This is a genomic window from Pseudomonas helleri (assembly GCF_045830615.1).
In the GTDB taxonomy this organism is placed as follows: Bacteria; Pseudomonadota; Gammaproteobacteria; order Pseudomonadales; family Pseudomonadaceae; genus Aquipseudomonas; species Aquipseudomonas helleri.
The window spans coordinates 3832843-3948185 of the sequence record NZ_CP174501.1; the positions used below are offsets into that span (position 1 = coordinate 3832843).

Below are 115343 nucleotides of genomic sequence, written 5' to 3' on the forward strand. Positions count from 1 at the left end.
CACGTTGCCCAGCGCTTCTTGACGCGCATCAGCTTCGTAGCGCTGACGGATCACGCTCATTGGCACTTTGCCTGGACGGAAGCCCGGGATTTTGGCCTTTTGGGCAGTCTGTTGCAGACGCTTGTTGACTTCAGCCTCAATACGCTCAGCTGGCACGCCAATGGTCATGCGACGCTCAAGAGCGGAAGTATTTTCAACAGAAACTTGCATGGATATTCCTCGTTGCACAGACATTAGCCGGCCGTTTCCGACCCCATAATCAAGGGCATGCATTCTAGTGGGTCAAACTCAAGAAGTCACCCTACCCAAATCGCACGTAGAAACGACCGGTACATTATTAAGCACAAGCAATGATTTGCTTAACCCGCTCAAAATACACAAACCTTTACACACGACCCCGTTCAGAGCCTTCTATATAGAAGCAGAGAACACACATGCGCCTGACAAACGCCACCCAACACCGCGTGCACCCACCCCTGAACCGCTTAAACTTTTTAAACCAAAAAAAAGCGCATGCCTTTTCAGGTTCTGCGCTTTTTTAGTGTCTGACGAGCAAAATACCTGCCTGGATGCAGCCAATAGACTTAAGCATCAAGGCCTTATGACGACACGACCTTCACACGCGAGGTCGAACTGCAGCCGCTTTTTTAAACGTCAAAAACAAAAACGCCAGATGGTTAATCTGGCGTTTTTTTAAATATGGGGTGGACGAAGGGGATCGAACCCTCGACAACGGGAGTCACAATCCCGTGCTCTACCAACTGAGCTACGCCCACCATATTGCATGTTGCACCTGACTGAACAAACCTTGCTTGATCAGCCGAGCCAGCAATGTATCAATAGGCCACTAGTCAAACCAGCGGACTGAAGATTCACTACCTGTGCGCCAAGTTGCTGATACAGCCCCTGTTACACAATAAAAAAGCCGCCACAGGCGGCTTTCTCAATGGTTTCGCACAGCGATACATTGCGAAACCTAATTTGGTGCGGACGGAGAGACTCGAACTCTCACACCTTGCGGCGCTGGAACCTAAATCCAGTGTGTCTACCAATTCCACCACATCCGCATTTCAAACTGTTGAAGCAAAGACGCCAGATTATTAATCTGGCGTCCTTCTAAATATGGGGTGGACGAAGGGGATCGAACCCTCGACAACGGGAGTCACAATCCCGTGCTCTACCAACTGAGCTACGCCCACCATATTGCCTTTACTGCCTTACTTGTGCCAAAGCTGCCTAATGGCGCACCCGGCAGGACTCGAACCTGCGACCATCCGCTTAGAAGGCGGATGCTCTATCCAGCTGAGCTACGGGCGCCTTATTAATCTGTACTCTGTGACGATTACAAACTAAGTGCTTTCAGTATCACCAAGCTGGACAACAACTTCGCTCTACCTTCTTAACCAGTGCTAGGCTGTGCCCGACAAGTGCGACGAATGTTATAGACGACCCTGAAAGTCGTCAACTGTTTTTTCAAAAAAGTTCAGAAATATAAAGGAGTTAGGGGAATTAGCAGACCAAGCGCCTTTGCCCGTACGCCACGGCATGCGAGAATGCACGTCCTTTCTCCACCCTTTACGATGGTTAATCACGCGTAATGACTGCACAACTAATCGACGGCAAAGCGATCGCCGCCAACCTGCGCAAGCAGATTGCCAAACGCGTCGCCGAGCGTCACGAGCAAGGCCTGCGCACTCCTGGTCTGGCAGTGATTCTGGTCGGCAGCGATCCTGCCTCCCAGGTTTATGTTTCGCACAAGCGTAAAGACTGCGAAGAGGTAGGCTTTCTCTCACAGGCCTATGACCTGCCGTCCGACACCACTCAGCAAGCGCTGACCGACTTGATCGACCGTCTTAATGATGACGCAAACATCGACGGCATCCTGTTGCAATTGCCGCTGCCAGAGCATCTTGACGCTTCCAGCCTGCTGGAGCGCATCCGCCCTGACAAAGACGTCGACGGTTTCCACCCGTATAACGTAGGCCGTCTGGCCCAGCGCATTCCATTGCTGCGCCCGTGCACCCCTAAAGGCATCATGACCCTGCTGGAAAGCACCGGTCAGGACCTGTACGGAATGGACGCCGTTATTGTCGGCGCCTCCAACATCGTGGGTCGCCCCATGGCCATGGAACTGCTGCTGGCGGGCTGCACCGTGACCGTTACCCACCGCTTCACCAAGGATCTGGCTGGCCACGTAGGTCGTGCCGACCTGGTAGTCGTGGCTGCCGGCAAACCGGGCCTGGTCAAGGGTGAGTGGATCAAGGAAGGCGCCATCGTGATCGACGTTGGCATCAACCGTCAGGCGGATGGCAAGCTGGTCGGCGACGTGGTTTACGAGACCGCCCTGCCCCGCGCCGGCTGGATCACCCCGGTACCTGGCGGTGTTGGCCCGATGACTCGCGCCTGCCTGCTGGAAAATACGCTGTACGCGGCTGAGACATTGCACGGCTAAGCCTTAGCGTCTCGCACACAAAACGGCACCTTCGAGTGCCGTTTTTTATTGCAAACAAAATCAAAAGATCGCGAGACAAGCTCGCTCCTACAAAGGAATTTCGATCACCCAGACAAACAAAAACCCGCACAAGGCGGGCTTTGTTTGAACAGCGAACAGCTTAGTCAGCCAGACGCCAGGTAGTGCCACCCTTGCCGTCTTCCAGCACAACGCCCATTGCCGTGAGCTGGTCGCGGATGCGATCCGATTCAGCCCAGTCCTTGCCCGCGCGCGCAGCCAAACGGGCCGCAATCAATGCATCAACTTGCGCCGCATCAACTCGCCCTTCAGCGCCCGCCTGCAAAAAGTCATCAGCTTCAAGCTGCAAGACACCCAGCACATCAGCCAACTCTTTAAGACGCGCAGCCAAGCCGGCAGCCGCCGACTCGTCCGACTCACGCAAACGGTTGATCTCGCGGACCATCTCGAACAGCACCGCACACGCTTCTGGCGTACCGAAATCATCGTTCATCACGTGCGTAAAGCGCTCAACAAACGCCTCACCACCGGCCGGCGCCACTTTCGGCAAGCCTTTAAGTGCGTGATAGAACCGCTCAAGCGCCGCTTTCGCGTCCTTGAGGTTGTCTTCGGAGTAGTTGATCGAGCTCCGGTAGTGGCTGGAAACCAACAGGTAACGCACCACTTCCGGATGATATTTCTCCAGAACGTCGCGAATGGTGAAGAAGTTGTTCAAGGATTTGGACATCTTCTCGCCATTGATGCGAATCATCCCGCAGTGCATCCAGGCATTGGCGTAAGTTTTACCCGTGGCCGCCTCGCTTTGGGCGATTTCGTTTTCATGGTGCGGGAATTCCAGATCGCTGCCGCCGCCATGAATATCGAAAGTCTCACCCAGGCAGCAGGTCGACATCACCGAGCACTCAATGTGCCAGCCCGGACGACCCGGACCCCACGGCGACTCCCAGCTTGGCTCGCCCGGTTTGACGCCTTTCCACAGCACGAAGTCCAGTGGATCGTCTTTGGCCTCGTCGACTTCGATGCGAGCACCGATGCGCAGGTCTTCGATCTTCTTGCGCGACAGTTTGCCGTAGCCCATGAACTTGGCAACGCGGTAGTACACGTCACCATTGCCGGGAGCGTAGGCGTAGCCCTTGTCGATCAAGGTCTGGATCATCGCGTGCATGCCGGCGATATGGTCGGTGGCACGGGGCTCCATGTCCGGCTTCTTGATGTTCAGCCGGGCCTCGTCTTCATGCATCGCGGCGATCATGCGCTCAGTCAGCGCTTCAAACGTTTCACCGTTTTCATTCGCACGATTGATGATCTTGTCATCGATGTCGGTGATGTTGCGCACATACGTCAAATCGTAACCGCTAAAACGCAACCAGCGTGTCACCAAGTCGAAGGCAACCATGCTGCGACCGTGCCCCAGGTGGCAATAGTCGTACACGGTCATGCCGCACACGTACATGCGCACCTTGTTGCCATCCAGAGGCTTGAAAATTTCTTTGCTCTTGGTGAGCGTGTTGTAGATCGTTAGCACGAGCTCTTCCTTAAAACTTGATCACTGGCCCCACGAATCACGCAGAGTCACGGTACGGTTGAATACCGGCTGACCTGGTTTCGAGTCCTTGATATCTGCGCAGAAGTAACCTTCGCGCTCGAACTGGAAACGGTCTTCCGGCTGTGCATTGCCCAGCGAGGGTTCAGCACGACAACCGGTCAGCACTTGCAGTGAGTCAGGGTTGATGTTTTCCAGGAAGCCAGCGCCATCCTCGGCCTTTTCAGGGTTCGGCGAACGGAACAGACGATCGTACAGACGCACTTCACACTCGACGCTGGCAGCCGCCGGCACCCAGTGCACCACACCTTTGACCTTGCGGCCTTCAGGGTTTTTGCCCAAGGTTTCCGGGTCGTACGAGCAGTGCAGCTCAATGATGTTGCCGTCAGCATCTTTAATTGCTTCATCGGCACGGATCACATAGCTGCCGCGCAGACGCACTTCGCCCGCAGGCTCAAGGCGCTTGTAACCTTTTGGCGGCTCTTCCATGAAATCGTCACGATCGATGTAAATCTCACGCGCGAATGGCAGCACGCGCACACCCATGTCTTCTTTAGGATGGCAAGGCAGCTCAAGGTTTTCGACCTTGTCTTCAGGGTAGTTGGTGATGATCACTTTCAACGGGCGCAGCACGCACATGGCACGCGGGGCGCTGTGATCGAGGTCATCACGAATGCTGAATTCCAGCATGCCGAAATCCACTACACCGTCCGAGCGGTTGGTGCCGACCATGTCGCAGAAGTTACGGATCGACTTGGGCGTGTAACCACGACGGCGGAAACCCGACAGCGTCGACATGCGCGGGTCGTCCCAGCCGTTCACGTGCTTTTCATCCACCAGCAGCTTGAGCTTGCGCTTGCTGGTAATGGTGTAGTTCAGGTTCAGACGCGAGAACTCGTACTGACGCGGCTTGCTCGGCACCGGCAGGCTGTCGAGGAACCACTCATACAGAGGGCGATGGCTTTCGAACTCCAGGGTGCAGATGGAATGGGTGATGCCTTCGATGGCGTCCGACTGCCCGTGAGTGAAGTCGTAGTTCGGGTAGATGCACCACTTGTCACCGGTCTGGTGGTGGTGGGCATGGCGGATGCGGTACATGATCGGGTCGCGCAGGTTCATGTTCGGCGAAGCCATGTCGATCTTGGCACGCAGCACGCGGGCGCCGTCCGCAAACTCACCGGCGCGCATGCGGGCGAACCAGTCCAGGTTCTCTTCGACCGAACGGTCGCGGAACGGGCTGTTCTTGCCAGGTTCGGTCAGGGTGCCACGGTATTCCTTGGCTTGCTCAGGACTCAGGTCGTCAACATAGGCCTTGCCGGCCTTGATCAGCTCGACTGCCCAGTCATGCAACTGATCGAAATAGTGCGATGCATAGCGCACTTCGCCAGACCACTGGAAGCCCAGCCACTTCACGTCGCTTTCGATCGCGTCGATATATTCCTGGTCTTCCTTGGCCGGGTTGGTGTCGTCAAAACGCAAGTGCGTGACGCCGCCAAATTCCTCGGCCAGGCCAAAGTTCACGCAAATGGATTTGGCGTGGCCAATGTGCAAGTAGCCGTTAGGCTCAGGCGGGAAGCGGGTCACGATCTGTTGGCATTTACCCGATTCAAGGTCCGCCTGCACGATTGGGCGCAGAAAATTGGCCGGTACAGCTGGGCCAGCCTTTGGATTCAGAGTGGGGTCGACAGTGGGCTTGCTCATAGGATCCTTGAACGTAACGGGTGCGCGGCCTGGAGCGGCCGACGAAATCAAAGCGCCTATCATAGCCGATGCTGTCAAGTCCCTGACAGAGCAGGCGACCAATCAAAGCAATTGAAATAGGGCTTTTAGCCCCCATATCGCAAAAACACCATCGAAATGCTCTGCGGGCAGGCTAAACTTCGCCCGCGGCTGTATCTACCCAGCCCAACCGGGGCTGACGGTGTCATACGATTTCCTCGCCCAACGAATTCTCTGATAGAGCGATAACGACATGTCAAAAGTAAAACTGACCACCAACCACGGCGACATCGTGATTGAACTGAACGCTGAAAAGGCGCCAATTACTGTCGCTAACTTCCTCGAATACGTAAAAGCCGGCCACTACGAAAACACTGTTTTCCACCGTGTAATCGGTAACTTCATGATTCAGGGCGGCGGTTTTGAACCTGGCATGAAAGAAAAGAAAGACAAGCGCCCAAGCATCCAGAACGAGGCGGATAACGGCCTGTCGAACGACAAGTACACCATCGCCATGGCTCGCACCATGGAGCCGCATTCGGCTTCCGCGCAGTTCTTCATCAACGTGGCTGACAACAGCTTCCTGAACCACAGCGGCAAAAACGTTCAGGGCTGGGGCTACGCAGTGTTCGGCAAAGTGACCGAAGGCCAGGACGTTGTTGACAAGATCAAAGGCGTTTCGACCGGTTCCAAAGCGGGCCACCAGGACGTACCGGCAGAAGACGTGATCATCGAGAAAGCCGAGATCATTGAGTGATACTGCTGATTTCAGATTTGCATCTGGAAGAGGAGCGCCCGGACATTACCCGGGCGTTTCTGGATTTCCTGTCCGGGCGCGCGCGCTCGGCACAGGCGCTGTACATTTTGGGAGATTTTTTTGAAGCCTGGATCGGCGACGATGCAATGACGCCCTACCAGCGCTCCATCTGCGAAGCGCTACGCGAATTGAGTGACAGCGGTACGAAGGTATTCCTGATGCACGGCAATCGCGATTTTCTGCTCGGCCAGGCCTTTTGCAAGGCGGCTGGCTGCACCCTGCTTAAAGACCCGAGCGTGGTCGATTTCTACGGCGAGCCGGTTTTATTGATGCACGGCGACAGCCTGTGCACCCGCGACGAAGCCTACATGCGTATGCGACGCTACCTGCGCAACCCGGTGACGGTGTGGATCTTGCGCCACTTGCCGTTGAGCACTCGCCATAAGTTGGCGCGCAAGCTGCGCAGCGAAAGCCGTGCGCAAACCCGCATGAAAGCCAACGACATTGTCGACGTGACCCCCGAGGAAGTACCGCGGATCATGGAGCACTTCGGGGTCAAGACCCTGATCCATGGCCACACCCACCGCCCCGCGATACACAAATTGCAACTTGGCGATTACGCCGCCAAACGCATCGTACTCGGCGACTGGGACAAACAAGGCTGGGCCTTGCAAGTGGATGAACAAGGCATGCAACTGGCGCCGTTTGAGTTCGTCAATCCGCAACTGGCGCTACCTCACGCCACCCAATAAACACTACCCACTGTAGGAGCGAGCTTGCCTCGCGATCTTTTAAAAGATCAAAAGATCGCGAGACAAGCTCGCTCCTACGAGGTTTGCGTCCAATCAAGCGTTAATGCCCGCTCGCCGCCGGTCCTGGCTTGGCAGCAAATGGCGGCTTGGCCAACCACACCAGCAAGATCAAACCCATAAACATCCAACCCATCAGCGTGAAGTAGTCCACGGTCGAGAGCATGTACGCCTGGCTGGTCAGCACTTGATCGAGCTGGGCATACGCCTGGTTGCTCGCCCCACCCAAGCTGTCCAGCGCATGTCGGGTGACCGGATCATAGGTACTCAAGCTTTCACTCATGTAGGCATGATGCTGATCGGCACGACGAATCCAGATCCAGGTGGTCAGAGACGCAGCAAAACTACCGCCCAATGTCCGCAGGAACGTGGCCAGGCCTGCGCCGTCAGCAATTTGATGAGGCGGCAAGTCCGACATCAGAATGCTCAAGGTCGGCATAAAGAACAGCGCCACCCCGATCCCCATAAACAGTTGCACCAATGCAACGTGCTGGAAGTCGACCTCATTGGTGAAATCGGCACGCATAAAGCAGCTCAGGCCGATCGCCAAAAAGGCCAGCCCGGCCAGCAGGCGCAGGTCGAACTTGTTCGCGTACTTGCCCACAAAAGGCGACATCAATACCGGCAAGATCCCAATCGGCGCCACCGCCAACCCCGCCCATGTCGCGGTATAACCCATTTGGGTCTGCAACCATTGCGGCAAGATCAGGTTGATACCGAAGAACCCGGCATAGCCCAGCACCAACACGATGGTGCCGATCCGGAAGTTGCGGTAAGCAAACAGGCGCAGGTTCACAATCGGGTGCTTGTCGGTCATTTCCCATATGACAAAGGCCGCCAACGCCACCACGGACAACGCCGTGCCCAGCAGGATGAAGTTGGATTCGAACCAGTCCAGGTCATTACCTTTGTCGAGCACAATCTGTAGCGCGCCAACACCAATGATCAGCGTAATAAGCCCTACGTAGTCCATCGGCTGGCGAGTAATCACCACCGGGCGCGCCTTGAGTTGCTGACGTACCACCAGCACCGCAAAGATGCCAATCGGGATGTTAATAAAGAAGATCCACGGCCAACTGTAACTGTCCGTAATCCAGCCACCCAAAATCGGCCCGGCAATCGGCGCCACCACCGTGACCATCGCCAGCAATGCCAATGCCATCCCCCGTTTCGCCGGGGGGTACACCGCAATCAGCAAGGTTTGCGTCATCGGATACAGCGGCCCGGCCACCAGACCTTGCAGCACACGAAAACCCACCAGCTCAGGCATGGACGTCGAAATGCCGCACAAGAATGAAGCCAGCACAAACAGCACCGTGGCCCACAAAAACAGTTTCACTTCGCCAAAGCGCCGGCTCAACCAGCCCGTCAATGGCAACGCAATCGCGTTACTCACCGCAAAAGAAGTAATAACCCACGTACCCTGCTCCGAACTCACCCCCAGGTTGCCGGAGATAGTCGGCAAGGCAACGTTGGCGATGGTGGTGTCGAGCACCTGCATAAAGGTCGCCAGCGACAGGCCAATGGTGGCGAACAACAGGCTGGGCGGGGTAAAAGACGCGTTTGTGCTCATCGCAAATCCTTTAAAACCAGGGGGACAGCCCCGCCAGTGCAGCGGGGCTTATGGATTGGCGAATTAGCGTTGGGCGGCGGAATTGCCCGCCACAGCGCTGTTGCTTTCGATCAGGCGGGAAATCAGCGTGTCTGCTTCAGCCAACTGTTGCTCATACACATTGGTGGTGAACATCGCCTTCTGCGGCGGTTGTTGCGCCAGCACCGGGCCGCTCTGGTCATGCAGGTTCACGTCAACCGTGGTCGACAGCCCGATGCGCAGCGGGTTCTTGGCCAGCTCATCGGCATTGATGTGGATACGCACCGGAACACGCTGAACGATTTTGATCCAGTTGCCGGTCGCGTTTTGCGCTGGCAGCAGGGCAAACGCGCTGCCGGTGCCCGCACCGATGCTGTCGACGGTACCGCTGTACTTGACGTTGCTGCCATACAGGTCCGATTCAATTTCAACCGGCTGGCCAATGCGCATCTTGTCCAGTTGGGTTTCCTTGAAGTTGGCGTCGATCCACAGTTGGTTAAGCGGGATAACTGCCATCAACGCGGTGCCCGGCTGAACGCGCTGCCCTAATTGCACGGTACGTTTGGCGACATAGCCGGTCACCGGCGCAATCAACGTGGTGCGTGCGTGTTCCAGATACGCCTGACGCAACTGCGCAGCGGCGGCCAGCACATCCGGATGGTTGGCAATGGCCGTGTTGTCTACCAGCGCGCTGGTGGTGTCGAGTTGCTGCTCGTTATTGCGTAAGGCACTTTGTGCAGACGCCAGGTCATCCCGCGCATGGGACAGCTCTTCTTGGGAAATAGCCCCGCTTGCTGCCAGGTTTTTCCGGCGATTGAAGTTGTCCTGGGCTTTTTGCACGGCGACTTTTTGCGCCGCCACCTGCGCTTTGGTACCGCTTACGTTACTGAACAGGCCGCGAACCTGACGCACCGTACGGGCCAGGTTGGCTTCGGCGCTCTGCAAGCCGACCAGCGAATCGCTCGGATCAAAGTTAAGCAGCACCTGCCCTTCATGAACCAGATCGCCATCATCGGCGCCGATGCTCACCACCGTCCCCGCCACCAACGGCGTGATTTCGACCACGTTGCCGTTGACATAGGCGTCGTCGGTGCTTTCGCTCCAGCGGCCATACAACTCATGCCAGCCCCAGACACCCAGGCCGACCAAGATGACCAAAATGGCCAGGCCACTCAGCCAGAGTTTACGTTTGCGCTGATTACCAGCGTCCTGATTGTGTTGCGCTTCATTCGGTGTTTGCACAGTAGCCATGACGATTACCTAAATTATTCTGCCAGGGAGGCTTGAACAGGAACGGCCGCAGCCGCATTGCCGGGCTCAAAGCCACCGCCCAGGGCTTGCATCAGTTGAATCGAAAGCGTGATCTGCTCAGCATTCAGGTCAGCCAGTTGGCGCTGCGCCTGGAGCAATTGCTGCTCGATGCTGAGGACATCCAGGTAACTGCCGATGCCGGATTCGTAGCGCTGCAATCCCGAGTCATACGACTGCTGGGCAATATCAGCCGCGCGTTTCTGAGTGCTGACTTGCTCGCTCATGGCGTTCAATTGCTCGAGGGTATCGCTGACATCGCCGAGGGCGGTCACCAGGGTCTTGTTGTACTGCGCGACGGCCAAGTCGTAATTGGCGTCTTCGGCATCCAGCCCAGCACGCAGACGGCCGCCGTCAAAAATCGGCAGCGAAATGGCCGGGGCGATGTTCATAAAACGGCTGGCCGAACCAAACAGCGCATCGCCCAGCAACGACTGAGTCCCGGCAGCGGCACTCAAGTTAAGGTTGGGGTAAAAACGTGTTTTGGCTGCGGCAATATTTTTACTGGCCGCTTCGACCCGCCAGCGTGCCGCCACAATATCGGGGCGACGGCCCAGCAACTCGGCGGGCAACGTGCTTGGCACAGCCACGGCGGCGGGGGTCAAAATCTGCGGACGGGCAATTTCGAAGCCACGGTCCGGGCCTTTGCCCAGCAACACGGCCAGGGCGATATGAGCGCTTTTGACCTGTTTCTGTGCATTGATCACCTGCTCCTGGGAGCTGGCTTCCAGGCTTTCGGTCTGCTGGTACTGATAGTGGCTGTCGATACCGGCCTGCAACCGCTGCTTGCTCAAATCGAGCATTTTGCGGGTGCGCTGAAGGTCATCTTTCGACAGATCCAGCACGCTGTAGGCATGCCCGAGATTGCTGTAGGCCTTTGCCACATCGGCCGCCAGGGTCAGGCTCGCAGCATGGCTGTCGACTTCGGCAGCGCGGGCTTCGCCCAAAGCCGCTTCCCAGGCATCCCGCTGGCCGCCCCACAGGTCGAAGGTGTAATTGAAGGTCAGACCGATGTCACGCAGCGTGTCATAACGACCGCCCTGGCCGGTTGGATCCTGGGAGCGCGACAGGCGCGAGCGCGTCACATCGGCCTCGGCGTCCAGCGTCGGCATGCGTGCCGCATTGGCAGCGCCGGCGGCGGCAGTGGCCTGATGCACACGGGCACTGGCTATCTGCATGTCCGGGCTGTCACGCAATGCCTCGTCGACCAAGCCATTCAACTGGCTGTCGCCCAAGCGCTTCCACCAGTCCTTTTGCGGCCAGGCTGCCGGGGTCACATTGATGCCCTTGAGGGCTTGAGCGGACTGGAGGCTTTTCGCATCCAGGCGCGCGCCTTGGGTGGTCAAGCCGCTGTAGCTGGCACAACCTGCCAACGCGAGGGACACACACATCAGGCTTAAGCCTGTTCGTAATGCTCTGTTGCTCATTTTTCACCCAAGCGCTGGATAGTGATCGGATCACCGGCCGCCAGCAGTATTTTTTTAAGGATCTGTTCCAGGCTTTGCAGTTCTTGTGGGCTGATTGCACCCGCCAATTGATTCATGGCATCAGCGCCAATCGTCGGGAGCCGATCTGCCAGCGCCTGCCCGTCTTCAGTCAGCACAAGACGTACCTGGCGCCTGTCGGCGTCAGAGCGTTGGCGAATCAAAAGACTCTTTTGCTCAAGGCGATCGAGCATGCGCGTCATCGAGCCGCTGTCCAGTGACAAGTGGCGGCACAGCTCGGCCGGAGTATCGACAGCAAATTGCGCCATGATGATCAGCACCTTGAACTGCGCAGCAGTGATGCCGTAAGGCTCCATGTGCGTGTCGATGATGCGGTCTTTAAGCAAGGCTGCACGTCCCAAAAGCAAACCCAGGGTGCAGTTTTGAAAAGTATCGGGCTGGAAGTGTTTCATCAGGACACCAGAAAGCTGCCTAGGCAGGAATGTAACCAAATACTACTGCTTAGGCAGCTAATGTCAAGATTATAAATAGCAGACTAACTATTGAGATGTGACCGTAGGAGGGGCCGCCCCGTCTTCGACGCCGCGCTGTCGCGCAGCAAACAGGACAGCGAGTATCTTCAGCATCCCCCAATCGGTTCCCTCTCCTTCGGGAGAGGGCTAGGGTAAGGGGGCTCTTAGATCAAGATCAACAGATCGCGAGGCAAGCTCGCTCCTACAGGGCCTTTAGAATCAATCACTTATTTTATGTTTGATAAGAGCTGCCGAAGGCTGCGATTTTTGAAAAATCAACAGATCGCAGCCTTCGGCAGCTCCTACGGTCAGGTATGGAACACAGAAAGCCGTAGCCGGTAAATCGGCGACTTAAGGCTGAGCGGGCACGCCGCTGTGGAAGCGGAATTCAACATCGGGGGTTTCAATAAGCTCTTGCTCGGCCGCCCTCACCCGCTCAATGACTTGAGCAATGTCTTTGGCGTCGCCGTATTGATAAGCCAGTTTCAAATAGCCCTGAAAATGACGGGCCTCGCTTTTGAGCAGGCCGTAGTAGAACTTGCCGAGTTCTTCGTCCAAATGCGGCACCAACGCTTCGAAACGCTCGCAACTGCGCGCTTCAATAAAGGCCCCGACCACCAGGGTATCCACCAGCTTTACCGGCTCGTGGTTACGCACGACTTTGCGTAAACCCGAGGCGTAACGGCCCGCCGACAATTGGCGCAGTTCGATTTTGCGCTTTTTCATCAAGCGCATGACCTGCTCGTGGTGCACCAGCTCTTCACGGGCCAGGCGCGACATCATATTGATCAGGTCAACGTGCGAGTGGTATTTGGCAATCAGGCTCAACGCCGTACTGGCGGCCTTGAATTCGCAGTTTTTGTGGTCAATCAGCAGGGTTTCCTGATCGGCCAATGCCGCAGCGATCCAGCCGTCAGGTGTACGGCAACCCAAGAACTCATGGATTTCAGGAAGGTTCATGCACGCACTCCCGAACACTGGAGATTGCACAACGGGCCGAACGTGTTTTGAGGTATCGCTGACATGAGGCTCACAAAGGCTGGACGAGGCGAAAGGCGCCGATTATACGGGCCATGTGCCACAGCACCAACCGCGCAACTTGATATGCATCAACGTCCGAATTACTGATGAGCAACTATAGTGCTCGCATCCACCCTTATTGCACATGGAGTGAACGGTCATGCAAACCATACGTAGCCTGTTGGTCGTCATCGAACCCCATCTGATGGAAAGCTTCGCCCTCAAGCGCGCCAAAGAAATCGCCAAAGCCTCCAAAGCCCATTTGCACCTGTTGATCGGCGACAAAGAGCACGATCACTCAGCTTTGCTCAATGTCCTGACCAACAGCCTGATTACCGAAGGCTACAGCGTGACGTCGCGTCAGGCCTGGCACGACAACCTGCACACCACCATCATCAAGGAGCAGCAAATCGAGGGTTGCGGGCTGGTAATCAAGCAACACGTTGACGACTCCATCCTGAAAAAAATCCTGCTCACCCCCGATGACTGGAAACTGCTGCGCGACTGCCCTACCCCGGTCTTGCTGGTCAGAACCACCGAGCCCTGGAGCAGCGGCGTGGTGCTGGCCGCCGTCGATGTAGGCAACGGCGACGAAGACCACATGGCGCTGCACAAAACCATCATCGACCAGGGTTTTCGCATTGCCAGCCTGACCCACGGCGAACTGCACGTCGTCAGCGCGCACCCGGCGCCCACCTTGGCGGTGATGGATGCGGCTTACCCGATCGACACCGAATACGAAGCCAGCTTTCGGGCGGCCAGCAAGGAGTTCCAGCGCCGCTTCGAAATCAGCGACGAGCGCATGCACATTAAAGAAGGTCCGGCAGACATCATCATTCAGCAGGTCGCCAGAAAGCTCGACGCTGTGGTGACGGTAATCGGTACTGTGGCGCGCACCGGCTTGTCAGCGGCCTTGATCGGCAACACCGCAGAAATCGTGATCGACAAGCTTGAGTCCGACGTTCTGGTGCTCAAGCCCGAAGACATCGTCAAGGAACTGGAACAAAAAGTGTAGGAGCGAGCTTGCCTCGCGATCTTTTGATCGTTTAAAGATCGCGAGGCAGAGGGCCTAGACCTATTGCCCCATCGCATCCTTGAGAAAGCCCGGGGCGATGTAGCGCTCGTAGTGCGCTTCGGACAAGAGGAAAAATTCCCGATCAATGGCGTCACGCAACTCCGGCAGCCCCCAGTCACGAAACTCCGGCAACAACACCATCCCGTACATCTCCAACTGATTGATCACCCGTGCGCCACGGGCTATCAGCTGGTACGCCCAGCAATATTCAGATTGCTTCTCAACGAAACGTATTTTTCGGGTAATCAACTGATTGCGCAGCGCCGGCGGGTCGAACACCTCGACCTTGGCCGCCATGACCTGCACTAAAAGCTGTTCGAGCCGCAGCCAGACAGCGCGTTTTTCGTCCTCGTTGTAACCGTTCCAGTGGATCACTTCGTGGTGGAAACGCTTGCAGCCACGGCACACGAGGTCCCCGTAAACCGTTGAGCACAGGCCGATACAAGGGGTCTTGATGGTTTGGTTGGGCATGGCGAAATAGAGCACTGCAGAGTGAAACAGACGGCCATGTTAGCCCTTTGTCTAACGTAGATCACCCCTCAACCTTCAGGGCCTAACTTACCTTTAACAAGTTTTTGCCGTAGAATCAGCCTGCCTTTTAAGGCGCCAATGTCCGTTGGAAGCTGTTTTCAAAGCGTCACGAGCACAGTTGATCCTGAAGAACGGTGTTGGTGCGGGGTGTTTGCACAGCAAGTGCCCCCATCAACCTTCATCATCCCGCCGTTCGGATGGCGTAAAACTTTGAAAACAGCTTCTGTTGGGAATCCTTGAAACTCTGGCTAAGCGGCCCAAAAAGCCCTGCAGCGCATGAGTACCTGGCATTCCTGGATGAGCGTCCCGGACACCCATTTGGGACCAATGATGAGGGTAATAACTGTGCTTGAAGCCTACCGCAAACATATCGAAGAGCGCGCAGCCCTGGGTATCGTTCCCCAGCCGCTTAACGCCGAACAAACTGCAGGCCTGGTTGAGCTGCTGAAAAACCCGCCTGCCGGCGAAGAAGAATTCCTCGTTGACCTGATCACCAACCGCATTCCACCTGGTGTTGACGAAGCTGCCTACGTAAAAGCCGGCTTCCTGGCCGCCATCGCGAAAGGTGAAGCAACCTCCCCCCTGATCACCAAACAACGCGCTGTTGAACTGCTTGGCACCATGCAAGGCGGCTACAACATCGTGACCCTGGTTGATCTGCTGGACGACGCAGAGCTGGCACCGGTTGCCGCTGCGCAACTCAAGCACACCCTGCTGATGTTCGATGCCTTCCACGACGTCGCTGAAAAAGCCAAAAACGGCAATGCTCACGCTAAAGCCGTGATTGAGTCCTGGGCTGACGGCGAGTGGTTCAAAAACCGCCCGACACTGGCAGACAAAATCAGCCTGCGCGTGTTCAAGGTTACCGGCGAAACCAACACCGACGACCTGTCGCCTGCACCAGACGCCTGGTCGCGCCCGGACATCCCGCTGCACGCCCTGGCCATGCTGAAAATGGCCCGTGACGGTATCGTGCCGGACGTTCAAGGCTCCATCGGCCCGATGAAGCAAATCGAAGAAATGCGCGGTCAGGGCTTCCCTATCGCCTACGTCGGTGACGTAGTCGGTACCGGTTCGTCGCGTAAGTCGGCCACCAACTCCGTACTGTGGTTCTTCGGCGACGACGTTCCTTATGTACCGAACAAGCGTGCAGGCGGCTTCTGCTTCGGCAGCAAAATTGCTCCAATCTTCTACAACACCATGGAAGATGCTGGCGCACTGCCAATCGAGTTCGACGTCAGCAACATCAACATGGGCGACGTGATCGACCTGTACCCGCACGCTGGCAAAGTGTGCAAGCACGGTACTGACGAAGTCATCACCACCTTCGAACTGAAAACTCCAGTTCTGCTGGACGAAGTTCGCGCCGGTGGCCGTATCCCTCTGATCATCGGCCGTGGCCTGACCGAGAAGGCTCGTGCCGAGCTGGGTCTGGGCCCTACCGATCTGTTCAAAAAGCCTGAAGCACCTGTTGAAAGCACCAAGGGTTACACCCTGGCGCAAAAAATGGTTGGCAAGGCGTGCGGCGTGACTGGCGTTCGTCCAGGCACTTACTGCGAGCCGAAGATGACCACCGTAGGTTCTCAGGACACCACCGGGCCAATGACCCGTGACGAACTGAAAGACCTGGCGTGCCTGGGCTTCTCCGCTGACCTGGTGATGCAGTCGTTCTGCCACACCGCGGCCTATCCAAAGCCGATCGACGTCACCACGCACCACACCCTGCCAGACTTCATCATGACCCGTGGCGGTGTTTCCCTGCGTCCGGGCGACGGCATCATCCACAGCTGGCTGAACCGCATGCTGCTGCCTGACACCGTCGGCACCGGTGGCGACTCCCACACTCGCTTCCCAATGGGCATCTCGTTCCCTGCCGGTTCGGGTCTGGTAGCGTTCGCTGCAGCCACTGGCGTAATGCCACTGGACATGCCGGAATCGGTTCTGGTTCGCTTCAAAGGCGAAATGCAGCCGGGCATCACCCTGCGTGACCTGGTACACGCCATTCCTTACGTCGCTATCCAGAAAGGCCTGCTGACGGTCGAGAAGAAAGGCAAGATCAACGAATTCTCGGGTCGCATCCTGGAAATCGAAGGTCTGGACAACCTGAGCATCGAGCAAGCGTTCGAACTGTCCGACGCCTCGGCAGAACGTTCGGCGGCTGGCTGCACCATCAAGCTGTCCAAAGAATCGATCACCGAATACCTGAACTCCAACATCACCCTGCTGCGCTGGATGATTGCGGAAGGTTACGGCGACGTGCGTACCCTTGAGCGTCGCGCTCAAGCGATGGAAGCCTGGGTTGCCAACCCTGAGCTGATGGAAGCCGATACTGACGCCGAATACGCGCACATCATCGAAATCGATCTGGCTGACATCAAAGAGCCTGTGCTCTGCGCACCAAACGACCCGGATGACGCCCGTCTGCTGTCCAGCGTTGCTGGCGAGAAAATCGACGAAGTGTTCATCGGTTCGTGCATGACCAACATCGGCCACTTCCGCGCTGCGGGCAAGTTGCTGGACAAGGTCAAAGGTCAGCTGCCAACTCGTCTGTGGCTGTCGCCTCCGACCAAAATGGACGCTCACCAACTGACCGAAGAAGGCTACTACGGCATCTACGGCAAAGCCGGCGCACGCATGGAAATGCCAGGCTGCTCGCTGTGCATGGGTAACCAGGCACGCGTTGAGCCGAACTCCACCGTGGTGTCGACGTCGACCCGTAACTTCCCGAACCGTCTGGGTGACGGTGCCAACGTTTACCTGGCTTCGGCTGAGTTGGCGTCGGTGGCTTCGATCCTGGGCCGTCTGCCTTCGGTTGAGGAATATCTGGCTTACGCAGCAGAGATCAACACCATGGCAACGGACGTGTACCGTTACCTGAGCTTTGATCAGATCGCTGAATTCCGTGAGTCGGCAGCCAATGCCAACATCCCGGTCATTCAAGCGTAAGCTGATGCCGTAACGAAAAAGCCCCTGTTCTCTTGCGAGAGCCGGGGCTTTTTCTTGCCTGCGCTTCGAGCTTTACAGCAGAGGCGCTACCACCTGCTGCTCACGTGGCCAGGCATCCAGCACCGCCTTGCACAGCGTGGCCAGCGGGATCGCAAAAAACACCCCCCAAAAGCCCCACAACCCCCCGAACAGCAACACCGCACAAATGATGGCCACCGGGTGCAAGCTCACCGCCTCAGAGAACAACAATGGCACCAGCACGTTGCCGTCCAGGGTCTGAATGATCCCGTACACCGCCATCAGGTAGATGAACTGGTCGCTCCAGCCCCACTGGAACAACGCAATCAGCATGACCGGCACCGTCACCACCACCGCGCCCACATAAGGCACCACCACCGACACACCCACCAGCAACGCCAGCAAGGCTGCGTAGTTGAGGCCCATGGTAACGAAGGCGATGTAGGTCACGCCGCCGCAGATGATGATTTCGATGACCTTGCCGCGAATATAGTTGGCGATCTGCCGGTTCATTTCCTCGGCCACACGGGTAATCAGCGCACGCTCGCGGGGTAAATAACCGCGAACCCAACGACCAATCAGCGCACGGTCTTTCAGGAAGAAGAACACCAGAATCGGCACCAGCACCAGATAGATCATGATGTTGACCAGCAGCGGCAAACTGGACAGCGAGAAAGTCAGCGCCAATTGGCCAAACTTGCCGATCTCACCGCGCGCCACCTCGATGGCTTGCAGCACCTGCTCGTCCGACACCAGATGCGGGTAACGCTCAGGCAGCAGCAACAGCAGCGACTGCCACTTGGCCAGCATGCCCGGCAATTCATTGAACAAGGTGATCAACTGGTGCCACAGCAAAGGCACGACCACGATCATAAACACCAGCAGCAGCCCCATAAACAGGGCAAACACCAGCCCGACCGCCGCCCCGGCAGGCACTCGCAGGCGTTCAAGCGCCACCACCAGGCCCTGCATCAGATACGCCAGCACCATGCCGGCCAACACCGGTGCGAGCATGCCGCCCAAGGTCAGTACTGCCGTAAAGGCCAGCACCAACAACACCGCCAGCACCACGGCCTCCTCATCAGAGAAGTAGCGCTGCACCCAATTTCGTAACACTTTGAACATCGAAATTCCTTAAGAGAAAACGCCGCCCGGCCTCAGGCCTTGCGTAACCAGTAGCGATAGGTGCCAGAATCTTCTTCTTCACGCAGCAGCTCATGCCCTGCCAGACGTGCGAATGCCCGAAAATCGCGTAGCGAACCGGCGTCCGTCGCGATGACTTTCAAGGTCTGCCCCTGGGCCAGACGGTTAAGCTCCAGCTTGGCCTTGAGCAATGGCAGTGGGCAGCTCAGGCCACTGGCATCCACTAGCGCATCATGCGCCAACGCATCAGTCATTTTTTACTTCCTCAGGCATGCCTATGGGTGGCATTTTTTAGCTCGCTAGAATACCCCAAGCAGACCGCCACTGGTCGCCAGCCGAGTGTCCAGCTACAGTAAGCGCTTTATTGATTAGAGCTTTGTGCATGAATTTTCTGCGCCCGACCCTGTTGACGCTCGCTTGCCTGCTCGCATCACCGAGTTTCGCAGACGATTTACCGTCTCTGGGTGACGCCAGCTCGGCCATCGTGTCTCCGCAGCAAGAGTATCAACTCGGCCGTGCCTGGTTGAGCATGCTGCGCAGCCAGGTGTCGCAGCTCAATGACCCGCAACTCAAGGACTACGTCGAAACCAGCGTCTACAAACTGGTCGAAACCAGCCAGGTGCAGGACCGTCGTCTGGAATTCATTCTGATCAACAGCCCGCAGCTCAACGCCTTCGCGGCGCCCGGCGGGATTATCGGGGTCAACGGCGGGTTGTTCCTCAACGCCCAGACTGAAGGCGAATACGCCTCGGTACTCGCCCACGAACTTGCTCACTTGTCGCAACGCCACTTTGCCCGCGGTGTAGAAGCCCAGCAACGCATGCAACTGCCCATGATGGCGGCCCTGCTCGCCGGTATTGTGATCGCCGCCTCGGGCGCCGGTGACGCCGGTATTGCCACCATCGCCGGCACCCAGGCAGCGGCCTTTCAGGAGCAACGACGTTTCTCGCGCCAGAACGAGCAAGAGGCTGACCGTATCGGCATCCTCAACCTTGAAAAGGCCGGTTACGACCCACGCTCCATGCCCACCATGTTTGAGCGCTTGATGCGCCAGTACCGCTTTGACGCCAAGCCGCCTGAATTTTTGCTGACTCACCCGGTAACCGAGTCGCGTATTGCCGACACCCGCAACCGTGCCGAACAGGCCAAAATTGGCGGCACCGAAGACAGCCTGCGCTATCAACTGATTCGCGCCCGGGTCCAACTGCAATACGAAGACACGCCGGGCCTGGCCGCCAAGCGGTTCCGCCAGCAGTTGGATGAAAACCCAAAAAATGACGTCGCCCGTTACGGTCTGGCGATTGCCCAAATCAAGGGCAGCCAGTTCAACGAAGCCCGCACCACCCTGAAGCCGTTGCTGGACAAGGCGCCCAACGACATCACCTACAACCTGGCGCAAATCGAGCTGGACATGGACAGCAACCGCCTGGCCGATGCCCAGCAGCGGGTCGACAGAATGCGCACGCTGTACCCTGGCAACTACCCGTTGAATCAGGTCCGGGTCGACTTGCTGCTCAAGCAAAATCGCCCGGCCGATGCCGAAAAAGCCCTGGACGCCCTGCTCAAAAGCCGCCCGGATGACCCGGACGTCTGGTATCAGGTGGCAGAAACACGCGGGTTGTCGGGCAACATCATTGGCCTGCACCAGGCCCGCGCCGAGTATTTCGCCTTGATGGGTGACTACCGTCAGGCCATCCAGCAAATCGCCTTTGCGAAAAAGCTCACCAACAACTTCCAGCTGTCGTCACGCCTCGATGCACGCCAGCGCGAGCTGATGGATCAAGAGCGGGCGATCAAAGACATGATGAATTGACCCAACACCATAAACCGGTAGGAGCGAGCTTGCCTCGCGATCTTTTAAGGTTCAAAAGATCGCGAGGCAAGCTCGCTCCTACAAGTGGATCTGGTTGGGTTTAGGCGTTACCCGCCAGTTTCAAGCGCGCGGCCAGGGTGAAATCCAGCATGCGTTTGAGCGGGCGAACGGCGTGGGGCACCAGCGCCGGGTCGACAAAGATCTCGTTTGTGCCCTTTTGCAGACACTCAAGGGTGCGCTCCAGGGTGTTCATGGCCATCCACGGGCAATGCGCGCAACTGCGGCACGCCGCGCCGTTACCGGCAGTCGGGGCTTCGATAAAGACTTTGTCCGGGCACAATTGCTGCATTTTGTAAAAAATGCCGCGGTCGGTAGCGACGATAAAGGTTGTGTTCGGCAGCTTTTGCGCAGCGGCAATCAGCTGGCTGGTTGAACCCACCGCGTCTGCCAGCTCAATCACCGACTCCGGCGACTCCGGGTGCACCAGAATCGCGGCGTCCGGGTACAAAGCCTTCATGTCTTCCAGTTGCTTGGACTTGAACTCTTCGTGAACGATGCAAGCACCGTCCCACAGCAGCATGTCTGCCCCGGTCTGACGCTGGATGTAACGCCCCAGGTGTTTGTCCGGGCCCCAGATGATTTTCTCGCCGTTGTCCATCAGGGTTTCGACGATTTCCAGTGCACAACTGGACGTCACCACCCAGTCGGCCCGCGCTTTAACGGCCGCCGAGGTGTTGGCGTACACCACCACGGTGCGCTCGGGGTGTTGATCGCAAAACGCCGAGAACTCTTCGACCGGGCAGCCCAGGTCCAGCGAACACGTGGCCTCCAGGGTCGGCATCAGCACGCGTTTTTCAGGGGTCAGGATTTTTGCCGTCTCCCCCATGAACCGCACACCTGCCACCAAAATGGTCTTGGCCGGGTGGGCAGCGCCAAAACGCGCCATTTCAAGAGAGTCAGACACGCAACCACCGGTTTCTTCGGCCAGGGCCTGGATCACCGGGTCACAGTAGAAGTGCGCGACCAGTACCGCATCACGCGCTTTGAGTTCGGCAGCAATGGCTGCACGCAGCGTCGCCTCTTGCTCGGCAGTCAAAGGCGTTGGCTGCTTGGCATCGAGGTGGGCTTGGACCAGAAGTCGTTCAGAAATTTGCGTCATGTTCGCAAGACCTGCAAGCGCTAAGGCGCGAAAGTCGAGTGTACCACCGGCTCCGGACTGTCGAGTCCCGCCGGGAGAATGTGTGTTATCAGGCACGGACCAGCTATCAAGCGCGCTAAGGCTACAGAATAAGCTTGCGATTCAAAAGTTTAATGTTGGTTTTGCCCATGCAGGCAAGGCGCCGATGCGGGCTGGCAAACCCGCATCGGAGGGGGCGGGTCAGTTTATTTGAGCGCTGCCAGCACGTGCTCTGCCACCGGACCACCCGAGGCCGGGTTCTGCCCGGTGATCAAACGTCCATCGGCGATAGCGAACGGCGCCCACGGAGCGTCAGCCTTTTCATAGTGAGCGCCGCGTTTCACCAATTCGGTCTCGGTGAGATACGGCACCACATCAGCCAGACCGGCCAGGGTCTCTTCCTCATTGGAAAAGCCGGTGACCCGTTTGCCCTTGATCAGTAACTCGCCATTGGACAGTTTGATATTGAGCAAGCCCACCGCACCATGGCACACCGACGACACCACCCCGCCGTGCTCATAGATGTGGCGGCTGATCGCCTGCAATTGCTCGTTGTCCGGGAAGTCCCAAATCACCCCATGCCCACCGGCGTAATAAATCGCCGCGTAATCATCAGGATTGATCTCGTCCGGTTTCAGCGTCGCGCCCAGGCGGTTCATGAACGCCTTGTCGTGATACCACTTCCAGTCAATCTCCGAGGCCATGTCCTTGGCCAGGCTGTGCGGGTCAATCGGGGTGTAACCGCCTTGCGGGCTGACGTAATCCACGGCATACCCGGCGGCCTCGACCTTGTGCACAAAATGCACGGCCTCACCCAGCCATAAACCCGTCGCGCGATCCAGATTGGGGTACTTCTCGACGCTGGTCAGTACCACTAGTATTTTTTTGCTCATCGCTGCCTCCTGTCAGAACGACGGGCCATTCGGCCCTCGAGCTGTACGACATGCTTACGTACAGAGTCAGGAGCATAGACAAGCGCTTGCGGGCATTAGTGCCGTGCATCCAAAGCACCTGTCCATTCATCGGTGAGGTGTTGCCGGGCGTTTTGCAGCGCCGTGGCCACCGCCTCTTCGCCAAACACCAGCCCTTCAAGGTACACAAAGTGGATGTCAGACAGCCCAAGCATCGTGAAAACTTCACGCAGGAAGTCGGTCAGGAAGTCACGCTGTTTGGCCCTCGGCCCTTGATGAAAACCTCCCGAACCCACCAACACGTAAACCGGGCGAGAGGCGAGCAAACCGGTTTTGCCGTCTGGCCCCGAGGTAAAGGTGCGATGGATGCGCAACACGTAGTCAATCCACAGCTTCAGCGATGCCGGAACCGTCAGGTTGTGCATGGGCGTGCAAACAAACACGACATCGCTGCGCTCCAGCTCCTGAATCAATGCTTCGGACACATCAAACACCGGCGCATCGAACGCCGTGGGCTTGGTCAACGCCGCGCCGTACTCAATGTTCAACGGGGGCAAAGGCTGTTCTGCCAGGTTTCGTTCGATCAACTCCAGATCCGGGTAACGTTGGCGCAGGCGCTGCAGTTGCTCGTGCGCCAGTTGTCGGGCGTGGGAAAAATCACCGTGAGGGCTGGCGTTGATCAGCAGTGCGGTTTTCATGGGTGGGCCTCGCTCAGTTTTTCGGTGAAGTGCATACCACGGGCCAGCAGCCCCTGACGGAAGTAAAAGCGCTGGGCCAACGCCATGTGCAGCCCTGTATCCAGTACAAAATGATCGCAACCGCGTCGAACGGTTTCCTCGCGTACGGCGTTCAATAACGTGGCGCCCACGCCTGAGCCTTGCAGCTGCGGGCTGATCACCAAGTCATCAACGTAAATAAAGCGGCCATAGATCAGGTTTTCAAGTTCGCGATAGCCGGCCAATCCAACAATGCCTTGGCCGTTGCTGATCGCCAACAACCGGTAGCCCTGCCGGGTCTGCCGCGACAATTGCGCGACATAAGCATCCGGGTCAGATAAATGCGGACGCAACACGCGCATCAGATCAAAACTGGCGTGTTGGTCTGCGGGGGTTTCCAGAAGCTGAAAGGTGTAGTCCATGCTCGTCTGCCCTCTGTAAAAGTTGGCTTACTGTAGGGACATAACGGCACAGGCCACAGATCCAAAAAACGCCTTAAGGACTGGGCCATAAATAAAAGCTGGTTGATTGGCCTCACTCATTCACGAGTGAGGCCCAAACCGTTCAACACTCACTGCCAACGCTTGAACAGCACGCTCGCATTGACCCCGCCAAAGCCGAAACCATTTGAAATCGCGTATTCAATCGCCAGCTTTTGTGCCTGCCCGCGAACCAGATTGAGCCCGGCAGCCGCAGGATCCGGCGTCTCAAGGTTCAGGGTGGCCGGGGCGATCTGGTCGCGCAAGGCCAGCAAGGTGAAGATCGCCTCAATGCCACCTGCCGCTCCCAACAAGTGCCCGGTCGCTGATTTGGTGGCACTGATGGCAACGTCGGGGTTGTCGCCAAACAGACTATTGATGGCGGCCAACTCACCTTTGTCACCCACTGGGGTCGAGGTGGCATGGGCGTTCAAATGCTGGATCTGCGCCGGAGTTATACCCGCCTGCTTAATCGCCTGCTCCATCGCCCGCCGCGCACCTGAGCCATCTTCCGGCCCGGCGGTCATGTGGTAGGCATCGGCACTGGTGCCATACCCCACCAGTTCCGCAATCGGCGTGGCGCCTCGGGCCAAGGCGTGCTCCAGCTCTTCGATCACCAGCAAACCGGCGCCCTCGCCCATCACAAAACCGTCGCGTGCTTGATCGAACGGGCGTGAGGCACGCTCAGGGGTGTCGTTGAAACCGTGGGACAACGCCCGCGCCGCGGCAAAACCACCCAGGCTCACGCGATGGATACAGGCTTCGGCGCCGCCACACACGGCCACGTCAACTTCGCCGGCACGAATCATCCGCGCCGCATCGCCAATCGCCTGCACACCGGCAGCACACGCAGTGACCGGGGCGCCCAGCGGGCCTTTGAGGTGATGCAGAATCGACACATGCCCGGCCGCCAAATTGCACAAAAACGACGGGATGGTGAACGGTGACAAGCGGCGCGGCCCCTTACTGTCAGCGGTGCGCACCGCCTCGGCAATGGCCGGAAACCCGCCCACACCGGACGCGATAATCGTGGCTGTACGCTCTTGCTGCAGTTCGGTTTGCGGCGCCCAGCCCGCTTGCTCCAGCGCTTCTTTAGCGGCGGCAAGCGCAAACACAATGAAGCGGTCCATCTTGCGCTGTTCTTTGGCGGGGATCAGCGCGTCGGGGTCAAACCCGGCTTGCGGGTCCTGATCACGGTCCAGCACTTGGCCGCCAATGCTGACGGCCAAATCACCGACCAGCGCTTCAGGCAGTCGACGGATCCCGGACTGCCCTGCCAGCAAACGGCTCCAGGTCTGCTCGACCCCACAGCCCAGCGGGGTCACCGCGCCCATGCCTGTCACAACAATGCGTCTACTCACGATGGCTCACTCCATAAATTTTGCTTGGTAGCGGTACAGTGACGAAACTATCATTATGAAAGTAACATCAGTGAGCAAAACTTTTCTCGTCTCTCAGGAACCGCAATGCAACGCACATCGCTTACAAACGCCGAATGCCCTGTCGCCCGTGGACTGGAACGGGTAGGAGAATGGTGGAGCATCTTGATCATGCGCGATGCGCTGCAAGGGTTAAGGCGCTTTGACGAGTTTTCGCAAAGCTTGGGGATTGCCCCGAACATGCTGACGCGCAGGCTCAACACCCTGGTCGAAGAAGGATTACTGGAGCGCAGACGCTACAGCGAGCGCCCGCCCCGGTACGAATATGTGCCAACGGCGGTGGGAGAAGATTTCAAAATCGTGATCATGGCGTTTATTGCCTGGGGCAATCGGCATTACACGCCCGAGGGCGAAAGCGTGCAGATCATTGATCAACAGACCCGCCATCCACTCCAGGTGGTGCTGATGGACGCAGTTGAAGGCCGTGCGGTGCCCATTGAACAGTGCACCGTCAAGGCCGGGCCGGCAGCGAGTCCAGGCATGCAGGAGCGCCTGGCATTTGTAGCGGGCAGGCAGCCGCAAGACGCCTGAGGTGATGGCTCAAGAGCAATAAAAGGTAGTCGCCGCCCCAATGACAAGACGTTGATCGGTGTGATGCGGCACCCCAAATCAGCGCGTTGCGGCCTCGGCAGCGACTACAGGAACGGGGCTTACTGGCAGACTTTCGCAGCCGCCGGGTCGTTAGGCACGAATGAATCGGCGGCACCCGGTTTCAGGACCACGTAGCCACGGCGCCATGGTTGGTCATCGACCATTTTCCAGCGGTGCCCGGAGCCGGTGTTGTCGGCTGCCAGCAGCACTTCGCCCGGGTGCAAAGTAAACGTCTCACCGGTGCGCGTCTCAAAGGCCAGCGTGCCGGACAAGGTCATGACGTACTGCGGCTCCGGGTCGTTATGCCAGTCAAACGAGGCATGCGCCGGGCTTTGCTTGAAGTGAATGGCCGTCACGTCGTTGCGCATGTTCTGGTTGATGGTCCCTTGCAGAACATGCGAGGCATCGTCCGCGCCGGTGCACAGCTTGTAGGCCTTGATGGTATCAGTGGCGGGCGTAGCCGCTTGAGCGCCGCTCAGTGTCGCGAGGGTGATTGCGACAGCACCCGCCGTCCGCAAGCTGAGGCTGCACAGACCGTGAATGACCGTGTGCCGCGACGAACGTTTTTTCTGATGCATGAAACCTGTTTCCCTTGTCCTGAAATTGCCTTATAGGCGTTGCTTGCAGAACATGTTCGACGCCGTGGGCTTTCGCGACAACTAACTAATAATTCATAGATCGCACAAGGCTGATACAAGCGGGCGTGGAAACTGCATTGTGCGCTAAAGGTATTGACGCTAAATTGTTGGCTCTTTTAACGCCAAGGTTCCTGTGATGACTGTCGACGACCACTCCGCCCCGGCAGACGCTGGCAGTTGTGATTACCTGCTGCTGCAAAACCAGCTGTGTTTTTCACTGCACTCCACCTCGCTGATGATGACCAAGGTGTACAAGCCCTTGCTTCAGGCCTTGAACCTGACCTACCCGCAATACCTGGCGATGCTGGTTTTATGGGAAGAAGACGGCTTGACCGTAGGGGAAGTCAGCGCACGCCTGCTGACAGATCCGGGTTCGTTGACGCCGTTGCTCAAGCGTCTGGAAGCAGAAGGCATGCTCAGCCGGGTCCGCAGCCATGAAGACCAGCGAGTGGTTCACCTGCGCTTGACCGAGCAAGGCAAAGCGCTGCAAGAAAAAGCCAAGACCATCCCCCAGTGCATTCTGGCCGCCAGCGGGCTAAGCCTGGAGCAGTTGCAAGACATCCAGAAAAACCTACTGCTGCTGCGCCGCAACCTGCACGCCAGCCTCTGAAGATTATTCCGTCTGTAGGAGCGAGCTTGCCTCGCGATCTTTTGATTTTTAAAGATCAAGAGATCGCGAGGCAAGCTCGCTCCTACAGGGCCAGTTTTGTTTTTAGAAAATAAATAGGCTTTCAGATCAACAAGATAGATCTGTTTTAGGTGCACCTTGAAAAAATAGCTTGCGCGCAAACTATTTTAACGCTAATTTTTAGTCATCTGCTTAGCGCGCAAACAATTAGTGCTAAAGACAAACCTCATCAGACACTTATCAGTAAGGAAAGACCGCCATGAACGTTCTCTATACCGCTGTTGCAACCGCTACCGGTGGCCGTGATGGTCGCGCTGTTTCGAGCGACAAGATCCTCGACGTCAAGCTGACCACGCCAAAAGAACTGGGCGGTGCTGGCGGTGAAGCCACGAACCCTGAGCAACTGTTTGCCGCCGGTTACTCGGCCTGCTTTATCGGTGCCTTGAAGTTTGTCGCCAGCCAGACCAAGCGCAGTATTCCGGCCGACGCCTCGATCACGGCCCACGTGGGTATTGGCCAGATCCCGGGCGGTTTTGGTCTGGACATCGACCTGCACATCAGCCTGCCGGGCCTTGAGCAAGCCGACGCCCAAGCGCTGGTAGACGCTGCGCACCAGGTGTGCCCTTACTCAAACGCCACCCGCGGTAACGTCGATGTGCGTCTGCACGTCAGCGTTTAAAGTCTGAAAAAAATGCCTCGCGATCGTTTAAAAGATCGCGAGGCAAGCTCGCTCCTACAAAGGGTTAGGCAAGATTTAAATCCGCGCCAGCGCCTGTGCCAGGTCAGCGCGCAAATCTTCGACATCCTCAACACCCACCGACAGCCGCACCAGACCATCGCCGATACCCAACTGCGCACGGGTTTGGGCGGGGATGGTGGCGTGGGTCATGATGGCCGGGTGTTCGATCAGGCTTTCAACCCCGCCCAGGCTTTCGGCCAGGGCAAAAATCTGCACGCTTTCCAGGAAGCGCCGGGCGCCCGCCAGGTCGGTGTTCAAGTCGATGGAAATCATCCCGCCAAAACCACGCATCTGCCGACACGCCAAGTCATGCTGCGGGTGCGATGCGAGCCCCGGATAGTGCACACGCGACACGTGCGGCTGGCGCTCCAGCCATTGCGCCAACTCCAGCGCGTTGCTGCAGTGACGCTCCATGCGCAGGGCCAGAGTTTTAACCCCGCGCAGGGTGAGGAAGGCATCAAACGGCCCGGCAATCGCGCCCACCGCGTTTTGCAGGAAGCGCAAGCGCTCGGCCAGTTCCAGGTGCTTGACGATGGCGATGCCGCCAATCACATCCGAGTGGCCGTTCAGGTACTTGGTGGTCGAGTGCACCACCACATCAAAACCCAACTCCAGCGGGCGCTGCACCCAAGGGCTGGCGAAGGTGTTATCGGCCACGCAAATGATGCCGCGCGCCCGGCAGATGCTCGCCACGGCCGCCAGGTCAGTCAGGCTGAGCAGCGGGTTGCTCGGGGTTTCGACCCAGACCATCCGCGTGTTGTCCTGCAACGACGCCTCAAAAGCGCTGAGGTCCGTCAGGTCGACGAAGCTGAAGCTGTGCCCGGCGCTGCGCTGGCGGACTTTGTCGAACAGGCGGAACGTACCGCCGTACAAATCGTTGCCCGAGACGATGTGCGAACCGGCGTCCAATAACTCCAGCACCGTCGAAATCGCCGCGAGCCCGGAAGCAAAAGCGAAGGCATCTGTGCCGCCTTCAAGGTCCGCAACACAGCGCTCCAGGGCAAACCGCGTCGGGTTGTGCGAACGCCCGTAGTCGAGGCCTTTGTGCACGCCGGGGCTTTCTTGCAAATAGGTGGAGTTGGCATAAATCGGCGGCATCAAGGCCCCTGTAGAAGGGTCCGGCTCCTGCCCTGCGTGGATGACGCGGGTGGCAAAGGCGCGGTGTGCGCCGTTTTCATCGTGCTGACTCATGCAAGGGATCTCCGTAGGTGATTGAGCAGGTCGACGCGAGTGATCAGGCCATGAAAGCCCGAAGCGTCAGCAATAATCGCCACCAGCCCGCGGTCGAGTTCAGCCTGTAGCTCAGCCAGACTGGCCTGCGGCGCCAAGGTGTGCAACGTGTCCGTCATGGCGCTCGCGACCGTGCGGCTAAAGTGCGACGCATCGGCATGCAGGCCCAGCAAAATATCGGACTCATCGATCACCCCGACCAGCCGCTTGCCGTCCACCAATACCGGCAGTTGTGACACATCGGCCAGGCGCATGCGCTGGAAAGCGGTGAGCAGGGTGTCGTCCGGGCTGGCGCTGATCACCCGGCCATCCTCAAAACGTCGGGCAATCAGGTCACGCAAATCGCCGTAATGCTTGAACTGCAGCAGGCCCTGGTCCTTCATCCACTGGTCGTTGTAGACCTTGGACAAATAACGCGTCCCGGTGTCACACACAAAGCTGACCACACGCTTGGGCTCGGTTTGCTCGCGGCAATAACGCAACGCAGCGGCCAGCAAAGTGCCGGTGGAAGACCCGCCCAAAATTCCTTCGGCGCGCAGCAATTGGCGGGCGTGATCAAAGCTTTCTTCATCGCTGATCGAGTAGGCATGACGCACGCTGGACAGGTCGCTGATCGACGGGATGAAGTCTTCGCCAATGCCCTCCACCGCCCAGGAACCGGCTTTGCCGATCACCCCGCTGCGGCTGTATTCGGCCATCACCGAACCCACCGGGTCGGCCAGAACCATTTCCAGATCCGGTTGCACGCGCTTAAAAAAACGGGTCAAGCCGGTCAACGTACCGGCAGACCCGACCCCCACCACAATGGCGTCCAGGTCGTGCTGGGTTTGCGACCAGATTTCCGGGGCGGTGCTGCATTCGTGGGCCAGCGGGTTGGCCGGATTATTGAATTGATCGGCGAAAAAAGCATCGGGGATGTCGGCGGCCAAGCGCGCGGCCACGTCCTGGTAATACTCCGGGTGGCCCTTGCCGACGTCAGACCGGGTGATATGCACCTCAGCGCCCATGGCCTTGAGGTGCAACACCTTCTCGGTGGACATCTTGTCCGGCACCACCAGCACCACCCGGTAGCCTTTGGCCCGACCGACCAGCGCCAGCCCCAGGCCAGTGTTACCGGCCGTTGCTTCAACAATGGTGCCGCCGGGGCGCAAACGCCCGTCGCGCTCGGCGGCATCAATCATGGCCAGGCCGACCCGGTCCTTGATCGAGCCTCCGGGGTTTTGCGATTCAAGCTTGAGGAACAGCGTACAAGGTCCGGTATCGAACCGGCTGACACGCACCAGCGGCGTGTTGCCGATCAATTCCAGAACGGCAGGTTGAGGGTTGCTTGGCATGAAGTCACTTCCCGTGTTTTGGCACTGGATGGACAGCGACTGGCAACGATTCAGGTCGCGCCAATCACCGGAAACCTCCTAGGACCATAGGCCGGGATGGGGTTGGCCGCAACTTGAAGGGCGATAACTCCTGAGCGTTTAAGCCAAGCCTCCTGACGACGTGGCACCCGCCTCATGAACAATTTTTCATGTCACGCCCCCGTCATTTTCCATTCCTATATTCCTACGTCACACGTTACGAACGGCCTGTATCGGGCCTTGGACTCAACGTTCGCAAGGAGTGCGCATGCTGTGCCCGGCAGTCTGGCCCGGGGAGGAATTTATTGTGGATGCAACGCTGACACCCTTGCCGCACCTTGAGCCATTGCCTGCGGGCAGTACTTCGCGATTGCTGCGCCGTGGCGGCGCGGTGGTGCTGGTGGTGGTGCTGCATCTGTTGGTGCTGAGCCTGGTGAACCGGTCTTCGCCGGTCACGGTGACGCCAGCCGTGACGCGCACTATTTATGCCTCGGTCATTCATCAACCCGCGCCTGCACCCGTCGCCCCTGCTGCACCGACACCGCCCTCTGAGCCCCCTCCTCCCGTGGCGCCGCCCGCCCCCGCGCCAGAGGCCGTTCACCCGGTCGCCCGACCCAAGGCGGTGGCCAAGCCGCATGCCGTGCAGCGTCCGGTAACGCCCGTGGTCAAGTCAGACCCTGCCCCCGCCACACCTGCTGCGGCCGCTCCGTTGGTTGCGCCCACGCCCGCTCCGCCGCCTCAGCCCAAGACGATCACCCGAGGCGTGGAGTACGTGCATGAGCCCGAACCCGAATACCCCGACAGTGCCCGTGAAGAGGGCAACGAAGGCACCGTGATTTTGCGCGTGCTGGTGGATATTCACGGCAAGCCCGGCGCCGTGGACATCGTACGTTCCTCGGGTTTCGGCAGCCTCGATGAAGCGGGCAAGACGGCAGTGCGCGGCGCGCTGTTCAAGCCTTACCTGGAGGATGGGCATGCGGTGTCGGTGTACGTGATCGTGCCGCTGCGCTTTCAGCTCGACAGCTAGCACTCACCCCTATTTTTTATTGACGGGCCTGCCGGTCAGGGCAGCGCTCACCCCAAAGAAAGGAAAGACACATGGAAACCGGAACACTGGGTTTAGATGTTTTGTGGCAACAGGCCGACGTGGTCACCCGAGGCGTGGCCTTGATGTTGTTGGTGATGTCAGTGGCGTCCTGGTACGTGATGCTCGACAAACTGTTGCGTCTGGCGCTGTTTCGGCTGCGCTCGGGCAAACTTTTGGCGGCGTTCTGGGGCGCGCCGACGCTCAAGGATGGCGTACAGCAATTGGGCCAGGGCAGCGCCTGGGCTGAAGTGACCCACGCCGGTATCAGCGCCGCGCGCCAGCACCGTGATGCGCTGGATGGCGACATGAACCCGCCGCCGTTCAGCGAATGGCTGACCCGCGCCCTGCGCCAATCCACAGTGACCATTGGCGGCAAGTTGCAAGGCGGTATGGCGATTCTGGCCACCGTGGGTTCCAGCGCACCCTTTGTCGGTTTGCTCGGCACCGTGTGGGGCATTTATCACGCCTTGATGAAGATCGGTTTGTCCGGTGACGCCAGCATCGACAAAGTCGCCGGCCCCGTGGGCGAAACCCTGATCATGACGGCACTGGGCCTGGCCGTAGCCATTCCCGCCACCCTGGGCTACAACCTGCTGGTGCGCAGTAACAAGCAAACCCTGGCAGAGCTGAGCAAGTTTGCCTTCGAGCTGCACGACCTGCTGGTGATCGGCGCCCGCGCAACCCCACGCAACGGGCTGCCAGCCCACAGCACCTTCAATGCCCAAGCGGAGTACGTCTGATGGCCGGTGGACTGTCGGGCGGGGACGACCTGGAAGAAGACGGCTTTAACCCCGAGATCAATACCACGCCGCTGGTAGACGTGATGCTGGTGCTGTTGGTGATTTTCATCATCACCGTCCCCGCCATTCAGCACTCGGTGAAGATCGACCTGCCCAAGGCCGCCGCGCAGCAAGACAACAAACCGCCGCCCTCGGTAGACCTGGCGCTGGACAACGATGGCCACCTGCATTGGGAGGACCACGACATCAGCGACAGCGACTTGCCCGCGCTGATCGCCGAGGCCGCCGCACGCCAGCCGGTCCCCGAATTGCACCTGCGCGCCGAGCGCAACACGCCCTATGAAAAGGTCGTGCAGGTGATGGCGGCGGCGCAGTCCGGTGGTCTGGACAAGATCGGTTTCGTGACCCAGGCCGTTACCCCTTAACCACGGCGTCGCCCTTCGCCCCACCCGTTTGGTCGGCCTTTATAGCCGACCACGGTGAAGTGCGCGCCACAGAAATCAACCAGGCCGTGAATGGCCGTTTTCGAAGGTGCAGTCATGTTTCGCAAATCCCCGTTGTATGTGCGTGCAGGTCTCGGTTTCGCAGCGCTTGCCATGGCCACGCCGTCTTTTGCCGCCGATGCTGCAGCAGCAGCCATCGACGACAGTGCCTTGGCCACCTTGCCGCAAGTTACGGTCAAAGCCGCGAAACGCAAACCGGCGCTGCACCAGCAGACCAACAGCGGTGCCTTGGGCAGCCGCGCGGTGATCGATACACCGTTCTCGTTCAAGAGCGTCGGCAGCAGCGAAATTCAGGACCGCCAGGCGGGGATTTTGTCTGAGGCGGTCAAGTACGACGCATCGGTCACCTCCATCAGCTCCAGCTACGGCACCCACCCGGCCACCCTCGCGGTGCGCGGCCTGCCGCTGGATGACCTGAACGGCTACAAGGTGGATGGCATGGCCAACATCAACCGTGGCGTGGAAATGCCCCTTGAGATGTTTGACCGCATCGATGTGCTCAAAGGCCTCTCGGGCTTCATGTACGGCTTCGGCAGCCCGGGCGGGATCGTCAACTATGTGACCAAACGGCCAACCGACAAGACCACCTTCAGCGTCGACGCCGGTTACGAGTCCAACAACCTGTACAAGGAACACCTGGACGTCGGCGGCCGCCTGGATGACCCGCGTTTTGGCTACCGGGTCAACCTGGTGCACGAAGAAGGCGATGCCGTTTCGGGTGACGCCAAGGTCAACCGCACAGCCGTCGGCGTGGCCCTCAACGCGCAACTCAGCGATGACCTGAGCCTGGACTTCGACACCCTGTACCAGACGCGTGATACCAGCGGCGGCACCGACATCATCGTCAACGCTAAAAATGCCTTGCCCAAACCCATTGATGGCAGCAAACGCCTGTACAGCAATGGCTCCTTTACCGATGTGGATTACAGCCTGTCGACGCTCAGTGCGACCTACAAGTTCTCGCCAGACTGGACCGGCAAGCTGGCCTATCGCTACAGCGATTCGACACGCCGTTATTTGAAAGACCAGTACATCATTTCCAGCGATGCGGGCGGCTACTCCGACAAAGCGTCGGCCGAGTACCACGGCTACGACTACAACGACGCCATGGGCACCCTGGAAGGCAAGTTCACCACCGGCTGGTTCAGCCATGACCTGGTACTGGGCAGCAGTTACTCGCAACTGAACTCCGAAAAATCCGTGGTCAGCCCCAAAGGCACCGTGGGCAAGGGCAACCTGTACGACCCGACGATTTTCTCGGTGTACAACATCGATTACAGCGGCGGCACCTATGGCGATGACAACATCAAGGAAAGCGCCGTATTTGCCAGCGATACCATCGGCTTGGGTGAACACTGGTCGTTGCTGGCGGGCCTTCGCAACGAAGACTTCCGCGAGGAGACTCACGCCTCTTCGACCGCCCCTGCTGTCCAGTACAAGGCCCGACCCGCCACGCCAACGGTGGCGTTGATGTACAAACCCAACAAAGACGTGACCGTGTATGCCAGTTACGTCGAATCCCTGGAAAACGGCGGCACCGCGCCCACCACGGCGGTCAACTCCGAACAAACCCTGGGCCCGCTGCGCAGCAAGCAATACGAAGTGGGCGTGAAAGCCCAGCAGCGTAACTGGAGCGCCACGGCGGCGGCGTTTCGCATCGACCGGGGCGCCGAGTACACCAACGATGCCAACGTCTTCGTGCAGAGCGGCACCATCCGCTATCAAGGCCTGGAGTTGAACGCCAGCGTCGACGCCACCCCCAACCTGACCGTGGACGGCAGCGTCATGTCACTGGACTCGGCCTACCACGATGCGGGCGATGGCGTTGATGGCAACCGCGCCGCCGGTGCAGCGCATTATCAAGCTGCAACACAAGTCACGTATCGTGTCCCGCAAGTGCCCGGCATGTTCCTGCACACCGGCGCCCAGCGTATCGGCGAAATGGCGGTGGACTCAGGCAACGTGCACACCCTGCCGGCCTACAGCCTGTTCGATGCCGGTGGCGGTTACCGCCTGCATTTGAGCGGCGGGCATGCACTGACCTTTGGCGCCAACGTCAGCAACCTGGCCAACAAAAAGTACTGGACCTTCTATCAGGAAAACTACCTGCAGCCGGGTTCGCCCCGTACGTTAACCTTCAACACGCGTTATGACTTCTAGGCCCGCAATGATAAAAACAACGTTTTTGAAGTACACGGTTCTGGCGCTGGGCATCTGCCTGGCGTTGCCCTCTTTGGCCGCACCACTGGACACCGGCGGGCTGCGCCTGGACAAAGTGGTACTGGTGATGCGCCACGGCATCCGCCCGGCAACCGATACCGCCGCACTACAAAGCTGGTCGGCCAAGCCATGGCCAGCGTTTGACGTCGCCGACGGCCAGTTGACCGACCATGGCCGCGCAGCCATCGTACTGCTGGGCCAATGGCAACGCGGCCTGCTCGATTCGCTCGGCCTGTTCAAGGCCGGGCAATGCCCGCCGGAGCAGGCGGTCTACGTGTGGTCGAGCCCGGTCGCGCGCACGCAAGCCACCAGCGCGGCGTTGGTACAAGGGATGTTCCCCGGCTGCAACGTCCCGGTAAACCATGCGCAGAAAAGCCAGGACCGGCTGTTCCACGCGACCGAAAATGGCCTGGCCCCCTTGGACCCGGCGCAGACCAAAGCGGCAATATTGCACGCCATGGGCGGTAGCCTCGACGCTGCCCGTGATCGCTATGCCGCACCGGTGCTGGCCATGCAGCAAGTGGTCGGCGTGCCAACCACCTGCGAGCAAAAAAACTGCGCCCTGAGCGAACAACCCTGGGCGCTGAAAGAGAAAAACGGCGTGGTCAAACTCAGCAGCCCATTGGGCGTGGGCGCGAGCATGAGCGAAACCTTTCGCATGCAATATGCAGAAGGTTTGCCGCTGGATCAGGTCGCGTTTGGTCAAGGCCGCAGCGCTGAAGAGGTATCGCGTCTGATGGCATTGCGTTCGGCTAAATACGCCCTCAGCAACCACATCCCGTACATCGCCCGGCGCGGTGCTTCGCAGTTGCTCGGGCAAATCCTGTTGGCCCTGCAACCGACCGCAGCGGGCAGCCCGCCCGGCACCCAAGGGCTGGCTTTCGTGGGCCACGACACCAACATCGCGCAGTTGCGCACACTGCTGGGCTTTGACTGGAAAATCGCTGAGTACCCCGAAAACGATGCCGCACCGGGCGGCACCCTTCTGTTTGAACGCTGGGTCGACGACCACACCGGCGAGCAGTTTGTCAGTGTGGCCTATGTGGCGCAGAGCATGGACCAATTGCGCAACTTGTCCAACGCACCGCCCTATCAGGTGCAATACCCTGGTTATGCGGGCAAAGCCTTGATGCCATTGAAGGGGTTTGTCGCCGAAATGGAAAAACGCATCGACCCTTCGGCGACCGAAGTGCAGCATTACAGCGGCGAGTGAGCGGCACTTGCAGTTCCGGCCAGGTAATCCAAACGATGACGACAGGGTCCAGGGGCAACCTGCCCGTTTTTATCTGAGGTATGATCGCCCACTGAACAAGGATCTCGAATCCTGGATCCATTACCCAACAAGCAGTTTGATCATGCCTAAAAAAGAACCTTGACCGAATCTTCGAATTAAAAGACAAAGCCTGCCGGAGACCCACGCGCTATCGCTAATGTCATCACTCAGGGCCAACGCGACGAATGCCAATCCCACGGTGTGTATCGCCTGCTGGTCTGCGTACACATCTTGCGCAACGGCAATCTCGACCCAAAAGCCGAGCCGACAATCAAACACGTTTCCTCAGGTATCGTCGCGGTTGATGCCCATTACGCAAACTCTCTTCTAAGCTTCGAGACAGGCCTTTCCCTGCTGGTCGCCAAAGCCCGTGAAAACGGAATTGCCGCCATGGCGATCAACAACTGCTACCACTTCTCCGCCCTTTGGCCAGAAGTCGAGCCACAGCTGGGTGGCTCCCGCTGGCGGTAAGAAACCCGTATTTGGCACCAACCCCATTGCCTTTTCCTGGCCTCGACCCAACACCAACCCATTTGTGTTTGACTTCGCCACCAGCGCTATCGCCCGCGGCGATATCGAACTGCACGCCCGTCAAAACAAACCCATACCTGCCGATTGGGCCCTTGATCTAAGTGGTAATCCGACCACCGATGCCCAGGCAGCATTGAAGGGCGCCATGCAGACGTTTGGCGGGCACAAGGGCTCATCACTGGCATTTGATGCCGGTGCAAGCGCCACACCGTGTCACGGCGAATTGATACTCGCGTTCGACCCCAAGGTGTTCCTGGGGGATGCCTATGCAACCAGTTTGCAGCAGGCCGAAGCACTGTTTGAGTCGATCACTGAACAAGGCGCGCGCCTGCCCTCCTAACGCCGATAAGACGCCCGGGAGCGCAGCGTGCGCAATGGCGTGAAGGTTCCCAAGGCACTCTTTAAAGACATTTTGCAATTGCTGGAATAACTCCGCCAGCGCCCCTGAGGCCGGGTTAGACAATGCGAAGCCATCCGTATCGATGGCATCGCATTCAGGGGTATAAAGGCCTCTTGTTCCTGTTGTGGCACCCCGTTCACAGAGAAAAACTCAGCCCGCTTTATCCGGCGCGGGAACCAGCACTGACACAGGCAATCCCCGTGTTACGACGGTGTAGTTGAGTGGCTCGCAAGTGTCAGGCAGTGCGCTATCGACGAACTCGCTGGCCGCATCGGTCAAGGTGCCGATGATGACGCCGTTGCGGTACACCGTCAGCGCTTCGCCACGGGGCTTTACCGGGCGCCAGTTAAGGGTGACGCTGCGCGCTTGTGTGTCCAGGCGATGAGACAGATGACGCACGCCCATCGGGCCGATCAGCGGAGTGCCGTCTATCACGTATTGCTCAACCACGGGCTGCACTCCCATGTGCGCAAGGATCGTAGGGGCAATGTCGGCCTGGCTGGCATATCCGTACAAGCCGTCGAACTCAGGATTGACCGGGTCTTTAATCGGCGCAGAGAGTTGCTCGTTGGGGGCTTTGTTGAGGGCGATGAACGTGGTTTTTTCACTCAGAGTTTGCGCACCGTGGTTATGACCGGCAGGTGTTTCGCGGCCATGATCAGGGGTCACAATGACCAGCCAGTTTTCCTCAGGGTGACTGTTCTGACGATTTTCGAGTGCAGTCAACAATTGCCCGACCTGATAGTCCACGCCCTGGATGGCGGTTTGATAAGGCGGGGTAAAGCCTTGGGAGTGTCCAACTAAATCAGGCTCATCAAAGTGCGCGAAAATAAAGTCATGTTGACCATATTCGATTTCGTAACTGGCTTTGTCGGCCACGCACATATCTTTATCGTCACACATAACGGCAAGGTCGATGTAACCTTTTTCTATATCGTTGGCCAAATTGTGATTGATGGTATTCCAGCTCACGATACTGGCAGTTCGTCGTTGTTCGGCCGCTGTTTTGATGTACTCAAAAAGACTGGTGGTCTGGTTACGCAACCCATTGCTATTGCTCTTGACCTGGTGCCGGTCGACCCAGGCACCGGTCAGGATGGTGGTCCAGCCTGGACCGCTGTTGGTCCCTTGCTGAGTAGTGCTACCAGCGACTCCACCGACATAGCTCTTGGCCAACGTGAGGCCGCCAATATTGGGCGCCATAGCGTCCTGAATGGCTTGCTGCAGTTTTTCGTACTGCATGCCGTCAACACCAATCAATAATGTTTTATGCAAACTGTAATCGGGCACAGTACTGGCTAATTGATTTTGAGCATAAGTGCTGGCACTAAACAGAATTGCAGCCAACACGCCAAGTCGCGCAGGCAAAAGTAAGACTTTAGAGCAATTAGACATAGTGTTAGACCGACAAAAAAGGGGAGCAGCAGTATTGTCTACGACAAGTTTCAGTTAAGTGACGCATGCTCTTGAAGTGCATAAAGACACGACATTGATCCGTTATTCCAAACACCAAGACCCCATCAGAATGCCATTGCTCGCCCCTGCCAACCTTCGCAATAAAAGGCTTTAGAGCACACGAAGGGAAACCATCTAACAACTTTGTTTACTGAATACGGTAACAACCTGAAACATATAAGCCTCTCTTTCTTCCATCTTGCAAACAGTGACCACCACCAAGTTGAAACTATTACTTACATGTTTCAACCTTTAAGAAGTGTGCATCAGAGTTTGTGAATGCGTGGATTCACTCATGTCGCTCATCGTCTGCCCTTGTTCCTCCAGCAACTGCACAAAGCTGCTGAGGTTTCGCGACACGGCCCCGCGCCGCCAGACCAGCCAGGTGGTCAGGTAGCGGAACTCGGCGGCCAGCGGCCAGATGCTGACCGTCGCGCACCCCGGCATGCTGTTGAGCATGCTGCGGGGCATCAGCGCCAGCCCGGCGCCAGCGCTAACGCAGGCGAGCATGCCGTGGTAAGACTCCATTTCGAAGATTTTGCCGGGCACGGCGGCGTCGGTGTTGAACCACTTTTCAAAGTGATGGCGGTACGAGCAATTGGCCCGAAAGGCGTAGATGCTCTCGCCGTTGACGTCGGTTGCGCAGCGGATCGGCGCGTGATGAAGCGGCGCGATAATGACCATTTCTTCTTCGAATACCGGCACACCTTCAAGCGCCGGGTGGAGCACCGGGCCGTCGACGAACGCAGCCACTAATCGCCCCGACAGTACGCCTTCAATCATGGCCCCGGACGGTCCCGTCGAAAGGTCCAGGTCGACCTTGGGGTGTTGTTGGTTATAGGCCGCCAGCAAAGCAGGGATCCGCACCGCGGCGGTGCTTTCCAGTGAACCCAGCGGGAATGCACCCTGGGGGTCTTCGCCCGCCACCGTCGCCCGCGCTTCTTGCACCAGGTCGAGAATGCGCCGCGCGTAGTCAAGGAAACTCCAGCCCGCCGGTGACAGGCGCAGACGGCTTTTCTCGCGGATGAACAGGTCGACACCCAAATCCTCTTCGAGCTGTTTGATCCGCGTCGTCAGGTTTGAAGGCACACGATGGATGTGGGCCGCTGCAGCGCTGATGCTGCCGTGGTCCACCACCGCCTTGAAGATTTCCAGTTGCACCAGATCCACAGCCATTCTCCAATCGTGAAAGAAACGATCTCTATTATTCAGTTTCAAGAAATCTTTAGCCACCCTACTCTGTGCTCATCTACTCACTCAGCAGGACCATGCCATGAGCCCGATTTCCAGCCAGACCCACGCCCTTTCGATCAACCCGACCACGGGTGAGCAGATTGGCCACTACGCGTATGAGTCCGCCGAGGCTCTGGACGCGGCCCTCACCCGCGCCGCGTCGGGCTTCAGCCGCTGGAAGCGCACGCCGTTGCAAGCGCGCTCTGCCGCCATGGTTGCACTGGCCCAGGCGCTGCGCGACAACGCTGACGCCATGGCAACCATGATCACCGAGGAAATGGGCAAACCGATCACCCAGGCCCGTGGCGAAATCGAGAAATGCGCCAAGCTCTGCGAGTGGTACGCCGAACACGGCCCGGCCATGCTGGCCGCTGAACCGACCCAGGTCGAAGGCGGCAAGGCACGCATCGAATACCGCCCTTTAGGCCCGATTTTGGCGGTGATGCCGTGGAACTTCCCGGTCTGGCAAGTGCTGCGCGGCGCGGTACCCGCCTTGCTGGCAGGCAACACCTACGTGCTCAAGCACGCACCGAATGTGATGGGCAGCGCGTACCTGATTCGCGACGCCTTTGTGCGCGCCGGTTTTGCCGAGGGCGTGTTTGAAGTGGTCAACGTCACCCCGGACGGTGTGTCGCGCGCCATTGCCGACCCGCGCATCAGCGCCGTGACCCTCACCGGCAGTGTTCGCGCCGGTACCGCCATCGGCGCACAGGCTGGCGCTGCCCTGAAGAAATGTGTGCTGGAACTGGGCGGCTCCGATCCGTTCATCGTGCTCAATGACGCCGACCTCGACGCCGCCGTGCAGGCCGCCGTTGTCGGTCGTTATCAGAACTCGGGGCAAGTCTGTGCCGCCGCCAAGCGTCTGATCATTGAAAAAGGTGTGGTTGAGGCATTCACTGAAAAATTCGTCGAGGCCACCCGAAAACTGGTGGTGGGCAACCCGCTGTCCAGCGACACCTACATCGGCCCGATGGCGCGCTATGACCTGCGTGATGAACTGGACCAACAAGTGCGCGACACCCTGGAAGAAGGCGCGACCCTGCTGCTAGGCGGTGGCAAAGCCGAAGGGGCTGGCAACTTCTATGAGCCGACGATTCTGGCCAACGTGACCGACCAAATGACCTCGTTCAAACAGGAACTGTTCGGCCCGGTAGCGTCGATCATTACCGCACAAGACTGTGCGCATGCCGTGGCGCTCGCTAACGACAGCGACTTCGGCCTGACAGCGACCATTTACACCGCCAATGTCGAACTGGCCCAGCAACTGACCGGCGAACTGGAAACCGGCGGTGTGTTCATCAACGGTTACTCGGCCAGCGATCCCCGCGTGGCTTTCGGCGGCGTGAAGAAAAGCGGTTTCGGCCGTGAACTGTCGCACTTCGGCGTGCGGGAATTTTGCAACGTGCAAACCGTGTGGCTGGACCGCAACTGAGTGGATGCACACCACTGAACAGGGATAACAGGGGCCAGCACGGGATCATCGTTCCCGTGCTGGCCTTGTCAATGACGCTTCTATTCCAGTAACGCACGCTGAAGACCGCAGAGTCGCAGCAGGAGGTCATGCTCTCTGACAGACACCTCTATACGCGCGATATCTGCCGCTATTTCATACCCCTCACTGGCAGGGCTGTCGTATTGCTGATCCAGTGCATTAATCAGCTCATCGCTATAAGCTTGCAGCGCCTCGAACTCTTGAGGGTATTGCGCTTTCAGATAAGTGAGCCAGTGGTCCTGGGTCGTCAGATGCTCTAGAAACTCACTGCTTTTTTCAGCCAAGATGACCTTCTCATAAGCCTCTTCTATGGCTGCAGGCGTGACTTCGGGCGCACTAGCTCTATACAACATGTCGGCGGCCTGCTTGGGCAAGTCCAGCCTGTTGGCCAGGGCAGTGCGATAAGCCAAACGTACCTCTACGACTTCAATAGTTCCTGAGGCATTGGCCGTGGCCTGAGCAATGCTTTCCACTTTACCGAGACGAAACATCCGTTTATAAAACGTAAACAGCTCTTGACCACTTTTACTTGCGGCCCCCGTACCAAACTCATTGAACTCATACACTTTTAATTCAATGTCGTTAAATACAAGCATCCTTCCATCGGAGCAGGTACCGCGCGAGCGGGCCAGGCTGAAAAGCTCATCACGCAACGTCTCATCTTTGTAAGCTGCCTCCAGTACCTCCCATACTCGCTGGTTCAACTCAGCCCTGACGAGGGCAAAATCCTTACTCCCTTGAAGTAACTCAAGCAGGCGAAAAAAATACTGGGAGCCGGGGGCTGCTCTAAGCACGTCCCACATTTCGTGTTTTGCTGAATCAGCAGGCACGTCCTGGAACCACGGTTCTTTTTCATCTCCCAAGGCCTGCGCACCCGGTAACTCATCAGTTATTTCCTCATCGGTCTCTACATCGCTCTGCCCATCAGAATCTTCATCCGACCCGGCTTCAGAACTGTCGACCTGCAAGTCTTCCAATGAATACCCCAAGTCATTGCCTGTGAAATCACGGTAGTCGTACAACGACCTTAGTTCACTGTTGGGTAGATAATTATTGGACAGGTCAGTCCCGGCCATCAGCAGGTCGTGATGACCTTGCAGAGCGCGAAAGGGAATTGCCTCGATCTGATTGGTATCGAGTTTTAAAACACGCAATTGCGCAAGATCCAGTACGCCCTCAGGCCATTCACTCAATCGATTGCTACTGAGTATCAGTGTCTGCAAGTTATCCATGCCCTGGACGTCGACTTCGGTCAGCGCGTTTCGACTTAGATCCAGCGATTCCAACCCACGCAGGGGTTCTAGATCAACTGAAATCAAATGGTTGCCAGCGGCTTCCAGGCTGTTCAAATGCTGGAACGCCCCAATGGACTCAGGCAGTCTGGTCAAGCCTGCATTGTTCAGTTGCAAGGTTCGTAACTGGCTAAACGATCGAATAAATGTTTGCACTCCCGACTCCGTTAAACCCGAACCACTCAAGTTCAAAGCGGTAATGTCATAAAGCGCGCCCGGCAGTTGAGGCATGTCGCCGATGCATAAACCTGAGAAGTCGAGCGCCTGCTGTTCGACGCCTGAACGGGCCACGCTATATCGCCAGGCCTGGAGAATGCGGCCCGCGGCAGTCTTGCGGTCTGCCGAGTTAACCCAACGTCTGCCCCCTTCTATTCGGTAATTGCGGCTCGCGATCCAGTCATTGAGGCGACTCGTGAGTGAGTCGAGCTCCTGTTCCCACGCCGCAAGCCTGACTTCAATGGCGACTTCGCCTGTTTTAATCTGCTCCAGGCGTGCTTGCGCCTGCGCGGGCGTCAGATCAGGGGTCAGTCGCTGCAAGCAAGTCAGAGGGGAATCATCGGGGGCGGTCGTGAACGGCTCAGGCAGCAGCAAGTCCGGGTTGTCTGCGACCTGAATCGGGAAGGGTTCAGGCTCGCCGTCCGTCACACCCTCGGCCAGACTGTCCAGGCTGATGCCTCCTACTCGGTTACGTTTGTGTTTGAGCGCATAACCCAATAAGTCATCACAGCTTTTAGGGGTTAACCGGCACCCTTGCAGCAGCGTTTTGCTTAACACGGTTGGATGATTTACGACCTCAGGTGGAATCTCGGTTAACGCGCTGAAACTTAAATTCAGAAACCTTAACGAACGGCACCGTTCAATGCCTGCCGGCCAGTGCTTTATTGAAGTGCTATTCAAGTTGAGTTCTTGCAGTTTATCGAGTGAACTGACATCCAGCTCGTCTACCCAGTTACCACTCAGGTCCAAATGCTTGAGCCCGACCATGGAATTAAGGCTCTCCTGCATCTGCGGCGTGACCCTCAACTCATTGAACCCGAGGTCTAAATTGCTTAGCTGCGGCAGGTCAGCCAGAGCGGATGGAAAATCCAGTAATTGGCTTCGCGAAAGATCCACTGCTTGTGCATTTTTGAAGGCGCCCAGGAACGTGTTCAACTCGTCTACAGGCACGTTAAGCGCAGGTATTCTCAAGCGCGTAACATGGGTAAAAGAATGGGCTTCAAGCTTTGGCAAGTCGCCATATGCGTCCCCTTCCAGGTCGAGCATGCCGCCCTCCTCCGGTAGTTTCCAGGCAACGCCCAGATCATCGCCTTCCAGACCCAGTCGTCCGGCCAACCCGCTGCGCCAGCAACCTGTAATCCGATCGCAAACCGTTTGCCGAAACTGAGTGTAAACGCCTGAAGATACCTGGCTTTTCCAGTGATTCAGACGCGCAATCAGGGTTCGGTACTCTTCAAAAACTTCACCGACCCGTCTGATCAACACCCCGGCGGGCAACTTGTGCAAGGCGCGCTGAATCACGGATTCAGTCAGCGCAGGCACCCGGGTCTGAACGGCTATTGTTCTTAGCCCTTCACTCACATAACTGGAGGCCAGGCCGGACACTTCAGCGGTATAGGCCGGGATAGCGGACAGAAAATCATAGGCCCTCACGATAGTGTCCAGATTCATGCCAGACCAGTTCAGCCGCAGCGTTGAAAACGGATGCAGATTGCTCTCAAAAAACGTGTCTGGCAGCGTCACAATCGAGGTATTACGCAGGTCCAGCAGCTCAAGGTGTTCGAGCCCAAAAAGCCCTGTTGGCCATTGACTCACGTTGCCGAACAGGCTCAACCCTCGAAGCTCGGACAAGTGCGTGACATCCAGCGCATTGATGTCGCCGCTTAGGGATAACTGCTCGAGCTGTGACAGTGTCGACAGCACATCAACCAGCGGTGCACTTGAGTCTGCTCCGACATTCAACATCAGCGAAAGCTCAGTAATCCCGTCCAATACGGGCAGTGCCTGCGCAATCGGCCCGATCTGATCTTTGCCTACGAACAACTCCAGGCGTCGTGCATTAGGAAAACGCTGGAGAAATTCGGCGCCCGGCTCACTGACTAACAAGCCGGCGTCCATACTCAAGGCCCTGACATGCGAGAAGTCAGCTTCCCATGCCGGTAATTGGCTAACGCTTCCCAAATTGAGGGCAATATTGGCGTCATGGTTATAGGGCAGCCCTGAGCGCCAGCACTCAATGACTCTGCTCACAATCCCAGAGCGTGCGCTGCTCTCAGCACTCCAGACTTGCAGGACGCTACGCAACCCCTGCAGTTCATTAAGCTGGTGCTCTAACGCGTCAAATATCTGTTGATCCGTAACACCTTGGCTCAACCGCGCTTCAATGTAGCCAAGCGCTTGTTCATCACTCATGTCTGGATAAACATCGCGCAGCCTCACGACTTGCAGGTCTCTGACGCCAAGACCTTTTCCAGTGCCAGACAACGTATAACCGATCTGGTTATTGATCCGCCCAAGAGGAGGTTCCGCCCCCGGAATGCGCTGACGCAATATTTGCGCCACTTCTGAACGATTCGATAATGCATGCTTAGCCAATGCTCCCCGCAAGTCATCAGCCTGACTGATGTCTAAATAGCCCATGGCTTCACGGGTAGGTTCGGGCAACACCTGCACAATTGCTTCATAAAGGTTCAGGTCAGCGCTCAAGGGCACACCTGCCGCTTGCACTACAGAAAAGTGATCACCGGACTTGATCAGGGTTTTACGGATGGGGTCCTGATCAAGGCCAATGCTATCGAGCAAGCGTCCATTGCTGCTATTGGCCCTGATTTGCAGTTGTACGTCATTTGACCATCCCGGCAAATGTTCCAGACCACGCAGAGCCAAGCGCTCGCTGTCCAGAGAAAACAAGCTCTGCTTACACAGCCCTGCCATTGCGCGATTCATTCGCCCTTGCTGGACGTAGACGCGTGCACTGTCGTCGATGCGTTTGGGGAATGTTCCGTTACGCATATCCGCCAACTCACTGTTGCTGGCGCTCTCCAGAACTTCTTTCACTGCTCTTTCGGACAACGAGGGAAATCTGTTACGCAAGACCTCAACCTCGGTTGAAGAGGACGCACTCTTGACCGCACTTAGCAGGCGTTTGAGCAGGCGTTGTCTATGTTGGCTCAGGCCATCGGCAAGCTTCTGATTGAAGCGCCGTGCTTGCGATACAGAGCCCTCTGTACGACCCAGCAGCTGTGCTGCCTGCTCATCGCTTAATAAGGAGAGAATCCGTTCAGCTAACGTTCCCTGGGCAATGTCAGCACGGGGGATTCTGATAATCGGCCGGGGGTCGCGCTCAACCAGCACCTTCCCATAACGCGTTGAAGGGCCCCACATCGGGTCGCCATCAAACACTTCAAGCTCTTGCCCTCGGGGCCAACCTGGCATTTCAACCAGCACGCGCAAAACCTCGTCCTGATAGTGGGTAAAGCCTTTGCTACTGGCGATCTGCTCAATCAACGCATCCAGTTCGCGATCAACCCTGAACAGCTCAAACGTGTCGAGTAACACCGAAGGCGTGGGCAAACCCTCGATATGAACTTGACGCAGTACCGCATCAGACACCCCGCTTATGTCCCCCATCTGGCCGAGGGTGGCATCGTCAAACAGACGGGTCTCATGCCCAAGGCGACGCAGTAAGGTGGCCCGATTCCACTCCAGCGGCTGTTCATGAGCATGGCGCCATGCCCCCGCGTTATTGTGCTCAAGCGTGGGCTCGAATACGTTCTGGGCATCGGGATGTTTGAGCTTCCACTTATTGACTGATGGATCAAATGTTTGCTCATAGACGTGTTCACCCACTCGAACATACGTCTTGCCATTGACGTGGTACTGCCCCAGAGCATTGGGCTCACTGTTGTCCAGCACCTGCTCGGGGACCTGAAAAGCATGAACCTCTGGCTTACACAGGCGAATCTCCCCCGTGGGCAGCAAGGCCTGTCTCACCTCTTTAAGAATTCGGGGAATAGTGCCCGCTGGTATCTTGCTAAAGGCATACCCGGCGGCGCCCATCACGCCGATGAATGCCACATTCATAGCCACTGATTCCAGGTGCGACCATGCACCCTCCATGTCACCCACACTCCAGTTTTCAAAGCCCTCGTAGACCTCTTTGGCCAACTGCAGCGCCATGACCACCATCATCGCTTCTCCCAGTCCGGGAACAAAAAAGGCAGCGACGTTAAGCACATTCATTCCCACCGACGCCCAGTACTCCAGGGTCTCGACGGTCTGCTCCCAATCCACCACAGCGGCGGGTATGGCGATCGCAAGCGCATCCTCTTTTATCCTTTCTATTTGCCTGAAATAGAGCGTGTTGAAGATATCGCCAGAGATCGGTTGCAACGTTTGCTGGCTCACTCTCAAGTTGACGCTCGATGCGGCAAAATAAACAGGCTCCTCCTGGGTGCCAGGTGTGGGGTGTTTCTCGATCAACTGATGGTTCAGGCGCGTCAGAAAGTCCTTCTGTTTGCCTTGCGGTACCAGGCTTGCAAAAAACTGCTGGTAATTCGCGGAGCATAAGTTCGCGACCAGGTCCTCAGTGAATTCGCCCAGTGAGGAATACTCCTTGAGAGGGCTGACAGGGGCTCCCGGGATATACACCATGACAGGATCAGGGCCGGGCTCATCAAACCGGACTGCCGGCAAAGTAATACCTGTGTGCTCCTCCACCCAGCCTCTAATGGGGTACGAGCGAGCAGACTCGATGATCACTGCATGGCCAATGTTGAAGCCCAACAGCTCCAGCCCACTGAAGACCAGCGGCCCCATCCTCGGGTTTGGGGCACCGTCGAGCAATCCTCGGACCATCTGGTAACCCGCCCCTTTGACATCGCCTACCATCAGGCCGGTATGCAGCCGCACAGCCATTTGCTCTTTCAGGGCAATGATCATCTGATGTCGCAATCCGGCGCGTGTTGCCGGATCATCAAAAACACTGTTCAAGTGCTCCTGATACTGCTTGCCCAAATCAAGCTGGCGGCATAACTGCGAGAAAGCCTGAGGTGCTACGGCGTGCTGCTCTTTAAAACGATAACGGTTGCCCTCGATCGAATCGGGCCGAGTGTGTTCGCGCCAGATTAAATCAGCCCCCTCTGCACCCGAAAAGCCTGATGATCCTTGTGCGGTCAAGCCAGCTTTTTCGGTCACCAACGCACCCACCGGGGCGATCACACTGGATGCTCCCCCTACCACCACCGAGAAGTCTTCTTTACCCGAAAAGTTGAGCAAGGCCGCCTGCAGCAGGCTTTGCTCGTTTACCGGTTTATCACGACGCAGGTAATAGAGGCTGTTTTTATTGACATCGATAGCCGACGAATCGAGCCCCTTCATGGCCTCCACCAGCAGTGGCTCCGCAAACTCGGCGATGCCTTTAAACCCCTGGAGTTTAATGGCCAGCATGGCATGCGCCTTACGGCTTCGCGCCTGGCTCACCAACAATGCCTCACGCAGCCAGGGTGCGGCATGGGTGAACCACTCGGGCAACTGGTCTTCGTTTACATGCCCTGCAAACAAGCCGGCTCTCAAGCGTTGGATATGTGAGGGGTGGCTGTGTTTGATCCAACTGGGCATTTTGTCCTTGATAAATGCGCCATTGGGTCCTGCAACCTGTACCACGGGTGTTCCCGTCATTGAGTCTCTCCTGATAACTCATTCAATAAGTCATCAGAAAACCTCGCCTGCGCCCTGCTCAGGTGGTAACTATTTACCGCACGGGCCAGTGCTTGATCACGTTACTGGCCCATTCTCATCGGCGGAATTTATGAGCGGCTGATCCCATTGGCTTTGAAGAGCCATTCAAACGCCTGCTCCAGGGTCGGTGCGGGCGTCTGCAACGGATTCACGCTGATCTGTTCGGCGGTGCGCTGGAACAGGTCTTTGACCCCCGGCAGCACGGCCACCGGCATATCGGCGGCGCGCAATTGGCGCTCAGCCTCTTCAACCTCTTTGAGGCGACGGGGTGCATGCAGCACGTGCGTGCGGATCAAAGCGCCGAGGAAATCGCGCAGGCTGGCTTGATCAATGTCGCTCAAGGCGTCGTGCAGCTTGTCTGTCACGCCCTGTTTTTCTGCGGCCATAAAGCACTCGATGGTCAGCGCCTCCAGCCCTTTGGTAAACACGCTGCGCAAAATTTTGAGCGCAGCCGCATCGCCAGCAGCGCCACCTTCGACCGCCTTGAGCGGTGCGCCGATGGCCGCGTACAGGCGCTGCGCAGGTTCAATGCCAGGACCTGCGCCCAGCAAGTTGGTCTTCTCATGGGTCAGCGCGATGGCGCCGAGGATTGCCACGTCGACGTACACGATGCCCGATTGCGCCGCCTGTTCGGCAGCGATTCTGATCTGCGCCGGGTCAGCGGTCGTCATGTCGATGTACAGCGCGCCCTTGCGCATGTGGGCCAGCGCCTGCTCGGCCACAACCAGCGACACCGTGCCGAATACGCACGACACGACAACGTCGCAGTCTGCAGCGATAGCGCCGACTGAGGTGGCGATATCCAGGCCCCGCTCGGCGGCAAACGCCTGGGCGGTGGCTGAGGGTTTCAGGTCGCACAAGATGATGTCATGCCCTGCCGCTGCCCATGGCCGCGCATAAGTGAGGCCGACTTCGCCCGCTCCGACAATTGCGATTTTCATTGTTAGGGTTTCCGATTATTTGGCCCCGTAGGCGCCCTTGTAAGTTCCGGACGCGATTTGCGCCATCATCTCTGCTTCTTTTTGTTCGGTCCCCAGGCACCGTTGCAACAGTTCTTCTGCCTGCTCGGCCGGGAACGCCACGATGCCATCGTGATCACCGACAACGATGTCGCCCGGCGAGACGATCATGCCGCCAATGCTGACCGGTACGTTGATCTCCCCCGGTCCGTTTTTATACGGACCGCGATGGTAGGCGGCCCGGGCAAACACCGGGAAGCTGCCCTTGCCAATCGTCGCCAGATCACGAATGGCGCCGTCTACCACAATGCCTGCGGCGCCGCGTTTTTGCGCGATGGCGGTCATGATGTCGCCCATCAAGGCCCGGCTGATATCCCCTCCGCCATCCACCACCAGCACTTGCCCGGGGCTCAGGATTTCCAGCGCCTGATGGATCGCACGATTGTCACCGCACGGGACTTTCACGGTCAGGGCGGTGCCGACCATGGTGCCTTCAATGCGGTGGAATGGTGTGAGTGGCGCGCCAGGCAGGCGGTCCAGACAATCACTGATGATGGACGTCGAGGTGCGGGCATAAGCGGCCAGCAGCGCATGCAAGTCTGACGTTGAGGCGATAGCGTTCATGGGTGTTCCTCAGGTGGCGTATGGCTTTGAGGATAAAGACCCTGAAAAATAGAAAAAGCGATATTATCGTATGCCCAAACATGCCCAACAGGAATGTTAATGATCAACCTCCGGCAACTCCTTGCGCTGCACTGGATCGAACGCCTCGGCACTTTCGAGCGTGCGGCCGAGCACCTCAATACCACGCAGTCAGCCATCTCCAAGCGCATACAGGAACTGGAGGCCTCCACGGGGCTGCAACTGTTCGACCGCTCGCAACGCGGTGCACGGCTCACGGCCATCGGCGAAGAAATGCTGGTGATTGCCCGGGAAATGCTCACCCTTGCGGAACGCATCACCTCACTCAAGGACGGCACCCACGTGGTGACCCGACGGCTCAGACTGGGCGTGACAGAGCTGACGGCGCTGACATGGCTGCCCCGGCTGATTGCCAAACTGGTGGAGGATTTTCCGGGGCTAACGGTTGAGGCTGAAGTCGACATGAGCCGCAACCTCCATGAAAAGCTCGTGGATGATCTGGTGGACATGATTATCATCCCCGACACCTTCACAGCGCCCGAGATCACCGCGGTGCCGCTGGGCATCGTTGAAAACGCCTGGATGGCAGCGCCCGGCGTCGTCGAGCATTCGGGGGTGGTCGGGCTGGCCGAACTGGCCAAGTACCCGCTGCTGGTACAAGGCAAAAAGTCGGGGTCGGGTTTGTTTGTCAACAAGTGGCTGGGGACCATGGGCATCGAGCTGCCCAAGATGCTGTCCTCGGACAGCCTGACGGCCATGCTCGGGCTGACCGCCGCCGGGCTGGGTGTCACGTACCTGCCGCTGGAGTGCTTTCGCCCGCTGGTGGATGAGGGCAAATTGACGATCATACACACCGACCCGCCCTTGCCGCCTGTGCCCTACATGGCGATGTACCGAAATGATCGGCCCTCGGCGTTCGTGAGCGAAGTGGCGATTCGGGCCGTCGAGCAGTGTGATTTTTCGCGGCAACTGCAAAGCTGAGAAGGCGCAGATGACGGTCGTCAACGCACCTTCCCGGCGTGAACCGAAGGCTGTTAATGGGCAGCCCGGTTAGGCACTCGCCAGCGACTCGTCATGGTTGGCCGGCTCGTTAATCGAAAGCACAAAGACCAGTGCCGCCAGTGAGCACACGCCCAGGAAGATGAACACCGCCGTCCAACTGTAGCTATCCAGGAGCATGCCGGTGATCAGCGGCGCCATCGCCCCGCCAGCCTGGCCGGCGCTGTTGACCACAGAGGCCGCCACCGGGTAAGTGGTGCGCGTGGTCAGGCCCATGGAGTACACCGAAAATGACGAATAGCCGATGTTCAACAGAAAGCCCGTGCCAAACAACAGCAGGCTGACCGAGAGCAGGTCATTGGGCGCATAGACCAAGGCAACCATCATCAGGCACGTGGCCACAGCGCTGATCATCATCGTCGGCTTTCTGCGACGGTCCAGCACGGTGTCAGACAACCAGCCCCCCACAATATTGCCCAACACACCGCCAGCAAAAGGCAAGGCAGCCACGAAGCCGATCTGCATCAGTTCAAAATGCTTCACTTCCCCCAGGTACTTGGGCAGCCAGGCGAGCAGCACGTTGACCACACCGGTCATCAACAAATAGCCCAGGCCGCAGCCCCATATGTTCCAGGACGCAAACACAGAGCGTGAGTTGGCCAGTCGCGGTGTTTGCTTGTAACGCAGCAGGGTGTCCAGCGCGCCGAAGCTTTTGTGAGTGCGCACACTGTCGGTTTTGCTGGTCTGCTGGTCTTCGATGTAGGTGGCTTCTGCGTCGTTGACCCGGCGACCCGCGCGTGGATCGTTGGGCACCAGCCACCACCAGATCAGCGCCAGCACGACGCCAGGGATGGCGAAGGCAAAGAACATCGTCCGCCAGCCATCGAGCATGATCAGCGCCGCGCCAATGGGCGGCGCGATCACTGCGCCCATCTTCGCCGCCGACAGAAAAGCCCCTGTGGCGAGGCCTTTTTCACGCGCCGGGAACCAGCGATTGATCGTACTCAGCATCGACAACGGCAGGGCCGCTTCGGCAATGCCCAGCGCTGAACGATAGATTTTCAGCAGCCCGAAATTATGCGCGGTGCCAATCAGCAGAGTGACGATTGAGGTCAAGCCAATGGAGATCGGCGCAACAACACGCACGCCCACTTTGCTGAGCAAAAAGCCTGCTGGAATTTGCCCCAGGGAATAAAACAGAAAGAACGCGCTGACCAGCAACCCCGCCTGGGCATTGGTCGCCCCGAACTCTTTCTGGATGTAGGGCAAGGCGATACCGATGTTGGCCCGATCGGCAGCGGCCAGCATGTAAACAACGACAATGACTGACAGAACAACCCAGCGATACTTTGACCTCGCCTGAGCGGCAACGTCGGTGGCGGCGATTGCGGTCATGAACATTCCTTTTTTTTATGCTTATTGGAGCCGCCATGTTCTGCATTCGGCGATGTCGATAAAAGCGATAAATAAGAAACCTTATTCATTCCTTTTTCGCATCATTAAGCGTCGTTATTCAGGGGTGGAACGGCAGGTGTTCGCGCAAAAAAAAGCACGACACTTGACCGGGTGTTCTCTTAACTCCCCTTTGCCACGTGCAGTGCAAAGGGAAACAGGAGACTTCAACACCTTGGGCTCAAGCGCGTGCCGAACGCTCAGCGGAGCGAATCAAACAATCGTTATGTGTTTACGCCTGCTCAGTGGGCAACAACTCGGAAATCTCGATCAGGTTCAGATCAGGGTCGCGAAGATAAACAGAGCGGATAGGGCCGGTTGCCCCCGTACGCTGCACGGGACCGAGCAGAATCGGCCAGTTCTCGGCTTCCAGGTGGGCGATGACCTCATCCAGGGTGACGGTGGCGATGAAACAAAGGTCGAGCGCCCCCGAGACGGGCAAATGAGCTTTGGGTTCGAACTCAAACCCGCGCACGTGAACGTTGATCTTCTGCTGGCCAAAATGGAACGCCATCCGCCCTCCCGGCGAAGGCACAAATTGCATGCCGAGCACACGCATGTAGAAGTCTTTGCACGCCTGCACATCAACGGTGGTCAGAACTAAGTGATCAAGGTGTTTAATCATGGGGCGCCTTCCAGAGTTTCGAACCCAACCTGCTTATTCAAGGTTGATAGCGTTTCTAACATTAAATGCCCGTTCTCAGCGTCACATAACGTAGGGAATTTAACGGGTGTGGGTTAAACGACGTTTCTTGGCTCGCCACGAACAAAGGCTTCAATGTTGTCGACCAATTGATCGGCCAAACCTTGTACGGCCTCATCACTCGCCCACGCAACATGGGGGGTGAGAATAAAGTTGGGCCGATCCACCAGCGTCATGAACGGATGATCCGGCGCTGGCGGCTCGGCCATCACCACATCAAAACCAGCGCCGGAAATCTGCCCCGCTTCCAGGGCCGGGCCGACAGCGCTTTCATCCACCAACCCACCGCGTGCGGTATTGATCAGTAAAGGCTTGCGGCGCATCAGCGCAAACTCTGCGGCGCCAATCATGTTGCGTGTCTCTGGCAGCAGCGGGCAGTGCAGGGTCAGGATGTCGGCTTCAGCCAACGTCTGCTCAAACGGCACATACAACGAGCCAAGCCCGGAGTGCCCTTTGTACCCGGCGAAAATCACCCGCATGCCGAGCCCGCGCGCCATATTGGCGACCGCCTGCCCCAGTACCCCATCACCGATGATGCCGAGGGTAGAACCGGCCAGGTCCTTGATCGGGTAATCGAAGAAGCAGAACTGTTGCGCCTCTTGCCAGCGCCCTGCCCTCACCGCGTCACGGTACGCACAAATGCTCCGGCGCAGGGCAAAGATCAGGGCAAAGGTATGCTCTGGCACCGTGTTGACGGCGTAGTTGCGGATATTACTGACCACGATGCCGCGCGCCTTGCACGCCGCAATATCGACGTTATCGGTGCCCGTTGCAGCAATGGCCACCAGGCGAAGGTTTTTCGCCGCAGCGATTGCTTCCCCGCTGAGCTTTACCTTGTTGAGCACAACGATGTCGGCATCGGCGATCCGCTCAGCCACTTGCTCGGGAGCGGTGCGCCCCCAGGACTGGATCTCATGCGCAAAGGACGGCGTCCGCAGCACGGTCTGCGGCGACAGCGTGTCCCGGTCAAGAATGACGATCTTCATGCGGTGTAACCCAGGCGTGCCAACTGGGCATCAATCCAGGTGATATCCAGGCGGTCTTCTTCGATTTCTTTAACCGTCACTTTCTCTGCTGCGCACTTGCCCAGCGCGGCATCGAGGATCTGCTCGGCGGCTTCAAACGGCACGCACAGCAAGCCGTCAGCATCACCGAGTATCAGGTCACCCGGGTTGATCACCATGCCGTTAATGGCGATTGGCACGTTGATTTCGCCAGGCCCGTCCTTGTACGGGCCACGGTGGGTGATCCCGGCGGCGTACACCGGAAAGTCACCGGCCTGGATCGCATCGATGTCGCGAATCGCCCCATTGAGCACGATGCCGCCAAGGCCGCGCTTGATGGCCGTTGCCACCATCAGCTCGCCCATCAGCGCGTTCGTCAGGTCGCCGCCGCCGTCCACCACAATCACGTCACCGGGTTGTGCCAGATGCAAAGCCTTGTGGATCATCAGGTTGTCACCCGGACGGGCTTTGACCGTGAAGGCAGGCCCCGCCAACACACCGCCTTTGTGATACGGACGCAACTGAGTACCGCCAGCAGTCATTCGCCCCATGCAGTCACTGACGTTGGCGACCGGGACTGCGCGAAAACTGTCGACCAGTGCGGCGCTGACTTGGCGTGTACGAGGGAGGATTCGAAGTCCGATCATTGTTGTTTTCCATCTTGACGGAGTGGGCGGTTGGCAATGCGCCAGCCGGGGTACAGGTGTGGATGCCAGCCGCCTTCAAGCCAAGGGCGCGGCCGATATCACCTGCGGGTTGACGCCACTTTAGGAGAAGGTTTCGCCTGTAAAAAGCGAATTAAAGAAGGCAAAAATGTTCGAAAAAAGTGATGAGTCAGTGGCTCATCAGACCACTAAAAGGGCATTTCGCAGCGGTCTAAACCGCCCCCACCAATGCCCTCAGGTGCCGCCCCGCGCCCCCTGTGCGCTGGCAGCTATGGTAGATTGCCGCGTAAACCAATGGCTCTCACTTGGGATCTTTGTCATTACGGAGGATATATGTCCGACACGCTTTCTCAGCTTGAATCCGACCTTAACGGCCCCTTGGTCGCGTCTGCCCATCTGGTGGTAGAAGGCCAAGTGCCGGCGTCGGAGTTTGAGTTCGGCATGATCCTGACGTGGAACGCATTTTCAAGGTGGGCCACCTCCTGCATGAGCGCGGCCGGAGCACCTGACCTGGGCATGGTCGACATCATGGTGCTGAACCATATTTGCCACCGTGGCAAACAGAAGAAGCTCGCCGACATCTGCTTTACCTTGAATTTCGCAGACACCCACATCGTCTCTTACTCCCTGCGCAAACTGTCAGGGAGCCTGTTGATCAGTTCCAAAAAGATTGGCAAGGAAGTGTTCTACAGCCCGACCAAAAAGGGCTTGGCGCTGGTAGAGCGGTATGTGACGGTACGCACCAAATGCCTGGTGCCGAGCATCGATCAAAACCTGGTCGAAAAACTCAGTTCAACAGCCCGCACATTGAGAGAAATGTCTGGCACGTATGACCAGGCAGCAAGGGCAGCCTCTTCACTGGTTTGACCCCCTCAAGCTTTACGCAAGCACTCGACGCGATGTTACCTTTTGTAGCGACTTTGCTCCCTTAGGTAGCATTGCCAAAATAGCGTCGCGAGCTGAAAAATCCTTTCTCCGTCGAATTCTCGGCAAAAAATCGCAAAAAACAAAATCTAATTTTTATCTTAACTTTCAATTAGTTATATCCATTAAAAAGCATTTTAAAGACTAAACGAAGACAAAACACATTCGAATCGTAAACGTTGGCGTGCTCCATGCAACGCCTCCCGCACGGCATCTGTCGTTCGGTGAGCACCTGCATTTGGAATAGCCATGATTCTTTTTGAACCCACATTAGCAACGTCAAAGGCCGTTGATACCTCTGTGCGAATCTCGCTCGCAGGTACCAACGGCCTGCTTCTGGATGTGTCCTGCGGCCCTTATGACAAGGCGCTGCAGCAACGGCTTTGGGCGTTGAACAACACCCTGTGTAATCCGCAAAGTTTTCCAGGGTTAGTCGAAACCGTGCCAGGGGTTAACAACCTGCTGGTCATCTACGATCCCCGCAAGATCCCCCCAGATGCAGCGGCGCAGGTGTTGTCCGACCTGTGGGTCAGCTCCAGCCCAACCCCCATCAAGGGCAAGCACTTCGTCATCGACATGATCTACGGCGGCGAACACGGGATGGACCTGGACTACGTCGCCGAACAAACGGGCCTCACCCCACGTGACGTCATTGCCTTGCACAGCTCGGTCACTTACACCGTGGCCGCGCTCGGATCGATGCCAGGCTTTCCGTATCTCGTGGGGTTGCCCCCGGCGCTTGAAGTCCCTCGGCGCCAAATCCCGCGCACCTTAATCCCAAAAGGCAGCGTGGTGATCGCCGGTGAGCAGGCCTCTGTCTTCCCGTGCCCAGGCCCGTGCGGCTGGCACGTCATCGGCCACGCCGACTTTGATGGCTTTGACAGCCTGGCAATGCCGCCTGCGCTGTTGAGCCCCGGTGACACCCTGGTATTTCGTCCAAAGGCGCAATTGAAATGATGGAAATCCTCTCTAACGGTCCTCTCAACATCATTGTCGATCGCGGTCGTATCGGGTTCCTGGCCAGCGGTGTCAGCCGCAGCGGTGCCATTGACAGCCTGAGTTACGAGCTCGGCAACGCGATGCTGGGCAATTCACGCGAGGCTGCCAGCATTGAGATCAACAACTTCCCGTTCAAGGTGCGCATGAGCGAAGCGTGCTGTGTTGCCATTACCGGCGCGCTAAGCACTAGCCGAATCGGGCAAAAACAACACGCGCCGTGGTCACGTTTAAAGGTCAATGCGGGTGAAACCCTGGTCATCGAAGCGCCTCAAGAAGGCCGCTGTGTTTACCTGGCAATCGAGGGCGGCATTGAGGTGCAACGGGTGCTCAACTCTTGCGCCACCGACCTTAAAGCCGCGTTCGGAGGCCACGAAGGCAAAGCCCTTGCGAAAGGCGACAGCCTCCGCAGCTCGCCCCGCAACAGCGCTGCATCAGCCGCACCATCGAGCCTCTTTGACCCGGCACTGCAAGCCTACTGGCGGGCGCTGAGTGAAGCGGGAACCACGGTTCGCGTCTTGCCCTCGGCCGAATGGCAAGAGTTCCCGAACGAGAGCAAAGAGCGTTTCTTCAACACCCATTACACCGTCGGGCGCAGCTCCAACAGGCAAGGTTACAGGCTGTCTGGCGCCGTGCTGAAGCGCACCGTCAACCGTGAGTTGCTCTCCCACGGAATCGTCCCCGGAACGGTGCAAATACCCACCAGCGGCGAGCCGATCATTCAACTGGTCGACGCCAATACCTGCGGTGGCTACCCCAAGCTGGTGAACGTGATTGAAGCCGACCTCTGGAAACTGGGCCAACTGATGCCGGGGCGCACCCTTCGGTTCGAGCTTACCGACATCGACGCAGCCCTCAGCGCAGGCGCCCAGCGGCACTCCTTGTTTGAAACGACCGCGACGCAATGGCGGTAAGTTTTTTGTAGTTGATCTGAAAAAAGTGGAAGAGGAAAAATGCACAGCAAAGATCTTGAACGATTGATTGATAGCTTCGAGCGCTCGACTCTCCTTGAGTTGAAGTACACCCAAGGGAACACCAAAGTCCACCTCGGTCGCCGACAACAAACGCCTGTCAGTACCACCGAAACACCTCTCAAACCCGCAGCCACTGTGGTTGTGCCAGCACCCGCCGCACCACTGGATGAGCACCTGATTGCCGCCCCGATGGCGGGCATCGTGTACCTGCGACCCTCCCCGACAAAGCCTGACTTCACCAGCGTCGGCAGCCAGGTCAGTGAAGGCGACACCCTGGCGGTGATTGAAGCGATGAAATTATTCAACCCGCTGGAGGCCGAGTTTGCCTGCGAGATCGTCGAGATCCTGGTGGCGGATGGTGAAGACGTTGAGCGCGGCACCCCCATTTATCGAGCCAGGAAGGTTAACCATGTTTGACAAGGTATTGATCGCAAACCGGGGTGAAGTCGCGTTGCGTATCTGGCGTGCCTGTAAATCACTGGGCCTGCAAACCGTGGCGGTGTATTCAAAAGCCGACCGCGACTTGCGCCATGTAAAACTGGCTGACACCTCTATTTGCATCGGCCCGGCTTCGGCCTCCAAAAGCTATCTGTTGCAGCAAAAAATTCTGCTGGCGGCAAAACTCACGGGGGCTCAGGCCATTCATCCGGGGTATGGCTTTCTGTCCGAGAACGCCGGGTTCGTCAAAGCGGTTGAGGACGCAGGCCTGACATTCATAGGCCCGTCATCCGAGGCCATTGCGTGCATGGGCGACAAGGTGCGCGCCAAGCAGGCAATGATTGCAGCCGGTATTCCGTGTGTGCCGGGGTCAGATGGCGCAGTGCCTGATAGCGATGCAGAGATCCTCGAGTGCGGCAGAAAAGTCGGCTACCCGCTGATTATCAAAGCGGCCGGTGGCGGGGGCGGCCGTGGTATGCGAGTGGTCAATGCGCAATCGGAGCTGCTGCGCTCGGTCAGCCTGACCCGCGAAGAGGCCAACGCTGCCTTTGGCAACCCGGTGGTCTACATGGAGCGATTCCTTCAGACACCGCGTCACGTCGAGATTCAGGTGCTGGCCGACCAGCATGGCAATGCGCTGTGGCTGGGTGAGCGAGACTGCTCAACGCAACGCCGACACCAAAAACTGATTGAAGAATCCCCGGCGCCGGGCGTCGGCCGGGATTTGATCCAGGAGATTGGCCAGTTGTGCGTGAAAGCGTGCCTGGCGATTGGCTATGTGGGTGCCGGGACCTTCGAGTTTCTCTACGAAAACGGCGAGTTCTTTTTCATTGAAATGAACACCCGTGTTCAAGTCGAGCATCCGGTCACCGAGATGGTCACCGGCGTCGACATCGTCGCCGAGCAAATTCGAGTGGCCATGGGCCTGCCACTGTCGATCAGCCAGGATCAGATTGTATTTTCAGGCCACGCAATCGAGTGCCGTATCAACGCAGAAGACCCATGGTCTTTTGCACCGTCAGCCGGCACGGTAAGTGACTGGTTGCCGCCAGGTGGTCCGGGCATTCGGGTCGAATCACACCTCAAACCCGGGTTCAAAATCACCAGCCACTACGACTCCCTTATCGCCAAGGTTATTGCCCATGGCTCAACGCGAGAGCAAGCCATCGAGCGAATGAAAGTGGCGCTCAGTGAACTGGTGATCGCCGGTGTTGATTCAAATATCCCCTTGCAACTGGAGATATTGGGCACACAGCAGTTTGCTCAAGGCGGGGCGAACATTCATTACCTGGAGCATTATCTAGACCAGCGAGAAGGGAGCCAGCAGTCATGACCATTGATGAAGTTGAATTATTGATCCAGCGACTGCAAGGATCGAGCATCCGCTCATTAACCGTTGAAGATGAACGTTATTCTTTAAGCCTTGAGTTTGGCAGCGCAACGACAACCGTGAGCGTTGCAGAACCCGCGCTGGCAGCGCCTGCCAAGACTCTAGAACAGGGCACAGTGATTGAATCACCCGAGATGGGTGTTTTTTATCATCAGCATCCCTTTACCGGGGCCACGGCTGATCTCTGCGGACAACAGGTGACACCTGACATGATCATTGGTTATGTCGTCGTTGAAACAACAATCGTACCGGTATACCCCAGCACCAGCGGAACATTGAAAAGTTATTCAGTCAGTAATGCTCACGTTGTGGGCTACGGAGATATCGTCGCAATACTTATATAACGCCCAGCCTGACGTTTAACCTGACAAGCAACATCACCACCGGTTTAGTGGCGCGACTTCTCACGCTCTGAATTTCTCTATAGATGAGAAAAAGCGATGATATTCCATCCCAATAAATCGCTATAGCCATGATAAGCGGTGGTGTATGTTGCAAGTGGCTTACAGCAAACAAATACAATAACAATTACTAGCTACTACGGGTTAATGCTTCGGCACCTGCTCTTTCCCTACTGTCTAGTGGTTACATCTCAAAAGTTCTCGGATTCCTCCGGCGAGATAAACACCTATGATAAAAGATACTGCAGTTCTGCATTATTCATTCGATGAAACTTCATCCGAACCTCAATCCCCCTGGAAAGCCTCTATTGTTGCAGGCATGGGTTCAGCCGTTGAGTACTATGACTTTGCGATATATGGCTTATTGGCCAGCACGTTGGCGAAAGTATTCTTTCCTGCCATGAATTCATTTGAGGCCCTTCTTTCTGCACTTGCCGTTTTCGCCAGTGCTTTCATCATGCGCCCATTGGGGGGCATCTTTTTCGGTCGCCTGGGTGACCGTCGGGGCCGTTCGTACACATTGGTTGCGACGGTCATCGGCATCGGTATTGTCAGCGGCATCGTCGGGATACTACCGACCTACGATCAAGCGGGAGTGCTTGCCCCTGTGATGCTGGTGGCCTGCAGAATGGCGCAGGGGTTTTTCGCGGGAGGCGAAGCCAGCGGTGCCGCCACGTACATATCCGAGTGTGCTCCCGCCAACAAACGCGGGTTCTTCGGTGCCTTCAACCCGGCGGGTGTTGCCATTGGTATTGCCACCGCCGCGGGCATGGCGGGCGCGGTCAGTTTCATGATCACCCCGCAAGAAATGGTGGCGTGGGGCTGGCGTATTCCATTTTTGATCTGCATTCCCTTTATCGGCCTCACCTTATGGGCACGGATGAAGCTGGAGGATTCCCCCAAATTTAAAAGCCTGGTGGAATCAAATGAAGTGGTTAAAGCCCCGGTTCGCGAAGTATTCACGCGCTATAGAAAATCGCTGTATCTGGCGGTATCCATTGCCTTTGCGCAGAACTGCACCGCCTACTTGGGCATTGTTTATTTAAACCTGCATATGACCCGAACCCTGGGCTATGAAACAGGCAAAGTCTTTTGGCTGATGGCGGCCAGTACCTTGGCAGCGGCCTTGGCAATGCCCCTGTTCGGTCAAATATCTGACCGGGTGGGTCGTAAAACATTAATGATCATTGGTTATGCCAGCTATATCGTTGTTATCCCCATTTCAATGTACTTGATGTCACTTGGCAGTTTCCCACTGGCCAGCTTCGCCGCCCTGCTCGCCTTTTTGCCGTTTGCCATTGTTCAGGCCCAGGGTTACACCGTTTACGGCGAGTTATTTCCAACCCGTGTGCGTTACACCGGCATGGCCATGAGTTTTAACGTGGGCGCTATTTTTGGCGGCGCCAGCACGCCGTTTATCTGCACTTGGCTGGTCGAAAATACCGGCAACTCAATGTCACCGGCCATTTGGACAAGCTTGGCCGCCATGATTTCCATTATTGCCCTGAGCAAGATGAAAGATGTCACCGGACAAGAACTCACCAACTAACTAAAGGAGTTTCACCGTGCTTAAGTCTGTCGATATTAACTGCGATATGGGTGAGGGCTTTGGTCCTTACACCATTGGTCAGGATGACGAAATGCTGGATGTTGTTACCACGTCCAACCTTGCCTGTGGCTTTCATGCAGGCGACTTCAAGATCATGGCCGATATTTGCGCAAAGGCTAAGCAAAAAGGCGTCGCGGTTGGCGCTCATCCGGGTTACCCCGATCTGTGGGCCTTTGGTCGTCGGCATCAGGAATTCTCCCAGGACGAACTCCGCCAACTGTTGGCCTATCAAATTGGCGCCGCATGGGCGATGGCCAGGTCGGTCGGCCACCGGTTGACCCATGTAAAAGCCCATGGTGCCCTGGGACATTTGGTTGCAGACAATGAAATGGCAGCTCAGGCGTTAATTGAGACGATCCAGAAAGTCGACGACACGCTCATTTTGTCGACCATGGCCGGCGTCACCCTCGAACGCCTCGCCGAGAGTGCCGGGGTGGCGTACGTCACCGAGATCTATGCCGACCGCGCTTACCTTGATTCCGGCCGCCTTGTGCCAAGAACGCAGCCAGGTGCGGTGATTCATAACGCCGACCAGGCGGCAGCACGGGTGATGCAGATGATCGAAGAAAGCGCAATTATCACCCAGTCGGGCAAGCGTATTCCGGTGTCCATCGACACCATCTGCGTCCATGGTGATACCGACGGCGCGCTGCAGATGGCGAAAAAAGTGCGTGCCTCCCTTGAGCAAGCAGGCATCGCGGTGAAGCCCTATTGCCAACCTGAGTAATTAACCGCCCCAGGCAAAACGCCCAACTTCGTGTTGGGCGTTTTGTTTTTAAACGCAGTAGTTAAAGCATCGGTTTCACACAACTCTAAAGCGACGCAGCTTATGTAGCCGCTCTGCGATCGGCTGCGTGGTTTAGGGGGGGCTTTGAGAGCAGATCTGGATCATAAACACAGCCTTGCGCCACGCCAAAATCTTCGTAGGAGCTGCCGCAGGCTGCGATCTTTTGATGTTGAAGATCAAAAGATCGCAGCCTTCGGCAGCTCCTACAGCGCGATGATTCTGTGCCTTTCAGCAGCGTTGCCCTGATCAGCGCAACGCTTCACAGGCACGACGAATTCGCGCGCAGCCGTCCTGGATCACCGCTTCGCCACTGGCAAAGGACAACCGCACGTAGGGGCTGATGCCATAGGCTTCGCCCACGACCGTGGCAACGCCCGCCTCCTCCAGCCAGTACTTGACGACATCGCTGTCGGTGTTCAGCACCTGCCCACGCGGGGTGGTCTTGCCCAGGAGCCCTTTGACGTTCACGAATACGTAGAAAGCGCCGTCCGGGACGGTCCAGGTCAGGCCTGGCACGCCTTCAAGTGCAACCAGCATGATGTCCCTGCGGCCCTTGTAGAGCGTCGACATTGCCTGGACCGGACCTTGATCTCCGCTGAACGCCGCAACCGCCGCCGCCTGGCTGATCGAGCTCGGGCAGGTAGTGCTCTGGGACAGCAACTTGCCAATCGCAGCAATCAGCCATTTCGGACCCGCGCCGAAGCCCAGGCGCCAACCCGTCATCGCGTAGCCTTTGGAGGCCCCATTAACAATCAGGGTGCGTTCCTTGAGATCGGGAGCGGCGGCCGGGAATGAGACATAAGGCTCATCGCCATACACAAAGTGCTCATAGATTTCGTCAGCCATGATCAGCACATGGGGGTGATCACGAAGCACTTGGGCCAGTGCTTGCAACTCGGCAACGCTGTACACGGCGCCGCTTGGATTGTTCGGGCTGTTCAGAATGACCCACTTGGTCCGTGGCGTTATGGCGTCTTCAAGTTCAGCCGGGGTCAGCTTGAAACCGTTGCTTTCGTGGCCATGGATAACGACCGGCGTGCCGCCATTGAGGCGAGTGATATCGGGGTAAGAAACCCAGTAAGGCGTGTGGACGATGACCTCGTCGTCAGGGTTGAGGGTGGCCGCCAGCGCTTCAAAAATAATTTGCTTGCCGCCCGACCCGGCCACTACCTCTTCGAGGCTGTACTCCAGGGCGTTGTCACGCGCCAGTTTGGTCACGATGGCATGGCGCAGCAAAGGTGTCCCCAGCGTGCTGGTGTAATGAGTATCGCCAGACGCCATGGCCTCGCGCGCCGCCTCAACGATATGCGCCGGCGTGTTGAGATCAGGCTCACCCACGGTGAAGTTCACAATGTCCTGACCTTGTGCCCGCAACTGCGCCACCAGGGCGTTGGCAGCCACACTCGGGGACGGGGCAATACTCAGGACCCGCTCGGACAAAAACGCGTTTTTCATTTTATTTTTTTCTCACCGCAAACTGATGTCAGCCAAAGCGGAGTTGATCGACAGAGATCAGCAGATCCCTGTCGATCGCAGCCTTGACGTGTCGTTACGGTCATGCCGCCAGCGCTGAGGTTCAGCTTGCTGCGTAGAGGGACAGTGGGGGGACCAACCTGAAGACGAAACTGAACCCTTAGCGATGGACAATCATCACCGTGGGGTCGATCTTAGGCTGCCCGCAAGAATACTTTTAGCGACATTAAATGATGATTTTCCATCGCTTTTAGTGATGTTTATTAAGGCTTAAAACTCGCTTGTACGTTCGGGCCGGCGATGTAAGGATCGTCTCGTCTCAGGCGGCCCCGGTGCCGAATAAAGCACTGTTTAAACAACACTGTCGGGCTGCCATTGGCCATAACTTCCACCCGGCAACACCTGAACAAGGCTGCTCTACATGGTGACTTTTAAGCAATTGGAGGCTCTTTACTGGATTGCCCAGCTAGGCAGTTTCGAAGCAGCGGCAACCAAGTTAAATATGTCCCAATCAGCGATATCCAAAAGAATCGTTGAACTCGAAGAGACTTTCAGCGTGGCGATGTTTGATCGCACGCGGCGTACGGCCCGACTGACCACAAAAGGCTCTTTATTGCTCGAACATGCCACCGACTTGCTCTACCGGCGCGACCACATGCTGGGAGAGGTCAGCGACAAGACGATCCTGGTGGGCCGGTATCGCATCGGGGTGACAGAGCTGACCGCCATGACCTGGCTCCCGTCACTGGTAGAGGCCGTAAGCGAGGTCTACCCTCGCCTGCAATTGGAACCGGTGGTCGAGGTCGGCGCAGAACTCTTTCGCAAGTTTGAACAAGACCATTTAGACCTTGTTGTTGTGCCGGATATATTCTCGGACGCCAGATCCATCACAGTAGCCTTGCAAACAGTGGGTTTTGCCTGGATGTGCTCGCCCAGATTGCTGGACACCGAACGAACATGGAACGTGCTTGAACTCTCCCAGCAAAAATTATTGGCCCAAGGGACTTCATCAGGCACCGGCTTGTTCTATCAAAAATGGTTTGCGGATCAGAGCGTCTATTTCGCCAATACCGTGACCGCGAGCAACTTGCTCGCGCAAGTCGGTTTGACCATGTGCGGGCTGGGTATTTCCTATTTACCCAAGCGTTGTTTGCAGCATCTTTTGGAAAGAGGCGACCTGAGCGAAATACGCTGCGAGCCACCATTACCGAACATTAACTATGTAGCCCTTTACAGACCTGGCCGCTGGATAGGCGTCAGCCAGGATATTGGGGTAATCGCGCAAAAGCTTTGCGATTTTTCAAGGCTTTTGATCGCCGGGTAAAGCCTCACGCCACAATCGAATCAACCGCAAAAATAGCCGTCAACTCGGCCAGAAAGGCGCTCACCACATCATGCTGACGCGTGGAATGTCGAACGGCGGCATGAAAAACGACCTCATAACGTAACTGCTCAGCGTTAAGCGGATGCAACTGCCCCAGCACTTCATGTTTGGCGGCGTAATGCTGAGGAAGAAAGCCCAAATGCTGCCCCGACAAAATCAACAAAGCGGCCCCGTCCATGCTGTCGGTGAGCGCGGTCAAGCGTTCAATGGAGGTGGGGACCGGCATTTCCGGTAACGGATGGCTGGGCCAGACCCAGTCATGCTCGCGAACATCCTCACTGCTGAGTGCTCCGACTTGATCAAACAGCACATGAGACGGCCCGCAATAAGCAATTTGCGTCTCTTGAAACAGCGAAAAATAGTCGATGTTGGGCAACCGTCGCCAAAAGTAGCCGATCGCCAGATCCAGATGCCCATTGATCAACTTCTCTTCCAGAAGCGAGGAAGACAGCTCAGTAAAGTGAAAGTAGAGCCCTTCATGCTCGGATCGCAGACGGGCGATGGCCAGCGCGATTTTTTTGTTGGCTACGGGATCGATCTGGCCCATCAAACCGATATTGACGTTACCGGTAATTTTGCGATTGATGTGCTGAACCTCAATGCGAAAGCCTTCTGTGGCGGCCATTAAACGGCGCGCCGCCTCGAGAAACTGCTGGCCTTTGGGCGTGACAGAAAACCCCGCGCGCCCGCGCTCACACAGGCGAAACCCCAGCCTGGCTTCCAAGGTGGCCAATTGCGCGCTGATCGTGGGCTGCGTCGTATTGAGCGCCGTTTGCGCTGCAGAGATGCCCCCGGCTTCAACAACGGCCAGAAATACCCTGATCAAGCGTATATCCAGCTCCGACACCGCTCCTAACATGCGCGCTCCTGGCAAACGGTTTACATAGAAAAACACCTATGTGAACAGTTGGACTCTGATATTTAACAGCTTGAAGTTGACCCCTACATTGCCTGGGACCGGCACTCAATCGCCTTGATGGCGAGCGATGATAGGTCGGTTTTTGGTGCACGTGCCACAACGTTTTTTGGCGATCTCATCGCAGTGTTCTGGAGTTCTACCTGATTGAGAGACAGGGTGATGGAGCCGCCCGCCTGCACTGACAGCTTCACTTTATAAAAACAATGATCACTGTCGATTCCAGCAAAAGGAGAATCGTATGTCAGCCCCCAAGAGCCCCACGTGCACCTTGAAAACAAGCGACGGGATGGCCATCGAAGGCCATTCGATCGATTACATTCCGCAAAACGAGCGGCACGCCAAGCTCAGCAGCCAAGGCCCTTTCTGGTTTTTGGGCAATTTCCACTTTTTCACCATTTCTATTGGCTTTGTAGGCCCAAGCCTGGGGCTTTCGGCCCTGTGGACAGCGCTGGCGGGCACACTCGGGATCATGCTGGGCACCATTTTTATGGCCTTCCATGGCTCCCAGGGGCCTGAGATGGGCCTGCCGCAAATGATCCAGTCGCGGGCGCAGTTTGGCTACCGCGGGGTGATCCTCGCCCTGGTGGCGACGATGTTCGTGTTTGTCGGCTTCAACGTGGTGAACATTTCACTGATCATCGACGGCCTCAAACATGTCTTTGGTTTTGACCCGATCCTTGTGGCCACCGCTGTCGTGCTCATCGGCGCATTGCTCTCTGTCTATGGCCACGACCTGATGCACAAAGCGTTCAAGTGGGCGCTGCTGGCCACGTTGCCTCTCTATACACTCGTCACCATCGCCTTGATGCTGGGCACAGGCCAAAGCGATGCCGTGGCGCCAGCCAGCAACCTAGGCTTCAACTGGGTCGCATTTGCCACCCTGTTTGCTATCGGTGCCAGCTACAACATTTCTTACGCGCCGTATGTCTCGGACTATTCCCGTTATCTCCCGAAAAACACCAGCAGGCCCAAACTGATCGCAGCGGTGTTTCTCGGTGCATCCTTGTCCGGCGGGTGGATGATCGGCCTCGGTGCCTGGCTTTCACAGCAGTTGCAGGCCACCGATGCCTTGGTCGCGCTGAATCAGGTGGGCTCTTCGGTCTTCCCGGGGTTGGGCAATGTCTTGGTGCTGATCTCGGTCGTCGGTTTTCTGCCAATCATTGCGCTCAATACCTACAGCGCCATGTTGACGTTGCTGACGGGGGTCGACTCCATCAAAAAAATCACGCCGACGCCGCAAGCCCGCGTGGTATCGATCTTCGCCATCAGCATCATCGTGTTGACCTGCGTGCTGTCGATCAAAGGTGACAGTGTCGCGCTGTTGAACACCTTTCTGGTCGTACTGCTGTACTTCCTGGTGCCCTGGACTGCCGTCAATCTGGTGGATTACTTCTTCGTGCGCAAAGGCCATTACGCGATCCCGCACTTCTTCACACCCCACGGCATTTACGGCGCCTGGCAATTTCGCGGGATTGTTGCCTACCTGCTGGGCTTCGCAGCCATGGTGCCGTTTTTCTACATCGTCGATGCCACTGCCAACCAAGAGATTTTTGTCGGCCCGCTGGCACGCCTGCTGAACGGCGTGGACATTGCCTGGATGGTCGGGCTGCTGGTGTCCGGGCTCGTCTATTACGTGCTCAGCCGCTCGATTGACCTTGCGTACGAACGCCGGGTGATCGACGCCATTAGCGAAAGCGACATCGTCTCAATGAGCCAAACGTCGACACCGTCTGAGCCTTAAAGAACAGGAAACCGGGTAAATGAACAGAGCCAACAATGTCACCGTTGCGTGCTGCCAAGTGGCACCAAAGATCGGTGACCTTGCCTACAACCGAACGCTCACCGAGCGGGTCATCCGCCAGGCAGCCTCGGCCGGCGCCCAGATTGTGGTGCTCCCCGAACTGGTACAAAGCGGCTACCTCTTCCATGACCGCAGTGAAGCGCTGTCACTTTCCGAGCCCACCGATGGGCCAGCCATCAACTTATGGAAAGCACTGGCCAAGGAGCTGAACATTCTCATCGTTGCAGGGTTTTGCGAGCGGCTGGGTGCTGATCAGTTGGCCAATAGCGCCGCGATGATTGACGCTCAAGGCCTGCGTGCGGTGTACCGCAAGGCTCACTTGTGGGACGAGGAAAACGCGATTTTCAGCGCCGGCAACGCGCCGCCTCCGGTGGTAGAAACCGCATTTGGGCGAATCAGCATGATGATTTGTTATGACCTGGAGTTCCCCGAGTGGGTACGCCTGCCCGCCTTGGCCGGGGTGCAACTGCTCTGCGCGCCGGTCAATTGGCCCGACGGCCCACGACCGGAAAGAGAACGCCCGGCAGAAGTGGTGCGTGTCCAGGCCAATGCCTCCGTCAACCGCCTGTTCATCGCCGCCTGCGATCGCCATGGCCACGAGCGAGGGGTTGGCTGGGTGCAGGGCTCAGTGATCGTCGACGCCGATGGATACCCACTGGCAGGCCCGACGGAACTGGCAGGAGAGCAACTGTTGCTGGCGACGATGAACCTCACTGAAGCGCACAACAAGCACATCAGTAAACTTAACGACTTGCATGGGGACCGTCGGCCACAGCTTTATGCGAGCGTGGGGTGATACAGGCTATTCAACTGCTTGCTTAAATTACGATTGGGCCTGACACAACCCGTGTCAGGTCTGGTGCCTACTCTACGATTAACTGCCCCACATGCTTTGAACGGCCGCCCCTCTCATTCAGAATGCTGAATATCCTCTTAAGTATTTTTAACGACCTGTTATTTATCACAGTAGACGCCACTCAATCCGAACGCCTAACCTAATACCTCTTCAATAAGTAAAGCATTAGCCACACTTGAAGAGCGTTTAATATCGGCGCGAGGAAACAAGGTACTGAACCCTCATATATCGCTGACTATAGTTCGGCTTACCCGCTAGCGGGCAAGCATTAACTTGACGCCAGATGTTTATAGCATTGGTTTACCAGCAGGTACTGAGTTTAAGTATGTTTACTGCACTGTTGTGCTCCTCACTCCGACTGCCTTCACAGACGTAAAACAACTAAAAATCGTATTCCATAAGACTCGGAGCAACAAACATGACTAAAAGCCTGACAAAAATGTCCGCCGGTATTATTACGATGATGGCATTGATGGGTAACGCTTATGCGGCCACCACTGCATGCCCGGCAGTCAGTGATATTAAACAGACCATCATGTATACAGCAGCAGCTCCCAATGGACAGCAGTGGATGGGTGAGGACCCGAGAGTTGATGATACTGTTCTGAAAAACGTCACCTTTAAAATGGCGGCAATCCGCACAATTACTGAAAAAACCACGGGTAAACCAAAAACATTCGTGGCCTGTGACTATGAAGGTAAAAACGACGAAGGCGTGAGATTGTCCCTGACAACTCAAGCTGCTCCCAAACCCGTTGGCACAGCGTGGAAAGGCAATGAATGTAAAGAGAACAACCAGGAACTCTGCACTTTCGAGTAATTGGTGTTCTGTCCAGGCTAGATAACCGACCTGGCCTTGGTCAGCCGCTTTACATAAACAGCTTGCTTTTCATTGGGCTTAATACACCCCCATGAGAAGCAAGACTGAAAGCACGGTGCCATTCTTATAGCTATAGCACGTCCCCTATCAACGTTTATCTTCCGGGATACGCAGTAGCCGCACGCAGACTCGGCCGATCCCATCTAACACTCCGCATCAGCATTTCTCTATACCCGTAATTCAACAACACATTTCTCGTCCTGTATCGGGCGCTTGTCAGTACGGGTGAATTTTCCGGAACTTTTACCATGCAGAAAAAAATAAAAACCAGGCTGACTCTCGTGCACGAGCGTATTAACGAAGCCGCAAAAAAAATTGAAGAGACCGCGACTCAACAGACTGTTGAAGGCCGTGATGATAAAGCTCAAGCGCTTGAATCTTCCCTCAGAAGCCTGAAAAAATCGTTGTCCCGAATTAGATTATGCGAAGACGGCAGTGTGGTAACACTGCATTAGTACAATTACGAGACAAACCGTTATCGGCCGTTTTAGATAAGACCAAACTTAACAGCAAGGACGAGAGACTCTTTACTGTTCGAAACACCTAGCTTTGTGTAGATACTGTTCAGATGAAAATTTACGGTCCTGGACGAAATAGATAACACCATCCCGATTTCCGAAGCGGTTTTCCCTTGCCCGTAATAATTCAATATCTCACGTTCTCTTGCAGTGATTTTGAGCAACCTATTATAACGATCTGAATCAGAGAGGTAAGCATCCATAAAATACGTATGAAGCTTTGAACACAGCAACATCACGCTGCCGCCTTTTTCAACAATATCTTGATCCGAGATAGTGTTATGAGCCCTGATAACCGTTATCAGACTTGATACACACGTATGATCATGCAGTGCTTGAGACCATGCATAGCTGCCTGTTTCTTTTTGAATCAGATCCTTAAGTTTTGGACAGGATTCAGCCCCCCAAATAATGGGCAATAAACTGGTACGGCAATGTCGAATGATAGGGTTGTCTTCTACTTGGTTCTTATCTTCATACGGCTTCATGATTTCTGGCGGGATATTAGTCAGCACTGCACCGCCTGTACTGCTCAGATAGGTAGGTATGATCATGCGAAAGATAAAATAGTCAAAGCCCATATTCAAAACAGCACGCTCGGCATAGCTGTATAAATACGCAGTTTCCTGTGAGTATTCCTCACTTCTAAAGTAGTTATTCAACTCACCCATCAACAGAACTCCTTATCTCATCAGGCAGCACCGCACATTACGAATTCATTTTTAATGAAAATGAAACATTCAGCAAGGAGTTTTTATAATAAGAATATCGCGTTTAATACGTTTACCCCCACTACTCAACACAACCAAGCACATTAACTCTTTTAATTTTTAAAACGATCCGTAATTATTCCCCAGCCGCCTATTATATAGCCTCCATTTGAATATATAAGACGGTGGAAAATGCGATCTTACATCTCTTTTTGGATGGCCTTAATCAAAAGGCGCTATAGCAATGACCGAAACAACGCAGCCACTGTGTTTAATCTATATATCCAGAGTTTAGAATTGGCCAGCCACAGTAAACATTGAAATACTCAGGCCATGGATAAATCCGCTCATAGGTGATGTGGACACAGACTGCCCAATACGAGCAGGCGTTATGCCTCTTAACTGTTTAACGGTGTCACCATTCGAACCTGGGCGTCATGGACGATGACCCTGCCCTGCAGCCCACTCAGCCTGGTGCTGGAGAAAGCGTCTGTACCATGACAACCGTCTGACCGATGTCATAACAAAATGGCTATGCAGGAACATCATCGTAATTAACTCAACTCACAGAATCTCCAAACGCTAAAAACAAGAAAGCCCGGAAACCGGGCTTTCTTAAACCAAACGCTACTTATTCAGCAGTTTTCAGCTTAATCACATCGCCGGAAACGGTGGTGGTGTAGCCGTTCAGAACCCATGCCCAAAACCATTTTTCCTGGACTTGAGTATTAATCAGCGCATCGCCGCCCTTGGCCTGGATTGCAGATGTCTGCGCGCGGACAAAACGGCTGTTCTGACCAATAGGAATCAGACCGAAAAGCATCACACCCGTAGCGCTCGCTTCACTGTGGCCTACGACGGTGTACTGGTTGCTATCGTACTGATGAGTCTTCATAGCCGTACCGGTACAACCTGCAAGAGCCAAAACACATACAGCAGAAGCGAGGGTTTTACTAACGATCTTCACGGTGTTACTCCATTCAATAGAACCCGAATCCAATTATCGGGCGGCGGCACTCTACCCTAAGGGCTGAAGCTTTTGACAGCTTTGCTACTCATTTTTATCGCTGATAGCTATATAGAATTTCGACACATCACCCACGAAAAACCCAGCGATCAAGCCTGAGGGCGTTAAACCATGGCTGACATCGTCGAGAAAGCCCAACAGCAGCAGGAAGGTCAGAGAACCTTTCTGGGCGTTCACGGCCAGAATCGGTTGCTCGACACTCTCCTTTGCGTTGTTTTACTGATGTCTAACCGTCGCGTGCTGCTGCTCTCCATCTCGGGGTTTGTATTGGCGCTGGGTCACGCGATAATCGAGGGGCATCTACCGAAAAGGAGGACTGCTTTCGACCTAGAATGCTCTTCGCGGTAGGCAGCTACTGAAGAAGATCTGGTGTTCAAGCATCGATGGCCGCCTGATTTATTACGAGTTCAATCCACTCATACCTTCAGATATAATCAACTATATGGCTGCCAAAACTCTCGGCTGGACCACCTTATTTATCGCCAATTAGAGCGTACTATTTGTCAGACAGCTGACACACGCAAAAACTGCTGAAGCTTAGTTGCCCTTTACCCACTTGCAATCGAAATATCCGCCAACTTCTTGCTACCTCTAAGCCACGGTGGATCGATAGCGAATTCTTCTCTAAAAACATCTAACAATCTAATTACCCGACTGACATGAAGTCTTGTCGTTGGAACCAACGCTTTCAGCCATATCTCGACAGGTTTATAACCCCCCATCACAGGGACTAGCTCTCCTGATTGAAGGGCTGGTAATGCTAAGTATTCTGAAAGCAAAGCGATCCCATTACCAGCCAGTGCGCTTGCTAACAGTACTTGACCTTCGTTAGCACTTAATCTTGGCAAAATACTGACTTGGACTGGCCCCTCCACACCCTCAAACGCCCATATGTTTCCTGTCGGTTGAAAGCTCAAAATAGCATGACTCTGGAGATCTCTTGGGTGCACACACTCTGGACTTCTGGCTACATACTCAGGCGCGGCACACAGCACGCGACGAAGCGGACAAAGCGGTATATCGGTAACACCACTATAACTAGTACCAAACGCCGCGACAGCGATATCAAATCCTTCGTCTAATGGATTCAGCGCTCGATCGGTCAAGATAACTTCTAAAGTAGTAGAGGGATGGTTCTGCTGAAACTTGGCAATGATGTCACCAAAGTAGAGCATCGTTAGAGTGGTAGGCAACTTAACCCTCAAGGGGCCCTGCAACTTGTCTTCGTTAGGCCCAACAGCCCCTAGTACGTCATCTACGTCTGCAACCAGTGCCCTTACTCGGCCAAGCCAGTTCTGACCTGCATCGGTTAACACTAGAGAGCGGGTGCTCCTCGTGAAAAGCTGAGCACCAATCATCATTTCAAGTTGGTCGATACGCTTTGTTATTACCGATGTCGCAAGCTCCATTTTTCTACCAGCAGCTGAAAAACCCGCGCTTTCAGCCACTTGAAGAAATGTCTTCAAATTCGTAAGCGTATCCATTTCACCTTTCTCGATTCGCGAATGCTGTTCGCGCATTTGACGGGATTCTATTGAAAACCACAATGACTTAAATTTAAAAAAAAAACAGGAGAACCCTATGAACCTCGAACTGATTCGTGAACCTGCCCGTGATATTGAGCTTTATGGTGACTACGACGTGGTGGTGCTGGGCGGCGGTCCGGCTGGGATCGCCGCCGCAGCGGCTGCGGCCCAATCAGGTGCATCAACTCTGCTTATCGAAAGATACGGATTTTTAGGGGGGATGGGCACCGCAGCAGGCGTAACAAACTTCTGTGGTCTTTTTGCAAACCGATTTGGCAGCATAGATCAGGTAGTGCATGGGATCGCCGATCAGCTTTTAAAACGTATCGATGATATCGGAGGGTTAAAAGAGCCTCACACCGTCTTCGGGAAAATCAATGCACAAGCCTATGATACCGCCGCCTACAAAATCGCAGCGGACGCCTTGCTTACGGAACACGGTGTCAAGATTCTCTTCCATGCGTTGGCCGCAGGAGTGATCAAGAGCAGCGCTTCTAGCGTAGAAGTGCTCCTGGTAGAGACAAAATCAGGTCGGAAGGGGATTCGCGGAAAAATTTTCGTTGACGGATCTGGTGATGGCGATATGGCTTACTGGGCAGGCGCTAACTCTCTTGTGGATGGCGGCCCTAATGCGATGATGTATCCATCCACCATGTTCCGCCTGAACGACGTGCCCGTGGAGCTTGCTCAAAATCGTGGCTGGGATAAGTTCCCAGCATTAATGGCTGTTGAAGAAAAGCGTTCAGGGCAAAAATTTCCACGTAAAACACCTATTATTCGTCCTCAAAATCATAGCTTGGAATGGCGAGTTAACCTTACGCAGGTCGCCAATCCAGACGGAACCGCCGTGAATGGTGTTAATGCAGATCAATTGAGTTTTGGTGAAATTGAAGGACGCCGCCAAATACAAAAATCGTTTGCAATGATGCGTGATGCTATTCCTGAATTTAAAAACAGCTATATCGTAGATATTCCCCCTCAGATTGGGATACGCGAGACTCGCAGAATCGAAGGAGATTACGTACTGACTGAAGCGGACGTGCTTACATGCGCTAGCTTCGAGGACACCATAGGTGTAAACGGATGGCCTGTAGAAGACCATGTTTTGGGAGACATCGAGTTTCGCTGGCCAGATATTCCAAATGTTCGCGGTTTCAACCAACTGCCTTATAGGATGCTCATCGCTAGCACGCTTGAGAACCTTTTTGTCGTTGGAAGATGTGCCTCAATGGATCATGGCGCTCAATCAGCCGCTCGAGTTACAGGAGCATGTTTTGTAATGGGGCAGGCAGCGGGAACTGCTGCGGCAATGTGTGTTAAGCAAATGAAACTACCTCGCGAAATCATTGTTTCTGAACTACAGGAAATTCTTGTAAAAGACGGCGCGTATCTGGGCACAGACATGTAAGTATCCGGCGCTCAATTGAATTGAGCGCCATTACAACGGAAAATAATAATGATTAAGCCTCCTGTTTCTGCTAACACGCAATTAGTTAACACTACTAAATATCGGTGGATCATCCTCACGATCTGCACCATGACATTCTTCATGAGTTTTGTTGACCGACTTGCTTGGTCAAACCTTTCTCTGATGGTCAGCAGTACGATTGATTTGCCGTTGTCGGCGCTGGGTATATTTACAACTTCATTTTATATCGGCTATGTGCTGTTCAATGCTCTAGGCGGCATATTAAGTGATAAAATTGGAGCTAAGACTACACTAGTGATATCTGTCAATGCTTTGGCGGTGTTGACGGCCATCTTTGGCTTTACCCAAAGTTTGACTCAAGGGTTGGCCATCATGTTTTTGATGGGGCTAGCTGCAGGCGCCGATTATGCCTGCTGCATAAAATTAATAGTATCTTGGTTCGATAAGTCTCAGCGTGGTCGCGCTATCGGCCTGTTTATGATCGCCTCCTCGTTAGCAGTTGCTATCACCAACCTAGTGGTACCTACCCTCGCTGGCGCTATTGGATGGCGCAACGTGTATCACTTACTTGGAGTATTAACTCTCGTAGTTGGTATATTCAGTCTTGTACTCATCCGTGAATCTCCAGATGCTGGGGTGATCCCCCCTAAACGGGCAACCTGGGCAGAGTTTAAACCGCTACTTCGTGACAGAAATATGTTACTTCTGACTCTGGCAGGGTACGGAGGGTTCTGGGGTACATGGGGATTTGCGTTCTGGTCGAGTACACTTCTTATTAAGAAAGAAGCGTTTACCCCTACAGAGGCCGGCTTCATTGTTTCTTTGGCCGGTATTGCAGCGATAGTTGGCAAGCCTCTTTTCGGATATGTATCGGACTGGTGTGGCAACCCACGCCTAATAGCAATGGGCGGCCTGATACTGTTCGCAATAATGCTTCTAATATTCGGAAATCTTCATGGCCGCACAGCGTTCTTACTTGCCGCACCAATACTAGGACTTGGGGCATTTGTTTATAGTCCGCTGCTTGGAGTTATGGTTGCGGAGGTATCAGGGCCGGCTCGTGCAGGTACTGCAACCGGTGTGACTGCGGCTATTTGGCAGCTGGGTAGTGCAATCGTCCCAATTGCGGTTGGTGCAGTCTTCCAGGCCACTCAATCTTTCAATGCAGCATTTATAACCTTATCCATCGGCCCTATCATTGGTGCCATTGCTCTTTCACAAGTAAAATCCAAACAGACTCGCTGCGTCTAAACAACCTCTTCGACACTAGAAACATCTGCATGGAAAGCGCCGTGCAGGCATTGATGTGCCAAATAAAAATAATAGGTACGAGATGAACCAACAAACTAAATTCGGATCAGTGATTTTGACCTGCACAACCCTTGCGTATTCAGCACTGACCACAGCTGACGTAATTACTGAATCGAATACCCTTTTAGCTTTTCGAAATGCCTATATTGATCGTGATTATAAACAAAACGAAGCGCCAATATCCAGAACGGGAAGTTGGACGCAAGGCGCTGATTTACAGTTTAAATCTGGATATACTGAAGGGCCGGTTAAGTTCGGATTAGACCTCAGTGCTCAATACGCAATACGCTTAGACGGCGGAGGTGGGCGCGGGCCTGACACCATCATCCCTTACAGTGAAAGTAAGAAACAACAGGCCAGCGATTATGGACACGCAGCCCCTACACTCAAATCAAAAATTTCAGAAACGGAGTTTAAAATTGGTGAGTTCCGACCAATACTTCCTGTCGCATCTATTGATGACTCTCGTCAGTTGACAACAACTTTCCAAGGCTGGCAGATTGAGAACAAGGAACTTCAGAAGCTGAACTTAACTATCGGCAAATACAAAACAATAGTTGGGCGAAATTCCTCCAATCGCGAGTCCATCAGACTCAGCGGCTCCAACTCTAAAGAGGACTCCAATGGACTTTTATTTGCAGGAGGAACCTACACTTTAACTCCTTGGCTTTCAGGAACATACTTTTACGGCCAACTGAAAAACATATACCAACAGCATTACTTCGGCTTAGCTTTAAATAACAACATTGGGGAAGGCTTCACCCTTAAGACTGATCTTCGTTATTATAATAGTGAAGATGACGGCAAGGCGCTTAATGGAAACGTAGACAACCATTATTACGGCATGATGTCTAGCTTGAAAAAAAGTGGCCACTCCATTGGTATTGGCTATCAGCGAATGCTAGGTGAAACTGGCTTCCCTCTGCTTAACGGATATGCGGCGGCCCCATTTCTTGTAAACTGGTCACCGACTGCCTTTGCTAAACGCGGTGAAACATCTTGGCAAATCCGTTATGACTATGATTTCGCGACGCTTGGAATACCCGGCTTAAAGTTCATGAATCGATTAACCAAAGGGTCGAATATTCATAGAGCTAATACCGATGAAAAAGGTTCTGAGTGGGAGGCAACTACGTCAATTGGATATGTAATCCAAAGTGGAAGCTTAAAAAATTTGACGCTTGAGTGGAGACATATCGGCCAAGATACTAATTACTCCACAAGCAAAGCTGCACCCCAGCGCTATAGCGAAAATCGTTTGATTACGTCTTACTCATTTAAATTTTAGCTGCAAATTCAACCCCGAAACCTGAACCGCCTTGCTATTACGTCTACCCATATCAACTTTAAGGATGACGATGTCTCTTAAAAAACGTGACCACCAGACCTCTTAATTAAAAAGGCAGGAAAGGGACTTAGCTAGACAGTTACGGAGATACCTAATTGCCCCCCCTGAAATAGTCACGAATCGGCCTACTTCTGAAAATCGCCAACGTCAGCTTGGGTCGTTTTTTGGCCGTGGTGAGAGATATAAAACGACCTAGAGCTACCTCGTTAGGTATTGATATTCGAAACTCTACTTGGGGCCGATTCCTGTCTGTCCTTTAGAGCTGCTCTGACTATTTAAATAACGGCTCATCCACCAAAAAACTCACCCACACAAAAATCCAACACCCTCGATAACCTATTTCCTAAGTAAGCGATCCATGAACCCTACATTTAAAAGGTGGGAATCTATGGCTATCTTGGAATTTGCGCCGTGCAGTTCCATGGCAGCAAGGCCTCGAAGTCTTCTACGCTCGAGGCTTGTGGCAGGCGCTCAAGTGCGTGGCGCAGCCACGCATAGGGCTCTTGGCCGTTGGCTTTAGCCGTCTCGACCAAACTGTAAAGCTGAGCGCTGGCCATCGCGCCTTTGGGTGTGTCGCTGAACAGCCAGTTCTTGCGTCCGATAACGAAGGGCCTGATCGCACGCTCTGCCGCATTGTTGTCGATCGGCAAGTAACCGGCTTCGGTGTAGCGCACCAGCTTGATCCAGTTGCTAGCCAAGTAGCTGATGGCTTTACCCAGTGCATTTTGCGCCGTCACTTGTGGCTGGGTTTTTTCCAGCCATGTTTGCAACTGCGCCAACACCGGCAGGCTGTTTTGCTGTCGGCATTCGTGACGATGTTCATCGCCGACTTCTTTTAAATCTCGCTCGATACCGTACAGCTTGTTAATCAGATTCAGGGCGATATCGGCACGCCCGGTTTTGCCTTTCGGCTGCACCTTTTGCGCCTCGACAAACTTGCGTCGCGCATGAGCCCAACAGCCTAAACGTTTGACACCCGATTGCGCGCCCAAGGCGTTATAACCAGCGTAATCATCGGTCATCAGGTAGCCGCGATAACCTTCGAGCAGGCGCGACGGAACCTCCTGCGCCCGGCTGGTTGAGTAGTCAAAAAGGATCACAGGCTGATTCGGTGACCCGCCGGTTTGCACCCACATCCAGGATTGGCTGCTCGGTTCTCGATCAGGTTCTTTCAGCACTTGCACACGCGTTTCGTCGCAGTGGATGACGCGACTTTCCAGCAGTCGATCCCGCATCAAGTTGAGCAAGGGTTGCAGGTGTTCGCCGCACTGGATAACCCAGCGCGCCAAGGTTTGCCGTGGAATATTGACGCCGTGGCGACCGAGTACTTTTTCGAAGCGATGCAGTGGCAGGCCATCGACGTATTTGGTCGTAGCAACATCGCCAAAACGCTGGGGCTGGCCATGCTCTTTTCGATCAGTTGCGCCGGCTTGTCGGCCGTGACCAGCGCGGTTTCACAGCCACGGCAGGCGTAGACCTTGCGCACATGTTTGATCACGCGGATTTGCATCGGCACGATCTCGAGCTGCTCACTGATTTCCTCGCCAATGCTGTGTTTACGGCAACCGCAGGCGCAGGTCAGCTCGTGATCGGGTAGTTCGTGAATGACTTCGATGCGCGGAAGATCAGCGGGCAGAGGCTTGCGTTTGCCCCGTCGCTTGGTCGGAGCGACGACCTCTTCTTCAACCGTTTCGTCGACAGACTCGGCCACGCTTTCAGCTTCGTTGAACAAGGCCATTTGCGGGGTCGTGGGATCGGCGGTCTGCTCTGACTTTCGCCCGAAAGGCGCTGACGCAACAGCGCGTTTTCCTCTTCAAGATGAACGATCTTGCCCTTATCAGACTCGCGCTCACTGAGCATTTGCTCAAGCAGTTGCTTGAGCAAAACAGGGTCGTCAGGAAGGTCTTTGGGCATGGAAATCATGCCCTGGATTATACCGAATCAGGCGACGAATCGAGGCGTTAAAACTTGATGCGGACGGTTGCGCCACAAATCAAAACCGTCCAATAACCAGTTGAGTTCTTTAACCGTCAGCACGATGGCTTCATCCGAACAATCCGGCTATGTTTTGAAGCGCTCGGACTCCAGCCGCTTTAGCCAAAGGCAGAAGCCGTTGCGCTCCCAGTACAAAATCTTCACTCGGTTTCGAGGCTTGTTGAGGAACACGAAAAGCACCGGGTCAAACACCGCGATGTCGATGTCCAGTTCGACCAGGGCGGCAAGGCCGTCGATGGATTTTCGGAAGTCGACGGGTTTGGGGTGCAGATAGACTTTTTCGACTTTTGCGTCGGGACGCATCATGAGGGGCTGGCTCCAGAAAGGAATCGGGAGCACAGCATCGGGGATCAGATGGCGGCTTTGAATGTGGGGTTTATGGAGCGCTTACATTCGTATTTTGATCAAATGGCACCGCCAGTGGGCTACTGCAGATTGACATCACCCCGGCGCGAAACTACTGTTCGCCATAGACGGCTGCATGTCCACGCCGATATCTCAGCAAAATGCACACTCGAAGAGGACACGTCTCACTGAATCGCAGGCACAAAAAAGCCGGTAGACCCTGAGGTGCGTACCGGCTGTTTTGATGTTGCATATGGTGGGTCGTGTGGGATTCGAACCTACGACCAATTGGTTAAAAGCCAACTGCTCTACCAACTGAGCTAACGACCCGCTTCGTTGTGGTGCGTATAATACTGATTTTTAACGAGAATTCAACACCTTGTTAAAAATAAATGTGAAATAAATCAAAAGTAACGTGTTGGGTCCGAAACGCCGGCCGCTTGAAAGCCTTCTGCACGCAGGCGGCAGCTGTCGCATTTGCCGCAGGCTTGGCCTTGGGCGTCGGCCTGGTAGCAGGACACGGTGAGTGAGTAATCCACGCCGAGCTTGATTCCCGCCTGGACGATCTGCGCCTTGCTCATGTTTTGTAATGGCGCTTTGATGCGAAAGCCCTGCCCCTCAACACCGGCTTTGGTCGCCAGGTTGGCCATGGCTTCGAAGGCTTCTACGAACTCCGGACGGCAATCCGGGTAGCCGGAATAGTCCACGGCATTAACACCAATGAAGATATCCCGCGCTTGCAGCACTTCTGCCCAACCCAAGGCCAATGACAGGAATACGGTGTTACGAGCCGGCACGTAGGTTACCGGGATGCCTTCGCTGGGTGCTTCGGGTACATCAATGGAGCTGTCGGTCAGGGCTGAGCCGCCAATACCGTCCAGGTTCAAGCCAATGACTTTGTGCTCAACCGCGCCCAGGTCGCGAGCAACACGTGCTGCAGCGTCGAGCTCGGCGCGATGGCGCTGGCCGTAATCAAAGCTCATGGTGTAGCAGCGATAACCTTCAGCGCGAGCCATGGCCACCACGGTGGCCGAGTCGAGGCCGCCGGATAGCAAAATTACCGCTCTTTTTTCAGTGACAGCAGTGTGTTCAGTCATTTCAGCGCCCCGGCTCGTCATTCCAAAGATATTTGTGCAGTTGCATTTGCAAACGTACAGGCAAGTTGTCCGCGACAATCCAGTCGGCCAGGTCACGGGCCGCCAGATCGTGATGGCTCGGCGAAAACAGCACTTCACCGGCGCGTCGCTCCAAGCCGTATTCAATCAGCTTGGACACTGCCCAGTCGTAGTCCTCGCGCGAGCAGATCACGAACTTGACCTGGTCATGCGGCGTCAACAACGCGATGTTTTCGTAGAGGTTGCGATGGGACTCTTTGGAGCCTGGTGTTTTCAGATCGAGCACACGACTGACGCGTGGGTCGACAGCCGAAATATCCAGCGCACCACTGGTCTCGATAGAGACGTCGTAACCCGCGTCGCAAAGCTGTTTAAGCAATGGAATGGCATTAGGCTGCGCCAAGGGCTCGCCACCCGTCACGCACACGTAGCGCGGACGAAAATCGGCCACTTGCTCAAGAATGCTGTCGAGGGGGCGCACAGTGCCGCCACTGAAGGCGTAGGCACTGTCGCAATACTGGCAGCGCAAAGGGCAGCCCGTCAGACGTACAAAAACGGTGGGCAGGCCAGCCGTTCGCGTTTCACCCTGCAAAGAGTAAAAAACTTCGGTAATTCTCAATGTGTCTTGCATATCCGCCACGGGCGTAACAGCTAAACAGGCTGTCCGCCTCCGTCAGGCACTCTAAAGAATCTGCACTCGCAGGACTCAGAAGAGCGTATTTCATAAAAGGGCGTGGATTCTAACGAAAAAACCCGCGACAAGCGCGGGTTTCTCGATGAAAGCTTCGTATGGCTTACATGCGCTGCAAATCGCGCTGGGCCAACTGTGCCGCCGACGTGCCAGGGTACTGTGCAACAACCTGTTGCAAGATACCTTTTACTTTGTCGGTATGGCCCAGACGGCGCTCTACGTCAGCCAGCTTGTAGAGCGAATCCGGCACTTTGGCGTGCTTGGGATATAGCTGGCTCACTTTGGCGAAGGCCTGACCAGCACCTTGCAGGTCGCCTTTGGCCAAGCTCACTTCACCCAACCAGTACTGGGCATTGCCCGCGTATTGGCTGTTTGGGTATTTGCGCAGAAAGGCCGCAAAGGCCTGGCTGGCTTTGTCGAAATCCTTGGCTTTGATCAAGTCGAAAGCAGCATCGTAGTAGAGCTTTTCTTTCGCTGGATCACCCGGTTCCGAGCTAGCAGCAGCCTGAGGTGCAGGCGCTGCAGTATTACCGGCGGCAGCAGCACCACCGGCAGCAGAATTATCAGGTGCGGTAGCTGCAGGAGCGCCCGTACCAATACGCCGATCAAGTTCCTGGTATCGCTCCAGGCTTTCTTGCTTCATGCGTGAAATATCATTTTGCAAAACTTCGATCACACCCTGTTGGCGTGAGATCTGATCCTGCATTTGCTGCAGTTGGTTGAACAGCTCGCCCTGTGCCGAGACAGGGGTCGAAACCCCTCCCCCGGCATAGGCGCCGCTCGCACCATAACCCGGTGATGGATAACTCCCCCCGCTATTGCCAGAGTTGTCATCGACCACAGGAACCGCAGCCCATGCCGCTAGCGGCATGAGGCTGAGAGTCAGAATAGTTACAGCACGGCGGCACGTTCGCATGACGAATTACTTACGCAGTTCGACGCGACGGTTCTGAGCCCACGACTGTTCGTCGTTGCCAGTAGCAACTGGACGCTCTTTACCGTAGGACACCAGCTCCAGTTGTGCTGGAGAAACACCTTGCAGTACCAGGTAGCGTTGAACGGCTTTCGCACGACGCTCGCCCAGTGCCATGTTGTACTCACGAGTACCACGGGCGTCAGTGTTACCTTCCAGAACGACGCGAGCGCCGCTAGCTTTCAGGTCTTTAGCGTGAACGTCCAGAGCGCGCATTGCTTCTGGTTTCAGGTCCGAAGAATCATATTCGAAGTAGAAAACAGTAATGGCACGCAGAGCAGCTTCTTCGCTCAGGGAGCCATCAACAGCGCCTGTGTTTGCGCCGTAACCAGCGTTTGGATCAACAGCAGCGCCTTCACCGGCATTGTCGCCGCCTTTGGACGAGCAACCTACAGCTACAGCCATGGCCAGTGCCAGCGCAGCGAATTTACCAAACTTCAGCATTTCCATCGTAAAACTCCTAATGAACCCCAAGTGTTATGTGCAACTTGAATCTATCACCACGTCAGTTCAGGTAAGGGGACCAGGAAGGTTCTCTGACTTCGCCTTGAGCGGTAGGAAGAGGGAGCCTTACGCGTCCATTGATAGACACGAGCATCAAGACTCCCCGGCCCTGCTGGCGGGTGGCGTAGATTACCATGGTGCCGTTGGGCGCAACAGTAGCTGACTCATCAAGGTTAGTATCTGTGAGGATTTTTACACTTCCTCTTTCCAAATCTTGAGCTGCAACACGGAAATTGGTAAATCCGTCCTGACGGTGAATCATGACCAAGGTCTTTTCATCCGCCGACAGCTTAGGGTTGGCGTTGTAGTTACCGATAAAGGTCACGCGCTGCGCTGCACCACTACCGATCGTGGTTTTGTAGACTTGTGGCTTGCCGCCACGGTCAGACGTGAAGTAGATGGTCGAACCATCCTTGCCCCAGAACGGCTCGGTGTTGATGCCAGGACCGTTGGTCACGCGGGTGATCTGGCGCGAGGCCATGTTCATCACGTAGATGTCCGGGTTGCCGTCTTTAGACAGTACAAACGCCAGCTTCGAACCATCCGGCGACCAGGCTGGCGCACCGTTCAGGCCTTCAAAGTTGGTGACTTGCTCACGATGGCCGGTATCGATGTTCTGAACGAAGATGCGCGGACGCTTCTGCTCGAACGATACGTAAGCGATGCGCTTGCCATCCGGTGCAAAGCGTGGCGACAGGATCGGCTCGCGCGATTGCAGCAGGGTCACCGCACGCGCGCCATCGTAGTCGGAGCGCTGCAGGGTGTAGCGGGTGTTGTTGACACTGGCACGCTCGGCCGTCACGTAGAGCAGACGGGTCGAAAATGCACCTCTGATGCCGGTCAGTTTTTCAAACGACTGGTCAGAAATGTAGTGCGCCATGTCGCGCAGTTGCTCAGTGGTGCCCGACACGCTGCCGGTCAACACCGGTTGCTCGGTCGACACGTTGAACAAGGCATATTGCACCTGCAGGCGACCGCCCGCTGGCACGATATTGCCGACCATCACGTACTGCGCACCCAGCGCCTTCCAGTCACGGAAGATGACTTCGCTGGCCTGGGTCGGCTGGCTGATCATGTTCTGCTTTGGAATCGGTGAGTAGTAACCCGAGTTACGCAGGTCGTTACCCACAATTTCAGCGATGTCGTCAGGCAGGACGGTACCGCCCTGCCAGCCGAACGGCACGACTGCAATAGGTGTTGCCCGGTCGCTACCGCTGGTAACCAGGATGTTCTTTTCTTCCGCTACAGCCATCCCTGCCATGCAGCAGACGATGACGAGCAGTCCTCGAAAAAATTTAATCACAAGGCTAGATCCTCAGGTGTGAATGTCATCTTGAATGATCGGTAAGGATTAAAATCGCTAGGCTTCAAGCCTTGCATTTCCGTTAAACGGCCAATGTTTTTGACCGCTGCCACAGCCGAACTGTCAAACGGACCATCACCACTGGACTTGGCAACCGTCACTGACGTTACCGTGCCATCTGGCAACATGCCAATTTGCAGCACAACCTTCATGTTCTTACGGGCCGAAGGTGGACGTGCCCAACCTTCTGCAGCACGAGAGCGAATCAGATCATCAAAGTTACCGGCGACCTCATCACCCTGCTCGTCTGCCAACGCTTGCTGGCGTTGCGGCGTATCAGAAAGCAAATCCGCCAAGGCCTGGGCCTTTTTCTCTTCGGCAGATTTACGCGCTGCTTCTACAGCCTTTTTCTTGGCCGCTTCAGCAGTGGCTTTCTTCTTGGCATCTTCAGCAGCTTTCTTCTTCGCGTCGTCTGCGGCAGCCTTTTTCTTGGCGTCCTCAGCGGCCTTTTTCTTGGCGTCCTCAGCGGCCTTTTTCTTGGCATCCTCAGCGGCTTTCTTCTTCGCGTCTTCAGCGGCCTGTTTCTTGGCCTCTTCTTCAGCGGCTTTTTTAGCCTCGTCGTCTGCTTTCTTTTTAGCGATATCAGCCAGCTTTTTCTCTTCAGCCTTTTTAGCGTCCGCGGCCTTTTTGGCATCGTCGGCTTTCTTGGCGTCATCAGCCTTCTTGGCTTCGTCGGCTTTTTTAGCCTCGTCCGCCTTCTTCGCCTCGTCCGCTTTTTTGGCTTCGTCTGCTTTCTTCGCTTCAGCTGCCTTCTCGGCAACCTCTTGTTTCTTTTGTTCCGCGGCTTTTACAGCTTCCTGCTCAACCTTCTTCTGTTCCATCTGCTCGACTTCAGTCTGACGCGCAGCCGATTTTTTTGCCTCACCCGCAATCTTCTGATTGGTTTGAGTCGTCGCCTGACTTTTTGACTTCAGTTGATACAAAGTAGCTTGAACAATGGGTTTTGCGGGCGGCAATTCTGGCGTCATGGCAAAGCTGGCGAACAGCATGCCGAAAATCAGGACGTGCAGCCCTACAGCCCAGACGGTAGGCCAAAAATAATTTTCAGAGGCGGACGGCTCCCGCTGGTCGCGCATCAGGGAGCCTCGGTAATCAAGCCAACGTTACCGACCCCAGCTTTTTGCAGGCCACCCATGGCACCCATTACAGCGCCGTAATCCACGGTTTTGTCACCGCGAATAAAGACTTGGGTCTGCTTGCCGCCCTCGTTGCCCGCGCGAATGATCTTGGTCACCGCGTCAGTCATCTGAGGCAAGGTCATCGCCTTGTCCATTTGTTTATCGGTGTCAACTTCACTGCCAAGGTTCCAGTAATAGGTCTTGTCAGCCTTGATCGAAATTGTCAGAACCTGAGTGTTGTTGTCTTGCGGCAAGGCCTCGCTGGAGACCTTGGGCAAATCAACTTTCACACCCTGGTTGAGCATCGGTGCGGTCACCATGAAAATCACCAGCAGCACCAGCATCACGTCGATGTATGGCACTACGTTCATTTCGGCAACCGGCTTGCGCTTCTTGCGAGCTCGAGCGATTAAAGCCATTGGGAATTACCTGCTTATTCTTCGCTGGTGTGCACTTTACGGTGCAGGATCGCCTGGAATTCATCGGCGAAGGTGTAGTAGCGGCTGATCAGCGTTTCGCTACGTGCAGCAAAGCGGTTGTAAGCAATAACAGCCGGGATAGCAGCAAACAGACCAATCGCGGTTGCAACCAATGCTTCAGCAATACCCGGTGCAACGGTTGCCAAGGTGGCTTGCTGAGCCGTCGCCAGACCACGGAAGGAGTTCATGATGCCCCACACGGTACCGAACAGACCGATGTACGGGCTGACCGAACCAACGGTTGCCAGGAATGGCAGGCTTTGCTCCAGTTTTTCTTCTTCGCGCGAAATCGCTACACGCATGGCACGCGCAACGCCTTCCATGACGGCTTCCGGGTCAACGCCCGGCTGTTGACGCAAGCGCGAGAACTCTTTGAAACCGGCGCGGAAGATTTGTTCAACGCCAGAATCAGGGTCCGGGTTGCTGCCCGCCTGACGATACAGTTTTGACAAATCGATGCCCGACCAGAAACGCTCCTCAAAGCTGTCCAGGGCACGTCGACCGGCACGCAGCATGGTGCTGCGCTGAAAAATCATAATCCACGAGGTAACCGATGCAGCCAGCAAGGTCAACATTACCAACTGCACCACAATGCTGGCATTGCTGACCAAACTCCACATGGAGGAATGGTCGACGACGTTAGCTTCCACGCTTTATCTCCTGCTCTAAATGTTTACCCGCGCCGCTTACGTCGGCAAAGGCCGTACGTAAAGCTTCGGGAATGGCCCGGGGTTTAAAACTATCGGCGCGCACACAGGCCACCAAAAACTGCCCTTCACAGAGCAAGGTTGTATCCGCAGCCCGCCAGACCTGCTGCTTGAAACGCAGGCTGGCACGGTTGAGTTCTGTTACTTGAGCGCTTATCAACAGTTCGTCGTCCAGTCGCGCCGGTGCGTGGTAACGCGCCTCGCTGGAATGCACGACAAATAACAGGTTCTCGCCTGCCAGCGCGGATTGGGCAAAGCCCAGCTCCCGCAGCCTTTCGGTTCGAGCCCGCTCCATAAACTTAAGATAATTTACGTAATACACGACGCCACCCGCATCGGTGTCTTCGTAATAAACGCGACAGCGATGTGCGAACGGCTCAAGCCTGTTTTGCGCGCGCATACTCTAGTGCTTACTCCTCAGGTTGCCAATCCGCCAAACCACTGTTTTTTACGCTTCTTAGACTTTAATACCCAAGTTTTTTAGCGCCAGCCCTTGAGACAGCAAAAAGCGCAAAAAAATCAGTTGCAGATCGCTTGATTAATCATCCACAGCGTTCAAAAAACCATCCACAGCGGGGGTTTCACCCAGTCGTGACGGAATGTTTAAGCCAAAGTGTAAATAAGCATGTCGCGTCACCACTCGACCCCGAGGCGTACGCATGATGTAGCCCTGCTGAATCAGGTACGGCTCCAGCACATCCTCAATGGTGTGACGCTCTTCGCTGATGGCGGCGGCAAGGTTATCGATACCCACCGGCCCACCATCGAACTTCTCGATCATGGTCAGCAGCAAACGCCGGTCCTGATGATCGAAACCATGCTCATCTACGTCCAGCAGATTGAGCGCCAGGTCTGCTACCGCCTTGGTGATGTGCCCCTTGGCGCGCACTTCGGCAAAATCACGCACCCGGCGCAGCAGACGATTGGCAATACGCGGCGTCCCCCGCGCCCGACGAGCGATTTCATAGGCGCCTTCAGGATCAAGCGGCAAACCAAAAATGCTGGCCGAACGGCTGACGATCGTTGCCAGGTCATCCGTACTATAGAACTCTAGCCGCTGAACAATCCCGAAACGATCGCGCAATGGGTTGGTCAGCATCCCGGCACGGGTCGTCGCGCCCACCAGGGTAAAGGGTGGCAAATCCAGTTTGATCGAGCGCGCAGCCGGCCCTTCACCAATCATGATGTCGAGCTGGAAGTCTTCCATGGCCGGGTACAAGACCTCTTCCACAATCGGCGACAGTCGATGAATTTCATCGATAAACAGCACGTCGTGGGGCTCAAGATTGGTCAGCAATGCCGCAAGATCACCGGGTCGTTCAAGCACAGGACCCGAGGTGCTCTTGATCGACACGCCCATTTCCTGGGCAATGATGTTGGCCAACGTGGTTTTGCCCAAACCGGGCGGGCCAAAGATCAGCGTGTGGTCCAGCGATTCTGCGCGCCCGCGAGCCGCTTGAATAAACAGCTCCATCTGCTCACGCACAGCTGGCTGACCAATGTAATCCCCCAGGCTCAAAGGGCGAATCGCACGATCCTGCACGTCTTCCCGGTCGCGCCCACTCGAGGCGGTTATCAAACGATCAGCTTCAATCACTTAAATCATTCCCTTAAGGGCACGGCGAATCATGTCTTCACTGCTCAACGTTTTGTCTTTGATGGCGGACACCGCCTTGCTCGCCTCCTGAGGTTTATACCCCAGCGAGATCAAGGCGCTGACTGCATCGCTCTCGGCACTGGCCACCGGCACCGGCGCATCCGGCTGGTTAGGCACCAACGCAAACATGCTCGGCACTTGCTCCCAGGCCTTAAAGCGATCCTTGAGTTCAACCAGTAACCGTTCGGCTGTTTTTTTGCCGACCCCCGGCACCTTGGTTAAGGCCGAGGTGTCCTGAGCCTGCACGCAACGCACCAGCTCATCAACCTCCAAACTGGACATCAAGGCCAGCGCGAGCTTGGGGCCGACGCCATTCAGGCGGATCAGCTCACGAAAGAAGTCACGCTCACGCTTACCACTGAAACCATAGAGCAACTGCGCATCTTCGCGAACCACCAAGTGCGTGTGCAGGGTCAGCGGCTCACCAATTGAAGGCAAACGATACAGCGTGGTCATGGGTACTTCGACCTCATAGCCCAAGCCGTTTACATCGAGAATCAAGTGCGGCGGCTGTTTTTCAGCCAGAGTGCCACGCAAGCGTCCAATCACGTTCAGATCCTTTTCTCTGGCCAGATCAATGGCTGACAAGTAGAACAACAGAGCCGCATCATTGCAGGTGCAGCCCTGTTAGCAAGTTTAATCAGGCTAAAAGGCCCTGTTCAGAGACGCAAACGCCCGCCACGGCGGCGCGCCGCCCCCAAACCATGAGGCAACAGACTGGAACGGGTGTGCGCATGGCACAAAGCAATCGCCAGCGCATCAGAAGCGTCGATCTGTGGCTTGGTGGTGAGCTTGAGCAAGTGCATGACCATCATCATCACCTGCTCTTTATTCGCCCCGCCCGTCCCCGCTACGGCCTGCTTGATTTGTGTTGCAGAATATTCGGCAATCTCCAGGCTTTCTTCGGCGCCCGCGACAATTGCAGCCCCTCTGGCCTGGCCCAGTTTCAAGGCCGAGTCGGCATTGCGGGCCATAAAGACTTTTTCAATGCCCATGGTGACCGGGCCGTAGGTCTGAATAACCTCACGCACCCCGCGATAGACGATCTGCAAACGCTCATGCAGTTCGCCGCCGCCTGTACGAATACACCCCGAGGCCACGTACACACAGCCACGGCCAGTGTCTTGCACTACGCCATAGCCGGTGATTCGCGAACCCGGGTCAATACCAAGAATAAGAGTCATAACGCCTGCAGCTTATGAAGTGACGCCCACCGGCACATACCCGGACAGCTTAAAGGCAGAAGCCGGAGGTGCACAGCGCCGCGATCATCGCGGCGTTGCACCTCCGGCCTCTGTTAGACGGGTTCAGGTCAGGCGAGCTGTTCCAGCACCGCATCCGGAATTTCAGCGTTGGAGTAGACGTTTTGCACGTCATCCAGGTCTTCGAGCATGTCGATCAGCTTAAGCACTTTTTCAGCGCCTTCCAGATCCAGCTCGGCACTGGTGGTAGGCAGCATCACGATTTCTGCGTCAGCCGGGGCAAAACCCGCCGCCTCAAGGGCGTTGCGAACCGCGTAAAAGCCCGAAAACGAGGTGAAGACATCGATGGAGCCATCGCTGTTGGTCACCACGTCATCGGCATCGGCTTCCATCGCAGCTTCTATCAAGGCATCTTCATCAACGCCCGCTGCAAAGGAAATCTGCCCCTTGCGCTCGAACAGATAGGCCACCGAGCCATCCGTGCCCAGGTTGCCACCGCACTTGCTGAACGCATGACGCACCGCAGCCGCCGTACGGTTACGGTTGTCGGTCATACATTCGACCATCACCGCCACACCACCCGGGCCGTAACCTTCGTAGCTCAGCTCGACCATATCGTCGGTTTCAGCTGCGCCAGCACCCCGCGCGATCGCCCGATCAATGATGTCGCGGCTCATGTTCGCGCCCAGCGCCTTGTCCAGCGCCAGACGCAGACGCGGGTTCGTAGCAGGATCGCCACCGCCCTGACGGGCAGCAACGGTCAGCTCACGAATCCATTTGGTGAAAATCTTGCCTTTTTTGGCATCCTGACGCTCTTTGCGGTGCTTGATGTTCGCCCACTTAGAATGACCTGCCATAACCCACTCCGAATCCTTGATGAAACCTTGCCGGCCTTAGCACATGCCGTGGCCCCGCAATAAAAATGCTCGACCCAATGACAAAGGCGCATCCGAAGATGCGCCTTTGAAGGTCAGACTTACTCCGCCTTAGGCTGTTCGCGCAAACGAATGTGCAACTCGCGCAACGCTTTGGCATCTACCAGACCTGGCGCCTGAGTCATGACACAGGCAGCGCTCTGGGTTTTCGGGAAGGCAATCACTTCACGAATCGACTGAGCACCAGTCATCAGCATCACCAGACGGTCAAGACCGAATGCCAAGCCACCGTGCGGCGGTGCGCCGTACTTCAGGGCGTCGAGCAGGAAGCCGAACTTCTCTTCTTGTTCTGCTTCATCAATGCCCAACAGGCGGAACACCGCTTGCTGCATTTCTTTGCGATGGATACGGATCGAACCGCCACCCAGCTCAGTGCCGTTCAACACCATGTCGTATGCGCGGGACAAAGCGGTAGCCGGGTTGGCTTCCAGCTCTTCTGGCGAGCATTTTGGTGCGGTGAACGGGTGGTGCAAGGCGCTGAAGCTGCCGTCGTCGTTCTCTTCGAACATCGGGAAGTCGACAACCCACATTGGCGCCCACTCGCAAGTCAGCAGGTTCAGGTCGTTACCAACCTTGATCCGCAGTGCGCCCAGCGCTTCGCTAACAATCTTGGCCTTGTCGGCACCGAAGAACACGATGTCGCCATCGACTGCGCCAACACGATCCAGGATCACATTGAGGTTAGCTTCAGGGATGTTTTTAACGATCGGCGATTGCAGACCTTCAACACCTTTAGCGCGCTCGTTGACCTTGATGTACGCCAGGCCTTTGGCACCGTAGATGCCAACGAATTTGGTGTAGTCGTCGATCTGCTTGCGCGGCATGCTCGCAGCACCCGGCACACGCAGGGCGGCAATACGGCATTTAGGGTCGTTGGCCGGGCCGCTGAACACCTTGAAATCCACTTCTTTAAGCTGGTCGGCAACGTCAACCAGTTCCAGCGGGTTACGCAGGTCCGGCTTGTCGGAACCGTAGCGACGCATGGCTTCTTCGAAGGTCATGTGCGGGAATTCACCGAACTCCAGATCCAGCACTTCCTTGAACAGGTTGCGGATCATGCCTTCGGTCAGGCCCATGATGTCTTTTTCGTCGAGGAAGCTGGTCTCGATGTCGATCTGAGTGAACTCAGGCTGACGGTCGGCACGCAGGTCTTCGTCACGGAAGCACTTGGCGATCTGATAGTAACGGTCGAAACCGGCCACCATCAGCAGCTGTTTGAACAGTTGCGGCGACTGCGGCAAGGCGAAGAAAGAACCGGCGTGGGTACGGCTTGGCACCAGGTAGTCACGCGCACCTTCAGGGGTGGCACGGGTCAGGATCGGTGTTTCAACGTCCAGGAAGCCGTTCTCGTCCAGGTAGCGACGAATACTGGTGGTCATGCGCGAACGCAGACGCAGCTTGTCGAGCATCTCTGGGCGACGCAGGTCGATAAAGCGATAACGCAGGCGGGTTTCTTCGCCAACGTCAGAGAATTCGTTCAATGGGAACGGCGGAGTCTCAGCTTCGTTCAGGACTTCGAGCTCGTAACCCAGCACTTCGATCATGCCCGAGGCCATGTTGGCGTTCACAGCACCGGCCGGACGCAGGCGAACCTTACCGGTCACCTTGACAACGTACTCGCTGCGCACGCGGTCGGCAGCAGCGAAGGTCTCAGCACGATCCGGATCGAACACAACCTGCGCCAGACCATCACGATCACGGATATCGAGGAAAATCACCCCACCGTGGTCACGGCGACGATGAACCCATCCGCAAAGGGTAATTTCCTGGCCTTCCAGGCTTTCGTTCAGTTGGCCGCAATAATGGCTGCGCATCATGGTAGTGGTTTCACTTCTCGTAATTCGTAATTCGGTGGAGGTCTTGCGCACCGTCGGTGCTGGTGTGACTGCAAGATCCCGCTTGTGTTCAGAGGGCTTTCGCTCAACCTCAGTCGGACTTGTCGCCGCCTGCCAGATTCTTTTTCGCGCCCGTCTTGAAGTCTGTTTCATACCAGCCTGTTCCGCTTAGGCGAAAGCCTGGCATGGACAGCAGTTTCTTCAGCTCAGGCGCCTGGCAGGCAGGACAATCAACCAGTGGCGAGTCACTGATCTTTTGGATGGCTTCCAGCTGATGACCACAGGAAGCACATTGGTAATCGTACATGGGCATTGGCGTGTCTCGACAATCCGTTAGCGGCAACCCGTCAGGGGCCACACAGCAAAGCGCGAGATTATATCTGGTAAATCGAGCCAATGCAGCCGCATGAGCAGCCTTAACACCTCAAAGAAAGCCTGAATATTGAAAGATTGCAAGCCACTGAACACTTAATGACGCCCAACACCGCACATCACCCTACCCACATCTGTTCTGGCAGCACTCCCCGGACAGAGCGGTCGCCCTTCATCAGGTGCATCACACAGACCACTCGAATCAGACCGCTGAAATTCTTCACGCCACCGTGACGCAAATGAATCTCTCTATCGATATACGACAGCAATGCATTAATTGAACAATGGTTACACTGGGAAATATCTGACAGCACCTCCCAATAAATCTCTTCTAGCCGCAAGCAGGTCGCAAAACCATTTAACCTGACAGACTTCGACAGTGGCTGAGCCGAGCCCATACCAAAGTCCAGAATCACCGGATCAATTCTAGCTCTCTGCAATAAGCGCCCACCACCACCTGCTTGCCGTATTAAACGCCCCATATATAAAAGCCTCCATCACAACGCCTAAGAAATAATTAATAGCGATTCAACATGAACACACCCTCATAAAACATTATGCAAAACTTCTTATCCAGCAGACTTAACCCGCATCTCTGTAGGAGCACTCTCGGCAACCATCCTGAATCCGCCCCCACCCTTCCTGCACGCCCCTGAAATCAAGCCCCCTTCACTGCAGAACCCAGCCGTAAGCACACAGCCAGAACCATTGAAACCCTGTATACCCACACATTAAGACACCTTGCCTTCACGACAAACAAAAAGACTGAATAACAACGACTCATACCAACTACCACTTCTACTCAACGATATTTAAATACTACAACCAGATACCTATACGTAATCCTTTATAGGAACTTAACCCGACCCTTAATAACAACCCACCAACTGCGCACACCCTTATTACAGATAACCTACACGTTATAAGCCACACTCAATACTTATCGCCCAACAAAAAAATCGACCAACGGTCATTGGTTCTCGGATATTTGCCTCCCATTTTAATTTGGACACGTTCCAATACGACACAAAGAAGTGGACTACAGGGCTCTAGAGCAAGGCCTTCGCCATAAGTACGCATTTTCCGGGCCCTCTCGCGCAAACACTGCGCTCGACATCTCAATACGCTTAATTTGAGAAGGCCCAAGCTTTGCTGTTAAATAGGCAGCGTGTCGCCTTCGCCAAGCCTCTGGCGACGGTGCATAGGCTGATACCACGTGCGTGTCCAGCGCCTCCATTTTTTTCAGAAGCGAACCGCGCGCTATCAGCTCTTCCTTGCGATCCGTCTAAACGTGAGTTAATTGAAATGTTGAAAATCGTTCACCTACTAACGGGCGCAGCTGCTTTGCTGCTGTCCTTCATTCCCAGCCTGCAATCCGACGCTGTCCCTTACCTCCAACACGCTGATGCTCTTTACCTGGCTTTTCTTGGCCTGCTTAACCTGGCACTGGCGCCAGTCATTCCTTACTGGAATAAAGGCCCACGCCATCAACTGCAAAACCTGGTCAGCGCCTTGCTGGTGCTCTCTGTTGTCCTGCAAACCCTCACCCTCTTCGGCCTGCTGCTGCCGATCGGCGACCAACCAGCGATCCTGATCAGCCTGGTACCTGCCGTGATTGCTGTAGCCCTGCACTTGATCGTGAGTTTCTACAAGTCGTCACCTTCGTCCACCGCACAAACCTACGACATGACCAACCGCGATACAGGCACTGTAAAGTGGTTCAACACCTCCAAGGGTTTCGGCTTTATTTCCCGAGATTCCGGCGATGATATTTTTGTCCACTTCCGCGCCATCCGTGGCGAAGGCCACCGTGTATTGGTGGAAGGGCAACGTGTTGAGTTCTCGGTGATGAACCGTGACAAAGGCCTGCAAGCTGAAGATGTGATCGCAGCGTTACCGCGCCGCTGATTTCAGCCTGAAAAAAAAACCGCGAGCAGCCTGGCTGTTTCGCGGTTTTTTTATGCCTGCAGAAAACTCAGTAGTGCGGTGGCGGCGCCTCGTCCTCAAACGACTCGAATTGCCCGCCCATTTCTTCCTGGCGCTTGAGCAAGGCCGCTATCTGCAGTTGCAGTCGATCAACTGCGTTTTGCTGCGACACCAGCACATCGTTCAATGCCTGAATGGTGTCGTCCTGAAACGCCAGGCGGCTCTCCAGATCCATCACTCGCTCTTCAAGGCTCACTGCTTACCCTCCACAAACGTAAAACCAGCGCCCAGGCCCGCTTTAAGCTTGTCCCGGATCACTTGCACATCAGCCTCACTGTAAGGTTTGGCAGGGTGCTTACCCCATACCGGACCTGGCCAGGCCGCATCCGACGCGTACCGGGCAATCACATGCATATGTAACTGGCTGACCACGTTACCCAATGTGGCCACGTTCATTTTGTCAGCCGTGAAAAGCTCTTTAAGCACGCCAGCCAGCGCTGTGGTTTCAGCCCACATCAATTGCTGATCAGCGTCATCCAATTGAAACAGCTCACTGATACCCTCGCGGCGCGGCACCAAAATGAACCAGGGGTAATTCGAGTCGTTGGAAAGCAACAAGCGGCACAAAGGGAAATCCCCAATCAGCCAGGTATCCTCTTGAAGGCGTGTATCCAAAATGAACACGGGGTGCTCTCCTGTTTAACAAATAATTTAAGCTCGACTCAAGGCCGGGCCAGACCCGCCTGCCCTGCGAGCATCAGATGTGCAGGATACCCTTGATTGCGTTCAGCATCACACCGCCCTCGTCCCGGGACACAAGCCGATGGCCAACGGGCGCCGTGCCTGCCCCAAGCATTCGCCAGACACTCCTGCACCAAAACGGCACAGACCGAGTGGTTTTAGTGCACCTAAACGTCACCTGCTACCCACACCGGGGTGAAGCGGTAACATTTTGCACATCTTTGGGGCTGCAACGCCGCCTCCGGGTGCATGCAACGCGCCCTTCAAAGCAGGCCAGCGATCACCTCAACCTCGCTAAACCGGGCCTGTCAGCCCGCCAAAAGCCAGATAATTTTTTTTCATGCTAAAAACCTGACTTGAGCATGCTTGTTGCATATACACGGTACAGGTCGACTGGGGCGCGGCAGGGGAGCTACGACCCGACGATAAATAACAAAAAGTTGAGCCGTCAAAAAGGGGAGCTTTAATAAGGGGTCAGCAGGCTATTTGGCTGTCCCGCTCAGAAAAACAGCTTGAGCAACATGCGAGTCACGACACATAGCTGCCAAAGAGCGACATGTAGAGTGTATTTCGTGACTTAGCTGTAAAGAAGCTGAAAGCTTTTGAAGGCAAGTATAGCCAATAGGGTCGGCGTGATATAAGTTTGCGCCGACACAAAAAGAAAGAGCCGCCCAGATAATAATTCAGGTGGGACGGCAGTACTCTTCCTAAAACCAAAGGAGCAAATCACGATGCGCGTGATGAAGTGGAGCATGATCGCCCTGGCTGTTTCAGCCGGAACTACACAGTTCGCAATGGCTTCGTCCCAGGACGATTCCAAAGGTTTTATTGAAGACAGCACGCTGACTTCCAAAACTCGCATGTTGTACATGAACCGTGACTTCAAAAACGGCGCTGGCAACATTGCCAAGCCAGGTGGCGGTTTCAAAAGCGGTTACCGTGAAGATTGGGGCCTGAGCGAACTGCTCAACTACTCCTCAGGCTTCACCCAAGGCACCATCGGTGTCGGTGTTGATGCATTCGCCATGGGTACCCTGCGCCTGGACGGCGGTGCTGGTCGTCAAGGCAACGGCCTGTTCGCTTCCAAGAGCGACGGTTCGCCAGAAGACACTCAATCCAAGGCAGGCGGCGCTATCAAATTCCGCCTGTCCGACACCGTCCTGAAGTACGGCAACCAATTCGTTGCAAGCCCGGTTTTCTCTACCGATGACAGCCGTTTGCTGCCTGAAGTGGCGACCGGTACTTTGATTACTTCCCACGAAATCAAAGGCCTGGAACTGAGCGCAGGTCGCTTCACCGCCATCAGCTCGCAGACCGGCATGTACCATGACAGCCTGCACCTGCCAGCGGCCAACATCGCCGGCGCAACCTATCAGTTCACCGACAATTTCGTCGGCGGCCTGGCAGCGTCGGACGTTGATGACTACTTCAAGAAGCAGTACATCAACCTGAACTACACGTTCCCGATCGATGATTCTCAAGCCCTGAACTTCGACTTCAACGGCTACAGAACCTCGAGCCAAGGCAAGGAACTGGCAGGCAACGTTGACAACAAAATCTGGAGCTTGGCAGCGGCCTACAGCATCGGCGCTCACAAGTTCACCCTGGCTCACCAGCGCTCTACCGGTGACAGCGGTTACTACTACGGCGTAGACGGCGGCGGCACCATTTTCCTCGCCAACTCCGTGCAATACTCCGACTTTAACGGCAAAGATGAACGTTCATGGCAGGCTCGCTACGACCTGAACATGGCCACCTATGGCGTACCAGGCCTTAGCTTCATGGCTCGTTACATCACCGGTGACAACATCAGCACCGACACCGGCGAAGGTAAAGAACACGAGTTCAACTTCGAGAGCAAATACGTGATGCAAGAAGGCCCGGCCAAAGACCTGTCCTTCCGCCTGCGTAGCGCTGTTTACCGCAACAACGGCAACTACAACGTTGCAAGCGGTAACACCGACAACAACGACGTTCGTATCATCGTTGAATACCCACTGAACATCTTGTAATAACCGCCTTCGGGCAGTCATTACCCACGTTGTTCAGTAAACCCCGCACCTGTTCAGGTGCGGGGTTTTTTATTGCCTGCGGGTTTAGCTTATATATAGGAAGCTAACTAACAAGTATAAATGCAAGCAGTTCTCACTCTCCTAAAGCTGACTTCCGAGTCCATCTTCAGATATGTCTTACACACCCCAGAAACAATTAAAGGGACCGAAGTCCCTTTAATTGTTTTTGTGCCTATTAAATAGCTGACTATCGAATTAACAATTAGCCCGCAGACACTTCCTGCACAACGCGAACGACACGTTGCGGAAACGGAATATCAACACCCTGCGCTTTTAAGCGGTCGCGGGCATGCTCGTTAAACATGAACAAGACATCCCAGTAGTTGGGCGTATCGACCCATACACGCAGCGACATGGTGATTGCACTGTCGCCCAAGGCGGTCACAACCACGGCTGGCGCAGGTTCTTTCAGCACCCGAGGGTCGTCAGCCAGGGCCAGCAAGACCTCACGCACCTTCTGCAAATCTGCCTCGTAATCGACACCCACATCAAACACCACCTTGCGCGTCGGCTGGCGGTTGTAGTTGGTGATGATGCCGTTGGACAGGTTGCCGTTGGGCACGATAACGGTTTTGTTGTCACCGGTGCGCAGCACTGTGTGAAAGATTTGAATGCTGTCGACGGTCCCGCTCACGCTTTGCGCTTCGATCCAGTCACCAATCTTGAACGGGCGGAACAGCAAAATCAGTACCCCGCCTGCAAAGTTGGCAAGACTGCCTTGCAGCGCCAGGCCAATGGCCAGGCCAGCGGCACCGATTGCGGCCACAAATGAGGTTGTCTGGATGCCAATCATCGAGGCAACGCTGACGACCAGCAGCACCTTGAGAATGATGTTGACCAGGCTGCTGATAAAGCCTTGCAGCGCCAGGTCAGCCTTGCGCAGCGCCAGCAACTGCCCCAGCTTGGCGGTCAAGCGGTTAATCAGCCACCAACCTATCGCCAGGGTGACCAGCGCCAGCAGCACACGGCTGCCGTATTCCATGATCATTGGAATCCAGGCCTGCGAGGTCTTGATCAAGTGATCAAATTCAGCGTTCAGATCCATTTATCTCTCCTAATACCGATATCCGGTGACGTTGTTCAGGCTCTGTACCCGATGTGTCCATGCCCAGTAATGCCACAGGCCGTCGCCGCACCTGCGCATCACTCGAAGACATGTCGTACAGACCTAAACGATTGAACGCTCACGCTCAATCGTTTAAGTCGCGCCCAGGAAAATCGGACGTCGATGATCGCCACAGGTTCCCTGGCAGTGATCAGTCGCGGAAGTTATTGAACTGCAGCGGCATGTCAAACGTCTTGGCACGCAGGGCTGCAATGGCTTCTTGCAGGTCATCACGTTTCTTGCCGGTGATACGAACCTGCTCACCCTGAATGGCTGCCTGCACCTTCAACTTGGCGTCTTTGACGTGAGCAACGATCTTTTTCGCCAGCTCTTTATCAATGCCTTCCTTAAGCACCGCCTCTTGCTTCATCAGCTTGCCCGAGGCGTAAGCATCCTTGACTTCAAGGCACTGCACGTCGATTTTGCGCTTGACCAATGCCAGCTTGAGGATCTCAATCATGGCTTCGAGCTGAAAATCCGCCTCAGCGGTCAGATTCACCGTAAGGTCTTTTTCTTTGAACTCAAAGCTGCCTTTGCCTTTGAGGTCATAACGACGGTCCAGCTCCTTGACGGCGTTCTCGACTGCGTTGGTGACTTCGTGTTTGTCCAGTTCGGATACCACGTCGAACGACGGCATGTAATTTCTCCACTCTTTAATGGGCGCGCACAACACAGATGGAGCGCGCCTGACCTGACAGTTAAAATGCGCGGGCATTATAGCGGTTCTTCCACGTCATTCACTTGCGAGCACACATGCCACCTTTCAACTGCAGATCAGCCCCTACTCGCTGGCACATCCTGGGCGCCGGTAGCATGGGCACGCTGTGGGCCGCCCGGCTGGCGAGAGCGGGGTTGCCGGTTACATTGATCGTGCGCAACGCTGCGCGCCTGCACGCCTACGAAGCCGCCCACGGCTTAACTCTAGTTGAAGGCGAGCAAACCCACCTGCTGCCCGTCACCGCTCAGTTGCCTGAGACTGACGAGCCGATCGAGCGCTTGCTGCTCACCTGCAAGGCGTATGACGCCGAACATGCCATCGCGCAGATTGCCCACCGGCTTCAACCCGGTGCCGATGTGGTGCTGTTGCAAAATGGCCTTGGCAGCCAACAGGCGGTGGCGGCCAGGGTGCCCCAGGTACGCTGCATTTTTGCCTCCAGCACGGAAGGCGCATTTCGTGAGAGCGACTGGCGCGTAGTCTTTGCCGGAGCGGGCCACACCTGGCTGGGCGATACCCGCCAGGGCGAAGCACCGCACTGGCTCGAAGACCTGCAACGCAGCCACATCGCCCACGAATGGAGCCCGACGATTCTCAGCCGCTTGTGGCGAAAGCTGGCGCTGAACTGTGCAATCAATCCGCTGACGGTGCTGTACAACTGCCGAAATGGCGGCTTGCAGGCGCACCGCGCCGAGGTCGACACCCTGTGTGACGAGTTGGCTGCCTTGCTCGAACGCTGCGACCAGGCCGAGGCGGCAGACAACTTGAATACCGAAGTGCATCGGGTGATCCAGGCCACGGCCAACAACTATTCTTCAATGCACCAGGATGTCGCCCAAGGTCGACGCACCGAAATCAGCTACTTGCTGGGTTACGCCTGCGAAGCGGCGCGCCAGCGGCAGTTTGCCGTGCCGCATTTACACGCGCTGCATCAGCGACTGATCGACCACCTGAAGCAGCGCGGATTGCCCTGCAACTGAGGCCCGCGCTACTCTGCGACTTTGTTCTTCTTTATGCGGTCATTGCGATGCCCTTGCGCCAGCGCCTCGAAAACCTTCCGGTCGGCCAGAAGTTGCTGGCCGCCCTCCTCGTCCTGCTGGCGACCGTGCTGGTGGTGGCCAACTTAACCTTCATCACCGCCGCGTACTGGATTTCACACGAAAGCACCGCCCCGCAAGCCTTGCAAACCCTGGGGCGGCTGGCATCCAACCCTAAACTGATTGTTGAGTCGCTGGACTCTGTGTCACAGGCTGAGGCGTTGCTCGACGAAATAGGCAGCTACGCACCTCTGCGCGCGGCGGCCATTTACGACGGCTCAGGGCATTTGCTGGCTCAACTGCAACATGGCGAGCACCTGCCACTGCCCGAGCATTACCGCCAGCTTGAAGCCTGGAGCCTGACCGAGCTGCGCAGCCACCTGATCACGCGTTTACACAACGGCGATAAACCCGCAGGGCACTTGTTACTGATCGCCAGCAGCGAATTACCCGCCGCGTTTTACACCGGCACACTCACCGCGAGCTTGGGGATTTTGATCTTCAGCATTTTGCTGTGGCTGGTGGTTTCACGACAGATCAAACGACTGATCACCCACCCTATCCACCGCCTTGAAGAACTCTCGCGCCAGGTCACCCGCGAAGAAAACTACGCCTTGCGCGCAGCACCGGGCAATCACGATGAAATCGGCAGCCTGGCGGAAGCATTCAACACCATGCTGTCGCGTATCGAAGCGCGCGAACAAGAGCTCAAACGCGCCCGTGATGAGGCGCGGGCAGCTTACGACCAGGCCCAGACCCTGGCCGAAGAAACCCGCCACACCAACCGCAAGCTGGAGCTTGAAGTACAAGTTCGCAGCAAAATCGAGAAAAAACTGACGGGGTTTCAGAACTACCTGAACAACATCATCGACTCAATGCCCTCCGCCCTGATTGCGCTGGACGACCAGCTCTACGTCACCCAGTGGAACCAGGAAGCCAGCGCCCTGTCCGGGACGAAACTCGATGAGGCCATGAACCAGCCGATCTACCTTGCCTTCGAACCGCTCAAACCCTTTTTGCCGCAGCTTAAAGACACCATCGAAACCCATCGCGTGGCCAAGATCGAACGGGTGACCTGGACCCAAAACGACGAAGTCCGCCACTATGCCCTGACCTTTTACCCGCTGACCGGCAGCAGCGGGCGCGGTGTGGTGATCCGGATCGACGACATTACCCAGCGCCTGTCACTGGAAGACATGATGGTGCAGTCGGAAAAAATGCTTTCGGTGGGCGGACTCGCGGCCGGCATGGCCCACGAAATCAACAACCCCTTGGGGGCGATTCTGCACAACGTGCAAAACATTCGCCGACGCCTGTCCAGCGACCTGCCGAAAAACCTGGAAGTCGCCGAGCAGACCGGCATTACCCTGGATGCAATCAGCCACTACTTGCAGGCCCGCGAAGTACCGCAGTTACTCGACGGCATCCAGCAGGCTGGCGCCCGCGCAGCAAAAATCGTCACCCACATGCTCAGCTTCAGCCGCCGCAGCAACCGGCAAATGAGCCCGTGCGATTTATCGGCGTTGATTGATCAGGCCATAGACATTGCCAGCAATGACTTTGACCTGGCCCTGGGTTTTGACTTCAGGGGCCACGACATTGTTCGCCAGTTCGACCCTGAGCTGGGCCCCGTGCCCGGCATCCCCAACGAACTGGAGCAAGTGCTGCTCAACCTGCTGAAAAACGCAGCCCAGGCCATTCATCAGCGTCCCGCCAATACCGAGCCCGGTCGCATTATTTTGCGCACCAAACTCAACCCGCCCTGGGCGGAGATCCAGGTCGAAGACAACGGCGTCGGCATGCCCGAACAGGTGCGCAAACGCATCTTCGAGCCGTTTTTCACCACCAAGGAAGTCGGCCAAGGCACCGGGCTTGGCCTGTCCGTGTCGTACTTTATTGTCACCAACAACCACAAAGGGCAGATGGAGGTGCACTCCACATTAGGCCAAGGCACCTGCTTCACCCTGCGCTTGCCACTGGCGGGCAACCTGCTGCCTTCTCACGAATCAACCACCGTGGAACTGTAAACATGGGTTTTCGCTTATCAAAGATCTACACCCGTACCGGCGACAAAGGTGAAACAGGCCTTGGCGACGGCCGGCGTGTGCCCAAGGATCACCCGCGGGTAGAAGCCATCGGCGAAGTCGACACGCTCAACAGCCAATTGGGCCTGCTGCTGGCCGGGCTCAGCGCTCACAGCGTCGAATGTTCGGGGCTAAATGAGGTGATAGAAGTGCTTGAACCTTGCCAGCATCGACTGTTCGACCTGGGTGGCGAACTGGCCATGCCGGTGTATCTGGCGCTCAACAACGCTGAAGTCGAACGTTTAGAGGCGGCCATTGACCGCTGGAACGAAGAGTTGGGCCCGCTGGAAAACTTCATTTTGCCCGGCGGCTCCACCTTGATCGCCCAAGCCCACATCTGCCGCAGCCTGGCCCGCAGCGCCGAACGCCGCTGCCAGCAACTCAATGCACTGGAGCCATTGGCCGGGGTGGGTCTGGCCTACATCAACCGGCTGTCAGACCTGCTGTTCGTAGCCGCGCGTTTGATTGCCAAACGCCAGGGGATAGCCGAGATCTTGTGGCAGGCGGCGGCCAAGCCATCCTGAGGCACGTACGCCCTCATTTGTAGTCGCTGCCGAGGTACGAAGGCTGCGAGCTTTTTACGGCTGCTTCGCACCCTATCGCAGCCTTCGTGCCTCGGCAGCGACTACTGAGATCGTGCACCCCTTGCTTCAACACCGTACTGAGGTCTATTCCTGCGGCCAGAACGCGCGGATTCCGGCAACGCCCTGTGCGCCGATATTCCACGCCTGCTGGCAATCGTCCGGCCCCAACCCGCCCAGCAAAAACACCGGCTTGTTGAAGTTGGCGATCAACGCCTGCGCCTGCTCCCAGCCCAAAGGCTGCGTATCTGGGTGGGTCTGGGTCGGCAATACCGGCGACAAGGTCACAAAATCCACGTCCATCTGCTCAGCCAACGCCAGTTCTTCTGCGTTATGGCACGAAGCCGCCAACCAGCGTTCTTTTGCCAACGGTCGGCCTTTGGCGGCGTATTTGCGCAATTGCGCCGCGGTTAAATGCCAACCCGCCGAAGGAAAATCCCCCAGCCATTCCAGCGGACCTTTGAGCATCAGTTGCGCCTTGCCGGCACACAACCCGGCCGCATCCACCGCCAAATCGCGGTACTTGGGGTCGTAACCATTGGGCGCACGCAATGAAACCAGCTTGATACCGCCTGCAATAGCCTTCTGTAAACCGCGCAACAACTCCGGCGTTTCCAGCCCGTCCGGGGTGATCAGGTATTGATCCGGCAAACGCGCAGCCGCCACTATCGGCTGATTCGCCGCCGGGAACTCATAACTGGCCAAGTCTCGCGCCGAAGCCCACGCCAATGGCTGACCTTCTGCACCATCAGGCTCGCCCGTGAATTGCGAAACTTCCCAAACATCAAGCAGGACCTGCTTGTCCGGGTAATCATGCTGAACCTTGATCAACGGTCGCGCAGCGCTCACCGTAATCCCCAGTTCTTCTTGCAGTTCACGATTCAACGCAGCCTCGACCGACTCCCCTGCCTCGACCTTGCCACCAGGGAACTCCCAGAGCCCGCCTTGATGCTGAGTATCAGCGCGACGGGCAATCAGTACCTTGCCGCCTTCGCCACGGATAACGGCCGCAGCCACATGAATTCGTTTCACCCTTGTGCTTCCTCTAATCCGGCCTGTTGCCAGGCTTTAAACGCCAAACCTTGGTGTCTACCCGCACCAACGTTCTACGCGAGCATGGCCTGCATGCTCGCGCAGAACAGTGATCAGGTACGGTATTCAGCGTTGATTTTCACGTACTCGTGGGACAAGTCTGTGGTCCAGATGGTTTCGCTGGCGGTACCGCGACCCAATTCGATGCGAATGGTGATTTCTTCGCGAGCCATCACCGCCGAGCCCTGCTCTTCGGTGTAAGTGGCCGCACGTGCGCCGCCGCTGGCAATACACACTTCGCCGAGGAACACGTCGATTTTGCTCACGTCCAGGTCCGGCACACCGGCACGCCCAACGGCCGCCAAAATACGACCCCAGTTCGGGTCAGAGGCAAACAGTGCAGTCTTGATCAACGGCGAGTGAGCCACGGTGTAACCGACATCCAGGCATTCCTGGTGGTTGCCGCCGCCATTCACTTCAACGGTGACGAACTTGGTCGCGCCTTCGCCGTCACGCACGATGGCCTGGGCCACGTCCATGCACACTTCAAACACCGCCTGCTTCAAGGCTGCGAACAGCGGGCCGCTGGCTTCGGTGATTTCTGGCAGGTTGGCTTTGCCGGTGGCAATCAGCATGCAGCAATCGTTGGTCGAGGTGTCGCCATCGATAGTGATGCGGTTGAACGACTTGTTGGCACCGTCAAGTAACAGGTTTTGCAGGACGTCGCGGGACACTTTGGCGTCGGTCGCGATGTAACCCAGCATGGTGGCCATGTTCGGACGAATCATGCCCGCACCTTTGCTGATGCCGGTGACGGTGATGGTCACGCCTTCATGCTCAAACTGACGGCTCGCCCCTTTAGGCAAGGTGTCTGTGGTCATGATGCCGGTGGCCGCTTCAGCCCAATGGTTCTCCGACAGGTCGTCCAGCGCGGCTTGCAAAGCACCTTCGATTTTCTCAACCGGCAGCGGCTCGCCGATCACACCGGTGGAATACGGCAGCACAGCGCTGGCATCCACACCCGTCAGTTCAGCCAGCTTGGCGCAGGTGCGTGTGGCCGCGATCAGGCCCGGCTCGCCGGTACCGGCGTTGGCATTGCCAGTGTTGGTCAGCAGGTAGCGCACTGGCCCCTGAACACGTTGCTTGGCCAAAATCACCGGCGCGGCGCAAAAGGCATTCAAGGTGAACACGCCAGCGACGTTCGAGCCTTCAGCGCAGCGCATGACCACGACATCCTTACGCCCGGGACGCTTGATACCGGCGCTAGAAATACCCAGCTCAAAACCGGCCACCGGGTGCAAAACAGGCAAAGGACCAAGACCAACAGCCATGACGCGCTCCTACATAGAGATGACAGTTCCGCCAATGGGCGGGAATTCAATGGTAAAACGCCGCGACGGCTAAAGCCGGTCGCGGCGCAGGTGTTTCAGCAAATGAAGCGGGCGTTAGTTGATTTGCCCGTGACAGTGCTTGTATTTCTTGCCCGAGCCGCAGTAGCACAGCTCGTTGCGGCCCAGCTTCTGGTCATTGCGCACCGGCTCGGACGACGTGTCGACGTCAGCGATGTCTGCACCTTCAAGCACTTGGGCCATGGCATCAGGCTGATCAAGGCCTGGCGCTTCGGCGTGCTGGAACTGCATGCGCGAAGCCAGCTCTTCGGCTTCTTGACGCAGACGGGCTTCTTCTTCAACCGGGTCTTCACGACGAACCTGTACATGGGACAGTACACGGATCGAATCACGCTTGATCGAATCAAGCAGCTCGGAGAACAGATTGTACGACTCGCGCTTGTACTCTTGCTTCGGGTTCTTCTGCGCATAGCCGCGCAAGTGGATACCGTGACGCAAGTGGTCCATGGTCGACAGGTGGTCTTTCCACAGGTCGTCCAGAACACGCAGCACAATTTGCTTCTCAAACGTGCGCAGGGCTTGCGCGCTGGCCTGTTCTTCTTTCTCGTTGTACGACGCCAGCAGCTCGTTCAGCAGCTTCTCGCGCAGGGTTTCTTCGTACAGGTGATCATCTTCGTCGAGCCATTGCTGGATCGGCAGTTTCACCCCAAAACCGCTCTCGATGGCTGCTTCCAGACCGGCAATGTCCCACTGCTCCGGCAGCGATTGCGGCGGAATGTGCGCGCTGACCGTGCTGTCGAGCACGTCCTTGCGGAAGTCGGCAATGGTTTCGCCGATGTTTTCAGCCGCCAGCAACGTGTTACGCATGTGATAAATCACTTTACGCTGTTCGTTGTTAACGTCATCGAACTCCAGCAATTGTTTACGGATATCGAAGTTGCGACCTTCAACCTTGCGCTGAGCCTTTTCGATTGCGTTGGTCACCATGCGGTGCTCAATCGCCTCGCCAGACTGCATGCCCAGGGCCTTCATGAAGTTCTTCACTCGATCAGAAGCGAAGATACGCATCAGGCTGTCTTCCAGCGACAGGTAGAAGCGGCTGGAACCGGTATCGCCCTGACGACCGGCACGACCACGCAACTGGTTGTCGATACGGCGCGATTCATGGCGCTCGGAAGCGATGACATGCAGACCGCCCGACTCCAGCACTTGCTGGTGACGTTTTTGCCAATCGGCTTTGATCTGGGCAATTTGCTCTGGCGTCGGGTTCTCGAGCGAAGCCACTTCGACTTCCCAGTTACCGCCCAACAGGATGTCGGTACCACGACCGGCCATGTTGGTGGCGATGGTCAGCGCGCCCGGACGACCGGCCTGTGCAATGATTTCAGCTTCTTTTTCGTGGAACTTGGCGTTCAGTACCTTGTGCTCGATGCCTTCCTGCTTCAGCAGGTTGGACATGTGCTCAGAGGTTTCGATCGTGGCAGTACCGACCAGTACCGGGCGGCCTTTTTCCATGCAGTCCTTGATGTCAGCCACGATGGCGGCGTACTTCTCGTCTGCGGTCAGGAACACCAGGTCGTTGTAGTCTTTACGTGCCAGCGGCTTGTTCGGCGGGATAACCATCACCGACAGACCGTAGATCTGGTGGAATTCGAACGCTTCGGTGTCTGCCGTACCGGTCATGCCGGACAGCTTGTTATAGAGACGGAAGTAGTTCTGGAAGGTTGTCGATGCCAGGGTCTGGCTCTCTGCCTGAATGTTCAGGCCTTCCTTCGCTTCAATCGCCTGGTGCAGACCTTCGGACAAACGACGACCCGGCATGGTACGGCCGGTGTGTTCGTCGACCAGCAATACCTGGCCGTCTTCAACGATGTATTCGATGTTGCGATGGAACAGCTTGTGAGCGCGCAGAGCAGCGTACACGTGGGTCAACAGGCCCAGATTGTGCGCCGAGTACAGGCTTTCGCCTTCGGCCAGCAGACCGATCTGGGTCAGCATGTCTTCTACAAACTGGTGACCGGATTCGTTCAACTCGACCTGGCGGGTCTTCTCATCGATGGTGTAGTGACCAGGCTTGGTGACCTCGCCTTCCACTTCTTCGATGTGCTGCTCAAGACGCGGGATCAGCTTGTTGATTTCGGTGTACAGCTTGGAGCTGTCTTCGGCCTGACCCGAGATGATCAGCGGCGTACGCGCTTCGTCGATCAGGATGGAGTCGACTTCGTCGATGACAGCGAAATTAAGCTCGCGCTGGAATTTTTCTTCCATGCTGAAAGCCATGTTGTCGCGCAGGTAATCGAAGCCAAACTCGTTGTTGGTCCCGTAGGTGATGTCGGCGGCGTAGGCTTCACGCTTTTCCTGTGGTGGCTGGAAAGGTGTAACCACACCGACCGAAAGCCCCAGGAACTCATAGAGCGGGCGCATCCAGTTGGCATCTCGACGTGCCAGGTAGTCGTTCACGGTAACCACGTGCACGCCCTTGCCGGACAATGCATTGAGGTAAACGCCCAAGGTGGCTACCAGGGTTTTACCTTCACCGGTACGCATTTCTGCGATCTTGCCTTCGTGCAAGGTCATGCCACCGATCAGCTGTACGTCAAAGTGACGCATGCCCATGATGCGCTTACCGGCTTCACGGCAGACCGCGAACGCTTCAGGCAACAATTGATCGAGGGTCTCACCTTTAGCTATGCGGGCCTTGAACTCTTCGGTCTTGGCGCGCAATTGCTCATCACTCAGAGCAACCATTTGCTCTTCGAAGGCATTAACGACCTGTACCGTCTTGAGCATGCGTTTAACTTCGCGCTCGTTCTTGCTTCCAAAAAGTTTCTTTAACAAAGGCGCAAACATATCGGCAGGATCTTCCACACATAGGGATGGAGGGCGGCCCCGAGAGTCGCCCGAGCAGCCCTGATGGCCGCATGCGAGCGAGCATTCTACCCGGAAACGGCGGTGAGGAAAGTGGCGTTATTCCACGATACTGGTACAGCGTTGTGACGGGGCCTGACTAAAGTAAGGCCTTTTTGCGGAACTTCAACCCATGCAGTGAAGAAGTTACCTATTGATTTTGCATATAAACTTAACCGTTTCAGGTCTGTGTCGAGGGAAATGGCGGTTTCTGCTAGGATTGCCATTCAGTTTTCTCAGGTGTTTGATCATGGCATTTCGCCCACACCCAGCACGTGCACCCGCCGTTCTGCTCCGCGAGGCCAAGCCCCTAAAAGCCATTTTTGGCCATGCCAAGCGCCTTGCGCACCTGCAACGCCTGCTTGAAAGCCAACTCCAGCCTGCCGCCCGCGAACATTGCCACGTGGCGTCCTGGCGTGAAGGCAGCTTGTTGTTAATCGTCACCGATGGCCATTGGGCCACGCGTTTGCGCTACCAGCAAAAACGCCTGCAGCGTCAATTGCAGGCCTTTGACGAGTTCGCCAGCCTGACCCGGATTTTGTTTAAAGTGCAGCCGCCAACCGTGCAAGCCAAAGTCGGCGGGCACACCCATGACCTGTCAGTGGATGCCGGGCAAACCATCCAGGCCACCGCCGAAGGCATCAGCGACCCGGCCCTGCGCGCAGCCCTTGAACGCCTGGCCAGCCACGCCCGACCAAAATAAGCCCACAATCTGTAGTCGCTGACGAGGAACGAGGCTGCGATACGGGCCGCAGGACCGCCGCTTCATTTACGCTTGCCATTACCCAGCAACGACCCCAATAACCCGCGCACCAATTGACGGCCCATCTGGCTCGCGGCCTGGCGTGCCATCGATTGCAGGGCTTTGCCGGTACTCGTCCCCAAAAACTCACCGGCCTGATCCAGCAAGCTCGGTTCATGGGGCGCCGCCGGTGCTTGCCCTTCTGGCACCTGACCCTTGCGCGCCTGCAGCACTTCGTAGGCCGATTCGCGGTCTATCGGTTTGTCGTAACGCCCCTGCAACGGCGAACTGGCAATCAAGGCCGCCCGCTCGGCCTCACTCAGCGGCCCGATGCGCGATTGCGGTGGCGCAATCAATACGCGCTGAACCATCGCTGGCGTGCCTTTTTCTTCGAGCATGCCCACCAACGCCTCGCCCGTCCCCAGTTCGGTCAACACCGCCAAAGCACTAAATGCCGGGTTCGGGCGAAACCCGTCAGCCACCGCCCTCAGTGACTTTTGCTCTTTAGCGGTGAAAGCACGCAGTCCATGCTGGATACGCAAGCCCAATTGCGCCAGCACCGTGTCAGGCAAGTCCGCCGGTGATTGCGTGACAAAGTACACGCCCACGCCTTTGGAGCGAATCAACCGAACCACTTGTTCCAAACGGTCTTGCAACGCCTTGGGCGTATCGGCAAACAACAAATGTGCCTCGTCGAAAAACAGCGCCAGCAAGGGTTTGTCGGCGTCGCCACGCTCCGGCAATTGCTCAAACAGCTCGGCCAACAGCCACAACAGAAAGGTCGCATACACTTTGGGGGCTTCGTGCACCAGGCGGCTGGCGTCGAGCAAATGGATGCGCCCACGGCCATCGCTGGCAGGCTGCAAGAGGTCTTCGAGTTGCAGCGCAGGCTCACCAAACAACGACTCGGCGCCCTGCTGCTCCAACGTGGCCAAACGGCGCAATAACGCCTGGCTGGAGCCTGTCGTCATTAACGCTGCGTCTTCGCCCAGCACGTCCGGGTTCTCACGCAAATGCCCGAGCAGCGCCTTGAGGTCTTTGAGGTCCAGCAGCAACAAGCCTTCGCGATCAGCCACTTTAAACGCCGCGTACAACGCAGACTGCTGGCTGTCGGTCAGCTCAAGCAAACTGCCCAGCAGCAGCGGCCCCATTTCACTCAGGGTTGTGCGCAACGGATGGCCCGTTTTGCCCTGGATGTCCCACAGGGTGACCGGGTACGCCTTGGGCTGATAATTCAGCCACGGCATGCTGGCAATGCGCTCCGCAATTTTGCCTTGGGGATTGCCCGCCGCCCCCAGCCCACACAGGTCGCCCTTGATATCGGCGGCAAACACGGCAACCCCCGCATCGCTGAATTGCTCAGCCAAACGTTGCAGGGTGACGGTTTTACCGGTCCCCGTGGCACCCGCCACTAAACCATGGCGATTGGCCAAACGTAACGACTGAGCAATGGGCTGACCCGCAAGGTCAGCGCCGAGTACAAAAGCAGAAGAGTCAGGCATTTTGCCACCTTTGATTAATCTTTCACGGGTCCGCGTCGATACCCTCTTAATGCTAGACCAGAAAATTCCTGATTTAGCGTAGGAAAGCCCACTTATAAATACTCAAATCGCTTCTGTTCTAGCCGTGATTTGTAGAGTGCGCGTTTTACAGCGTGTAGGCCTCACATTTATAGAACTTAGCGGACCCTTCTAGCCATGAATAAAAACCTGCGTTTCAGTCATAAAATCCTGCTGGCTGCGTCCCTGATTGTCATAGCCGCGTTCTCGCTCTTTGCCTTGTACAACGATTACTTGCAGCGCAATACCATCCGCAACAACCTCGACAACTACCTGCATGAGATGGGCAGTGTCACCGCCAATACGATTCAGACATGGCTCGGCGGGCGGATTCTGCTGGTCGAAAACCTCGCACAATCGTTGGCCATCAACCCCGAGCCCGCCCAGGCCGCCAGCTTGCTGGAGCAGAAGGCGCTGACCAGCACCTTCATGGCCGATTACTTTGGTGACAACCAGGGCGCATTCACCATTCGCCCTGACAGCAAAATGCCCGACGGTTTCGATCCGCGTACCCGCCCCTGGTACAAAGACGCCGTCAACAGCGCCAGCGCCAGCCTGACCGAACCGTACATTGATGCGGTCACCGGGCAGATGATCATCTCGATTGGCAGCGCCGTGAAAAAAGCCGGGCAGACACTCGGCGTGGCCGGTGCTGACCTGAGCCTGCAAACCATCACGGACACCATCAATGCCTTGAACTTTAATGGCCTGGGCTATGCCTTTCTGATCAGTGGCGACGGCAAAGTCCTGGTTCACCCGGACAAAACCCTAGTCACACAGTACCTGAAGGATATTTACCCGCAGGACACGCCGCCCATCAGCAGCGCGTTCAGCGAGATCCAGGCCAACGGCAAAACCCGGATCGTGACCTTTACCCCGGTCAAAGGGCTGGGGAACGTCAACTGGTCGATCGGTCTGTCCGTGGACAAAGAAAAAGCCTTTGCCGCACTGAACACATTCCGGACATCGGCAGTGATTGCCACGGTAATCGCCGTGATTTCAATCATCGCCCTTCTCGGCCTGTTGATCCGCTTGCTGTTGCAGCCCCTGCACGTCATGACCCGCGCCATGCAGAACATTGCCGAAGGTGAAGGCGATTTGACCCGCCGCCTCGATGTGACATCCAACGACGAATTCGGCACCCTGGGCAGTGCGTTCAACGACTTTGTAGAGCGCATTCACACCTCTATGCGCGAAGTGTCATCCGCCACCGCGCAGGTTAACGAAGTGGCCCTGCGCGTGGTCAGCGCCTCCAACTCGTCAATGCTCAACTCCGACGAGCAGGCCAGCCGCACCAACAGTGTTGCCGCCGCTATCAACGAACTGGGCGCTGCCGCCCAAGAGATCGCACGCAACGCCGCCCAGGCCTCACAACAGGCCAGCGACGCCCGCGGCCTGGCGACCGAAGGCCAGCAAGTGGTTGAGCGCAGCATCAGTTCCATGCAGCAACTGTCGCAAATGCTCGGTACGTCCAGTGGCCATATCGAGTCGCTCAACGGCAAGACCGTGAATATTGGGCAGATCCTCGAAGTGATCACCAGCATCTCGCAGCAAACCAACCTGCTGGCCCTCAACGCCGCCATTGAAGCGGCCCGCGCCGGAGAAGCCGGGCGCGGCTTTGCAGTGGTGGCCGATGAGGTGCGCAACTTGGCACACCGCACTCAAGAGTCAGCGCAACAAGTCCAGGCAATGATCGAAGAGTTGCAAGTCAGTGCCCGCGCCTCGGTCAGCACCATGGATGAAAGCCAGCGCCACAGCGAAGACAGCGTCGAAATCGCCAACCTGGCTGGTGAGCGGCTGGTCAGCGTGACGGAGCGTATTGGTGAGATTGACGGCATGAACCAGTCCGTGGCGACCGCAACGGAAGAGCAAACCTCGGTGGTTGAGTCGATCAACATGGACATTACCGAGATCAATACGCTGAATCAGGAAGGGATTGAAAACCTGCAATCCACCTTGCGCGCCTGCACCGACCTCGAACAACAGGCCGCTCGCCTCAAGCAATTGGTGGGCAGTTTCCGTCTCTAAGCACTCTGTAGGAGCGAGCTTGTCTCGCGATCTTTTGATCGTTTAAAAGATCGCGAGGCAAGCTCGCTCCTACAGATAGCCTTACGGTTTGGGGTCTGCTTCAGCGTCTTGCTGTAGTTGCTCCCAAAGCCTGGCGGCGTCAGGAAAATCAGTGCCATCCTCGGGGCTGAGGGCGTCCGGGTCGTAACGACTCAAACAGCCCTCACCCACCGTGGCGGGCGCGCTGGAGGTAGCCTTGTCGAGTGGATCAGTCATGGCTACACAGGCCCATCAGGTCAAAACACGACAGTTTTGTTGCCGTGCACCAGGACGCGGTCTTCGAGGTGATAACGCAGGCCACGGGCCAGCACCATCTTCTCGACGTCACGGCCGAAACGCACCATGTCTTCAATGCTGTCACTGTGGCTGACGCGAACCACGTCTTGCTCGATGATCGGACCGGCGTCCAGCTCTTCGGTAACGTAATGGCATGTCGCGCCGATCAGCTTCACACCGCGCATGGACGCTTGGTGATAAGGCTTGGCACCCACAAAAGACGGCAAGAAGCTGTGGTGGATGTTGATGACTTGACCGGCGTATTCGCTGCACAGGTCGGGCGGCAGAATTTGCATGTAACGCGCCAATACCACAACTTCAGCCTCGTGGTGTTTGACCAGTCGCGAGACTTCAGCAAACGCAGGCTGCTTGTCTTTCGGGTCAACCGGCACGTGATAAAAGGGAATACCGTGCCACTCCACCATGCTGCGCAAGTCATTGTGGTTAGAGATAACGCACGAAATATCGCAGTCCAGCTCATCGCTGTGCCAGCGGTGCAGCAAGTCTGCCAGGCAGTGAGATTCACGGCTGGCCATCAATACCACGCGTTTTTTCTGCGCTGTATCGGTAATACGCCACTGCATCGAAAACTCTTCAGCGATCGGGGCAAATGCCTCGCGAAACGCCTCAATGCCAAACGGCAAAGAGTCGGCACGAATTTCGTGACGCATAAAGAACCAACCGCTTTGGTCGTCCGAGTGGTGGCTCGCTTCAGTGATCCAGCCATTGTGGGAGGCCAGGAAATTACTGACCTTGGCGACAATGCCGACGCCGTCGGGGCAGGCGATCACCAACCGAAAAGTGCGCATGAGGGGAAAACTCCAAAACTTTACTAAGGCCGCCATTCTAGCGAGTGCGCAGCAAAACTACAGTATTCGTTGAGCCTTATTGCCTGTGCCACGGGGTCGCGGTGCAAAAGCGTCGACGCCAACAGCGCCGTGGCCTGCATTGAATTTATCGATCCGTTGATACTATTTATTAATGACTTTGATTAAGCCTGGGTATCGACCTATTTAACCGGCTACATAGTGCAGACTGACAAAAGTTAATGAATAAAAATTTAAATTAATCTGACATTGGATATTTACTTGCTGAAACTGTCTGACTATTATTGCGCCACTGTCTCCCTGTCACCACTTCAGCATAAGGTAAGCCTCATGTCCTTGATCAACGAATACCGCGCAACAGAAGAAGCCATCAAAGAACTGCAAGCTCGCCTGAAGAACCTGTCGGAAGACGACAAACTTCAAACCGAGCTGGAATTTGAAGGCAAACTGCGTACGCTGATGGGCGAATACCAAAAGTCGCTGCGTGACATCATCGCGCTGCTGGACCCAGAAGCCAAAGCAAGCAAAGCACCACGTGGTGTTGTTAAAACCACCGGCACCAAACGTGCCCGTAAGGTTAAACAATACAAAAACCCGCACAACGGCGAAGTGATTGAAACCAAAGGTGGCAACCACAAAACTCTGAAAGAGTGGAAAGCCAAGTGGGGCAGCGACGTGGTTGAAGGCTGGGCAACTTTGCTCGGCTAAGTGATTGCGAACACCTCGTGTGTTCAGCAACACCCATAAAAAACGCCAGCTTGCTGGCGTTTTTTTATTGCCCGGCATTTAGTCCGTTTCAGTGGCCGGAGTTACCAGCCCTACTCGCCGGCTCACGTCCTGAGCGTAACGCTGCCATTGCTCCAAGAGCTTCAACTGCGCAGGCGTTGCGCTGCGCGCCAGGCCTTCTACGGCCTCGCTGAACTGGCTCAGGGTCAACGGCGCACCAAAGGCCGGGTCGGTCAAACGCTGTTGGCAAAACTGCTGCCAACGCTCGTGTTCTTGCTCACTCAAGGTCGCTGGAAAGTTTCGCGCGCGGTAACGGAATAACAATTCAGGCAACCGTTCGTCATCAAAAGGCCACGTATCTTTACCCAACTGTTCCGGATCACTTAAGCGTACTTGCTCACACAACCGCCGGTCGCGGTCACCGAGAAAACCGTCATACAGTTGCTGCTCCGGGTCCTCACTGGGAGTGAAGTCTTCGCGGGCATAAATAACATTTAACTTTTGCTGCCAAACTTCCTGGGCCTCTATCAGCATCTGGGCACGTGCTTGATAATCCGCCATGTCCAACTGCAAACGCTGCTGATCCTGCGCACGCACAACAGTTAACGGGGCGACGACC

At 56.2% G+C, this 115343-nt stretch carries 102 protein-coding genes, 5 tRNA genes and 3 pseudogenes (2 of these 110 only partly in view); 43 read left to right on the forward strand and 67 right to left on the reverse strand.

Features of this window, described 5'->3' with window-relative positions; all coding sequences use genetic code 11:
* From tig to ACJJU9_RS17255, 5 genes are all read right to left on the reverse strand, one after another.
* Positions 1-210, reverse strand: the 5' end (the start) of a protein-coding gene (gene tig / locus ACJJU9_RS17235) for a trigger factor (protein ID WP_048373030.1). 1101 nt of this gene lie to the left of the window's left edge; only the first 210 of its 1311 coding nucleotides appear in the window; the start codon lies at positions 208-210; the stop codon falls past the left edge of the window.
* Between the two features lie 490 nt (positions 211-700).
* Positions 701-776: transfer RNA gene (locus tag ACJJU9_RS17240), tRNA-His, on the reverse strand.
* 206 nt (positions 777-982) lie between these two features.
* Positions 983-1067, reverse strand: a tRNA-Leu gene (locus tag ACJJU9_RS17245).
* A gap of 56 nt (positions 1068-1123) precedes the next feature.
* A tRNA-His gene (locus tag ACJJU9_RS17250) sits at positions 1124-1199 on the reverse strand.
* A gap of 41 nt (positions 1200-1240) precedes the next feature.
* Positions 1241-1317, reverse strand: a tRNA-Arg gene (locus ACJJU9_RS17255).
* A 280-nt stretch (positions 1318-1597) separates the two neighbouring features.
* On the opposite strand from ACJJU9_RS17255, the gene folD reads away from it, so the two are divergent.
* Positions 1598-2452: a bifunctional methylenetetrahydrofolate dehydrogenase/methenyltetrahydrofolate cyclohydrolase FolD gene (folD, locus tag ACJJU9_RS17260; protein WP_048373029.1), complete on the forward strand. Its 855-nt coding sequence runs from the start codon at positions 1598-1600 to the stop codon at positions 2450-2452.
* A gap of 160 nt (positions 2453-2612) precedes the next feature.
* Here folD and cysS read toward each other — a convergent pair whose 3' ends face one another.
* Positions 2613-3995 carry a cysteine--tRNA ligase gene (gene cysS, locus ACJJU9_RS17265; RefSeq protein ID WP_407729086.1) on the reverse strand — a complete coding sequence of 461 codons (1383 nt, stop codon included), beginning with the start codon at positions 3993-3995 and terminating at the stop codon, positions 2613-2615.
* A gap of 21 nt (positions 3996-4016) precedes the next feature.
* On the reverse strand, positions 4017-5714 hold the full coding sequence (locus ACJJU9_RS17270; RefSeq protein WP_048387289.1) for a glutamine--tRNA ligase/YqeY domain fusion protein: 1698 nt from the start codon (positions 5712-5714) through the stop codon (positions 4017-4019).
* Positions 5715-5985: 271 nt separating this feature from the next.
* On the opposite strand from ACJJU9_RS17270, the gene ACJJU9_RS17275 reads away from it, so the two are divergent.
* Positions 5986-6489 (forward strand): peptidylprolyl isomerase, encoded by a 504-nt coding sequence (locus ACJJU9_RS17275; protein ID WP_048387287.1) that lies wholly within the window; start codon positions 5986-5988, stop codon positions 6487-6489.
* A complete protein-coding gene (gene lpxH / locus ACJJU9_RS17280) occupies positions 6486-7241 on the forward strand; it encodes a UDP-2,3-diacylglucosamine diphosphatase (protein WP_282363934.1) in 756 nt (251 codons plus the stop codon). Before ACJJU9_RS17275 ends, lpxH begins: the two co-directional genes overlap by 4 nt.
* Positions 7242-7341: 100 nt before the next feature.
* On the opposite strand, the gene ACJJU9_RS17285 is transcribed toward lpxH, so the two are convergent.
* The 5 genes from ACJJU9_RS17285 to ACJJU9_RS17305 all read right to left on the reverse strand — a co-directional run bounded on the left by ACJJU9_RS17285 (position 7342) and on the right by ACJJU9_RS17305 (position 13114).
* Positions 7342-8871: a DHA2 family efflux MFS transporter permease subunit gene (locus ACJJU9_RS17285; protein WP_048387284.1), complete on the reverse strand. Its 1530-nt coding sequence runs from the start codon at positions 8869-8871 to the stop codon at positions 7342-7344.
* A 63-nt stretch (positions 8872-8934) separates the two neighbouring features.
* The gene (locus tag ACJJU9_RS17290) at positions 8935-10140 is read right to left on the reverse strand and encodes an efflux RND transporter periplasmic adaptor subunit (protein ID WP_407729087.1); all 1206 of its coding nucleotides are present in this window, start codon (positions 10138-10140) and stop codon (positions 8935-8937) included.
* Positions 10141-10154: 14 nt separating this feature from the next.
* Positions 10155-11624, reverse strand: coding sequence for an efflux transporter outer membrane subunit (locus ACJJU9_RS17295; protein WP_407729088.1), 1470 nt, complete (start codon positions 11622-11624; stop codon positions 10155-10157).
* On the reverse strand, positions 11621-12094 hold the full coding sequence (locus ACJJU9_RS17300) for a MarR family winged helix-turn-helix transcriptional regulator (RefSeq protein ID WP_048387277.1): 474 nt from the start codon (positions 12092-12094) through the stop codon (positions 11621-11623). Before ACJJU9_RS17300 ends, ACJJU9_RS17295 begins: the two co-directional genes overlap by 4 nt.
* A 411-nt stretch (positions 12095-12505) precedes the next feature.
* Positions 12506-13114: a tRNA-(ms[2]io[6]A)-hydroxylase gene (locus tag ACJJU9_RS17305; RefSeq protein WP_048370424.1), complete on the reverse strand. Its 609-nt coding sequence runs from the start codon at positions 13112-13114 to the stop codon at positions 12506-12508.
* Positions 13115-13334: 220 nt separating this feature from the next.
* Between ACJJU9_RS17305 and ACJJU9_RS17310 the strand changes: the two genes are divergently transcribed.
* Positions 13335-14189 (forward strand): universal stress protein, encoded by an 855-nt coding sequence (locus ACJJU9_RS17310; protein ID WP_407729089.1) that lies wholly within the window; start codon positions 13335-13337, stop codon positions 14187-14189.
* A gap of 60 nt (positions 14190-14249) precedes the next feature.
* Here the strand turns inward: ACJJU9_RS17310 and ACJJU9_RS17315 are convergent, their stop codons facing one another.
* The gene (locus tag ACJJU9_RS17315) at positions 14250-14720 is read right to left on the reverse strand and encodes a DUF1289 domain-containing protein (RefSeq protein WP_048370428.1); all 471 of its coding nucleotides are present in this window, start codon (positions 14718-14720) and stop codon (positions 14250-14252) included.
* 405 nt (positions 14721-15125) lie between these two features.
* Between ACJJU9_RS17315 and acnB the strand changes: the two genes are divergently transcribed.
* On the forward strand, positions 15126-17726 hold the full coding sequence (acnB, locus tag ACJJU9_RS17320; protein ID WP_407731007.1) for a bifunctional aconitate hydratase 2/2-methylisocitrate dehydratase: 2601 nt from the start codon (positions 15126-15128) through the stop codon (positions 17724-17726).
* 72 nt (positions 17727-17798) lie between these two features.
* Here acnB and ACJJU9_RS17325 read toward each other — a convergent pair whose 3' ends face one another.
* Positions 17799-18869 (reverse strand): AI-2E family transporter, encoded by a 1071-nt coding sequence (locus ACJJU9_RS17325; protein ID WP_048370431.1) that lies wholly within the window; start codon positions 18867-18869, stop codon positions 17799-17801.
* Positions 18870-18901: 32 nt separating this feature from the next.
* Complete coding sequence (locus ACJJU9_RS17330) at positions 18902-19141, reverse strand: sulfurtransferase TusA family protein (RefSeq protein ID WP_048370433.1); 240 nt, start codon at positions 19139-19141, stop codon at positions 18902-18904.
* Positions 19142-19269: 128 nt separating this feature from the next.
* On the opposite strand from ACJJU9_RS17330, the gene ACJJU9_RS17335 reads away from it, so the two are divergent.
* Positions 19270-20700 (forward strand): M48 family metalloprotease, encoded by a 1431-nt coding sequence (locus ACJJU9_RS17335; RefSeq protein ID WP_048387271.1) that lies wholly within the window; start codon positions 19270-19272, stop codon positions 20698-20700.
* A gap of 100 nt (positions 20701-20800) precedes the next feature.
* Here ACJJU9_RS17335 and nadA read toward each other — a convergent pair whose 3' ends face one another.
* From nadA to fabF, 5 genes are all read right to left on the reverse strand, one after another.
* Entirely contained in the window at positions 20801-21859 is a 1059-nt protein-coding gene (gene nadA, locus ACJJU9_RS17340; RefSeq protein WP_407729090.1) for a quinolinate synthase NadA, read from the reverse strand.
* A 224-nt stretch (positions 21860-22083) separates the two neighbouring features.
* Positions 22084-22770, reverse strand: coding sequence for a type 1 glutamine amidotransferase domain-containing protein (locus ACJJU9_RS17345; RefSeq protein WP_048387269.1), 687 nt, complete (start codon positions 22768-22770; stop codon positions 22084-22086).
* Positions 22771-22865: 95 nt separating this feature from the next.
* Positions 22866-23486: an FMN-dependent NADH-azoreductase gene (locus ACJJU9_RS17350; RefSeq protein WP_407729091.1), complete on the reverse strand. Its 621-nt coding sequence runs from the start codon at positions 23484-23486 to the stop codon at positions 22866-22868.
* Positions 23483-23926, reverse strand: a complete 444-nt coding sequence (locus ACJJU9_RS17355; protein WP_407729092.1) for a GNAT family N-acetyltransferase — start codon at positions 23924-23926, stop codon at positions 23483-23485. Before ACJJU9_RS17355 ends, ACJJU9_RS17350 begins: the two co-directional genes overlap by 4 nt.
* A gap of 149 nt (positions 23927-24075) precedes the next feature.
* Complete coding sequence (gene fabF, locus ACJJU9_RS17360) at positions 24076-25344, reverse strand: beta-ketoacyl-ACP synthase II (RefSeq protein ID WP_407729093.1); 1269 nt, start codon at positions 25342-25344, stop codon at positions 24076-24078.
* A 105-nt stretch (positions 25345-25449) separates the two neighbouring features.
* Here fabF and ACJJU9_RS17365 point away from each other — a divergent pair, with 105 nt between their 5' ends.
* Positions 25450-25953 (forward strand): helix-turn-helix domain-containing protein, encoded by a 504-nt coding sequence (locus ACJJU9_RS17365; protein ID WP_048370459.1) that lies wholly within the window; start codon positions 25450-25452, stop codon positions 25951-25953.
* Between the two features lie 119 nt (positions 25954-26072).
* Here the strand turns inward: ACJJU9_RS17365 and ACJJU9_RS17370 are convergent, their stop codons facing one another.
* Positions 26073-26591: a hypothetical protein gene (locus tag ACJJU9_RS17370; RefSeq protein WP_407729094.1), complete on the reverse strand. Its 519-nt coding sequence runs from the start codon at positions 26589-26591 to the stop codon at positions 26073-26075.
* A 196-nt stretch (positions 26592-26787) separates the two neighbouring features.
* Here ACJJU9_RS17370 and ACJJU9_RS17375 point away from each other — a divergent pair, with 196 nt between their 5' ends.
* Together ACJJU9_RS17375 and ACJJU9_RS17380 are read left to right on the forward strand one after the other, a co-directional pair.
* Positions 26788-27261, forward strand: a complete 474-nt coding sequence (locus ACJJU9_RS17375; RefSeq protein ID WP_048387254.1) for a MarR family winged helix-turn-helix transcriptional regulator — start codon at positions 26788-26790, stop codon at positions 27259-27261.
* A 277-nt stretch (positions 27262-27538) separates the two neighbouring features.
* Positions 27539-27958, forward strand: coding sequence for an organic hydroperoxide resistance protein (locus tag ACJJU9_RS17380; protein WP_123750048.1), 420 nt, complete (start codon positions 27539-27541; stop codon positions 27956-27958).
* 75 nt (positions 27959-28033) lie between these two features.
* Here ACJJU9_RS17380 and ACJJU9_RS17385 read toward each other — a convergent pair whose 3' ends face one another.
* Together ACJJU9_RS17385 and ACJJU9_RS17390 are read right to left on the reverse strand one after the other, a co-directional pair.
* Positions 28034-29209, reverse strand: a complete 1176-nt coding sequence (locus tag ACJJU9_RS17385) for a cystathionine gamma-synthase (protein ID WP_407729095.1) — start codon at positions 29207-29209, stop codon at positions 28034-28036.
* Complete coding sequence (locus ACJJU9_RS17390; RefSeq protein ID WP_048370467.1) at positions 29206-30582, reverse strand: pyridoxal-phosphate dependent enzyme; 1377 nt, start codon at positions 30580-30582, stop codon at positions 29206-29208. Before ACJJU9_RS17390 ends, ACJJU9_RS17385 begins: the two co-directional genes overlap by 4 nt.
* A 286-nt stretch (positions 30583-30868) precedes the next feature.
* Between ACJJU9_RS17390 and ACJJU9_RS17395 the strand changes: the two genes are divergently transcribed.
* The 6 genes and pseudogenes from ACJJU9_RS17395 to ACJJU9_RS17420 all read left to right on the forward strand — a co-directional run.
* Positions 30869-31627, forward strand: coding sequence for an energy transducer TonB (locus ACJJU9_RS17395; protein WP_407729096.1), 759 nt, complete (start codon positions 30869-30871; stop codon positions 31625-31627).
* Positions 31628-31698: 71 nt separating this feature from the next.
* Positions 31699-32427, forward strand: coding sequence for a MotA/TolQ/ExbB proton channel family protein (locus ACJJU9_RS17400; protein ID WP_353231803.1), 729 nt, complete (start codon positions 31699-31701; stop codon positions 32425-32427).
* Positions 32427-32852 carry a biopolymer transporter ExbD gene (locus ACJJU9_RS17405; RefSeq protein ID WP_048370472.1) on the forward strand — a complete coding sequence of 142 codons (426 nt, stop codon included), beginning with the start codon at positions 32427-32429 and terminating at the stop codon, positions 32850-32852. The genes ACJJU9_RS17400 and ACJJU9_RS17405 overlap by 1 nt, the downstream gene beginning before the upstream one ends.
* A gap of 114 nt (positions 32853-32966) precedes the next feature.
* The gene (locus tag ACJJU9_RS17410) at positions 32967-35090 is read left to right on the forward strand and encodes a TonB-dependent siderophore receptor (RefSeq protein ID WP_407729097.1); all 2124 of its coding nucleotides are present in this window, start codon (positions 32967-32969) and stop codon (positions 35088-35090) included.
* 7 nt (positions 35091-35097) lie between these two features.
* The gene (locus ACJJU9_RS17415; RefSeq protein ID WP_407729098.1) at positions 35098-36363 is read left to right on the forward strand and encodes a histidine-type phosphatase; all 1266 of its coding nucleotides are present in this window, start codon (positions 35098-35100) and stop codon (positions 36361-36363) included.
* Between the two features lie 204 nt (positions 36364-36567).
* Positions 36568-37384, forward strand: a pseudogene (locus ACJJU9_RS17420) (Ldh family oxidoreductase); the annotation flags it as partial.
* 120 nt (positions 37385-37504) lie between these two features.
* Here the strand turns inward: ACJJU9_RS17420 and ACJJU9_RS17425 are convergent.
* Together ACJJU9_RS17425 and ptrR are read right to left on the reverse strand one after the other, a co-directional pair.
* Entirely contained in the window at positions 37505-38749 is a 1245-nt protein-coding gene (locus ACJJU9_RS17425; protein ID WP_407729099.1) for an alkaline phosphatase family protein, read from the reverse strand.
* A gap of 312 nt (positions 38750-39061) precedes the next feature.
* Positions 39062-39979, reverse strand: coding sequence for a putrescine utilization regulator PtrR (ptrR, locus tag ACJJU9_RS17430; protein WP_407731008.1), 918 nt, complete (start codon positions 39977-39979; stop codon positions 39062-39064).
* A gap of 103 nt (positions 39980-40082) precedes the next feature.
* Here ptrR and ACJJU9_RS17435 point away from each other — a divergent pair, with 103 nt between their 5' ends.
* The gene (locus ACJJU9_RS17435; protein ID WP_353231807.1) at positions 40083-41474 is read left to right on the forward strand and encodes an aldehyde dehydrogenase family protein; all 1392 of its coding nucleotides are present in this window, start codon (positions 40083-40085) and stop codon (positions 41472-41474) included.
* A gap of 80 nt (positions 41475-41554) precedes the next feature.
* Here the strand turns inward: ACJJU9_RS17435 and ACJJU9_RS17440 are convergent, their stop codons facing one another.
* The 3 genes from ACJJU9_RS17440 to ACJJU9_RS17450 all read right to left on the reverse strand — a co-directional run bounded on the left by ACJJU9_RS17440 (position 41555) and on the right by ACJJU9_RS17450 (position 50145).
* A complete protein-coding gene (locus ACJJU9_RS17440; RefSeq protein WP_407729100.1) occupies positions 41555-48502 on the reverse strand; it encodes an NEL-type E3 ubiquitin ligase domain-containing protein in 6948 nt (2315 codons plus the stop codon).
* Between the two features lie 128 nt (positions 48503-48630).
* Positions 48631-49503, reverse strand: a complete 873-nt coding sequence (locus ACJJU9_RS17445; protein ID WP_407729101.1) for an NAD(P)-binding domain-containing protein — start codon at positions 49501-49503, stop codon at positions 48631-48633.
* A 15-nt stretch (positions 49504-49518) separates the two neighbouring features.
* Positions 49519-50145 (reverse strand): RraA family protein, encoded by a 627-nt coding sequence (locus tag ACJJU9_RS17450; RefSeq protein WP_048370487.1) that lies wholly within the window; start codon positions 50143-50145, stop codon positions 49519-49521.
* 99 nt (positions 50146-50244) lie between these two features.
* Between ACJJU9_RS17450 and ACJJU9_RS17455 the strand changes: the two genes are divergently transcribed.
* Entirely contained in the window at positions 50245-51144 is a 900-nt protein-coding gene (locus ACJJU9_RS17455; RefSeq protein ID WP_153332582.1) for a LysR family transcriptional regulator, read from the forward strand.
* A 69-nt stretch (positions 51145-51213) separates the two neighbouring features.
* On the opposite strand, the gene ACJJU9_RS17460 is transcribed toward ACJJU9_RS17455, so the two are convergent.
* From ACJJU9_RS17460 to ACJJU9_RS17475, 4 genes are all read right to left on the reverse strand, one after another.
* Positions 51214-52557 carry an MFS transporter gene (locus tag ACJJU9_RS17460; protein WP_407729102.1) on the reverse strand — a complete coding sequence of 448 codons (1344 nt, stop codon included), beginning with the start codon at positions 52555-52557 and terminating at the stop codon, positions 51214-51216.
* Positions 52558-52846: 289 nt separating this feature from the next.
* Positions 52847-53239 carry a VOC family protein gene (locus tag ACJJU9_RS17465; protein WP_048370493.1) on the reverse strand — a complete coding sequence of 131 codons (393 nt, stop codon included), beginning with the start codon at positions 53237-53239 and terminating at the stop codon, positions 52847-52849.
* 113 nt (positions 53240-53352) lie between these two features.
* The gene (locus ACJJU9_RS17470) at positions 53353-54303 is read right to left on the reverse strand and encodes a D-2-hydroxyacid dehydrogenase (protein ID WP_407729103.1); all 951 of its coding nucleotides are present in this window, start codon (positions 54301-54303) and stop codon (positions 53353-53355) included.
* The gene (locus tag ACJJU9_RS17475) at positions 54300-54968 is read right to left on the reverse strand and encodes an RraA family protein (RefSeq protein ID WP_407729104.1); all 669 of its coding nucleotides are present in this window, start codon (positions 54966-54968) and stop codon (positions 54300-54302) included. The genes ACJJU9_RS17470 and ACJJU9_RS17475 overlap by 4 nt, the downstream gene beginning before the upstream one ends.
* 351 nt (positions 54969-55319) lie before the next feature.
* On the opposite strand from ACJJU9_RS17475, the gene ACJJU9_RS17480 reads away from it, so the two are divergent.
* The 8 genes from ACJJU9_RS17480 (at position 55320) to ACJJU9_RS17515 (ending at position 62445) form a co-directional block, all read left to right on the forward strand.
* Positions 55320-55853, forward strand: coding sequence for a winged helix DNA-binding protein (locus tag ACJJU9_RS17480; RefSeq protein ID WP_048370499.1), 534 nt, complete (start codon positions 55320-55322; stop codon positions 55851-55853).
* A 306-nt stretch (positions 55854-56159) separates the two neighbouring features.
* Positions 56160-56867 carry a 5-oxoprolinase subunit PxpB gene (pxpB, locus tag ACJJU9_RS17485; RefSeq protein ID WP_407729105.1) on the forward strand — a complete coding sequence of 236 codons (708 nt, stop codon included), beginning with the start codon at positions 56160-56162 and terminating at the stop codon, positions 56865-56867.
* Positions 56864-57820, forward strand: coding sequence for a biotin-dependent carboxyltransferase family protein (locus ACJJU9_RS17490; RefSeq protein ID WP_407729106.1), 957 nt, complete (start codon positions 56864-56866; stop codon positions 57818-57820). The genes pxpB and ACJJU9_RS17490 overlap by 4 nt, the downstream gene beginning before the upstream one ends.
* A 39-nt stretch (positions 57821-57859) precedes the next feature.
* Complete coding sequence (locus tag ACJJU9_RS17495) at positions 57860-58297, forward strand: acetyl-CoA carboxylase biotin carboxyl carrier protein (RefSeq protein WP_407729107.1); 438 nt, start codon at positions 57860-57862, stop codon at positions 58295-58297.
* Entirely contained in the window at positions 58290-59651 is a 1362-nt protein-coding gene (gene accC / locus ACJJU9_RS17500; RefSeq protein ID WP_153434757.1) for an acetyl-CoA carboxylase biotin carboxylase subunit, read from the forward strand. The genes ACJJU9_RS17495 and accC overlap by 8 nt, the downstream gene beginning before the upstream one ends.
* Complete coding sequence (locus ACJJU9_RS17505) at positions 59648-60052, forward strand: hypothetical protein (protein WP_407729108.1); 405 nt, start codon at positions 59648-59650, stop codon at positions 60050-60052. Before accC ends, ACJJU9_RS17505 begins: the two co-directional genes overlap by 4 nt.
* A gap of 286 nt (positions 60053-60338) precedes the next feature.
* Complete coding sequence (locus tag ACJJU9_RS17510) at positions 60339-61658, forward strand: MFS transporter (protein ID WP_407729109.1); 1320 nt, start codon at positions 60339-60341, stop codon at positions 61656-61658.
* Between the two features lie 16 nt (positions 61659-61674).
* A complete protein-coding gene (locus tag ACJJU9_RS17515; protein ID WP_407729110.1) occupies positions 61675-62445 on the forward strand; it encodes a LamB/YcsF family protein in 771 nt (256 codons plus the stop codon).
* A 306-nt stretch (positions 62446-62751) separates the two neighbouring features.
* On the opposite strand, the gene ACJJU9_RS17520 is transcribed toward ACJJU9_RS17515, so the two are convergent.
* Positions 62752-63960: a pyridoxal phosphate-dependent aminotransferase gene (locus ACJJU9_RS17520; protein WP_048391692.1), complete on the reverse strand. Its 1209-nt coding sequence runs from the start codon at positions 63958-63960 to the stop codon at positions 62752-62754.
* A 439-nt stretch (positions 63961-64399) separates the two neighbouring features.
* On the opposite strand from ACJJU9_RS17520, the gene ACJJU9_RS17525 reads away from it, so the two are divergent.
* Positions 64400-65302 carry a LysR family transcriptional regulator gene (locus ACJJU9_RS17525; RefSeq protein WP_407729111.1) on the forward strand — a complete coding sequence of 301 codons (903 nt, stop codon included), beginning with the start codon at positions 64400-64402 and terminating at the stop codon, positions 65300-65302.
* A gap of 4 nt (positions 65303-65306) precedes the next feature.
* Here ACJJU9_RS17525 and ACJJU9_RS17530 read toward each other — a convergent pair whose 3' ends face one another.
* Positions 65307-66221: a LysR family transcriptional regulator gene (locus tag ACJJU9_RS17530; protein ID WP_048391690.1), complete on the reverse strand. Its 915-nt coding sequence runs from the start codon at positions 66219-66221 to the stop codon at positions 65307-65309.
* Between the two features lie 298 nt (positions 66222-66519).
* Here ACJJU9_RS17530 and ACJJU9_RS17535 point away from each other — a divergent pair, with 298 nt between their 5' ends.
* The 4 genes from ACJJU9_RS17535 (at position 66520) to ACJJU9_RS17550 (ending at position 70273) form a co-directional block, all read left to right on the forward strand.
* Positions 66520-68022, forward strand: a complete 1503-nt coding sequence (locus ACJJU9_RS17535; protein ID WP_407729112.1) for a purine-cytosine permease family protein — start codon at positions 66520-66522, stop codon at positions 68020-68022.
* Between the two features lie 19 nt (positions 68023-68041).
* Positions 68042-68878: a nitrilase family protein gene (locus ACJJU9_RS17540; protein ID WP_407729113.1), complete on the forward strand. Its 837-nt coding sequence runs from the start codon at positions 68042-68044 to the stop codon at positions 68876-68878.
* 478 nt (positions 68879-69356) lie between these two features.
* Positions 69357-69758: a hypothetical protein gene (locus ACJJU9_RS17545; RefSeq protein WP_407729114.1), complete on the forward strand. Its 402-nt coding sequence runs from the start codon at positions 69357-69359 to the stop codon at positions 69756-69758.
* 308 nt (positions 69759-70066) lie between these two features.
* Complete coding sequence (locus tag ACJJU9_RS17550) at positions 70067-70273, forward strand: hypothetical protein (protein ID WP_262126528.1); 207 nt, start codon at positions 70067-70069, stop codon at positions 70271-70273.
* A 32-nt stretch (positions 70274-70305) separates the two neighbouring features.
* Here the strand turns inward: ACJJU9_RS17550 and ACJJU9_RS17555 are convergent, their stop codons facing one another.
* Complete coding sequence (locus tag ACJJU9_RS17555; RefSeq protein WP_153389942.1) at positions 70306-71007, reverse strand: LuxR family transcriptional regulator; 702 nt, start codon at positions 71005-71007, stop codon at positions 70306-70308.
* 670 nt (positions 71008-71677) lie between these two features.
* The gene (locus tag ACJJU9_RS17560; protein ID WP_048370528.1) at positions 71678-72013 is read right to left on the reverse strand and encodes a hypothetical protein; all 336 of its coding nucleotides are present in this window, start codon (positions 72011-72013) and stop codon (positions 71678-71680) included.
* A gap of 171 nt (positions 72014-72184) precedes the next feature.
* Here ACJJU9_RS17560 and ACJJU9_RS17565 point away from each other — a divergent pair, with 171 nt between their 5' ends.
* Positions 72185-72421, forward strand: coding sequence for a hypothetical protein (locus tag ACJJU9_RS17565; RefSeq protein WP_407729115.1), 237 nt, complete (start codon positions 72185-72187; stop codon positions 72419-72421).
* A 200-nt stretch (positions 72422-72621) separates the two neighbouring features.
* On the opposite strand, the gene ACJJU9_RS17570 is transcribed toward ACJJU9_RS17565, so the two are convergent.
* Positions 72622-73593 (reverse strand): LysR family transcriptional regulator, encoded by a 972-nt coding sequence (locus ACJJU9_RS17570; RefSeq protein WP_407729116.1) that lies wholly within the window; start codon positions 73591-73593, stop codon positions 72622-72624.
* Positions 73594-73654: 61 nt separating this feature from the next.
* Here ACJJU9_RS17570 and ACJJU9_RS17575 point away from each other — a divergent pair, with 61 nt between their 5' ends.
* The 3 genes from ACJJU9_RS17575 to ACJJU9_RS17585 all read left to right on the forward strand — a co-directional run bounded on the left by ACJJU9_RS17575 (position 73655) and on the right by ACJJU9_RS17585 (position 77627).
* On the forward strand, positions 73655-75007 hold the full coding sequence (locus tag ACJJU9_RS17575; protein WP_407729117.1) for an FAD-dependent oxidoreductase: 1353 nt from the start codon (positions 73655-73657) through the stop codon (positions 75005-75007).
* A 48-nt stretch (positions 75008-75055) separates the two neighbouring features.
* Positions 75056-76279, forward strand: coding sequence for a nitrate/nitrite transporter (locus tag ACJJU9_RS17580; RefSeq protein WP_407729118.1), 1224 nt, complete (start codon positions 75056-75058; stop codon positions 76277-76279).
* An 82-nt stretch (positions 76280-76361) separates the two neighbouring features.
* The gene (locus ACJJU9_RS17585) at positions 76362-77627 is read left to right on the forward strand and encodes an OprD family outer membrane porin (protein ID WP_407729119.1); all 1266 of its coding nucleotides are present in this window, start codon (positions 76362-76364) and stop codon (positions 77625-77627) included.
* Positions 77628-78079: 452 nt separating this feature from the next.
* Here the strand turns inward: ACJJU9_RS17585 and tnpC are convergent.
* The 19 genes and pseudogenes from tnpC to ACJJU9_RS17680 all read right to left on the reverse strand — a co-directional run bounded on the left by tnpC (position 78080) and on the right by ACJJU9_RS17680 (position 93460).
* Positions 78080-79610: pseudogene (gene tnpC, locus ACJJU9_RS17590) on the reverse strand (IS66 family transposase).
* A gap of 138 nt (positions 79611-79748) precedes the next feature.
* Positions 79749-79988: an IS66 family insertion sequence element accessory protein TnpB gene (tnpB, locus tag ACJJU9_RS17595; RefSeq protein WP_407729120.1), complete on the reverse strand. Its 240-nt coding sequence runs from the start codon at positions 79986-79988 to the stop codon at positions 79749-79751.
* Between the two features lie 293 nt (positions 79989-80281).
* Positions 80282-80357 (reverse strand) — tRNA-Lys (locus tag ACJJU9_RS17600).
* A 74-nt stretch (positions 80358-80431) separates the two neighbouring features.
* Entirely contained in the window at positions 80432-81124 is a 693-nt protein-coding gene (gene queC, locus ACJJU9_RS17605; protein WP_178109977.1) for a 7-cyano-7-deazaguanine synthase QueC, read from the reverse strand.
* A 1-nt stretch (position 81125) separates the two neighbouring features.
* Positions 81126-81773 carry a 7-carboxy-7-deazaguanine synthase QueE gene (gene queE / locus ACJJU9_RS17610; RefSeq protein ID WP_407729121.1) on the reverse strand — a complete coding sequence of 216 codons (648 nt, stop codon included), beginning with the start codon at positions 81771-81773 and terminating at the stop codon, positions 81126-81128.
* Positions 81774-81936: 163 nt separating this feature from the next.
* Positions 81937-82749 (reverse strand): tol-pal system protein YbgF, encoded by an 813-nt coding sequence (gene ybgF / locus ACJJU9_RS17615; protein WP_407729122.1) that lies wholly within the window; start codon positions 82747-82749, stop codon positions 81937-81939.
* Positions 82750-82755: 6 nt separating this feature from the next.
* The gene (gene pal / locus ACJJU9_RS17620; RefSeq protein ID WP_048370547.1) at positions 82756-83256 is read right to left on the reverse strand and encodes a peptidoglycan-associated lipoprotein Pal; all 501 of its coding nucleotides are present in this window, start codon (positions 83254-83256) and stop codon (positions 82756-82758) included.
* Positions 83257-83311: 55 nt separating this feature from the next.
* Positions 83312-84571 carry a Tol-Pal system beta propeller repeat protein TolB gene (gene tolB / locus ACJJU9_RS17625; RefSeq protein ID WP_194286902.1) on the reverse strand — a complete coding sequence of 420 codons (1260 nt, stop codon included), beginning with the start codon at positions 84569-84571 and terminating at the stop codon, positions 83312-83314.
* Between the two features lie 38 nt (positions 84572-84609).
* On the reverse strand, positions 84610-85749 hold the full coding sequence (gene tolA, locus ACJJU9_RS17630; RefSeq protein ID WP_407729123.1) for a cell envelope integrity protein TolA: 1140 nt from the start codon (positions 85747-85749) through the stop codon (positions 84610-84612).
* The gene (gene tolR, locus ACJJU9_RS17635) at positions 85749-86201 is read right to left on the reverse strand and encodes a protein TolR (protein ID WP_162207691.1); all 453 of its coding nucleotides are present in this window, start codon (positions 86199-86201) and stop codon (positions 85749-85751) included. Before tolR ends, tolA begins: the two co-directional genes overlap by 1 nt.
* Positions 86202-86224: 23 nt before the next feature.
* Positions 86225-86920 (reverse strand): protein TolQ, encoded by a 696-nt coding sequence (tolQ, locus tag ACJJU9_RS17640; RefSeq protein WP_048370552.1) that lies wholly within the window; start codon positions 86918-86920, stop codon positions 86225-86227.
* A complete protein-coding gene (gene ybgC, locus ACJJU9_RS17645) occupies positions 86910-87377 on the reverse strand; it encodes a tol-pal system-associated acyl-CoA thioesterase (RefSeq protein ID WP_048370554.1) in 468 nt (155 codons plus the stop codon). Before ybgC ends, tolQ begins: the two co-directional genes overlap by 11 nt.
* Positions 87378-87515: 138 nt before the next feature.
* Entirely contained in the window at positions 87516-88574 is a 1059-nt protein-coding gene (gene ruvB / locus ACJJU9_RS17650; protein WP_048370557.1) for a Holliday junction branch migration DNA helicase RuvB, read from the reverse strand.
* Entirely contained in the window at positions 88575-89183 is a 609-nt protein-coding gene (ruvA, locus tag ACJJU9_RS17655) for a Holliday junction branch migration protein RuvA (RefSeq protein ID WP_048370816.1), read from the reverse strand.
* Between the two features lie 110 nt (positions 89184-89293).
* Entirely contained in the window at positions 89294-89818 is a 525-nt protein-coding gene (ruvC, locus tag ACJJU9_RS17660; protein ID WP_048390750.1) for a crossover junction endodeoxyribonuclease RuvC, read from the reverse strand.
* A gap of 128 nt (positions 89819-89946) precedes the next feature.
* The gene (locus tag ACJJU9_RS17665) at positions 89947-90693 is read right to left on the reverse strand and encodes a YebC/PmpR family DNA-binding transcriptional regulator (RefSeq protein WP_048390742.1); all 747 of its coding nucleotides are present in this window, start codon (positions 90691-90693) and stop codon (positions 89947-89949) included.
* 119 nt (positions 90694-90812) lie between these two features.
* Positions 90813-92588 carry an aspartate--tRNA ligase gene (aspS, locus tag ACJJU9_RS17670; RefSeq protein ID WP_048370563.1) on the reverse strand — a complete coding sequence of 592 codons (1776 nt, stop codon included), beginning with the start codon at positions 92586-92588 and terminating at the stop codon, positions 90813-90815.
* A gap of 109 nt (positions 92589-92697) precedes the next feature.
* Positions 92698-92919, reverse strand: coding sequence for an FmdB family zinc ribbon protein (locus ACJJU9_RS17675; RefSeq protein ID WP_048370564.1), 222 nt, complete (start codon positions 92917-92919; stop codon positions 92698-92700).
* 178 nt (positions 92920-93097) lie between these two features.
* Complete coding sequence (locus ACJJU9_RS17680; RefSeq protein WP_153373877.1) at positions 93098-93460, reverse strand: ribbon-helix-helix domain-containing protein; 363 nt, start codon at positions 93458-93460, stop codon at positions 93098-93100.
* A gap of 823 nt (positions 93461-94283) precedes the next feature.
* On the opposite strand from ACJJU9_RS17680, the gene ACJJU9_RS17685 reads away from it, so the two are divergent.
* Complete coding sequence (locus tag ACJJU9_RS17685; protein WP_048370568.1) at positions 94284-94886, forward strand: cold-shock protein; 603 nt, start codon at positions 94284-94286, stop codon at positions 94884-94886.
* A gap of 67 nt (positions 94887-94953) precedes the next feature.
* Here ACJJU9_RS17685 and ACJJU9_RS17690 read toward each other — a convergent pair whose 3' ends face one another.
* Together ACJJU9_RS17690 and ACJJU9_RS17695 are read right to left on the reverse strand one after the other, a co-directional pair.
* Positions 94954-95160: a SlyX family protein gene (locus ACJJU9_RS17690; protein WP_048370570.1), complete on the reverse strand. Its 207-nt coding sequence runs from the start codon at positions 95158-95160 to the stop codon at positions 94954-94956.
* Positions 95157-95588, reverse strand: a complete 432-nt coding sequence (locus ACJJU9_RS17695; RefSeq protein ID WP_048370571.1) for an HIT domain-containing protein — start codon at positions 95586-95588, stop codon at positions 95157-95159. The genes ACJJU9_RS17690 and ACJJU9_RS17695 overlap by 4 nt, the downstream gene beginning before the upstream one ends.
* Positions 95589-96376: 788 nt before the next feature.
* On the opposite strand from ACJJU9_RS17695, the gene ACJJU9_RS17700 reads away from it, so the two are divergent.
* Complete coding sequence (locus ACJJU9_RS17700) at positions 96377-97657, forward strand: OprD family porin (protein WP_273220519.1); 1281 nt, start codon at positions 96377-96379, stop codon at positions 97655-97657.
* A gap of 262 nt (positions 97658-97919) precedes the next feature.
* On the opposite strand, the gene ACJJU9_RS17705 is transcribed toward ACJJU9_RS17700, so the two are convergent.
* Both ACJJU9_RS17705 and ACJJU9_RS17710 read right to left on the reverse strand, forming a co-directional pair.
* Positions 97920-98762: a mechanosensitive ion channel family protein gene (locus ACJJU9_RS17705; protein WP_048390734.1), complete on the reverse strand. Its 843-nt coding sequence runs from the start codon at positions 98760-98762 to the stop codon at positions 97920-97922.
* A 211-nt stretch (positions 98763-98973) separates the two neighbouring features.
* The gene (locus ACJJU9_RS17710) at positions 98974-99459 is read right to left on the reverse strand and encodes a YajQ family cyclic di-GMP-binding protein (RefSeq protein ID WP_018926510.1); all 486 of its coding nucleotides are present in this window, start codon (positions 99457-99459) and stop codon (positions 98974-98976) included.
* Between the two features lie 176 nt (positions 99460-99635).
* Between ACJJU9_RS17710 and ACJJU9_RS17715 the strand changes: the two genes are divergently transcribed.
* The 3 genes from ACJJU9_RS17715 to ACJJU9_RS17725 are packed head-to-tail and all read left to right on the forward strand — an operon-like array spanning position 99636 to position 103182.
* Entirely contained in the window at positions 99636-100517 is an 882-nt protein-coding gene (locus ACJJU9_RS17715) for a putative 2-dehydropantoate 2-reductase (protein ID WP_407729124.1), read from the forward strand.
* A gap of 47 nt (positions 100518-100564) precedes the next feature.
* Entirely contained in the window at positions 100565-102601 is a 2037-nt protein-coding gene (locus ACJJU9_RS17720) for an ATP-binding protein (RefSeq protein ID WP_407729125.1), read from the forward strand.
* A 2-nt stretch (positions 102602-102603) separates the two neighbouring features.
* Positions 102604-103182, forward strand: a complete 579-nt coding sequence (locus ACJJU9_RS17725) for a cob(I)yrinic acid a,c-diamide adenosyltransferase (RefSeq protein WP_407729126.1) — start codon at positions 102604-102606, stop codon at positions 103180-103182.
* 144 nt (positions 103183-103326) lie between these two features.
* Here the strand turns inward: ACJJU9_RS17725 and ACJJU9_RS17730 are convergent, their stop codons facing one another.
* The 3 genes from ACJJU9_RS17730 to secA form a co-directional block, all read right to left on the reverse strand.
* Entirely contained in the window at positions 103327-104271 is a 945-nt protein-coding gene (locus tag ACJJU9_RS17730; RefSeq protein ID WP_407729127.1) for a Nudix family hydrolase, read from the reverse strand.
* 113 nt (positions 104272-104384) lie between these two features.
* Positions 104385-105602 carry a bifunctional glutamate N-acetyltransferase/amino-acid acetyltransferase ArgJ gene (gene argJ / locus ACJJU9_RS17735; RefSeq protein WP_048370587.1) on the reverse strand — a complete coding sequence of 406 codons (1218 nt, stop codon included), beginning with the start codon at positions 105600-105602 and terminating at the stop codon, positions 104385-104387.
* Between the two features lie 114 nt (positions 105603-105716).
* Positions 105717-108470 (reverse strand): preprotein translocase subunit SecA, encoded by a 2754-nt coding sequence (gene secA, locus ACJJU9_RS17740; RefSeq protein WP_048370589.1) that lies wholly within the window; start codon positions 108468-108470, stop codon positions 105717-105719.
* A 307-nt stretch (positions 108471-108777) separates the two neighbouring features.
* Here secA and ACJJU9_RS17745 point away from each other — a divergent pair, with 307 nt between their 5' ends.
* Positions 108778-109230 carry a DUF721 domain-containing protein gene (locus ACJJU9_RS17745; RefSeq protein WP_048370590.1) on the forward strand — a complete coding sequence of 151 codons (453 nt, stop codon included), beginning with the start codon at positions 108778-108780 and terminating at the stop codon, positions 109228-109230.
* A gap of 62 nt (positions 109231-109292) precedes the next feature.
* Here ACJJU9_RS17745 and ACJJU9_RS17750 read toward each other — a convergent pair whose 3' ends face one another.
* Positions 109293-110771, reverse strand: a complete 1479-nt coding sequence (locus ACJJU9_RS17750; RefSeq protein ID WP_407729128.1) for a helicase HerA-like domain-containing protein — start codon at positions 110769-110771, stop codon at positions 109293-109295.
* 195 nt (positions 110772-110966) lie between these two features.
* Here ACJJU9_RS17750 and ACJJU9_RS17755 point away from each other — a divergent pair.
* A pseudogene (locus ACJJU9_RS17755) lies at positions 110967-111998 on the forward strand (cache domain-containing protein); the annotation flags it as partial.
* A gap of 93 nt (positions 111999-112091) precedes the next feature.
* Complete coding sequence (locus tag ACJJU9_RS17760) at positions 112092-112856, forward strand: methyl-accepting chemotaxis protein (RefSeq protein ID WP_371928888.1); 765 nt, start codon at positions 112092-112094, stop codon at positions 112854-112856.
* 81 nt (positions 112857-112937) lie between these two features.
* Here the strand turns inward: ACJJU9_RS17760 and ACJJU9_RS17765 are convergent, their stop codons facing one another.
* Together ACJJU9_RS17765 and purU are read right to left on the reverse strand one after the other, a co-directional pair.
* Entirely contained in the window at positions 112938-113111 is a 174-nt protein-coding gene (locus tag ACJJU9_RS17765) for a hypothetical protein (protein ID WP_173430627.1), read from the reverse strand.
* Between the two features lie 20 nt (positions 113112-113131).
* On the reverse strand, positions 113132-113980 hold the full coding sequence (gene purU / locus ACJJU9_RS17770) for a formyltetrahydrofolate deformylase (RefSeq protein WP_048370599.1): 849 nt from the start codon (positions 113978-113980) through the stop codon (positions 113132-113134).
* A gap of 348 nt (positions 113981-114328) precedes the next feature.
* On the opposite strand from purU, the gene mvaT reads away from it, so the two are divergent.
* Entirely contained in the window at positions 114329-114706 is a 378-nt protein-coding gene (gene mvaT / locus ACJJU9_RS17775; protein WP_048370601.1) for a histone-like nucleoid-structuring protein MvaT, read from the forward strand.
* Between the two features lie 78 nt (positions 114707-114784).
* On the opposite strand, the gene sbcB is transcribed toward mvaT, so the two are convergent.
* A protein-coding gene (gene sbcB, locus ACJJU9_RS17780) for an exodeoxyribonuclease I (protein WP_407729129.1) crosses the window boundary here: on the reverse strand, positions 114785-115343 show its end. The gene runs 893 nt beyond the window's last position; the window shows 559 of its 1452 coding nt (coding positions 894-1452); its start codon lies beyond the right edge, outside the window; the stop codon is at positions 114785-114787.

What these genes read in the sequence shown, in the direction of transcription:
- pal (WP_048370547.1), bottom strand. Translation starts at nt 83,256, where the DNA reads ATGGAAATGCTGAAGTTTGGTAAATTCGCTGCGCTGGCACTGGCCATG.
- ACJJU9_RS17525 (WP_407729111.1), top strand. Translation starts at nt 64,400, where the DNA reads ATGGTGACTTTTAAGCAATTGGAGGCTCTTTACTGGATTGCCCAGCTA.
- ACJJU9_RS17410 (WP_407729097.1), top strand. Translation starts at nt 32,967, where the DNA reads ATGTTTCGCAAATCCCCGTTGTATGTGCGTGCAGGTCTCGGTTTCGCA.
- ACJJU9_RS17535 (WP_407729112.1), top strand. Translation starts at nt 66,520, where the DNA reads ATGTCAGCCCCCAAGAGCCCCACGTGCACCTTGAAAACAAGCGACGGG.
- ACJJU9_RS17425 (WP_407729099.1), bottom strand. Translation starts at nt 38,749, where the DNA reads ATGTCTAATTGCTCTAAAGTCTTACTTTTGCCTGCGCGACTTGGCGTG.
- ACJJU9_RS17685 (WP_048370568.1), top strand. Translation starts at nt 94,284, where the DNA reads ATGTTGAAAATCGTTCACCTACTAACGGGCGCAGCTGCTTTGCTGCTG.
- ACJJU9_RS17565 (WP_407729115.1), top strand. Translation starts at nt 72,185, where the DNA reads ATGGCTGACATCGTCGAGAAAGCCCAACAGCAGCAGGAAGGTCAGAGA.
- ybgC (WP_048370554.1), bottom strand. Translation starts at nt 87,377, where the DNA reads ATGCGCGCGCAAAACAGGCTTGAGCCGTTCGCACATCGCTGTCGCGTT.
- ACJJU9_RS17345 (WP_048387269.1), bottom strand. Translation starts at nt 22,770, where the DNA reads ATGAGCAAAAAAATACTAGTGGTACTGACCAGCGTCGAGAAGTACCCC.
- ACJJU9_RS17765 (WP_173430627.1), bottom strand. Translation starts at nt 113,111, where the DNA reads ATGACTGATCCACTCGACAAGGCTACCTCCAGCGCGCCCGCCACGGTG.
- ACJJU9_RS17405 (WP_048370472.1), top strand. Translation starts at nt 32,427, where the DNA reads ATGGCCGGTGGACTGTCGGGCGGGGACGACCTGGAAGAAGACGGCTTT.
- ACJJU9_RS17495 (WP_407729107.1), top strand. Translation starts at nt 57,860, where the DNA reads ATGCACAGCAAAGATCTTGAACGATTGATTGATAGCTTCGAGCGCTCG.
- accC (WP_153434757.1), top strand. Translation starts at nt 58,290, where the DNA reads ATGTTTGACAAGGTATTGATCGCAAACCGGGGTGAAGTCGCGTTGCGT.
- tolA (WP_407729123.1), bottom strand. Translation starts at nt 85,749, where the DNA reads ATGCGCGACCAGCGGGAGCCGTCCGCCTCTGAAAATTATTTTTGGCCT.
- ACJJU9_RS17715 (WP_407729124.1), top strand. Translation starts at nt 99,636, where the DNA reads ATGGGCACGCTGTGGGCCGCCCGGCTGGCGAGAGCGGGGTTGCCGGTT.
- nadA (WP_407729090.1), bottom strand. Translation starts at nt 21,859, where the DNA reads ATGACGCAAATTTCTGAACGACTTCTGGTCCAAGCCCACCTCGATGCC.
- ACJJU9_RS17545 (WP_407729114.1), top strand. Translation starts at nt 69,357, where the DNA reads ATGACTAAAAGCCTGACAAAAATGTCCGCCGGTATTATTACGATGATG.
- ACJJU9_RS17470 (WP_407729103.1), bottom strand. Translation starts at nt 54,303, where the DNA reads ATGAAGATCGTCATTCTTGACCGGGACACGCTGTCGCCGCAGACCGTG.
- ACJJU9_RS17275 (WP_048387287.1), top strand. Translation starts at nt 5,986, where the DNA reads ATGTCAAAAGTAAAACTGACCACCAACCACGGCGACATCGTGATTGAA.
- ACJJU9_RS17435 (WP_353231807.1), top strand. Translation starts at nt 40,083, where the DNA reads ATGAGCCCGATTTCCAGCCAGACCCACGCCCTTTCGATCAACCCGACC.
- ACJJU9_RS17700 (WP_273220519.1), top strand. Translation starts at nt 96,377, where the DNA reads ATGCGCGTGATGAAGTGGAGCATGATCGCCCTGGCTGTTTCAGCCGGA.
- ACJJU9_RS17745 (WP_048370590.1), top strand. Translation starts at nt 108,778, where the DNA reads ATGGCATTTCGCCCACACCCAGCACGTGCACCCGCCGTTCTGCTCCGC.
- ACJJU9_RS17570 (WP_407729116.1), bottom strand. Translation starts at nt 73,593, where the DNA reads ATGCGCGAACAGCATTCGCGAATCGAGAAAGGTGAAATGGATACGCTT.
- ACJJU9_RS17580 (WP_407729118.1), top strand. Translation starts at nt 75,056, where the DNA reads ATGATTAAGCCTCCTGTTTCTGCTAACACGCAATTAGTTAACACTACT.
- ACJJU9_RS17465 (WP_048370493.1), bottom strand. Translation starts at nt 53,239, where the DNA reads ATGATTAAACACCTTGATCACTTAGTTCTGACCACCGTTGATGTGCAG.
- ACJJU9_RS17325 (WP_048370431.1), bottom strand. Translation starts at nt 18,869, where the DNA reads ATGTTCAAAGTGTTACGAAATTGGGTGCAGCGCTACTTCTCTGATGAG.
- ACJJU9_RS17530 (WP_048391690.1), bottom strand. Translation starts at nt 66,221, where the DNA reads ATGTTAGGAGCGGTGTCGGAGCTGGATATACGCTTGATCAGGGTATTT.
- mvaT (WP_048370601.1), top strand. Translation starts at nt 114,329, where the DNA reads ATGTCCTTGATCAACGAATACCGCGCAACAGAAGAAGCCATCAAAGAA.
- ACJJU9_RS17350 (WP_407729091.1), bottom strand. Translation starts at nt 23,486, where the DNA reads ATGAAAACCGCACTGCTGATCAACGCCAGCCCTCACGGTGATTTTTCC.
- ACJJU9_RS17370 (WP_407729094.1), bottom strand. Translation starts at nt 26,591, where the DNA reads ATGCATCAGAAAAAACGTTCGTCGCGGCACACGGTCATTCACGGTCTG.
- ACJJU9_RS17295 (WP_407729088.1), bottom strand. Translation starts at nt 11,624, where the DNA reads ATGAGCAACAGAGCATTACGAACAGGCTTAAGCCTGATGTGTGTGTCC.
- ACJJU9_RS17725 (WP_407729126.1), top strand. Translation starts at nt 102,604, where the DNA reads ATGGGTTTTCGCTTATCAAAGATCTACACCCGTACCGGCGACAAAGGT.
- ACJJU9_RS17415 (WP_407729098.1), top strand. Translation starts at nt 35,098, where the DNA reads ATGATAAAAACAACGTTTTTGAAGTACACGGTTCTGGCGCTGGGCATC.
- ACJJU9_RS17300 (WP_048387277.1), bottom strand. Translation starts at nt 12,094, where the DNA reads ATGAAACACTTCCAGCCCGATACTTTTCAAAACTGCACCCTGGGTTTG.
- ACJJU9_RS17440 (WP_407729100.1), bottom strand. Translation starts at nt 48,502, where the DNA reads ATGACGGGAACACCCGTGGTACAGGTTGCAGGACCCAATGGCGCATTT.
- ACJJU9_RS17490 (WP_407729106.1), top strand. Translation starts at nt 56,864, where the DNA reads ATGATGGAAATCCTCTCTAACGGTCCTCTCAACATCATTGTCGATCGC.
- ACJJU9_RS17285 (WP_048387284.1), bottom strand. Translation starts at nt 8,871, where the DNA reads ATGAGCACAAACGCGTCTTTTACCCCGCCCAGCCTGTTGTTCGCCACC.
- ACJJU9_RS17705 (WP_048390734.1), bottom strand. Translation starts at nt 98,762, where the DNA reads ATGGATCTGAACGCTGAATTTGATCACTTGATCAAGACCTCGCAGGCC.
- ACJJU9_RS17550 (WP_262126528.1), top strand. Translation starts at nt 70,067, where the DNA reads ATGCAGAAAAAAATAAAAACCAGGCTGACTCTCGTGCACGAGCGTATT.
- ruvC (WP_048390750.1), bottom strand. Translation starts at nt 89,818, where the DNA reads ATGACTCTTATTCTTGGTATTGACCCGGGTTCGCGAATCACCGGCTAT.
- ACJJU9_RS17585 (WP_407729119.1), top strand. Translation starts at nt 76,362, where the DNA reads ATGAACCAACAAACTAAATTCGGATCAGTGATTTTGACCTGCACAACC.
- ACJJU9_RS17385 (WP_407729095.1), bottom strand. Translation starts at nt 29,209, where the DNA reads ATGAGTCAGCACGATGAAAACGGCGCACACCGCGCCTTTGCCACCCGC.
- tolB (WP_194286902.1), bottom strand. Translation starts at nt 84,571, where the DNA reads ATGGCAGGGATGGCTGTAGCGGAAGAAAAGAACATCCTGGTTACCAGC.
- ACJJU9_RS17395 (WP_407729096.1), top strand. Translation starts at nt 30,869, where the DNA reads ATGCTGTGCCCGGCAGTCTGGCCCGGGGAGGAATTTATTGTGGATGCA.
- pxpB (WP_407729105.1), top strand. Translation starts at nt 56,160, where the DNA reads ATGATTCTTTTTGAACCCACATTAGCAACGTCAAAGGCCGTTGATACC.
- ACJJU9_RS17575 (WP_407729117.1), top strand. Translation starts at nt 73,655, where the DNA reads ATGAACCTCGAACTGATTCGTGAACCTGCCCGTGATATTGAGCTTTAT.
- ACJJU9_RS17665 (WP_048390742.1), bottom strand. Translation starts at nt 90,693, where the DNA reads ATGGCAGGTCATTCTAAGTGGGCGAACATCAAGCACCGCAAAGAGCGT.
- purU (WP_048370599.1), bottom strand. Translation starts at nt 113,980, where the DNA reads ATGCGCACTTTTCGGTTGGTGATCGCCTGCCCCGACGGCGTCGGCATT.
- ACJJU9_RS17460 (WP_407729102.1), bottom strand. Translation starts at nt 52,557, where the DNA reads ATGACCGCAATCGCCGCCACCGACGTTGCCGCTCAGGCGAGGTCAAAG.
- ACJJU9_RS17480 (WP_048370499.1), top strand. Translation starts at nt 55,320, where the DNA reads ATGTCCGACACGCTTTCTCAGCTTGAATCCGACCTTAACGGCCCCTTG.
- ACJJU9_RS17680 (WP_153373877.1), bottom strand. Translation starts at nt 93,460, where the DNA reads ATGGGGCGTTTAATACGGCAAGCAGGTGGTGGTGGGCGCTTATTGCAG.
- ACJJU9_RS17750 (WP_407729128.1), bottom strand. Translation starts at nt 110,771, where the DNA reads ATGCCTGACTCTTCTGCTTTTGTACTCGGCGCTGACCTTGCGGGTCAG.
- ACJJU9_RS17475 (WP_407729104.1), bottom strand. Translation starts at nt 54,968, where the DNA reads ATGATCGGACTTCGAATCCTCCCTCGTACACGCCAAGTCAGCGCCGCA.
- ACJJU9_RS17400 (WP_353231803.1), top strand. Translation starts at nt 31,699, where the DNA reads ATGGAAACCGGAACACTGGGTTTAGATGTTTTGTGGCAACAGGCCGAC.
- ACJJU9_RS17505 (WP_407729108.1), top strand. Translation starts at nt 59,648, where the DNA reads ATGACCATTGATGAAGTTGAATTATTGATCCAGCGACTGCAAGGATCG.
- ACJJU9_RS17310 (WP_407729089.1), top strand. Translation starts at nt 13,335, where the DNA reads ATGCAAACCATACGTAGCCTGTTGGTCGTCATCGAACCCCATCTGATG.
- ACJJU9_RS17710 (WP_018926510.1), bottom strand. Translation starts at nt 99,459, where the DNA reads ATGCCGTCGTTCGACGTGGTATCCGAACTGGACAAACACGAAGTCACC.
- aspS (WP_048370563.1), bottom strand. Translation starts at nt 92,588, where the DNA reads ATGATGCGCAGCCATTATTGCGGCCAACTGAACGAAAGCCTGGAAGGC.
- secA (WP_048370589.1), bottom strand. Translation starts at nt 108,470, where the DNA reads ATGTTTGCGCCTTTGTTAAAGAAACTTTTTGGAAGCAAGAACGAGCGC.
- ACJJU9_RS17445 (WP_407729101.1), bottom strand. Translation starts at nt 49,503, where the DNA reads ATGAAAATCGCAATTGTCGGAGCGGGCGAAGTCGGCCTCACTTATGCG.
- ACJJU9_RS17760 (WP_371928888.1), top strand. Translation starts at nt 112,092, where the DNA reads ATGCTCAACTCCGACGAGCAGGCCAGCCGCACCAACAGTGTTGCCGCC.
- ACJJU9_RS17520 (WP_048391692.1), bottom strand. Translation starts at nt 63,960, where the DNA reads ATGAAAAACGCGTTTTTGTCCGAGCGGGTCCTGAGTATTGCCCCGTCC.
- ACJJU9_RS17355 (WP_407729092.1), bottom strand. Translation starts at nt 23,926, where the DNA reads ATGGACTACACCTTTCAGCTTCTGGAAACCCCCGCAGACCAACACGCC.
- argJ (WP_048370587.1), bottom strand. Translation starts at nt 105,602, where the DNA reads ATGGCTGTTGGTCTTGGTCCTTTGCCTGTTTTGCACCCGGTGGCCGGT.
- ACJJU9_RS17390 (WP_048370467.1), bottom strand. Translation starts at nt 30,582, where the DNA reads ATGCCAAGCAACCCTCAACCTGCCGTTCTGGAATTGATCGGCAACACG.
- queE (WP_407729121.1), bottom strand. Translation starts at nt 81,773, where the DNA reads ATGCAAGACACATTGAGAATTACCGAAGTTTTTTACTCTTTGCAGGGT.
- ACJJU9_RS17450 (WP_048370487.1), bottom strand. Translation starts at nt 50,145, where the DNA reads ATGAACGCTATCGCCTCAACGTCAGACTTGCATGCGCTGCTGGCCGCT.
- ACJJU9_RS17540 (WP_407729113.1), top strand. Translation starts at nt 68,042, where the DNA reads ATGAACAGAGCCAACAATGTCACCGTTGCGTGCTGCCAAGTGGCACCA.
- ACJJU9_RS17290 (WP_407729087.1), bottom strand. Translation starts at nt 10,140, where the DNA reads ATGGCTACTGTGCAAACACCGAATGAAGCGCAACACAATCAGGACGCT.
- ACJJU9_RS17330 (WP_048370433.1), bottom strand. Translation starts at nt 19,141, where the DNA reads ATGACTGATGCGTTGGCGCATGATGCGCTAGTGGATGCCAGTGGCCTG.
- ACJJU9_RS17335 (WP_048387271.1), top strand. Translation starts at nt 19,270, where the DNA reads ATGAATTTTCTGCGCCCGACCCTGTTGACGCTCGCTTGCCTGCTCGCA.
- ACJJU9_RS17380 (WP_123750048.1), top strand. Translation starts at nt 27,539, where the DNA reads ATGAACGTTCTCTATACCGCTGTTGCAACCGCTACCGGTGGCCGTGAT.
- ACJJU9_RS17375 (WP_048387254.1), top strand. Translation starts at nt 26,788, where the DNA reads ATGACTGTCGACGACCACTCCGCCCCGGCAGACGCTGGCAGTTGTGAT.
- ACJJU9_RS17455 (WP_153332582.1), top strand. Translation starts at nt 50,245, where the DNA reads ATGATCAACCTCCGGCAACTCCTTGCGCTGCACTGGATCGAACGCCTC.
- tnpB (WP_407729120.1), bottom strand. Translation starts at nt 79,988, where the DNA reads ATGATGCGTCCCGACGCAAAAGTCGAAAAAGTCTATCTGCACCCCAAA.
- queC (WP_178109977.1), bottom strand. Translation starts at nt 81,124, where the DNA reads ATGACTGAACACACTGCTGTCACTGAAAAAAGAGCGGTAATTTTGCTA.
- ACJJU9_RS17305 (WP_048370424.1), bottom strand. Translation starts at nt 13,114, where the DNA reads ATGAACCTTCCTGAAATCCATGAGTTCTTGGGTTGCCGTACACCTGAC.
- ACJJU9_RS17315 (WP_048370428.1), bottom strand. Translation starts at nt 14,720, where the DNA reads ATGCCCAACCAAACCATCAAGACCCCTTGTATCGGCCTGTGCTCAACG.
- folD (WP_048373029.1), top strand. Translation starts at nt 1,598, where the DNA reads ATGACTGCACAACTAATCGACGGCAAAGCGATCGCCGCCAACCTGCGC.
- ACJJU9_RS17510 (WP_407729109.1), top strand. Translation starts at nt 60,339, where the DNA reads ATGATAAAAGATACTGCAGTTCTGCATTATTCATTCGATGAAACTTCA.
- ACJJU9_RS17720 (WP_407729125.1), top strand. Translation starts at nt 100,565, where the DNA reads ATGCCCTTGCGCCAGCGCCTCGAAAACCTTCCGGTCGGCCAGAAGTTG.
- ACJJU9_RS17365 (WP_048370459.1), top strand. Translation starts at nt 25,450, where the DNA reads ATGCAACGCACATCGCTTACAAACGCCGAATGCCCTGTCGCCCGTGGA.
- ybgF (WP_407729122.1), bottom strand. Translation starts at nt 82,749, where the DNA reads ATGCGAACGTGCCGCCGTGCTGTAACTATTCTGACTCTCAGCCTCATG.
- ACJJU9_RS17270 (WP_048387289.1), bottom strand. Translation starts at nt 5,714, where the DNA reads ATGAGCAAGCCCACTGTCGACCCCACTCTGAATCCAAAGGCTGGCCCA.
- ACJJU9_RS17555 (WP_153389942.1), bottom strand. Translation starts at nt 71,007, where the DNA reads ATGGGTGAGTTGAATAACTACTTTAGAAGTGAGGAATACTCACAGGAA.
- ACJJU9_RS17675 (WP_048370564.1), bottom strand. Translation starts at nt 92,919, where the DNA reads ATGCCCATGTACGATTACCAATGTGCTTCCTGTGGTCATCAGCTGGAA.